We start from the raw sequence: 115,343 nt of genomic DNA, 5'->3' as shown, positions 1-115,343 counted from the left end.
CTCACCGGGCACGTTGCGGTGGATGAGCGCCTTCGGCAGGCGGTCGGCCAGGTCGGAGGGGCGTTCGAAGGCGTCGAAGCGGGCCGCCAGGGTCAGGGTCCGCGGGCCCGCGGCGTCCAGCCCCACCCAGGCCGCCCGGTGCCCGACCTCCGAGCAGGTCCCCTCGACGATCACCCCGTCCGGGGCCAACCGGGAGCGGAGCAGGTCCCAGTGCCGCCACGCCTCCGCCTCGCCGTACTGCCGCAGCACGTTGAAGGCCCGCACCAGGACCGGCGGGCGGTCCACCGGCAGCTCGAAGCCGCCCAGCCGGAACGACAGGCCCGGGCGCTCGTACGGCCGGGCCGCGGCGACCCGGGCCGGGTCGATCTCGATCCCGGTGACCTCGACGTCCGGGCGGACCCGGCGCAGCCGCAGGAACAGCTCCAGCGTCGTGGTGTGCGAGGCGCCGTATCCGAGGTCCACGACCAGCGGCCGGTCGGCGGAGCGGAGCAGCCGGCCGAAGACGGCGGCGATCCACCGGTCGGACCGGCGCAGCCGGTTGTGGCCGGTCGTGCCTCGGGTGATCTCCCCGACCGGCCGTGTAGCGCGCATCCCCCCATTGTCCGCCGGACGCGGCGGGCCGGATCACCGCCGGGCCGCCGCAGGATCACCGCCGGGTCGGCGGGTCGCCGGCGGGCCGCGTCCGGCGGCGCCCCGGACGCGGAATCAGGACGTGACGCGGTGGATCTTGTGCTGGGCGGCCTGGGCGCGGGGGCGGATGACCAGGCGGTCGATGTTCACGTTCCAGGGACGGGTCACACACCAGGCGATCGCGTCGGCGACGTCGTCGGCGGAGAGCGGGCCGGGCACGCCCTCGTAGACCTTCGCGGCCCGTCCGGCGTCGCCGCGGAAGCGGGTCAGCGAGAACTCCTCGGTGTGGACCATGCCCGGGGCGACCTCGACGACCCGGACCGGCTCGCCGCACAGCTCCAGCCGGAGCACCTCGGTCATCGAGCTCTGCGCGTGCTTGGCCGCGTTGTAGCCCCCGCCGCCCTCGTAGGACACCAGTCCCGCCACCGAGGTCAGCATCACCAGCACCCCGTCGCCGGAGGCGATCAGCTTGGGCAGCAGCGCCTGGGTGACCCGGAGCGAGCCCAGCACGTTGACGTCGTACATGCGCTGCCAGTCGGCCGGGTCGCCGGCGGCCACCGGCTCCAGCCCGATCGCGCCCCCCGCGTTGTTGACCAGCACGTCGCAGCGGTCCAGCGAGGCGGCCAGCGCCTCCACCGACTCGGCCGAGGTCACGTCCAGGGTCACCGGGCGGATCTCCGGCACCTCGGCGGCCAGCTCGTCCAGCCGGTCCCGGCGGCGGGCCGCCGCCACCACGTCGAAGCCCTCCCGGGCCAGGCGGCGGGCCGTCGCCTGGCCGATGCCGCTGCTGGCCCCCGTCACCACTGCCGTCTTCCTCATGGCTCGCCATCCTGCCAGGGCCGCCGCAGACCGCCCTGAGCGCCCCGGTATGTCAGTAGGTAAGTCACACGCCCCGGTATGTCAGGAGATCACGGGAATGTCGGGAAGAGAAGTGAGGTTGTATCCGTCTCGGAGGTGGTGTCGGTGAAGCGACGGCGGGTCAACCGGGTCGCGACGATCAGCATGCACACGTCCCCCCTGGACCAGCCGGGCACCGGGGACGCGGGCGGGATGAACGTCTACATCGTGGAGGCGGCCAAGCGCCTGGCCAGGCTGGGGATCGAAGTGGAGATCTTCACCCGGCAGACGGCCCGGGACCTGCCGCCGGTCGCCGAGATCGTCCCCGGCGTCTCCGTCAGGCACGTCACCGCGGGGCCGTACGAGGAGCTCGACAAGGGGGACCTGCCCGGCCAGCTCTGCGCCTTCCTCTCCGGCGTGCTGCGCACCGAGGCCATGTACGACCCGGGCCGCTACGACGTCATCCACTCCCACTACTGGCTCTCCGGCCAGGTGGGCTGGCTGGCCAAGGAGCGCTGGGGCGTGCCGCTGGTGCACACCATGCACACCATGGCGAAGGTCAAGAACCTCCTGCTCGCCGACGACGACAAGCCCGAGCCCACCGCCCGCGTGCTGGGCGAGGAGCAGGTCGTCGAGGTCGCCGACCGGCTGGTGGCCAACACGCCGACCGAGGCGCGCGAGCTCGTCGAGCTGTACGGCGCCGCCCCCGAGCGCGTCGAGGTCGTCAACCCCGGGGTCAACCTCACCGTCTTCAAGCCCGGCTCCCGCGCCGCGGCCCGCCGCCGGCTGGGCGTCCCCGCGGACGCGCGCCTGCTGCTGTTCGTGGGCCGGGTGCAGCCGCTCAAGGGCCCGGACGTGCTGCTGCGCGCCGCCGCCCGCATGCTCGTCGAGGACCCGGGGCTGCGCGGCCGACTCGTCGTCGCCTGCGTCGGCGGGCCCAGCGGGAACGGCCTGGCCCGGCCGTCCTACCTGACCGACCTGGCGGCGGAGCTCGGCATCGCCGACGTGGTCCGGATCGTGCCCCCCGCGCCCCAGCACGAGCTGGCCGGGTGGTACCGCGCCGCCGACGTGACCGTCGTGCCCTCGCACAGCGAGTCGTTCGGCCTGGTCGCGCTGGAGTCCCAGGCGTGCGGCACCCCGGTGGCGGCCGCGAGCGTGGGGGGCCTGCGCACCGCCGTACGCGACGGCGTGTCGGGCGTGCTCGTCGAGGGGCACGACCCGCACGACTGGGCGCGGGTCCTGGCCCGCCTCGTCCACCGGCCGGCCTGGCGCGACGAGCTGGCGGAGGGGGCGGTCGCCCAGGCCGCGGCCTTCGGCTGGTCCGCGACCGCGGCCCGGCTCGCGGAGGTCTACGCCGGGGCCATGGCGCACCTGAACCGGTCCCCGATCGCGCTCAGCTCGTAGGCGCGGCCGTGCGGACGGCGGTCCCCGCCGGGTCCCTCGTAGGGTGGGTCCATGCGTGAAGTGATCGAGGCGGCGCTGAAGGGCGTCGAGGCCTCCTTCGAGGAGCCCCGGCCGGGCGCGTTCCTGGTGAAGCTCCCCGGCCGGCACAAGCTCGCCACCATGACCTGGCTGATCCTCGGGGACCAGGCGCTGCACGTCGAGGCGTTCTTCTGCCGGCAGCCCGACGAGAACCACGCCGAGTTCTACCGCTGGCTGCTGACCAAGAACGGCTCCATGTACGGCGTGCACTTCGCCCTGGACCCGGTCGGCGACGTCTACCTGGTGGGGCGCGTCCCGCTGACGGCGGTGTCGGAGGAGGAGATCGACCGGCTGCTCGGCTGCGTGCTCACCTACTCCGACGAGGGCTTCGACCGGGCGCTTGAACTGGGCTTCGCCTCGTCCATCCGCAAGGAGTGGGAGTGGCGGGTCAAGCGCGGCGAGTCCCTCGCCAACCTGCAGGCGTTCGCCCGCTTCGCCGACCCCGCGCGCTGAGCCCGCGCCCGGGATCCGTCCGGGGCCCGGTCGGAGCGGTGGGAGCGGTGGGAGCGGGGGCCGGCCGGGGCCCCGGCGCGGGAGCCGGTACCGGATGCCGGACGCCCCGGGCCGCGGATCCGGTGCGCTGACTAAGCTTGGTCGCATGGCGACTTTGGTGCTGCTGCGGCACGGTGAGAGCGAGTGGAACGCCAAGGGTCTGTTCACCGGCTGGGTGGACGCGGGGCTCTCGGCCAAGGGCGAGGAGGAGGCGCGGCGCGGCGGGCGGATGCTGCTGGAGGCGGGGATCCGCCCCGACGTGGTGCACACCTCGCTGCTGACCCGCGCGATCCAGACGGCGAACCTCGCGCTGGCCGAGGCCGACATGCTCTGGCTCCCGGTCAGGCGCTCCTGGCGGCTCAACGAGCGCCACTACGGCGCGCTCCAGGGGAAGAACAAGGCGCAGACCCGCGAGCAGTTCGGTGACGAGCAGTTCATGCTCTGGCGCCGCTCCTACGACGTCCCGCCGCCGCCGATCGCCGACGACGACGAGTTCTCCCAGGCCGGCGACGCGCGCTACGCGCTCCTGCCGCCGGAGCTGATGCCGAGGACGGAGTGCCTCAAGGACGTCGTCGAGCGCATGCTGCCGTACTGGTACGACCAGATCGTGCCGGACCTGGCGGCGGGCCGGACCGTCCTGGTCGCGGCGCACGGCAACTCGCTGCGCGCGCTGGTCAAGCACCTGGACGGGATCGGCGACGAGGAGATCGCCGGGCTCAACATCCCCACCGGCATCCCGCTCCGCTACGACCTGGACGAGCACTTCCGCCCGCTGGCCAAGGGCGGCCTCTACCTCGACCCCGAGGCGGCCGAGGCCGCCATCCAGGCGGTGGCGAACCAGGGCAGGTGACACGGGCGGTCCCGGTGCCGCACCGGGACCGCGCCGGCACGCGAGGAGGGGCCGCCCGGGTGGGCGGCCCCTCCTTCTCCTTCTACGTCCTCGTCCTTCCCGTTCCCGCCGTGTCCCGCGGGGCGGGCCCGCCCCGCGCCGGCGCCCCGGTCAGGCGTCGGCGACCAGCTCGTGCGGGCGGGAGCCGGTCACCAGGTAGACCACGTCGCGGGCGACGCGGACCGCGTGGTCGGCGTAGCGCTCGTAGTAGCGGCCGATCAGCGTCACGTCGATCGCCGGCTCGACGCCGTGCTTCCAGCCGGAGTCCAGCAGGATCTTGAACAGCCTGCGGTGGAGCCGGTCCATCGCGTCGTCGTCCTGCTCCAGCTCCAGCGCCGACTCGACGTTGCGCGTGGCGATGCAGCCGCCGGTCTTGGTGACCAGGCGCTCGGCGATCTGCCCCATCTCCAGGATGGTGGCGCGCAGCTCCGGCGGGACGGCCGAGTCCGGGTGGCGCAGCCGCGCGACCTTGGCCACGTGCTGGGCGAGGTCGCCCATCCGCTCCAGATCGGTGCCCATGCGCAGCGCCGTGATGATCATCCGCAGGTCCACGGCCACCGGCTGCTGCCGGGCCATCAGGTCGAAGATCGAGGTCTCGATCTCCGCGAAGAGCCGGTCGACCTCTTCGTCCTGGGAGATGACGGTCTCCGCGAGATGGAGGTCGGCGTCGAGCAGGGCGGTGGTGGCCCGGGAGATCGCCGACCGGACCAGCCGGGTCATCTCGACCAGCTTGTCGGTGAGGGCGTCGAGTTCTTCGTGGTAGGCGTCGCGCATGGCTTCACCGTACGAGCAGGTCCGTGAACGAACCCCGACCACGAAGTGAACTTTGCGGGAAAGGCCATGGTCATGCCCGGGTGCGGAGTCCTGAACGGGTGAGGGCGCGCCTACCATCGAGGGCGTGAAGCCGACAGGAGAAGCACGTGAGTGAGCTGATGGCGAGCCTGGCCGCGCTGGCCGGGTTCGTCGTGGGAGCGCTGGCCGTGATGATCGTCGTCCGCCAGGGGACGGCGCAGCAGCGCGTAATGGTGCCGGTCGAGGACCTCCAGCCCGGCGAGCTGCCCCAGGGCGTCGCCTCCGTGCTCGCCGTACTGCCCTCCTCGGCGGTCGTGCTCGACCGCGAGGACCGGGTCCTGCGGGCCAGCTCGGCCGCGCGGGCCTTCGGCCTGGTCAAGGGCGACCGCCTGATGGTGGCCGAGCTGCTCGCGCTGGCCCGGCAGGTGCGCCGGGACGGCGAGATCCGCGAGAGCGAGGTCGAGGTGGCCGGGCACAAGTTCGGCCAGGAGACGACCAGCTTCGCGGTCCGCGTCGCCCCGCTCGGGCCGTACGGGCAGGTGCTCGTGCTCGCCGAGGACCAGACCGAGCACCGCAGGGTCGAGGCGGTCCGCCGCGACTTCGTGGCGAACGTGAGCCACGAGCTCAAGACCCCGGTCGGCGCGCTGAGCCTGCTCGCCGAGACCATCCAGGACGCCGCCGACGACCCCGAGGCCGTCACCCGCTTCGCCGGGCGCATGCAGCACGAGGCCGCCCGCCTGACCTACCTGGTGCAGGACCTCATCACCCTGTCCAGGGTCCAGGGGGCCGAGCCCATCCCCACCCCCTGCCCGGTCCTGGTCGACGAGGCCGTGCACGACGCCGTCGACCGCTGCAACACCACGGCCACGGCCAAGGACATCACCCTGGTCACCGGGGGGACCGAGGGCCTGCAGATCTGGGGCGACGAGGAACTGCTCGTCACCGCGCTGCGCAACCTCATCGACAACGCGGTCGCCTACAGCCCCGAGCACACCCGGGTGGTCGTCAGCGCCCGGCCGGCGGGCGACTCCGTCGAGATCAGCGTGAGCGACCAGGGCATCGGCATCCCCGAGAGCGCCCAGGAGCGGATCTTCGAGCGCTTCTTCCGCGTCGACACCGCGCGCTCGCGCGCCACCGGCGGCACCGGCCTCGGCCTGGCCATCGTCAAGCACATCGCCGCGGCCCACAACGGCGCGGTCACCGTCTGGAGCAAGGAAGGCTCCGGATCCACGTTCACCCTCAGCCTGCCCGCCTTCGGCGGCAAGGCGGTCCCCATCTCCCCCACCGGCACCACCATCCCCCAGGAGGCCTCGAAGTGACCCGCGTGCTCGTCGTCGAGGACGAGGAGTCGTTCTCCGACGCCCTGTCCTACATGCTCCGCAAGGAGGGGTTCGAGGTCGCGGTGGCGGCCACCGGCCCCGAGGCGCTGGAGACCTTCGACCGCAGCGGCGCCGACCTGGTGCTGCTGGACCTGATGCTCCCGGGCCTGCCCGGCACCGAGGTCTGCCGCTCCCTCCGGCAGCGCTCCAACGTGCCCGTCATCATGCTGACCGCCAAGGACAGCGAGATCGACAAGGTCGTCGGGCTGGAGCTGGGGGCCGACGACTACGTGACCAAGCCGTTCTCCTCCCGCGAACTGGTGGCCCGCATCCGCGCGGTGCTGCGCCGCCAGGGCGACGTGGAGGAGCCGCAGTCGGCGGTGCTCACCGCCGGGCCGGTCCGGATGGACGTGGACCGGCACGTCGTCGCCGTCCGGGGCGAGCAGGTGCAGCTCCCGCTGAAGGAGTTCGAGCTGCTGGAGGTGCTGCTGCGCAACGCCGGCCGCGTGCTCACCCGGGGGCAGCTCATCGACCGCGTCTGGGGCGCCGACTACGTGGGCGACACCAAGACCCTGGACGTGCACGTCAAGCGGTTGCGGGCCAAGGTGGAGGCGGACCCCTCCAACCCGCGCTGCATCCTCACCGTCCGCGGCCTCGGCTACAAGTTCGACCCCGCCGAGGAGTGATCCGGCCCGCGGGCCCGCCGACGGGCGCCCCGCGGCCGTGCGGCGTCTTGCGGGACCGGACGGGACCGGACGGGACCGGACGGAGCCGCGGCCGGGTCGGCGCGGGGCTGTGAGGGACCGTGCGGCGTCCTGCGGGGCCGCCGGAGGCGGCGTGCCGCACCCGGTCCCTGGAGCGGCCTGCGGGGCCGCCGGAGGGCGCGGGGCGCGCGAACATGACGCACATGACGGAAGGGGTGCACGGTCGGACCGTGCACCCCCTCCGTCATGTCACCGTCAGTGGTCGCCTTCGCCGTGCTCCTCCGCCGTGGCGGAGGGCGTCGGCGTCGGCGTGGGTGCGGCCGAGGCGCCCTGGGCGGGCGGCAGGGTCGCGAACTCACGGCTCCGGGTGATGACCGGGACCCGGAGGGAGACGACGCCCGCCTTCTCGAACTGCAGCTGGACCTCCAGCTCCTCGCCGCCCCTGAGCGGCTTCTTGAGCTGCTCGATCATGATCGTGGGCGTGGGCCTGCCGACGACGGCGGCCTGCGCGCCTCCGGCCGGGAGCGGGACGGGGGCGGTGACCTTGGCGGTGCCGACGGCGGGGTCCACACCCAGGCCGACGAGCTGGTCCGCCTGGCCCGTGCCGTTCACCACGTAGAGGTAGAGCGGCGTGCTGGCGCCGGCGGGCAGCGTGCCGCCGGAGTCCGGGCCGAGGAAGAAGGCCTGGGAGATGTCCAGCCCGTTGACCTTGACGCTCGTGGCCTCGGTGGGGGCGTAGTGCTGGTTGGTGATCGCGTCATGTCCGGCTCCGCAGCCGGTCAGCGCCGTGGCGGCTGCGAGGAACGCGGCGACGGCGATCGCCCGGTGACGGCCGATGCGGGTCACGGTGCGAGTTCTCCTTGTCACACTAGAGATGGGGCAGCGCCAACCTTATCCGTGGTCTTTACCGGGTTTTCCGGCGGCCCGCCCGATCGCCGGGGCGGGGGTCGCCCAGGTCGGCCCTGCTTTTCCAACCCTTGATTCACACAGAGACCCACTTGTCAAGGCTTAAAACGCGGCTTTGACCTGCAGTTATGGTGATTTCACTGTTCCGCGAGCCTGTGGATACGTGGTACTCTGGAGTACAGCGGAAGGGGTACTTGTCACATGACTTTCCAGGTCGGCGACACTGTCGTCTACCCCCACCACGGGGCTGCTCGGATCGAGGCGATCACGACTCGGACCATCAAGGGCGAAGAAAGGACCTACCTGGTTCTGAAGGTCGACAAGGGCGACCTCACCGTCCAGGTTCCGGCCGACAACGCCGAGCTCGTCGGAGTTCGGGACGTGGTCGGCCAGGAGGGCCTGGAGCGCGTCTTCGACGTGCTTCGCATGCCTCACACCGAGGAGCCCACCAACTGGTCCCGCCGCTACAAGGCCAACCTCGAGAAGCTGGCGTCCGGTGACGTCAACAAGGTGGCCGAGGTGGTCCGCGACCTGTGGCGCCGAGACAAGGAGCGCGGGCTCTCCGCCGGAGAGAAGCGCATGCTCGCCAAGGCACGGCAGATCCTGGTCAGCGAGCTGGCGCTCGCCGAGAAGACCAACGAGGACAAGGCCGAGGCCCTGCTCGACGAGGTTCTCAACTCCTGAACACGACATTTCCACGGGTGGGCGTCGGGGTCGACGTCCACCCGTTCGCATCCGGGCGCGAACTGCATCTCGCGGGACTGCACTGGCCGGGCGAGACGGGCCTGGCCGGGCACTCCGACGGTGACGCGGCGGCTCACGCCGCGTGCGACGCGCTCCTGTCCGCGGCCGGGCTCGGCGACCTCGGCGGCCTGTTCGGCACCTCCGATCCCCGCTGGGCCGGAGCCTCCGGCGTGTCCCTGCTAGAGGAGACCGCCCGGCAGGTTCGGGCCGCCGGCTTCGAGATCGGCAACGTGGCCGTCCAGGTGATCGGCAACCGGCCCAAGCTGGCGCCGCGCCGTACGGAGGCGGAGCGCGCCCTCAGCGCGGCCGTGGGCGCGCCGGTGAGCGTCAGCGCCACCACGACCGACGGCCTCGGGCTCACCGGCCGGGGAGAGGGCGTGGCCGCGATCGCCACCGCGATCGTGGTGGGTCTGTGAACCTGCGGGCCCTGCCGCACGTCCTGTAAGGCGAGCGCACGAGCGCTCGTCGCGGCCGGTGGGCGGCGCGGAAAGCCCATCGGACCTCTCGCGGGGGCGGCCCGTTTCCTGGCGCGGTACGGGTCGCCTCTTCATCGCGGATAATCCCGTTTGTCCTGGGTAGTCCTCCAATGACCATGTCTCGTCACAGGGGGAGCTGGACATGCTTGGATCGATCATCGCCGCGATCGTCATCGGAGCCATCGTCGGTGCGCTGGCCCGCCTCGTCATTCCCGGCAGGCAGAACATCAGCATCGCTCTGACGCTCATCGTCGGCATCGCCGCCGCCCTCATCGGAACACTCATCGCGAGCGCGCTGGGCATTGCGAACACCGGAGGGATCGACTGGTGGGAGCACATCCTCCAGCTCGCCCTCGCGGTCGTCGGCGTCCTGCTGGTCACGCAGATGCGGCCGGGGCGGACCGGAGGCAGCCGGACCTGACCAGACCGGGAATTTTATGTTTCCAGGACTATTCCTGGAGGACGGGGTAGCCACCTTTCCGTGAGAGTGAAGGTCTCACCCTCACGGGGAGGTTGAATATGACCATCGCATCCATTCTCGGGGCCATCGTCATCGGTGCCGTGATCGGTGCCATCGGGCGTCTCCTGCTTCCCGGCAGGCAGGCGATCGGCTGGGTGCTGACCGTCGTCGTCGGCATCGTCGCGGCCCTCATCGGCACCGCGATCGCCCAGTCGCTCGGCGTCGCGACCACCGACGGCATCGACTGGATCGAGCTCGTCATGCAGGTCGTCCTGGCCGCCATCGGTGTCGGCCTGGTCGCGGGGCTCCGCCGTTCCCGGGTCTGACGCCCGGCGAGCCGCCTTCCGGCGGCCCGGTGTGACCCGTGCGCGCACGGCCCCGGGACCGGTTCCTTCCACAGGGCCCCGGAGCCGGCCTCGGGGCCGTGCGACGCGAACGAGACCACATGGGGTGTGCCCCGAGCGCAGCGCTCGGGGCACACCCCATGTGGTCTCCGTGCTTCTGCCGCCTGCGCCGTGTCTGCCCGCGGGCCGCCGGGAGCGGGGCCGGCCCGCGGGACCGGGCTCATCCCTCCGGAGGGAGAGGCGTGCTGCGCATCCGGCCCGAGGGCGGGGCCGCGGCGTCCGCCTCCCGGGGGTCGGCGGCCTCGGCGCCGTGCGCCGGATCGGGGGAGTCGTCCTCCTGCGCGGGCAGCGGCTGGGTGTCGGCGTCGCGGTCCGCGGCGGCCCGGGCGGCGGTCTCCGTCTCCCGTACGGCGGGGCGGGGCGGATGGACGAGCCGGTCCCCGGGGTGGGGGCGGACCAGGTCGCCCCAGCGCACCGGCCTGTCCGGGGAAGGCTCCGGTACGGCGGGTTTCGGTACGTACACGGGTGAGGTGTGCTCCGGGGCGACGCCTTCTGAGACGACGACGGGCTCCGGCGCGGTGGCCGCCGGTGCGGCGGATCCGGATGCGGTGGATCCCGGCGTGGCAGGCGCCTGTGCGGTGGGGGCTTCCGGGACGGCTGTTCCCGGGGCCGGTGCTTCTGAGACGGCCGGCATGGCGGGCGCGGGTTCCGGCCCGGTAGGCGCGGGCTCCGGTGCGGCGGGCGCCTCGCGGCGCCCGGGACCGCCCGCCGTGCCCCTCTCGGGTGCTCGGCCGCCGGCGGGGCCGTCCGCACCTCCGCTCGCGCGCGTGCCGCGCTCGATCGGCTCGTCCACCGCGGGCGTCTCCGGCGCGGGAGTGGGACCGACCACGGGCTCCACGGGAGGGTCGGGCACCACCGGGACGGACTCCAGGGGCGGGGCGGCCTGCGGATCGAGGGCGGCCTCCACCGGAGCGTGCCGGGCCGGGTCCGGACGGCGCTCCCGATGTTCAGCGGGCCGTTCCGCGGGCGCCGGCTCGGTCTCGGGGAAGGGCACGATGTCGTGGTCCCGCCCGGACCCGGCCGGTCGCGCGTCCAGGGCGGCGCGCCGTACACGGGCGTGCTTGATCAGCAGGAGCCAGAGCCACAGGGCCACGGTCAGCATCACCCAGGGGGCGACGGCGACCGCGACGGCCGCCTGCCGTACGTCCAGCGTGGTCTGGGCGGCCCTGGCCACCTCCGCGGCGGCCGCCGCGAGCAGCAGCAGGGCCAGGACGGCCCCGGCCTGCAGCCGGATCGGCCAGCGCGCGCCGCGCAGCAGCAGCACGCCGATCAGCGCGATGGCGAGCAGCGCGTCGAACCCCGCGGGATAGAGATAGGCGAGGTCGGCGCGGGCTCCGCCGGTGAGGGCCAGGGCGCGCAGGGTCTCGAAGGAGAGCACGCACGCCGCGCCGGTGAGGGCGGCGACGCCGAGTCCGGCGAGCGCGATGCCCGCGTGGCGCAGGGCGAGGGCGACCCGGCCCGGCTCGGCGGGGACGGGCGGGGATGCGGACGGGCGGGGGGTCGGACCGGCCGCCACAGGGGGGTTCACGTCCATGACCTTTCGAGCCTACCGCGATCATCCGGCCGCGCTCCGGCCTTCATAATTGACCGAATCATGTTCACGTAGATATGTCCGAGACGGGTGTCCTGTTCTGAATCGTCTCCACCGGTGCGGTCGCGGCTTCAACGTGCCGTAACACGGCTTGTCAGGTGGGCGGAGGCGTTAGCCTTGCCTCGTGAGTCTGCGCCTTTACGACACCAGCACGCGTACGGTCCGCGAGTTCGTTCCGGTGGAGCCAGGTCGGGCGTCGATCTACCTGTGCGGCGCCACCGTGCAGGCTCCACCGCACATCGGGCACATCCGCTCCGGCGTCAACTTCGACGTGCTCCGCCGGTGGATGACGCGTTCCGGCTACGACGTCACCTTCTGCCGGAACGTCACGGACATCGACGACAAGATCATCCGGGTCGCCGCCGCGGAGGGCGTGCCCTGGTTCGTGGTCGCCGAGCGGAACCAGCGCGCCTTCACCTGGGCCTACCAGGTGCTCGGCTGCCTGCCGCCCACCGTCGAGCCGCGCGCGACCGGCCACGTCCCGGAGATGATCGAGCTGATGGAGCGGCTGATCGCGGCGGGCCACGCCTACGCAGCGGGCGGTGACGTCTACTTCGACGTGGTCTCCTACGCCGACCGGTACGGCTCGCTCTCCAACCAGCGACTGGAGAACATGCGGGCCGCCGGCGACACCGACACCGACAGCGCCAAGCGGGACCCGCGCGACTTCGCGCTCTGGAAGGGCGAGAAGCCCGGTGAGCCGAGCTGGCCGACCCCCTGGGGCCGCGGCCGCCCCGGCTGGCACCTGGAGTGCTCCGCCATGGCCACCAAGTACCTCGGGCCGACCTTCGACATCCACGGCGGCGGCGTCGACCTGATCTTCCCGCACCACGAGAACGAGCTGACCCAGTCGCAGGCGGCCGGGGACGGCTTCGCCCGCTACTGGCTGCACAACGGCATGCTCAAGATCGGTGCGGAGAAGATGAGCAAGTCGCTCGGGAACTCCCTGCTGATCCCCGAGGTCACCAAGAAGGTCCGCCCGGTCGAGCTCCGCTACTACCTCGCGGCGCCGCACTACCGCTCCTCGATCGAATACTCCGAGGAGGCGCTGTTCGAGGCCGCCGCGGCCTACCAGCGCATCGAGGGCTTCGTCACCCGGGCCGCCGAGGTGATCCACGACGTGGACGCCGACGCCCCGCTGCCGCAGGCGTTCGTCGACGCCATGGACGACGACCTCGGCACGCCGCAGGCGCTCGCCGTGGTGCACGAGGTGGTCCGCGAGGGCAACGTCGCCCTCGCCCACGGCAACAAGGAGCAGGTGGCCAGGCTGCTGGCCGAGACGCAGAACATGCTCGACGTGCTCGGCCTCGATCCCCGCTCGGAGCAGTGGCGCTCCTCGGGCGGCGACTCCGGCCTGCGCGCGACCGTGGACGCCCTGGTCGCCGTGGCACTGGAGCAGCGGCAGGCGGCGCGGGCCCGCAAGGACTTCGCCGCGGCCGACGCCATCCGGGACCGGCTGGCCCAGGCCGGCGTCGTCGTGGAGGACACCCCGCAGGGCCCCCGCTGGGAGCTGGCCCGCTAGACCCTCCCGCCCCGTGCCGCGCAGGGACGTCCGGGCGCCCGCGGCCGCCTCGGCGGCACGGGCGCCGCAGGGCAGGCCGTACTCTAGGGACCATGGCTGGTGGGGGTAGAGGGTCCGGGCGGCCCGCGAAGAAGAAGAGTCCGACCAAGGGCACGGGCGGCCACGTCCGTCGCGGCCTGGAAGGCAGGGGTGCGACCCCGCCGGCGCACATGCGGCACTGGTACAAGGACAAGGCCCGCGCCGAGCGGCTGGAGCGCGAGGAGCGGGCCGGGAAGTCCTCCGCGCCGCGCACCCCGGTCCGCACCCGGCGCGGCGAGGACGCGCCGGAGTACATCGGCGGGCGCAACCCGGTCCTGGAGGCGCTCCGGGGGGGCGTGCCCGCGAGCGCGCTCTACGTCGCGCAGCGCATCGACAACGACGACCGGGTCAAGGAGTCGTTGCGCATCGCCGCCGACCGGGGCATCGCCCTGCTGGAGGCCACCCGGGAGAAGCTGGACCGGCTGACCGAGGGCGGCGTGCACCAGGGGGTCGCCCTGCAGATCCCCGCCTACGAGTACGCCCACCCCGACGATCTGGTCCGGCAGGCCCAGGACGCTGCGGAGGTGCCGCTGATCGTGGCGCTCGACGGGGTCACCGACCCGCGCAACCTCGGCGCCGTCGCCCGCTCCGCCACCGCCTTCGGCGCGCACGGCCTGGTGGTCCCCTCCCGCCGCTCGGCCGGGGTGACCGCGGGCGCCTGGAAGACCTCCGCGGGCACGCTGGCCACCATGACCGTCGCCCGTGCGGCCAACCTCACCGCGACCCTGCGGGAGTACCGCGAGGCCGGGCTGTTCGTGATCGGCCTGGACGGTGAGGGGAGCGTCGACGTCGGCGACGCCAACCTGCTCGACAGCCCGCTGGTCGTGGTCGTCGGTTCGGAGGGCAAGGGGCTCTCCCGCCTGGTCAAGGAGGCCTGCGACCTGGTCGTCCGCATCCCGATGAACGCCGCGGCCGAGTCCCTCAACGCGGGCGTCGCCGCCGGCATCGCCCTGTACGAGGTGGCCCGCCACCGCAAGCGCTGAACCGGCCCGACTCCGACCGGGATTGCACAGTGACGTCAAGGGCTCAGTCCGACTACACTCGTCTGGCGACCGTGCCGACGTAGCTCAATCGGCAGAGCATCTGTCTTGTAAACAGAAGGTCAGGGGTTCGATTCCCCTCGTCGGCTCGCAATTCGAAGGCCCCTTGCGATCACCGTAGGGGGCCTTTTCGATCCTTTACAGCAGCGGAATGAGCTTGATCCGGTTCGACGGGCATCCGGGCTCTCAGGCCCACAGGTATGCCATGCGCCGTCGGTACTGTCCTTTGACCAGGCTGCTGAGCAACCGCAGCCGCGCGGGCGAGGTGCGGCGCAGATGGGTCTCGACGTCCGACGGGAGACCGAAGGTAATCCAGCCCAGCAGCTTGAGCACGCCGGGCAGGCCGTAGCGTTTGAGGATCACCTGGTGCATGTGGGCGTCCTCGTCCGGAGTGATGTGCGCCATCATCAGCGGGATGCCGTCGGTTTCCTCATGCGCCAGGTGCGCGCCCAGAGTGTCGGCCAGGGAACGCAGCGCGGCCATCAGCCGTTCGCGCCGTTCCTCGGACGGGCCGTCGGCGAACGCGCGGAAGGCTCCGGTGCTCTCGTCGATCCAGCGCTCGCACGCCTCGTGCTCGGCCTCCAGCGCGTCGATGGTCTCGACCGCCTCCGGGGCCCGCTCGCGCAGCTTGGGCCAGACGAACTCGTCCTCGGAGGTGCGGTGGTGGTGCAGGGCGTACAGGACCCAGCCGAAGTGCTCGCGCAGGGCGGTGATCCGCCTGCGGTCGGCGCGGCCGACCCGGCCCACGGCGGTGAGCAGGTGTCCCAGGTCGCGGCGGAAGCCGTAGTGCGCGAGATACATGTTGGTCATGTCCAGCGGCCCGGGGACGGCGGCCGCCTGGCCGGGAAGCTTGATCTGCGGCACGTCGGGGTATGGGGGGACCCGCATCGTCGTCTCCTCTTTGCCGGTCGGTTCGTCAGGCGGCGCCATCGTGTCGCGCGGGTCTTGGGCGGTTCTTGAAGGCCGCCTCGCCTCCGCCGCCTCGCGCTCCGGGCCCCGGTCGAGGACGGGCGATCTCGTCCAAGAGCGGCCCAAGCCGTGGTCGGCATGTGGGGTCGTCCGCGCGGGCGTCCGCCCGCCGTCGCGGACGCAGGGGCCGGTCCCGGGGAAGGCGGCCAGGTGAGGGGTCTGCGGCGACCGCGACAGGGAGATCTCGCTGAAGTCAAGATTGCAGGGCGATCGGCCTTCTACCGTAAAATCATGCGAGCTTGGACCTGGTTCAATGTCCGGTCGCGCCAGAGGCCGAGGACGCGGGTGGCGTCCCCCCGGCCACGAGGAGGGGCGTGACGAGTGAGCTGGAGAGTGGCCGGTGGACGTCCGCGTGCTGGGCCCATTGGAGATCGTCGGTGACGACGGCCGCCCGTGCCATATCGGCTCGCTCAAGCTGCGGATGCTCCTGAGCGTCCTGCTGCTGGCGGAAGGACGGCCGGTGGCGCCGTCCACCTTGATCCAGCGGATCTGGGGCGACGACGCGTCACCCGACGCGCTCTCCTCCCTGCACGCCTACATATTCCACCTGCGCCGGATGCTGGAGCCGGACCGGCCGCCCCGTGCACCGAGCCGGTTGCTGACCTTCGGCCCGGTGGGGTACACGCTGGTCGTCGACCGGGAGCGGGTGGACGCGACGCGGTTCCTCCGGCTGGTGGAGGAGGCCGGCCGGGCCCAGGAGCCCGCCGCCGTGGAGCGGCTGGCGACCGAGGCCCTGGCCCTGTGGCGCGGTCGGCCGTACGCCGACCTGGAAGATCAGGAGTACGCCGCGGCGGCCAGGGCGCGGCTGACGGAGGCGGCCGCGCGGGCCCGGGAGCTGCGGGTCGAGGCCGTCATCCGGCAGCGGCGCGCCGGTGAGGTGCTGGGGGAGCTGGAGGCGTTGACGCATGAGCATCCCCTGCGGGAGCGGATGTGGGAGCTGCGGGCGCTCGCGCTCTACCAGAGCGGCCGGCAGGGAGAGGCACTGGAGGCGCTCCGCACGGTACGGAGGATCCTCGCCGAGGAACTCGGCATCGATCCGGGTGAGGAACTGCGCGCGCTGGAACGTGACATCCTCGCCCAGGCCCCGCGGCTCCGTCTGAACCGCCCGGAGACGGCCCCGCCGGCGCCGGTCGGTGCCGTTCAGCGCCTCCGCGCGGCGGACGACGGTCCCGGAGAAGCGGGCACGGTGCCGGCGGCAGGCGACACCCGGCAGGCCGGCCCGGTGCCCTCGGGGGAAGCCGGCCGGGAAGGCACCGGAGGCGGGGCGGCGGCGCGCGGGCTCGTGGGGCGCAGAGAGGAACTGGACGCCCTGGACGCCCTGCTGGAGTCGGTAGCGGCGGGCCGGCCGGGATTCGCCCTCATCACCGGTGAGCCGGGGATCGGCAAGACCCGGCTGACCGAGGAGGTGGTCGGCCGTGCGCGGGAGCGCGGCTTCACGGTGGCGGTCGGCCGGTGCGCCGCGACGGAGGGGGCGCCGGCGTTCTGGCCGTGGGTGACGGTGCTGGAGCGGCTCACCGACACGCTGCCCCCGCTCCCGGCCGAGGTGCGGGACGATCTGCCGGGAGTGGGCTCCGCCGCGTGGGCCGAGCCCGAAGGGGCGCGGTTCCGCACCTATGAGGCCGCCGCACGCGTGCTGCGCACCGCCGCGGGCGGGCGTCCCGTACTCGTGGTGCTGGACGACCTGCATTGGGCCGACCGCTCGTCGTTGCGCCTGCTGAGCTATCTCACCGAGACCCTCACCGAGGGCCCGCTGGCCGTGGTGGGCACGGCCCGCGACTGGCCGCCGGCCACGGGGGCGCTCGCCGACACGATCGAGACGCTCTCGCGCCGCCAGGCGCTCCGGCTGTCCCTGACCGGTCTGTCCGCGGCGGAGGTCGCCGAGCTCGCACCGGACGGCATCACCGGTGAGGAGCTCCGGGCGCTGCGCGACCGGACCGACGGCAACCCCTTCTTCGTCACCGAGCTGGTCCGTTACCTGACCGCGGACTCCATGGGCGGAGGGGCGCTCCCGCTCGGGGTGCGGGACGTCGTCATCGGCCGGGTGGGCCGTCTGCCGGAACCGACCGGTGAACTGCTGCGCGTGGCGGCGGTGGCCGGCCGGGAATTCGACGTGGCGATCGTCGCCGAGGCCGCCGAGCTGCCGCTGGAGGTCGCACTGGACCGGCTGGAGCCCGCCGCGGAGGCCTCACTGATCGCCGAAGGCCGGCCCGGCCGGTTCCGGTTCGTGCACGCGCTGGTGCAGGAGGCGCTGACCGAGGTGGTGCCGGTGCCGCGCCGGGCCCGCCTGCACGCCGCGATCGCCCAGGCCGTCGAGGCCAGGACCGGCGGCGCCGCCCGGGATCGGCTCGCCGCCGCCGCCCACCACTGGCTGCTCGCCGTTCCCGCCGGGCACGTCGCACGCGCCTGGCGGGCGGCGTGGCGGGCCGCGGAGGAGGCCACCCGTCTGCGTGCCTACGACGCGGCGGCGGATCTGCTGGAGCGTGCGGTCGAGGTCGCCGAGGCGGACCCGGAGCTGAGCCCGGCCCAGCGGATGGACCTGCTGTTCGCGCTCGCCGAGGCCCGCCTGGGGGCCGGGGACGCGCAGGGACAGCGCGCCGAGCTGCAGCGGATCCGGCGGCTGGCCAAAGAGGCGGGCGACCGGCGCCGCTGGGTGGCCGCCGCGACGGGGTACGGGGGACGCATCCTCCAGCCGTGGAAGATCTACGGTGACTACGACGCCGAGCTCGTCGCCGACCTCCTGCGGCTGGCCGCGGACGAAGGACTGGAACCCGCGGGCCTGGCCCGGGTGCTGGCGTGCCTGGCCGTGCAGACGTACCACGGTCCCCGGTCGGACCCCGCGGAGCGGGAACGCTGGAGCGCCGAGGCGGTACGGCTGGCCGGCGCGGAGAACGACGCCACGCTGCTGGGCTGGGTGCTCTTCGCCCGTTTCACCGCTCTGCTGGGCCCGGACACCGCGCACCAGAGGCTGGAGACCAGCCGGCGGATGGTCCGCCTCGGCAAGGAGGCCGGTGACGACGAACTGCTCGCGATCGGGCTCACCTGCCAGGGCGGGACGCTGCTGGAGCTGTGCCGGGCGGCAGAGGGCCTGGCCGCGCTGGCCGAGGCGCAGGAACTGGTGGGACGCTTCCACCTGCCGTACCTGCGGATCATGCTGGGCTGGCTGCGGCTGGGCGTCGTCGTCAACTCCGGTGACCTGGCGGCGGCCGAGGCACTGCTCGCCGCCACCGCGGCCGAGCACCGTGCCACCTCCATGTGGGGGGAGCCCGCCCTCACCGCGGGCGGCACGTATCAAGTGGCCCTCATGCACGCCCGGCGGGGAAGCATGGATCCGTGGCCCCCGGCCCGGCCCACCGAGATCTCGAACGAGAACCTCGACTACATCACCAGGGAAGGGTTCGCCGCCCGCCTGGTCGTGGCCGGTCGTCTGGACGAGGCCAGGCAGGTGGTGGGCCGGTGGAAGGAGCAGCCGCCCATCCCGGATACGTTCGTGCGGCCGTACTGGCTCGTGTTGCGGATCGAGGTCTGGGCCCGGCTCGGTGACCGTGAGGCCTGCGCCGAACTGTACGCGCAGGCGCTGCCGTACGCGGATCGGATGGCCATGGCCGGCATGTCTCTGCTGATGTGGCCGGTCAGCCGGTCGCTGGCGCTGCTGGCTCGTGCTCTCGGTGATGAGGAGGCGGCCCTGCGCCACGCCGAGCACGCCCTGGGCGTGGCACGCGAGATGGGCGCCGACGCCCTCGCGGAGATCATCACAGCGGAGATCGCGGGCATCGGCGGGCAGCCGGATGCCGGTGCCCGCCGGTAGGGCATCGGCGTCGGGCGGACTTCCCGGATCGTTTCGGAGGGCGCCGCGGGTCCGGCGGTCACTGACCGCCGTGCCGTGTGCGGGCCGGTGGGCCTTCCCCGGCCCCGTCCTGCGCGGACCGGTGGCGTCAGGAGCGGCCCAAGAGCCGGTCAAGTCCGTGTCCGTAGTGTCGTGCGCCGACGGGAGCCGGGCGGGACGCCGGAGGGCGTGGCGCCTTCGGCGGTGTCCCGTCGCCGGCGGGGACGTGGGAAGCGAAAGGACGATCGACATGCCTGACGTGGTGGTCGTGGGAGGAAGCAGCGGGGTCGGGCTCGAACTGGCGAGGCATTACGTGCGGCGGGGCCGGGACGTGGTGCTGACCAGCCGTGACGCCGGTCGTGCCGCGCAGGCCGCCGCCGACGTCAACGCCTGCTGCGACACCGGCGGTGCGGCCCGTGGCATCGCCCTCGACCTGGCCGAGCCCGAGGCCGCGGTCGCCGCGCTGGCCGAGGTGGGGCAGGTGGACCGGCTGGCCCTGGTGGCCGTGGACCGCGACCGCAACACCGTGGCCGGCTACGACCACGAGCGTGCCCTCTACTTGACCACGCTGAAGCTGGTCGGCTACACCCAGGTGGTGCACGCGCTGGCTCCGCGGCTGGCGAAGGACGCCGCGGTCCTGCTGTTCGGCGGGGCCGCGCGGGAGCGGCCCTATCCGGGCTCCACGACGGTGTCGATCGTCAACGGCGGGATCACCGGCATGGTGGCCACGCTGGCCGCTGAGCTGGCGCCGGTACGGGTCAACGCGATCCACCCCGGCGTGGTGGCGGACACGCCGTACTGGGCGGGCGGGGAGGCACTGCTGGAGGCCGTGGCGCAGCGCACGCTCACCGGGCGGATCCCGACCACGGCCGATGTGGTGGGGGCCTCGGTCTTCCTCCTGGAGAACCCCGCCGTCAACGCGGTGGACCTGACCGTGGACGGCGGCTGGCGCCGGTGACGGATGACGGGCCGTTCCCCGGCCCCCGGACCCTTCCGGCGCCGGGCGGCGCGCCGTCGTCGGGTGCCGGGCCCGCCTGGTGCCGGGTGGTGCGCCGCCCCCGGCCCCCAGGGCCCGCCCGGTGCCGACGGAAGGCTCATCCGCCGCCCCGCTGGGCGGACCGGAGGGCGTTGCGGACCACGAGCTCCTTGACCAGTGCCGCCGACCGGCCGGTGAGGGTCATCGCGCGCGGCCGGTCGTCGGCATGCACGAACTGGATGAGGCCGTCCCGCCGTCCCAGGCTCACGCACTGGACCACGTAGCGGAACCGCAGCGGCCCCGGTTCGCGGCCGTTGATGCGGTCGGCGATCGCGTCGGCCGCCTGGCGCCCGGCGGGCAGCGCGGTCGCGCAGGCCATGCGCAGCTCCTGACCGCTCGATGCCCGCACAGCCGCCGCGTCGCCGACGGCGTAGACGTCCGGGTGGGAGATCGAGCGTGCCGTCCGGTCCACCAGGACGCGGTCGTGGCCGTCGACGGCCAACCCGGCCTCACGGGCCAGGGCGGGTGCCCGGAACCCGGCCGCCCACACCACCGCGTCGGAGCCGACGGACCGGCCGTCGGCGAGCCGGGCACCGGAGGCGTCCACTCTGACCACCTTCGCTCCGGTCATCACCTCGACGCCGAGCCGGTCGAAGGCCCGCCGCAGATGCGCGCGGGCGGCGGGCGACCACCGGCCGCCCGGATCCTCGGCCGCCAGCAGGCGCACCCTCAGCCTCCGGTGGCTCTCGGCCAGCTCGGCGGCGACCTCGATGCCGGTCGGTCCCGCGCCCACCACGGTGAGCACGCCGCCGGCCGGGATCCGCGCGACCCTGTCACGGAGGCGGGTGGTGTCGCCGGTTCCGGAGACCGTGAGGGCGTGCTCGGCGACGCCGGGTGCCCCCTCCAGGTCCGCGACGCTGCCCGCTGCGTACACCAGGGTGTCGTAGCGCATCGTCGTGGAGCCGAGGCGCAGTTCGCGGCGGTCGGCCGTGATGCTCTCCACGCGTCCCCGGACGAACCGCGCCCCGCGTGCCAGGTCGGTCACGGCGGGCTCCGGTACCGCCTGTCCGGCTGCCACCTGGTGCAGCCGGACCCGTTCCAGGAAGGTTCCGGCGGCGTTGACCAGGGTTACCTGCGCCTGGCCGGGGGAGAGGCGGCGGGCCAGCCGGTTGGCCGCGGTGAGGCCCGCGTATCCGGCGCCGATGACCACGATGTGGTGCGTCATCGCATGCTCCTTTCGGGTTGTGGAGTCACCTCCGGGCGGGATCCGGGGATCAGGCGCCCTCTAGCACCCGGAGCAGGTGGCCGCGTGGGCGGCCAGGCCGCGGGCGACGCGCGTGATGAAACGGCGCAGGACGAGGGCCGTGACGACTCCCGAGCCCGGCCAGACGGGATGGAAGGCCGCATGCCAGTGGATCCCCGTCCCGCCTCCGGACGCGGTGAGCGTGACGGTCGCGCGGTAGTCACGCGCCTGGATCCCGCTGACCAGCTCGTAGGCCAGCCGTACCGGGGGCTCGAAGAGCACCACACGCTCGATCGTCGTGCGGGCTCCGAGGCGGTAGCGGCGGACCGCGCCCACGCCGTTCTCGGAACCCGTGCCCGGCACGTCGAGCGAGGCGGAGTCGAAGGGACTCCACCGCGGCCAGCAGCGCACGTCGGCCAGGTGCGCCCAGACGGCTGCGGGGGTGCCGGTCGAAGCGGCGTACACGTCGACTTTCGTCATACGCCCCATCCTCCCGACCGGTCTTGGCGGCCTCTTGCGCCCGGCTTGGAAGGGGCGCGCGGTGTACGCCCCGCGCGAGCCGTCGGCAGACTGACCGGGCAGGACGCCGACGTCCGCCACGTGCGCTTGGACGTCACCGACCAGCGCGGCATCGAGGCCGCGGCGGAGTGGATCGGGAACGTGTACGGGTGGCTGGACGTGCTGGTCGGCGATGCCGGGATCGCGCACCGGGCGGATCCTCAGGGGCCGAGCGCCACACCGCTCCCGGTCATGCGCGAGGTGTCCGAGATGAACGTCTTCGGTGTGGTGGCGGTGACCGTCTCGACCAGCCGGGCCGCGACGGTGTAGTTGGGGTTGTGGTAGGCCATCTCGGTGCCCGGGTCGGTGGCGAGCGGCGCTCCCCGCCGCCGCGCCCGCCGTCAGCAGCGCGCCGACCGCCACGGCGATCGCCGCGGTCTTCCATGCCCTCATCGTGCTCCCCTCCCGGGTTCTCCGTCCGACCGGGAAGAACGGTAGGGACCGGGCAAGGGGGCGCACAGCGGGCGATCGGCAGGGCCTGCCCCTGACTTTCGTCAGGTGCCGCACACCGCGCGGACGGGACTCCGGCGCCGCACGGCGGAACGCCCCGTCTCGGGGGAGACGGGGCGTTCCGGGGAGGCGGTCCGGTCGCCGCGGCGTGCGGCCGGGCGCGCTCAGGCGCCGGCGTTCGTGGCGCCGTCCGCCAGCACCTCGGCGGGACGCTGCGGGGCGTCGGGCGCGGCGCCGGGCACGTCGTCGGTCGTGGCCTCCTTGTAGGCGGCCTCGATCCGCTCGCCGATGCCGCGGTCGATGTTCTTCCAGTACTGGAAGGCGCGGGACAGGACGGGCTCGACGACCCCGCCGGCGAGGCTGCCGGCGACCGTGCGGACGAGCCGCTCGCGCTGGGCGTCGTCGAACACGTCGCGGACCAGCGCGCCGGCCTGCGAGAAGTCGTCGTCCTCCGGGTGGAGGGCGTAGGCGCTGCGCACCATCTCGCCGTCGCTCTCCCAGCCGTCCTCGACCGGGCCGCTCTGGTCGGCCCAGCCGCGCCCGTAGGAGTTCGGGGCGTAGACCGGGGCCGTGCCGGAGTGCTCGAAGGCCATGTTCCCGTCGAAGGTGTAGGAGTTGGCGGTCGCGGTCTTCGGCTTGTTCACCGGCAGCTGGAAGTAGTTGGTGCCGATGCGGGCGCGCTGGGCGTCGGCGTAGGCGAAGACCCGGCCGAGCAGCATCTTGTCGGGCGAGACGCCGATGCCCGGCACGAGGTTCGACGGCGCGAACGCGGCCTGCTCGATCTCGGCGAAGAAGTTCTCCGGGTTCCGGTTCAGCGTCATCGTCCCGACCTTGATGAGCGGGTAGTCCTTGTGGGACCACACCTTGGTCAGGTCGAACGGGTTGATCCGGTAGGTCTTGGCGTCCTCGTACGGCATGACCTGCACGTGCAGCGTCCAGCTGGGGAACTCCCCGCGCCCGATGGCCTCGTGGAGGTCGCGGCGGTGGAAGTCGGCGTCGGTCCCGGCGAGGCGGTCGGCCTCGTCGTTGGTCATGTTCTGCACGCCCTGGTCGGTCATGAAGTGGTACTTCACCCAGAACCTCTCGCCCTGGGCGTTGATCCACATGTAGGTGTGCGAGCCGTACCCGTTCATGTGGCGCCACGACCTCGGCAGGCCGCGGTCGCCCATGACGTAGGTGACCTGGTGGGCCGACTCGGGGTTGAGCGTCCAGAAGTCCCACTGCATGGTGTTGTCCCGCAGGCCCGAGCCCGGCATGCGCTTCTGGGAGCGGATGAAGTGCGGGAACTTCATGGGGTCGCGCAGGAAGAAGACCGGGGTGTTGTTGCCGACGATGTCGTAGTTGCCCTCGGAGGTGTAGAACTTCAGCGCGAAGCCGCGCACGTCGCGCCAGGTGTCGGGCGAGCCCTGCTCGCCGGCCACGGTGGAGAAGCGGGCCAGCATCTCGGTCCTGGCGCCCTTCTGGAACAGGGCGGCCTTGGTGTAGCGGGAGACGTCCTCGGTGGTCTCGAAGACGCCGAACGCGCCGGCGCCCTTGGCGTGCGGGTTGCGCTCCGGCACCCGCTCGCGGTTGAAGTGCGCGAGCGTCTCGATGAGCCGCACGTCGTGCAGGAGCAGCGGGCCGTTGCTGCCCACGCTCAGCGAGTTGCGGTCGCTGACCGCGGGTGCGCCGGATTCCGTGGTCGAACCCGCGCCGTTGCTCGGGACGTGCCCCGGGGTGGGCAGGGCGCCGTTGGACTCGGTCAAGTCGGTCTCCTTCATCAGGTGGACGTGGATGCGCGTACGCCTGGGGCGGCACCGTCCGGACGGCCGGGCATGCCGGAGCCGTCGGTGCCTCGCGTGGCGCGGGGGCCTCCACCTCGGGCGACACCTGGAGGCGGGAGGTCGGCACGTCCTATATAACCACCTTTTCTTGAGTCATTCAAAAAAACGATGCCATCAGATCTGCTTCGGAGGCGTGAGCTCGGACACACCGGCGCGGCTCCGGGCCGCCGTGAGGGGCCCGGAGCCGCGTCAGAGGCGCGGGGGGAGGCGGGCCCGTGTTCAGGCGGGCAGGGGCGCTCCGACCCGGCCGGCGGCCCGGGTGGACTCGCGCACGATGAGGTGGGTCTCCAGCCGGGCCAGCGTGGGCGTCCCGGTGTCCCCGGCGTTGACGGCCGCCAGCAGCAGGTCGACCGCCATCCGGCCGGCGGCCGCGGTCGGCATCGTGATCGTCGTCAGCTTCGGCCGGTTCAGCCGGCCCGGCAGGCTGTCGTCGACCCCGATGACGCTCAGGTCACCGGGCACGCTCAGCCCCCGCTCGTGCAGGCCCTCGATCAGGCCCAGGGCGACCAGGTCGTTGTAGCAGAGCACGCCCGTCGCCCCCGACCCGGCGACCGCCGCCGCGGCGGCCAGCCCGCCCTGCTCGGTCGGTTCGTTGGGGCGCAGCACGGTCAGCTCCAGGCCCGACTCGTCCGCGGCGGCGGTGGCGGCGGCGTGCATCTCCTCGCTCGTCCACGAGCCGCTCGGTCCGGACAGCAGGGCGATCCGGCGGTGGCCCAGGGCCGCCAGGTGCTCCACCGCGGCCCGCACCCCCTGTCCCACGTCCATCAGCACCGTGGACAGGCCCTTCACCCTCCGGTTGACCACCACGAACGGCACCTGCGCCCGCAGCCGCTCGATCACCCGGTTCGACAGGCGCGGACTGCACAGCAGCACCCCGTCGACCTGCTTGCAGAGCATCTCGATGAGCTCCTGCTCCAGCAGCGGGTCCTCGTCGGTGTCCGCCACGAACACGTGGTAGTCCCGCTCCCGCGCCTGCGCCTGCGCCGCCTTGATCAACGGAGGGAAGAACGGGTTGGCGATGTCCGCCACGATCAACCCCAGGTTGTGGGTGCGCCCCGTGGTCAGCGCCCGCGCCGCCCGGTTCGGCCGGTATCCCAGCTCCTCAGCCACCGTCAGCACCCGGTTGCGCGTCTCCGCGCTCACCAGCTGCGGGGCGGAGAACGTCCGGGACACGGTCGAGACGTGCACCCCCGACGCCCGCGCCACATCCCTGATCGTCACCGCCATGGCTCACCTCTTTCTCCTGTCAGACGGCGGGCGAGCCAGTCGAAGACCCGCTCCTGCGCGGGGACGTCGAAGCAGTGACCCGCATCGGCGAACACGCCGGTGTAGTCGGCCGGGGCCTGCCGGTAGTGGTTTCGGATCATCGTGTGGGCGCGGCGCATCCCGGCCGGGGGGAGGATGGGGTCGTGCTCGCCGTACCAGACCAGCAGGGGGCGGGGGGCTGCGCAGGCGACCAGGTCGGGCAGGTCGCAGAGCCTGGACAGCCCCGGGGGGTACAGCATCCAGGTGTGGCCGGCGACGTGGCCGTCCAGCAGGTCGCGGTAGGAGGAGACCATCGCCACCACGGCGACCGCGGCCGTGCCGGGGTCGAAGGCGCCGAGCAGGGCCGCGCGCAGGCCGCCGCCGGACAGGCCCGCGCAGCCGACGGCCCCGACGTCGGGGCGCGAGCGCAGGTAGGCCGCCGCCGCCAGGTCCTCGCCCGCGACGACGCCCGCGTAGGAGGTGCCGAGCACGGTGCAGTACTTGGCCAGCACGTGTTCGTACCGGGCGGCCGCGGCGTCGTACCGGTCGGCCTCGCCGAGGCCGGGCTCGGGGAGCCCGCGGACGTCGTCGGGCATGTCCGCCAGCGGGATCCGGCGGCTTCCCCAGCCCAGCACGTCGGGCACCAGCACGGTGAACCCGCGCGCGGCCAGCTCCTGCGCCCACGCCCTGCCGCCGTAGATCGAGGCCCGCAGCCGGGCCACCTCGGCGGAGTGGCCCTCCGGGCCGTCGGCGATCTTCTCCTTGCCCGCCCACTTCATGCCGGCGTGGCAGTGCAGCGCGAGCACGCCCGGCAGCACCGCGTCACCGGCCTCGCGGGGGCGCAGCACGTAGGCGCGGGTCCGGGGGCCGAAGCCGACGTCCCAGGAGACCTCCTCGCCGCGGACGCCGCCCGCCGTCCAGGTCCGCTCGGTCCGCACGTCCGCGGCGGCCAGGTCGAGCACGCCCAGCACGTCGCGCGCCCGCTCGCGCAGTTCGGGACCGGGGGGAGGCGGGGGGAACAGCCCGCGCTGCGCCGCGGCGATCCCGGCGAGGGCGGAGAACTCGCCGAGATGCCGCAGACTTCCAGGTCTGTCGGCGGAACCGCCGGCAGGATCGGACCGCACGGCTCAGCTGTCCGCCATGCGGGTGCCGCCGTCGACCAGGTGGACCGGCCGCCCGGTGCGGATGGACTCGTTGGCCGAGGCGCCGATCATGACGCTGCGGATGCCGTCGAGGTAGCCGGCCTGCCGGGCCAGCGCGTCGTCGCCGGGCCCGCGGAAGACGTCGTCCAGCAGGAGCCGGTCGCCGCCGCCGTGGCCGCCGGCGCCCTGCTCGATCGGGATCTCCTCCGCCTCCTGCCAGTGCCGGTGCAGCAGGAGCCTCTCCCAGGCGCCCGTGGCGTGCTCCTTGGAGGCGGCGGTCGGGTCGATCGCGGCGTGCGGCGGCGTCCACGCCCGCTCGCACACCTCCAGCTCGATCCGGCCGCCGGTGCCGTTGAAGACGACCCGGTAGCCCTCGTAGGGGGCGTGCGCGTTGAGGGAGTAGGTGAGCATGGCCCGGTTGTCGTAGCGGACCAGGACCGCCATGTTGTCCTCGATCGTGACGCCCTCGGTGAAGACGTCCTGGTCGCGGATGTAGCCGTCCTCGTGTTCGGCGTCCAGGTAGAGGCGCTTGAGCCGCGGGTCGGCGGAGATGTCCAGGATGAACGGGTCGCTGCCGAGGCCGGGCGCGCCCTGGCCGCGCTCGGGCCGCGCGTCCAGGCCGCGGGCGCGGGCGTTCTCGGCGCCGTAGAAGCGCAGGTCGCCCTGGGCGTACACGGTCCGCGCGGTGGCGGCCAGCCACCAGTTGACCAGGTCGAAGTGGTGGGTGGACTTGTGCACCAGCAGGCCGCCGGAGTTCGCCTTGTCGCGGTGCCAGCGGCGGAAGTAGTCGGCGCCGTGGATGGTGTCCAGGGCCCAGTCGAAGTGCACGGAGGTGACCTCGCCGATCGCGCCCTCCATGATGAGGCGGCGGACCGCGGAGTTGCGGGGCGAGTAGCGGTAGTTGAAGGTGACGACCAGGGAGCCGGTGCTCCGCTCGGCGGCGGCGGCGATCGCGGCGCAGCCGGCGGCGTCGATCGTCAGCGGCTTCTCCACGATCACGCGCTTGCCCGCCTCCAGCGCCGTGATGACGTAGTGGGCGTGCGTGGCGTCCACCGTGGCGACGACCACCGCGTCGCACAGGTCGAGCATCTTGGTGTAGTCGTCGGGCGCGAAGCGGGGGACGTCCCCGCCGATGCGCTCGGCGTAGTAGTCCATCCGGGTCCGGTTGGTGTCGCACAGGGCGACGATCTCACCGGTGTCCCGCCAGTCGCCGAGCAGCGCGTCGACGTACATCTGGGCGCGGTGGCCGAGCCCGACGAATGCGTATCTCATCTCTTCTCCCCGATTGGTGTGCCGTACGGCCCGCGCGCGGTCCGCACGAGCCGTACGGCAGGCATGAGGGTGTCTTCTCAGCCGGCGGCCGACGGGCGCCGGGTCAGGAGGCGCCGGGTGACCCGGCGCCGGCCGGCCGGTCGGTGGCGGCCCGGCCGGTGGCGGTCCGGCCGAGCGGTGGCGCGGCCCGGCCGGTGGCGGCTCAGCCGGAGATGGCCGCGTTGGCCTCCTCGAGGAACTTGGCGGCCGCGTCCTCGGGGGTCTGCTGCCCGGCGGTCACCGCCTCGGTGTAGCGCTTGATGATGTCCTCCATCTTCGAGGCGCCCTTCGGGGGGACGATCGCCTGGGTGAGCTCGCTCCTGATCTGCTCGATGAAGTCCACGCTCTGCTGGTCGGCCGGGGTCAGCTTGCCCTTGATGGCCTCCAGGACCTTGGAGTTGATCGGCAGGCCGCGGTCGCTGAGCAGGATGCCGCCGGCCTCCGGGTCGTTGAGCAGGAAGTCGACGAACTTCTGCGCCTCGGCCGGGTGCTCGGTCTTGCTGGAGATCGTCCAGTGCATGGCGGGCTGGAGGAACATGCCGTTGCCGCCGGAGGCGTCCAGCTTCGGCATGCGGAGCATGGTCAGCTCGGAGCCGGACACCTTGCTGAGGGTGCCGAGCTGGTTGCTCCACCACATGCCGAACGCGCCCTTGTTGGTGCCGATCAGCGACTGCTCCACGCCACCGGCGATGATCTCGTTCATCTTCGCGGCGTCGGGCGAGGCCTTGGTCTCGATCATGGTGAGGAAGGTGCCCCACCACGCCTTGAGCGTGTCGGCCGAGATGCCGATCTTGCCGTTGTCGTAGAGCTTCTCACCGCGCTGCGCGGCGTAGATGGTGGGGAAGGTCGGGTTGTTGGAGGTGTACTCGGTGCCGTAGTACTCGCCCTTGCCGGCCTCGCTGATCTTGGCGGAGAGCTTGATGTAGTCGTCCCAGGTCCAGGTCTTGTCGTCCGGGAGCTCCACGCCCGCCTTGTCGAGGACGGCCTTGTTGGCGTACATCGCGAAGACGTTGACGCCGGTGGGGATGGCGTACTGCTTGCCGTCGACCTGGTTGGCCTTCAGCACCTCCTGGTCGAGGTCGGCGGTGTTGACCTTGCCGGCGAGGTCGAGGAGGGCGCCCCGGCCGGCGTACTCGGCCAGACCGCGGATCTCCAGCGTCATGACGTCGGGCGCGTCGTTGGCCGCGACCTTGGTGGCCAGCGACTCGTAGTAGCTCGGCCAGTCGGAGAACTCGCCGACCACGTCGATGTTCGGGTTCTTCTTCTCGAACGCCGCGATGACCTGCTCGGTGAGCTTCTGCCGGGAGTCGGAGCCCCAGTAGGAGAAACGGATCTTGACCTTGCCGTCGGCGGACTCGCCGCCGCCGTCGCCGCCGCCGCAGGCGGTCAGGGTCAGTGCCGCCGCGGCGAGAAGGGCAACCGTCTTGAGAGAGCGCATCTCTCGGTCCTTCCTCTTAATCATTTTCAGGGGGGTTGAAGAGGACATGCTCGGGGTGGGACAGGACTTACTTGAGACCCGTGGTGGCCATACCGCGGATCAGGTACTTCTGACCGGCCAGGAAGAACCCGAAGATCGGTCCGAGGGCGATGATCGACATGGCGAACATCGGTCCCCACGACGACTCACCGCTGGAGTCCAGGAAGGTGCGCAGCGCCACCGGGACGGTGAAGTTGTCGGGGTTGTTCAGGTAGAGCAGCTGGCTGAAGAAGTCGTTCCACGTCCAGATGAACGTGAAGATCGCCGTGGTGGCCAGTGCCGGGGTGCAGAGCGGGAGGATGACCCGGAAGAAGGTGCGCCAGTAGCCGGCGCCGTCGATCGAGGCGGCCTCGTCGAGCTCCCGCGGGAGCGTCCTGATGAACTGGACCATCAGGAAGATGAAGAACGAGTCGTGGGCCAGGAACTTCGGCAGGATCAGCGGCCAGATCGTGTTGATCATGTCCAGCTGGGCGAACATGATGTACTGCGGGACGATCACCACGTGGAGCGGCAGCATGATCGTGCCGAGCATGAGCGCGAACCAGAGCTTCTTCAGCGGGAAGTTCAGCCGGGCGAAGGAGTAGGCGGCCAGCGAGCAGGCGGCCAGGTTGCCGATGACCGACAGCACCGTGATGAGCGCCGAGTTCCACAGGTAGTAGCTGAAGGGGTGGGCCAGCGCGTCCCAGCCCTCGGTGTAGTTCTCGAAGGTGATCTCGCTGGGGATCAGCCCGGGCTCGCGGAAGATCAGCTCCTCCGGCTTGAGCGAACTGGAGATCATCCACAGCAGCGGGTAGAGCATGACCAGGCCGAAGCCGATCAACATCAGGTGCTTGGCACCCCTGGAGACCCGGCGCCGGTACAGGACCGGATTCCGGCTACTTGCTGTCGCCATAGAAGACCCAATACTTGGACGCGAGGAAGTTGATCCCGGTCAGACCGGCGATGATGACCACGAGCACCCAGGCCATCGCCGAGGCGTAGCCCATCTCGTAGTGCTTGAACCCCTTGAGGTAGAGGTAGAGCGTGTAGAAGAGCGTGGAGTCGTTCGGGCCGCCGGTGCCGTTGCTGACGATGAACGACTGGGTGAACGACTGGAACGACTTGATGATCTCCAGCACGAGGTTGAAGAAGATGATCGGCGTGAGCAGCGGCAGCGTGATCGACCTGAACTGCTGGACGGCGCCCGCGCCGTCGATCGCGGCGGCCTCGTAGTAGCTGCTCGGGATCTGCCGGAGGCCGGCCAGGAAGATGACCATCGGGGCGCCGAAGGTCCACACGTGCAGCAGGATCAGGGTGCTCAGCGCGGTGTCGGGGTTGTTGACGTAGCTGGTGCCCTCGACGCCGAAGAGGCCGAGCACCGCGTTGACCAGGCCGTCGGCTCCGAAGATCTTCCGCCAGAGGATGGCGATCGCCACGCTGCCGCCGAGCAGCGAGGGCAGGTAGTAGACCGACCGGTAGAACGACAGGCCCCGCAGGCCGCGGTCCAGCAGCAGCGCCAGCGCCAGGGCGAAGCCGAGCTGGAGGGGGACCGAGACCACCACGTAGATCGCGGTGACCTTCAACGAGGCCCAGAAGCGGGGGTCCTCGGTGAACAGCTTGACGTAGTTGTCCAGCCCGACCCACTCGGCCTCCTCCAGGAGGCTGTAGTTGGTGAAGGACAGATAGAACGAGGCCACGATCGGGCCGACCGTGATCAGGAACAGGCCCACGAACCACGGGATGAGGAACGCGTAGGCGGCCAACGCCTCACGGCGAGAGCGGTTGACGACCGGCCCGCTTCCCCGTGCGGGGGCGGGGGGCGTGACCACGGGCTTCTTCAGCGACAACGAATCAACCACGGCGGAACCCCTGCATGGATCGGGCCCGGACATTTCCTGATTCGATCGTCATCACGGGACCTCCCGATGTGACGTGATTGGATGGCGCTTTCCTATAGGTCCCGGAAAGCCGCGTCAACCCTTTGCAGGCGTTACCTGCTTGTTACCGATATATCGGCATGAACGTTTCCGCAGGTGGCCGGGTTAACGTCAGGTTTCCGGCGGTAGAGATTCTCGAAACAATTGCTCCGTTGCTACAAGCGGTTGCAGCAAACAGGGTAGATCCAGTCATGGGATGACTGGCTTTTTCCTGGGGAATGGAGGGCCGCGCCGCTCCGGCGGGAACCGGTCGCGGCGCACCTCCCCGGGCGGGCCGGACCCCGTCAGAACAGGAACCGGTAGGTCGTGGCCGAGACGTGCTCCTGCCCCGGGCGGAGCACGGTGGAGGGGAAGTCGGGCCGGTTGGGCGAGTCGGGGAAGTGCTGCGTCTCCAGGCAGAGTCCGGCGTGCCTGCCGTACGGCGTGGCGACGCCGTCCAGCATGTGGCCGGTGTAGAACTGGACCCCCGGCTCGGTGGTCGTCACCTCCATCGCCCGGCCGCTCACCGGTTCCTGGACCCGCATCGTCCCGCCGGGGCGCAGCACGTAGCAGTGGTCGTAGCAGCCGGAAAGGCGCGCGCCCACCGCCGTCGGCCTGGTGAAGTCGTACGGCGTGCCCGCCACCGGCGCCGGTGCGCCGGGCAGCGGGATCTTGCCCTCGTCGACCGGCAGGTAGTGGTCGGCCTCGATGGTGACGACGTGGCCGAGCACGTCGCCCCCGCCGGCGAGGTTGAAGTAGGAGTGGTTGGTCAGGTTGAGCACGGTGGGCGCGTCCGTGGTGGCGCGGTAGTCGATCCGCAGCTCGTCGCGGTCGGTGAGGGTGTAGGTGACGCTCACGGTGAGCGTGCCCGGGTAGCCCTCCTCGCCGTCCGCGCTGACGTAGGTCAGCCGGACGGCCCGCTCGCCGTCCGGCTCGGCCCGCCAGACCCGCTTGTCGAACCCGGCCAGGCCGCCGTGGAGGCTGTGGCCGTTGTTGTTGAGCGGCAGCCGGTACTCCGTGCCGTCGAGGGTGAAGCGGCCGCCCGCGATGCGGTTGCCGTACCGGCCGACGACCGCGCCGAAGTAGCGGCTGCGGTTGAGGTAGTCGTCCACCGTGGGCAGGCCGAGGACGACGTCGGTCCCGTCGGGCAGCTCGACCGACTGGACGATCGCGCCGAGGGTCAGGATCCCCGCGCGCATCCGGCCGTTCGACAGGACGTGCCGCTCCACGGCGTCGCCGGCGGGGGTGAATCCGAATCTCACGTGAGCTCGCTCTCTGCGTCTGTGCTGTGTGGGTCGCTGTGCGGTCGCCGCGTGGTCCCCGTGCGGTCGCCGGGAGGGTTCCCGTCCGGCCGGAGCCAGCGTCCGCGGTCCGGGGAGCCGCTCCGGCGGCCGGACGGCGTGCCCGCAGGCGGGGCGCAGGCCGCACCGCCCGCGGCACCGTAACGCAAGCGGTTGCATCGCTACCAGGCGCGGACGGGGGGCGAGGCCGGTTTTCTGCTACCGGTTGTGGAGTCTGCCGTCTGGGATCCCGATGAAGCAGCAGGTCAGAAAGGTGGTGAAAATTTACGCCTTGACGTTTCCGCGAGATAGCGCCACTGTTTGGCGCAACTGGTTGCAGTCTCTGAGCGTGCTCGTGACTGCCAGAAGGGAAAGACACCCGTGAGCAGAACTCTTGTCACCGGGAGCGCCGGGCGCCTCGGTCGCAGCGTCGTGTCCGCGCTCGCCGCGGCGGGACACGAGGTGATCGGGGTGGACACCGTGCCGGGCACCCCCGCCGACGCCGCCGAGACCCTCCCTGCGGACCTGACCGACCTCGGCGAGGCCTACGAGGTGATCGCCCGGTTCCGGCCCGACGCCGTCGTGCACCTGGCCGCGATCGCCACCCCGTTCAGCCGCAGCGACCAGGTGATCTTCCGTACCAACACGCAGCTGGCCTTCAACGTCTGCGACGCGTCGGTGGCGCTGGGCGTGGGCAAGGTGGTCGTGGCCAGCAGCCCGACCGTCATCGGGTACGGCCGCCCGGGCGGTTGGGCCCCCGCCTACCTCCCGCTCGACGAGGACCACCCGGCCGAGCCGTGGAACGCCTACAGCCTGTCCAAGCACGTCGCCGAGGAGACCATGCGCTCCTACGCCCGTGCGGCCGCCGCCACGAAGCTGGCCGCGGTGCGGCCCTGCTTCGTGATCGCGCCGGAGGAGTGGGAGGGCGCGCCGACCCAGTCCGGCCACACGGTGACCGAGCGGCTGGACCGGCCCGAGATCGCCGGGGTCTCGCTGTTCAACTACATCGACGCCCGCGACGTGGGCGACCTGTTCATCGCCCTGCTCGGCAAACTGCCCGAGCTGCCGAACGGCGAGACCTTCTTCGCCGGGGCCGCCGACGCCCTGGCCCGCGAGCCGCTGGCGGAGCTGCTGCCGAAGGTCATGCCCGGCACCGCGGGCTTCGCGGACGGCCTGACCGGCACCGCCCCCGCCTTCTCCTCCGCCAAGGCCGAGCGCATGCTCGGCTGGCAGGCCAAGCGCAGCTGGCGCACCGAGCTCTCCACCTGAGCAGTCCTGAAGGGAAACGACCATGAATCTCAGCGGAGTCCTGTTCTTCCCGGTGACCCCGTTCGACAGCGAGGGCGCGCTGGCCGCCGACGTGCTGGCCGAGCACATCGGCCGGGGCCTGGAGCACGGGCCGGGAGGCGTCTTCGTGGCCTGCGGCACCGGGGAGTTCTCCGCGCTGTCCCAGGCCGAGCACGCCCGCGCCGTCGAGGTGGCGGTCAAGACCGTCCAGGGCGCGGTGCCGGTGCTCGCGGGCGCGGGCGGCCCGCTCGGCGCGGCCCTGGAGCAGGCCCGCGCGGCCCGCGCCGCGGGCGCCGACGGCCTGCTGCTCATGCCGCCCTACCTGATGCTGGGCAGCCGGGCGGGCTTCGCCGAGTACGTCCGCGCGATCGCCGCGGAGCTGCCCGTGGTCGTCTACCAGCGCGGCGCGCTGGTGCTCGAACCCGACGCGGTGGTGGAGCTGGCCCGCATCCCCGGCGTGGTCGGCCTCAAGGACGGCCTGGGCGACATCGACCGGTTCCAGCGCACCGTGCTGGCCGTCCGGCGGGAGGTCGGCCCGGACTTCACGTTCTTCAACGGCCTGCCGACCGCCGAGCTCACCATGCCGGCCTACCGCGGTCTCGGGGTGGAGCTGTACTCCTCGGCCGTGTTCGCCTTCGCCCCGGAGATCGCCACCGCGTACTTCAACGGCGGCGAGCTGAGCGAGCGGCTGCTGGCCGAGTTCTACGCGCCCCTGGTCGAGCTGCGCGGCAAGGGACCGGGCTACGCGGTCGCCCTGGTCAAGGCCGGGCTGCGCCTGCGCGGCCTGGACGTCGGCCCGGTCCGGGCGCCGCTGAGCGACCTCACCCCCGAGCACGAGGCGGAGCTGAGGGCGCTCATCGAGCGCGGCCTCGCCCTGGTGTCCGCATGATCAAGGATCTGAGGACCACCCTGCGGTCGGCGCCGCTGCGCCGGCCGTGGGGTGCGGACGTGCCGTACAACCACGTGGTCGTCTGCGAGGTCACGCTGGAGGACGGGCGGGTCGGCACCGGGTTCTCCTGGACGCCGCAGATCGGGGCGCACGCCGTCAGAGCACTGCTCGACCACGACATCCGCGAGGCCGTCATCGGCATGCCCGCCCACCCGGAGGTGGTCTGGGACCGGCTGCGCACGCACCTGAGCGAGGCCGGGCGCGGCGGGCTGACCACCGTCGCGATGGCCGGGGTCGACCTGGCCCTGTGGGACCTGCGCTGCGCCGGCTCCTCCCTGGTGGACGTGGTCGGCCCGCGCCGGGCGAGCGTCCCGGTGTACGGCAGCGGCGTCAACCTGCACTACTCCCTTCAGGAGCTGGTCGAGCAGGCCGGGCGCTGGAAGGCCGCGGGCTACCCGGCCGTCAAGGTCAAGGTGGGCCGGCCCGACCTGGCCGAGGACGTCGAGCGGGTCGCCGCGGTCCGCGAGGTCGTCGGCCCCGACGTGCTCCTGATGGTCGACGCCAACCAGCGCTGGGACCTGCACCGGGCCCGCCGCGCGATCGCCGCGCTGGAGCCGTACGGCCTGCACTGGATCGAGGAGCCGCTGCCGGCCGACGACGTCGCCGCCCACGTGGAGCTGCGGCGGAGCATCGGGGTGCCGGTGGCGGTCGGCGAGAACGTCTACACCGTCCACGGCTTCCGCGACCTGCTGACCGCCGGCGCGTGCGACGTGGTCCAGCCCAACGTGGTCAGGGTCGGCGGCGTCACCCCGTTCCTGCGGATCGCCGAGCTGGCCCGCGCCTTCGACGTGCCTGTCTACCCGCACCTGCTGACCGAGCTGTCGGGCCAGCTCGCCCTCACCCTGCACCACCCGGTCATGGTGGAGCTGGTCGAGGACGCCTCCCTGGCCGACCTGGGGCTGCTGGCCGAGCCGTACCCGGTGGAGATCGACGGCACCGAGCTGCGTTCGGCCGGCCGGCCGGGACTGGGGATGACATGGGCGAGCTGAACGGCGGGCCGGTCCGGATCGTGCTCGCGGGCGCCTACGGCCACGGCCGCTCCCACCTGGAGAACCTGCGCCGCCTGACCGGGCTGGGCCTGGTCGAGCTGGCGGGGGTCTGCGACGTGCTCCCGGTGGACGCCGACCGGCTGCACGGCCTGGGCGCCCCGGAGCAGGCCCGTCCCGAGGACCTGGCCGGGCTGATCGAACGCACCGGCGCGCAGATCACCATCCTCTGCACGCCCATCGACACCCACGCCGAGCTCGCGGTGACCGCGCTGCGCGCGGGCTCCCACCTGCTGCTGGAGAAGCCGCCGGCGGCGTCGATGGCCGACTTCGAGCGGATCGCCGCGGCGGTCGAGGAGACCGGCCTGGCCTGCCAGGTCGGCTTCCAGAGCCTCGGCTCGGCCGCGGTCCCCGCGGCGCGCAAGCTGATCGCCTCCGGTGAGCTCGGCGAGGTCCGCGGCATCGGGGTGGCGGGCGCCTGGGAGCGGCCGGCCGACTACTTCACCCGTTCGCCCTGGGCCGGCCGGCGCCGCCTGGACGGGCGGGACGTGGTGGACGGCGCGCTCACCAACCCGTTCGCGCACGCCACCGCCACCGCGCTGGCGGTCGCCGGGGCCGAGGAGCGCGGCGCGATCGCCTCGGTCGAGCTGGAGCTGTTCCACGCCAACCCGATCGAGTCCGACGACACCTCCGCGGCCCGGATCCGCCTGGCGGACGGCCGGGTGATCACCGTGGCGGTGACGCTGTGCGCGACGGGGCGCACCGAGCCGTACCTGCTCCTGCACGGCTCGGCGGGCACGGCGCGGCTCACCTACACCACCGACGACCTCGACGGGACCGTGCATCCCCGCACGGACCTGCTGCAGAACCTGGTCGAGCACGTCAGGGCCGGCGCGGAGCTGCTGGTCCCGCTGGCCCGCACCGGCGCCTTCATGGAGTTCATGGAGGCGGTACGGCTGGCGCCCGACCCGCTGCCGATCGCCGACGAGCACCAGACGATCCACCCCGGCCGGCGCGAGGTGCCCGGCGTCAGGGAGCTGACGGACGCCAGCGCCGAGCGGCTGGCCCTGTTCTCGGAGCTGGACGTGGCCTGGGCCGCCGGGTCCGGCGGGAAGGAGCCGCGGACGGCCCGCGGGAACGCGCGCGAGCTGCGGGTGGCGGGCACGCCGGTGGCCTCCTACGTGTGGGAGCCGGACCTGCCGGCGACCGACTCGCCCCGGCCGTACCTGCACCCGGTGCGGACGCTGGGCGGCGTGGAGGTCACCGAGTACCGCCCCGACGACCACGTGCACCACCTGGGCGTCAGCCTGGCGATCTCGGACGTCGGCGCGGTGAACTTCTGGGGCGGCCGGACCTTCGTCCGCGACCGGGGGCCGAGCTGGCTGGGCGACCACGGCCGGCAGCGGCACGACGCCTTCGAGGAGACCGGGGACGGGTTCGCCGAGGAGCTGACCTGGCTCGGGCCGGACGGCGCGGTCGTCGCCCGCGAGCGGCGGACCGTGCTGGCCGCGGCCCTGCCCTCCGGCGGGCCCTCCGGCGCGTCCGGTGACGTGCCCGGCGCGGCGGGCGGCGACGCCTGGATGCTGGACTTCGCCTTCACGCTCACCGTGCGCGAGCCGCTGGAGATCAAGAGCTCGGCGTGCAAGGGACGGCCGGGCGCCGGGTACGGCGGGTTCTTCTGGCGCGCGCCCAAGTCCTCCCCGGACGTCGCCGTCTTCACCGGCGAGGCCGAGGGCGAGCAGGCGGTCCACGGCAGCGTCACGCCCTGGCTGGCGCTGGTGTCCGGCGCCTGGAGCCTGGTCTTCGTCCAGCTCGGCCACGTGGACCCGTGGTTCGTGCGGGTCGCCGAGTACCCCGGCGTCGGCCCCGCGCTGGCCTGGGACCGGCCGCTGGCCGTCGCCGACACCCTGAGCCGGCGCGTGGTCACGGTCGTGGCGGACGGACGGCTCGACCGGGCCGCCGCCGGGCGGCTGGCACGGGCGGCGGGAGCGCCGTCCTGACCTGAGGTCCGCGCGGTCCGGGCGTTCCTGCCCGCCCGGCCGCGCACGCCGGAGGCCCCGGGGGTCCTGCACCCCCCGGGGCCTCCGGCGTGCCCGTGATCCGGCCTGTATTTGCAACCCCTTGTAGTCGGGAAAGCCTTTTCCTTTGAGGCTATTGACGTTAATCGAGGATTACGCCAACGTTTCGTGCAACCGATTGCCACACTCCCCCCACGCAAGGTTGCAGCATGCGACTTCTGTTACTCGCACCGGTGATCGCTCTGACCGTCACCGCCGCGGCCGCGCCGGCCCTGGCGGTGGCCAAGCCATCCCCTTCCACCATCGTGGTCGCCGCCGACGGCTCCGGAGACCACACGACCGTGCAGGACGCCGTCGACGCCGTCCCCGCCGGCAACACCAAGCCCGTCACCATCCTGGTCCGCGAGGGCACCTACAAGCAGCAGGTGGTCATCCCGGCGGACAAGCCGTACATCTCGCTGGTCGGCGACACCTCCGACCCGAGCAGGGTCGTGCTCACCTTCGACGCCTCCGCCTCCACCCCCAGGCCGGACGGCTCGGGCACCTACGGCACCTCGGGCAGCGCCTCCTACGTGATCAGCGCGCCGGACTTCACCGCCCGCAACCTGACCTTCGAGAACTCCTACGACGAGGCCGCCAAGGGCAACAGCCAGGCCGTGGCGGTGCGGACCACCGGGGACCGGCAGGTCTACGAGAACGTCCGCTTCATCGGCAACCAGGACACCCTCTACGCCAACACCGCCAGTGCCACCACCGTGGCCAGGCAGTACTTCCGCAACTGCTACGTCGAGGGCGACGTCGACTTCATCTTCGGCCGCGCCACCGCGGTCTTCCACAACTGCGTGATCAAGTCCCTGAACCGCGGCGCCGCCGACGGCAACAACGGCTACGTCACCGCGGCCAGCACGGAGATCTCCAACCCCTACGGGTTCCTGATCTACCGCAGCCAGCTGGTCAGCGACGCGCCCGCCAAGACCGTCCACCTGGGCCGCCCGTGGCCGGCCGGCGGCTCGGCCACCGCCCGCGGCCAGGTCCTGATCCGCGAGTCCTGGCTCGGCCAGCAGTTCAAGGACGCCCCCTGGACCGACATGTCCGGCCTGAACTGGCGGGACGCCCGGCTGTCGGAGTACCTCAACCACGGCCCCGGCGCGGCGGTCAACGACGACCGGCCGCAGCTGACCAGGGAGCAGGCCAGGCAGCACGATCCGGAGGACTACCTGAGGGGCACCGACGGCTGGGACCCCTTCCGCAGCTTCCCCTCCTTCTCCGACAAGCAGCTCGGCCGCCAGGTGCTGCCCGAGAACGACGGCTGGGCCGCCGAGGGCGCCGGCACCACCGGCGGCTCGGCCGCCCGCCCGGAGAACATCCACACCGTCTCCACCGCCGCGCAGCTGCGCGCCGCGCTCGGGGACCCGGCCGACAACACCCCGAAGATCATCTATGTCAAGGGCGCCATCGACGCCGACACCGACGCCGCGGGCAACCCGCTCACCTGCGAGTCCTACGCCGTGAACGGCTACAGCCTGCAGGCGTACCTGGCCGCCTACGACCCGGCCGTCTGGGGCAGGGACAAGGTGCCCTCAGGGCCGCTGGAGGACGCCCGCAAGGCCTCCTACGACAAGATGGCCCAGCACGTCACCATCACCGTCGGCTCCAACGTCACCCTGGTCGGCCTGGGCCCCGACGCCGCGCTGAAGAGCTTCGGCATCCGGGTCACAGGCGCCGACAACGTCATCATCCGCAACCTCACCATCACCGACACCTCCGACTGCTTCCCGCAGTGGGACCCGACCGACGGTGAGGGGGGCGCGTGGAACGCCTCCTTCGACAACATCGAGATCTCCGGCTCCACGCACGTCTGGCTGGACCACAACACCCTCAACGACGGCGACAACCCCGACTCCGGCCAGCCGACCTACTTCGGCCGGCCGTACCAGGTGCACGACGGCCTGCTCGACGTGGTGCGCGGCTCGAACTACGTGACGCTCTCCTGGAACCACCTGAGCAACCACGACAAGGTGACGCTGATCGGCAACACCGACAACGGCACCCGGTACGGCGAGACCGACAAGCTCAAGGTCACGCTCCACCACAACCACTTCGAGGGCCTCGGCCAGCGGACCCCGCGGGTGCGCTTCGGCCAGGTGCACATCTACAACAACTACTACACCGGTGGTGACGACCACCTGTACAGCATCGGCGTGGGCGCCGAGTCGAAGGCCTACGTGCAGGCCAACGCCTTCAGCGGCATCCCCGCCGAGAAGGTCCTGTCGGTCTTCAAGGGCACCGCGGTCACCGCAGAGGACAACCTGGTCGACGGCAGGCCGGTCGACCTGGTCGCCGCCTACAACGCGGCCAACGACCCCGACCTCGGCTCCGACGCGGGCTGGACGCCGACCCTGTTCACCAGGATCGACCCCGCCCGGAAGGTCGCCCAGATCGTTCCCGCGCAGGCGGGAGCGGGCCGCCTCCGCTGACCGACCCCGGCGACCGCCAGCGGCCCGCACCCCGGTCACCGGGGTGCGGCCCGCTGGCGCGTGCACCGGCGGCTCCGGGTTCCGCCGCGCCGCGTCAGTCCCCGGCCATCACGGTGAAGGCGAACCCGGTGCTCGTCGGACGGCGCAGCGGGATGTCGCACTTGACCCGGTGCAGCACCTCGCTCCTGCTGAGGCCGAGCCCCTGTGCGATGAGCCGCTCCGGGCGCACCGGCACCGGATCCGCGAAGACGACCTCCACCTGGACCGGCCACGCCTCACCCGGCCGCGCCGGCGGGGTGTCCAGCCGCCAGGCATCCTTCCAATCCAGGGTGAAGCGGTTGCGTCGGGCGAGCAGCGGGTCCAGCAGCCTGGACGCCACCAGCTCCGGATCGTGGGCGCGGTAACCGTCGAGCTCGGCCGGGTCGAAGGATCCGACCGGTGTTCGCTCGTGCACGGTGAGCTTGCCCGTCCGGCCGCAGGACACGCAGCGGACCAGCAGCCACACGTCCAGCAGCTTGCCGTTGGCGTTGACGCGGAACCTGCCCTCGCCGGTGGTGGCCGACTCCGACCGGCAGCCCACGCACCGCAGCCACAGCAGGGGCAGCCTGGTCCGGCGGACGACCCAGGGCAGCACGATATGAGGTTGTGAAGACATGATCTCTCTAGACCTGACACGAGGCCGATCGAGCGCGGCCTCAGACGCCGTACGACCGGGCGCACGCGGGCAGCCCGGCAGAGCCGGCGGGAGGGCCGGCGTGGAGGTGAGCGGAAGAAGGCGTCAGATCTGAAGAGCAGGCGGGGTCACGCGGTCTTTGTCCTCTGTCCTCACTGCGACGGGGTCGCGGGCAACCTACGGGAGCGCGGCGGGAAGGCTCAAACGGTTTTCCGGCGCCGGTTGCTGCCGGTTGCGGACCCGCCCCGGCGAGTCCGCAACCGGGTGCCCGGGCCTGCCACGTGGATCACGCAACGGGCCTCGCCCGCGGTCACCGGTCGGCGGGCGCGCGACGAGGGCCACCCGGTGGGCCGGAGGCGGCGGAGGGGCCGACGTGCACACGATTCTTCACCGTCTCGGGGTTCGGGCGCAGACCGACGGACGCGATGGCAGATCGGTGGGAAACGGGTTCTAGCCGGAGCAGTTGTGCGTGTTGAGCTCTAGGGCGTGTTCCAGAAGTGAGTTGAGTGGCGGTTGCGGAGGTCGTAGATCGACAAAAGATGAGGTCTCCGGTAGATGAGTCAACGACCAAGAAGACCATCTGCACGGAGACCTCGTGGACACCTTACCGGTGGCGGGGCGGGCTGATCTGACCGATGCGCAGTGGGCGGTGCTGGAGCCGCTGCTGCCCGTCGCCCGGAAGCCGGGGCGCCCGCCGATCTGGACGAAACGGCAGCTCATCGATGGGATCCGATGGCGGGTTCGAGTGGGGGCGCCGTGGCGGGACGTGCCGGAGCGGTACGGATGCCGGCAGACGATCTACGGGTTGTTCCGGCGCTGGCAGCGTGCCGGCATCTGGCGGCGGATCCTGACCGATTTGCAGGCTCAGGCCGACGCGGCCGGACTGATCACGCGGGATGTGAGTGTCGACTCCACCGTCTGCCGGGCCCATCAGCACGCCGCCGGGGCGCGGGAAAGGGGGATCTGCAGGTTGAGCCGCCGGGCGGTGCGCAGGAGGAACCGGCTGATCACGGGCTGGGGCGCTCACGCGGTGGCCTGAGCACCAAGCTGCACCTGGCCACCGAGCAGGGCCGCAGAGCGCTGTCGATCGTGCTGACCGCCGGGCAGCGGGGTGGCAGCCCGCAATTCGCGGCGGCCTTGCAGGGCATCCGGATGCCCCGCTTGGGCGGTGGCCGGCCCCGTACCCGGCCGGACCGGGTGCTGGCCGATAAGGCCTACAGCTCGCGCGGCAACCGCCGTTACCTGCGCAGGCGCGGCATCAAGGCCACCATCCCGATCAAGCTCGACCAAGCCGCCGCCCGGCGCAGGAAGGGGTCCCAGGGCGGCCGGCCGCCCGCGTTCGACCCCGAGTCGTACAAGCTGCGCCACGCGGTGGAATGCGGCATCAACCGACTCAAGAGCTACCGAGCGGTGGCCACCCGATTCGACAAGCTTGCCGTGCGCTACGAAGCCACCGTCCACATCGCCGTGATCGACACCTGGCTATGAGCCCAACCACTTCTGAAACACGGCCTAGTGGGCGGGACGGAACGGGCGCAGTAGGCGGATGCCGTCCTCGATGGATCCGTCGATCAATGCGAGCATCTGCGGGACGAGTTCCCTCATCCGGGGCGCGGCGAGGTGGGCGTCGAGGTGGGCGCGGGTCTCCCAGCGTTCGTAGATGACGAATTCGCCGGGTCGGCCCTCGACTTCGTGGGCCTCGTAGTCGATGTTGCCGGGATCGTTGCGCGAGGGGGTGACGGCGGCGGTGATGAACGCCTTGAGGTCGGCCTCCCTGCCCGCCTTCGCCTTCGCGTCCCATACGACGGTCACGTAGCCGGTGGGTGTTGCGGTCATGGTGATTCCTGTTCTGTTCCGTGCTGCCGGGTTGTGTGTCGGTACCGGGCCGGTGTCAGCTCTCGATGAAGTCGAGGAGGTCGGCGTTGACGGTGTCGGCGTTAACGGTGCACATGCCGTGGGACAGCCCCGGGTAGACCTTCAGGCGCGCGTTCTTGGCCAACGTGACCGCCATCTCGGCGGAGTTGGCGATCGGGACGATCTGGTCATCGTCGCCGTGCATGATGAGCGTGGGCACGTCGATCGCCCGGAGGTCGTCGGTGAAGTCGGTCTCCGAGAACGCCTTGATCCCCTCGTAGTGCGCCTGCGCGCTGCCGGTCATTCCCTGGCGCCACCAGTTCTGGATGACGCCCTGGGAGATGTCCGCGCCCGGGCGGTTGAACCCGTAGAACGGCCCGGAGGCGAGGTCGAGGTAGAACTGGGAGCGGTTGGTGGCCACGGCCTCGCGGAAGCCGTCGAAGACCTCGACCGGCAGCCCTCCCGGGTTTGATTCGGTCTGGACCATGAGCGGCGGGACCGCTCCGATGAGGACGGCCTTGGCGACCCGCCCGGCACCGTGCCTGGCGGCGTACCGGGCGACCTCTCCGCCACCGGTGGAGTGGCCGACGTGGACGACGTCGCGCAGGCCGAGATGCGCCACCACGGCGGCGGCGTCCGCCGCGTAGCGGTCCATGTCGTGCCCGTGGCCGACCTGGGCGGAGCGCCCGTGCCCGCGGCGGTCGTGGGCGATGACCCGGTAGCCGTGCTGGACGAGGAACAGCAGTTGGGCGTCCCAGTCGTCCGAGCTCAGCGGCCAGCCGTGGTGGAACATGATCGGCCGGCCCGAGCCCCAGTCCTTGTAGAAGATTTCGGTTCCGTCGCTGGCGGTGACGAACGGCATGGTCTGCTCCTCGTGGTCTCGCCGCCCGGGTACCGGGCGGTTTCGATGTCTCCACGAGAATGGCTCGGCGGCCGTGCCGACAGCCTCCGTCAGCTGACTGACATCCGGCCGACGGCTCGCTTACGTCAGTACCGGGGCAGTGCTGAGACCCGACCGGTAGCTCTCACAGCCGGGTGGCCGGAGGCTCGGGAGGCAGCGCCTCCAGTGCGTCGCGGAGCTCGGCCCGCGATGTGATTCCCAGCTTCGGGAACACATGGTAGAGATGCGACGACACGGTCCGCGGCGAAAGGAACAGATGCGACGCGATCTGCGGGTTCGACAGGCCCGTCGCCGCCAGCCTGGCGACCTCCAGTTCCTGCGGGGTGAGGGCCTCACCGGCCTTGTTCCGGCCGGTCCGCGTCAGGCCGGTGGCGCGGAGCTCCGCAGTGGCCCGGGCCTCCCACGAACGGGCCCCGAGTTCCTCGAAGCGGTCGCGGGCGGCGGCCAGCTGCACCCGGGCGTCACGGTTGCGTCCTTGCCGGCGAAGCGCTTCGCCGTACGCCAGACGAGCATGGCCGACCTCGAAGGGCCACTGCTCGACGCCCGGCAGTGCGAGTGCCTCCTCGAAGCACCGGACCATGTCCTCGGCAGTTGACGTCATCGCCGTGACCGTGGCCGAGCTCAGCGCGAGCCGCGACGAGAGGTGGCCGACACCGGCGTCGCGAAGCGCGTCCGCGTGCCGTCGCGCCTCCGCGTGCCGCCCGGTGCGCACGGCGGCCTCGACGAGATCCGGCGCGGACCACACGGCCTCGGGATTGAACGGCGGCAGCACACCCGGGGCGCAGATCGCTGTGGCGTGCCGGAAGGCTGTCTCGAAGTCGGCGGCGCCGAGGGCCGCCCGGGCCGCCGCTTGGTGGGCGCAGTTCTCCAGCCGCCGCAGTCCCCTGGGCCCTGACCACCCCCAGACGGCCTCGCAGTGGCGGCGGCACGCGTCGAGGTCGCCGCGCTGGGCCGCGGCCATCGCGGCGATGTAGTGCCCCACCTGGGCGAACAAGTGGTATCCCGTCTCCTCGGACAGGGCGATGAGCTCATCCGCGGCGTCGGCCGACGGCTGCCACCGGCCGGTGTAGAGATCGTCCAGGGCGACGAACATCAGGGCCGGCATGCTGGACCCCACCGCGCCGCCGTCGCGTATGACCCGGGACACGGCTTCGCGGCAGCCCGGAAGTCGGTCGAGGTAGGAGGCGGTCAGGGCGGTGCGGATGACCACGTCGGCGTTACTCTGGTCCCTCAGCCGCGCGATCTCCTCGTCCAGCCGGCGCAGCATGCCGTCGGTGATGGAGCCGAGGTCGTGGTGGACGCGCCCCAGGTACGCCGCGGCGGCGGGCGCCGCCGCGGGAAGCTGTGCGAGGACCTTGACCAGAGGCTGCCAGTGCTCGGGCCGGCCCGAGTACTGGCTGGCGAGCGTGAGGGTGAAGAGCGCGGTCTCCAACTCGCCGGACGGCGGACCGGGCGACACCGGCGCCTGCTCGATCGCCGCCATCAGCAGCGTGTGGGCGGTGTCGGCGTCCCCTTCCGTGACGAGCACGAGGAAGCCGGCCGTCGCGGCCGCCGGGAGCGACCGGGCCGCCGGATCGCCCTCGACCTCACGCATGATCTCGTGGCTGACCTCCAGATGACCCGCGACCCAGGCGGCGACGTAGGCGGCCTGCGACAGGCGGCGTCTGCGGACTGCCCGGTCGGGGCTCAGCTCGGCCGCGCGCCGCAGCCTCACGATCGCGCCGTCGGCGTCACCGCGTCGCAGGCTGCTGCGGGCCGCCGACTCCACGGCGGCGGCGACCGCCTCGTCGGGCGCCGTCGTGGCTCTCGCGAGGTGGTCACCGCGCCGCTCGGGCTGGTCGCCCAGCGCGTCGGCCAGCCGGCGGTGGGCGGTGCGCCGCTGCTCGCCGGTGGAACCGTCGACCACCGCGGACCTGACCAGCGGGTGCCTGAAGCGCACCGTGCGGCCGTTCTCCGCGACCATGACCAGGTGGTCGCGCTCCGCGGGAGCGAGCCCGTCGAGCCCGCCCGGCCCGCCGGCCGCCTCGAGAATGCCGATGTCGCCGGAGCCCTCGAGAGCCGCGAGCAGCAGTACCTCGCGCGTTCTGTGCGGTAGCCGTCCGACGCGGGCGCTGTATAGAGCGCGCACGTCCCGTCCCTGGCCGCTCGCCCACCCCGCCCCTTGGCCGTGTTGGCCGCCGGACGCCCCGGTGGACCCGGCGAACTCGAGCAGAGCCAGGGGGTTTCCCTGTGCCTCGTGCGCCAAGGTCGAAAGGACCCGGCGGGGGAGGTGGGCGAAGCGCCGGGACAGCAGTCGCAGGGCGTCCGCGTCGTCCAGCGGCGCGATCTCGAGCTCCGGCAGACCGGTGGACCGGAAGGATTCTTCGGACTCCTCTCGCTGTGCTCCGAGCAGCCCGATGCGGCGACCGCCCAGTCTTCTGGCGACGAAACCCACCGCGGCCCGGCTCGCCTGGTCGACGGCATGAAGGTCATCGACCACGAGGAGCAACGGCCGCTCCTTCGCGGCCTCGTCGAACAGGGACAGCGCCGCGTTCAGGACGGCGATCTGGCTCGGCGCGGGGCCGGCGCCGAGACCGAGGGCGACCTTGAGGGCCTCCCGCGTGGAATGCGGTAGACGACCGAGCTCGTCCGGCAGCGAGCCGACGAGCTGATGGAGTCCCGCGAAGCTGATGTCCGTCTCGTACTCGTCGCCGCTCCCGCGGACGACCCGCATTCCCTTCGCCACCGCCAGCTCGGCGGTCGCGTCCAGGAGTGCCGTCTTGCCCACGCCCGGATCACCGGTGAGCAGCAGGGCGGCTCCGTTCATCCCGGCCATGTCCAGGAACGCCGCAAGCTCGGCGAGCTCGCTCTCCCGGCCGACCAGTCCGGTCGGGCCGACGCCCGTGTCTGTCCTTGACTTCGCCCACATCCGCCGTGTCCCTCGCTATACCTCGCGAGGCAGTCGAACCACCAGCCACGCACTTGACCAGCAATTATCGCACCCATCGGCAAACGGAGCCTGAAGCCATCTGCTTCGCCGACACCCGCAGCTCCCAGACGGAGATCATGCAGAACACCAGCCGGGCGCTGCGGGCCCCACCGCAACGACAGCACGAAGGTCACGTGGGACATCGTCCAGAGCCAGCGGGTTCGCGGTGCGAGCGGGTGCGTCCGGCGTCGTCGGCGTGAACAACGTGTCACCGTCGTTGAGCAGGTGCACCGGGCGCACGGCACGGGCGCGTCGTACGCCGTGCCGGCCAGGATCCCGCGGCGGCGAGGGTTCCCTCACAGAACTGGCACCGCGACGCCTTCCTCGCCTCTCCCGCGCTCCGGGCTCGCCCCGAGCGCCGTCAGCGTCACCCCGGCTGCCACCGCCAGCGCCGCCACCAGCCCCGCCGCGAGCACCGCCCAGTGACCCAGGAACGTACAGACGACCACCAGCAGCGCCGTGACCGGCAGCACCGACTGCTGGGCGATCCCCACCTTGTAGAAGCGCGAGTGCAGCGCCCACACCGTGAGCAGGAACAGCGCTGTCGGCAGCGTCACCGCCGCCGACGCCGACAGCGCCGAAAGGTGTGCCTTGCCCACCGCCTGCTCCACCGCCACCTCCAGACCGGCCCCGATCGCGGCACCCGAGACGAAGATCAGGTAATGGCCGTAACCCCAGAGGAAGGACTGCCGGTTGGACCGGAGGTGCCCGTGGATGGGGACCGCGAAGTACACCCACCAGGCGACGAAGACGATCAGCAGCCCGCCGGCGGCGATGGGCAGCAACTCACCCAGGGCCTCGTGCTCGTCGATCCCCGACTTCACGGCGACGGTGGCCGCCGCGATGGTCTCGCCGAGCACGATGAGCGTGAGCAGCCCGTACCGTTCGGCGATGTGGTGGGCGTGCCACGGCGTGGGGTGGGCCCGCTCCGCATACAGCGGTACGGCCATCTCCAGCAGCGCCATCACCAGAAAGACCCACGGGCGGCCGGCCTCCGGCAGGGCCAGTAGCCCCAGCCAGCCGATCTGGCACAGCCCGATGGCGTACCGCAGCGCCATCGTCCGCTCGGGGCCCTGGCTCGACCGCGCCACGCGCAGCCACTGCGCCGTCATGGCGAGCCGCATGATCACATAGCCCAGGATGACGACCAGGTACGCGTGTTCCTCGAACGCCTGGGAGACGCCTGCCGTCAGGACGAGCACGCCGGATATCTGGATCAGTGTGACGATCCGGTACAGCACGTCGTCGTTGTCGTAAGCCGAGGCGAACCACGTGAAGTTCATCCACGCCCACCAGATGGCGAAGAAGATCATCAAGTAGCTGAGGATCCCCTCGCCCGTGTGTCCCTCGACTATGGTGTGCACCAACTGGGCGCCTGCCTGGGCTATGGCCACGATGAAGCACAGGTCGAAGAAGAGTTCCAGTGAGGAGACGCCGCGGTGGGTCTCGTCGCGGCCTCGCGCCGTGAGCCTGCGCAGTGGTCTGTGGTGTACGGGCGCCGCGGGGCACACCGGCGGCGGAGCCGGGCTGCTCGTCATCTGGTGAGCCAAGCTCCGAAATGCCGCTGCAGTCGGGGATTGATCTGCCAGACCATCGCTGCTGCTGCCGCCGGGACGAGTACAGCGAGTCGCACCGGCAGGTACAGATGCTCCAGAACAGGGTTCGTGGCCAGGCCGAGCAGGACGATGGTGGGGTAGATACCGCACACGGTGAGGAGCCACAGCTTCCAACGCCGGACGGCGGCCGGAACGGTGGGGCCGAGCCGAGGTTCGGCGTTCGCGGACACGTTCCGGCTCTGCTCCCGGAGCGTATGCCGGATGTCTGTCACTGTCGGTGGGCTTGGCAGTCCAGGATCGCCGGCACCGTAGGCGTGGGGAACAGTTCTCTCGTTCATGGACCACTCCAAATCGAAGTGCTGCGTATCGTTTTGATTCCATCGGTTCCTGCGCGACCGAGGCGATGTTGGCGCTGCGTGATGGGCTGCCCGCGCGCAACAGCGGCAGCAGTTGCCGGGTGAGCAGCACAGGGCCCAGATGGTTCACCGCAAGCCGCTGCTGGTGCCGTGCCGCCGCTTCGGCCGCGCGTCGCTGGGTCTTGGCCGGAGCGGACAGGTCGGCGATGTGTTGCTCGGCCCCGAAACGCTTCGCGATCAGCGCCACTCGCTGCGGGTTACGACCGTGCAGAAGCAACTGGTGCCCGGCTTGTGCGAGTTCCTCGGCCAGAGCGAGACCAAGACCGTTCGTCGCTCCGGTGATCAGAATCGACGGCATGGTGCGGCCTTCTTGTGTGGGGGCCCGGGCCCGGCGCCCGGGCGGGCGCCGGGCGGGTCATGATCTGATCAGTGAGCGGACTGGGTGTGGTCCTGCTCCACGTACACCTTGAGGGCCTGGAACTCCTCGATTGCGCGCGGGCCGCACAGGTAGCCGTAACCGCTGCCCTTGACGCCGCCCTCCTCGAAGTCCTCGCTGATGGCTCCCCAGGTGTTGATCCATACCGTGCCGGTGCGGATGCGCCGGGCGACCCGGCGGGCCTTCATCGAGTCCGAGCTGAACACCGAGGCGGCCAGACCGTAGATGGTGGCGTTCGCCTTGGTCACGGCGTCGTCCTCGTCGTCGAAGATCTCGAACGTCTGGACCGGACCGAAGACTTCTTCCTGCACGATTCGGACATCGGTGCGGTCCACCTCGATCAGGCTCGGCCGGTAGAACGCGCCGGCGGCCAGCGGGCCGTCGGTGACCACACCGCCGCGCAGCAGTACCGTGCCGTACGAGGTGGCTTCCTCGACGATCGCGTCCACCCGCTGGGCGGACGCCCGGTCGATCACCGGGCCGAGCTGGGCCTTCTCGTCGTCGCCCGACCCGAGCCGCACCTGCGCGAGCGCGGCGGTGAGCCGAGTGCGCACCTGGTCGGCGATGTCCCGGTGAACCAGTACACGGGAGCCGGTGCAGCAGAACTGCCCGTTCATCAGCACCAGCGACTGCACCACGGTCGGGATCACCATGTCCAGATCGGCGTCGGGAAAAATCACCATCGGCGCCTTACCGCCCAGTTCCAGACCGAGCCGCTTGAGCGTGGTGGAGGCCGCGGCCGCGATACGGCGCCCGACCGGCGTACTGCCGGTGTAGTTGATCACGTCAACCTTGTCCGAGGAGACCAGGAACGGGGCCCCGGTGTTGCCGGACTCGGTGAACACGCTGACCACACCCGCCGGGATCTCCGGGACCGAGGCCAGGACCTGCGCGAAAAGCTCATTGGTCAGCGCCGTCTGAGCCGGAAGCTTGACCACGACGGTGCAGCCGGCGGCCAGCGCCGGTCCCAGTGCCCGCACGGTCAGCATGACGGGAGAGTTCCAGGGAGAGATGATCCCGGCGACACCGAGCGGCTCGGGCACCGAGTGGGTGTACTGGCCGGGTGCCGTCTCGGCGGCGCGCCCGGCGGTCTGGGTGCGCACAGAGGCCGCCGCGTAGCGCAGCCACCCGACTGCACCGCTGACCTCCCACGTGGTCTCACCCAGCAGCTTGCCGTTCTCCCGGGACAACATGGCCGCGACCTCGGGTACCCGGGCCTCGAGGGCGTCGGCCAGCCGGCTGAGTGCGGTCGCCCGGAGTGAGGGGGTGCGCGCCCATTCGGTGGTCTCGAACGCGGCGGCGGCTGCGTCCACGGCGGCCGAGGCCTCTGCCTCGCCACCGTCGTAGAACGAGCCGACGACGGTGCCGTCGGCCGGGTTGATCGATTCCAGAACCGAGCCGGAGCCGGTCCACTGTCCGTTGATCCAGTGCTGCGCGATGGTGTCCATGGTCCGCTCCTCGTGGTCTCGCCGCCCGGGTACCGGGCGGTTTCGATGTCTCCACGAGAATGGCTCGGCGGCCGTGCCGACAGCCTCCGTCAGCTGACTGACATCCGGCCGACGGCTCGCTTACGTCAGTACCGGGGCAGTGCTGAGACCCGACCGGTAGCTCTCACAGCCGGGTGGCCGGAGGCTCGGGAGGCAGCGCCTCCAGTGCGTCGCGGAGCTCGGCCCGCGATGTGATTCCCAGCTTCGGGAACACATGGTAGAGATGCGACGACACGGTCCGCGGCGAAAGGAACAGATGCGACGCGATCTGCGGGTTCGACAGGCCCGTCGCCGCCAGCCTGGCGACCTCCAGCTCCTGCGGGGTGAGGGCCTCACCGGCCTTGTTCCGGCCGGTCCGCGTCAGGCCGGTGGCGCGGAGCTCCGCAGCGGCCCGGGCCTCCCACGAACGGGCCCCGAGTTCCTCGAAGCGGTCGCGGGCGGCGGCCAGCTGCACCCGGGCGTCACGGTTGCGTCCTTGCCGGCGAAGCGCTTCGCCGTACGCCAGGGTGAGTTGATCAGACGCGTACAAGTTGCTGCTGCTTGACGATCGGGAATGCTGGAACCTGCGCGCCTTCCCAGGCGGTCGGGGCAAGCATCCTTGAGTCTACGGGTGGCATCAGCGTGTCCGCTGCTCAGGCGAATGTTATGGATTTTCGGTGGATATCCGCGGCAAGGCCTGCTCGCTAGAGGTCCTCGACTCGCTGGCCTTCGCCGACGCCGGTGTTGGTGACGCCGGGAACAGCCGAGCGTTCGGAGGTGAGCACGATCGTGTTGCGCTTGGTCACGAACTCGGCAGGGATGTCGTTGTCGGACACGATCAGCTGGATCCGGTCCTTGCCGATCGCTTTACGCGGGGAGTCGATGATGAGCAGGTTCGGCAGCAGGACATCGGGATGATCGAGCGCGGTAGTGAGCAGGGTCAGGTGGTAGGCGATGTTGAGCGCGGTGCTGGCGCCGCCTCCGCTGGCTCGGAGGTTTTCGAACGTGGGGTCTCCCACCAGCGGCAGGAAGGTGTCCGGGTCAATGCGTGCGGTGCCGTCGGTGGGGACGCCGATCCGGTTGACCTCGTCAGTGAACGCCGCGCTGCTGTCGCCGAGCTGGGCGCCGCGCTCGCAGGGCCTTCTCCCGTTCGGTGATGTCGATTCTGAGCTGCCGGTCCGTCTTACGGTGCGCGACAGCCTCGGCGCGGACCTGATCGAGCCGCCGCCACATCTGCTGATGCCGGCCGGTTTCGTCGATGCTGTGGCGCAGGGCTTCCGCCTGCCGGCTCAGCTGAGCGACCGCCTCCATCCGCGGGGAGGTCGTGCCGGCGGTCGCCTGGTCGTACTCGCCCAAGAGGGTGTCGAGGCGCAGGTCCGCGTGGCGGGCCGTCAGCCGGCCCTGTTCGAGTGCGGTGACATCGGCGTCAAGCAGTGCTTCGGTTTCGGTGACCTGCGCCCGTATCCGGTCGGCCTCCTCCTCGGAGGCGTGGACGTCTTCGACGTCGACGCGAGCGAGCGGCTGGCAGCACGGGCGGCAGTCCGTCGCGGCCACCTCGCGGCCGTCGAGGTCTTGCGTGCAGCGCGGGCAGGTGGCGAACCCGAAGGGCGCGAGCAGCCCGATCGCGGTACTGCGCCGTTCGGCTTTGGCCAGGTCGAGACGTAGCTGGGCGAGAGCGGCCTCGCGGCCGCGAACGGTCACCGTGAGCAGGTCGGCTTCCTCATGCCGCTGCTTCGACGCGGTCAGACCCCCAACAGCTCAGCGCGGCGCTCTTGCTCGGCGCTGGTCAGCGCGGCGACTTCGTCGCGGGTCGCTCGTAGCTCGTCTTCTGCCGCGGCGAGTTGCCGCACCAGCTCCATGCGGCGGGCCCGCAGCTCGTCGACGCCGGCGATGCCGGCCTCGCGGATGAACCGGTCGATCGCGGCGGCGTCCTCGTCCAATTGCTTGGCGCTGTCACGGGCGATCCCTCGTCGGCGTGAGTTCCGCCCGGCGCAGTTCAGCATGCAGCAGCGCTTGGAACTGGATGCCGTAGTGGCCGCTGGCGTCGACCAGCTGGGCGCGGATCCGGCGGACGATGTCGAGGACCTCCGTCTCCAGCCGGAACTGCGTCTCGATGTCTTCCGGGAACCCGGTCCTGGCCTGCGGCCAGATGTGCAGCCACAGGTCTCGCAGGCCGCAACCGCCACTCAACTCACTCCTGAAACAGGCCCTAGCACCGGCCGCGGGGCCGCACGCCTCCACGGCCGGCACCGCCGTGGTGATGATCTCTCCCGCCCGCCCCTCGGGCGGGAGCTCCCGCTCAGGGGCGGGCCGGAGCCGGGCGGCGGGCGCGCAGCACCGCCTTGACCAGTTCCCCGGCCCACAGGATCACCGAGCCGACGGCCGCGCAGAGCAGCCACTGCCCGGCGGTGAGGTCGGTGGTGTCGAAGGGGCCGTGCAGGGCGTTCATCTCGACGACGAGCAGCAGCAGGACGACCACGACGCCGGTCGCGACGAAGGCCGACGGGTTCTCGAAGGTCTCGCGGCTGAAGACGGACCGGGTGTCGTGCCGGACGTTCAGCAGGTTGAACGCCTGGAAGAACACGAAGGTGACGAAGGCCATCGTGCCCGCCGTACTGGTCTGGCCCAGACCGGGCGCGGGGCCGGGGGCCAGGGCGAGGACGGTGAGCGTGCCCGCCGCCATCACGGAGCTGGCCAGCAGGATCCGCACGAGGCGCTCGGTGGTGAGGATCCGCTCCTTCGGCCGGCGGGGCGGCCGGCTCATCGCGTCGTGGCTGACCGGGTCGACGCCCAGCGACATCGCCGGGGGGCCGTCCATGACCAGGTTCACGAAGAGGATCTGCAGCGCGGTGAACGGCGCGCCGCCGGCGGTCCCGGTCACCGACGCGACCAGGAACGTCAGCACGAAGCCCAGCGCGGTCGAGACCTGGAAGCGGGTGAACTTCACGATGTTGTCGTAGACGCCGCGGCCCTCGCGGACGGCTCCGACGACCGTCGCGAAGTTGTCGTCGGTCAGGACCATCGTCGCGGCCTCCTTGGCCACCTCCGTCCCGGTGATCCCCATCGCGACGCCGATGTCGGCCTTGCGCAGGGCCGGGGCGTCGTTGACCCCGTCGCCGGTCATCGCGACCACGTCCCCGCGGCCCTGCAGGGCACGGACGATCCGGATCTTGTGTGCGGGGGAGACCCGCGCGATGACGCCGACCTCGTCCAGGCGGCGGGCCAGCTCGGCGTCGTCGTCGATCCGGTCGAGCTCGGCGCCGGTGACGGCGCCGCCGGGGATGCCCAGCTCACCGGCGATGGCACCGGCCGTCACCGCGTGGTCCCCGGTGATCATCCGGACCCGGACGCCCGCGTCGTGGCACTCCGCGATGGCCCGCCGGGCCTCCGGGCGCGGCGGGTCGACGATGCCGACCAGGGCGTACAGCGTGATCCGGTCGAGCAGCCGCTTCGGGTCGTCGCCGGGGTCGAACCCCTCGGCGGGGAAGTCCTCCCCGCCCACGGCCATGACCCGCATGCCCTGCCCGGCCAGCTCGGCGTTGGCCCGCTCGTACCGCTCCCGGGCCGCCGCGTCGAACACCGCGGTCCCGCCGATCCCGCCGGCGCCGTCCTCGCCCAGGTGGTGGGAGGCCCGTGCCGACAGGACGTCCGGGGCGCCCTTGACGAAGCAGCGGACGATCTCGCGGCCCTCCTCGTCGGTCCAGCGGTGGAAGGTCGCCATGAACTTGTAGTCGGAGTCGAACGGGATCTCCAGCAGCCGGGGGCGCTCCTCGCGCAGGGCCGCGACGTCGATGCCGCCCTTCTCCACGAGGACCACCAGGGCCCCCTCGGTGGGGTCGCCGACCACCTCGCCGTCGCGCAGCACGGCGTCCGTGCACAGGGCCATGGCGAGCAGCGCCTCGTCCAGGGTGGACGGGGGCGGCGTGCCGTCGGTGGTCCGGATCCGCCCGTCCGTCGAGTAGCCCCGGCCGGAGACGGTGAACCGCCGGTCGGCCACGATCAGCTCCCGCGCCGTCATCTCGTTCAGCGTCAGGGTGCCGGTCTTGTCGGTGCAGATCTGCGAGGTGCTGCCGAGGGTCTCCACCGAGGCCAGCTTCTTGACGATGGCGCCGCGCCTGGCCAGCCTGCCGGTGCCCATCGCCAGGGTGAACGCGACCACCGCCGGCAGCCCCTCGGGGATGGCCGCGACGGCCAGGGAGACGGCGGTGACGAACAGCTCCCCGAACTCCTGCCCGCGCAGCAGGCCCAGCACGGCCACGACGAGGACGACGCCGCCCGCGATGAGCGCCAGGGTCCGGCTGAGGGCGTTGATCCGGCGCTGCAGCGGCGTCGGAGCCGGCTTCGCCGAGGTGAGCATGCCGGCGATGTGGCCGGTCTCGGTCGCCATGCCGGTGGCGGTGACCACCATCTCCCCCCGGCCGCGGGTGACCGAGGTGTTCATGAAGACCGAGGCCGCCCGGTCGGCCGGCGGGGCGTCCGCGCCGACCTGCGCGCCCGCGGACTTGTGGGCGGCCAGCGCCTCGCCGGTGAGGGCGGACTCCTGCACCTCCAGGGAGGCCGAGGAGATCAGCCGCCCGTCGGCGGGGACCCGGTCACCGGCCTCCACCGCGACCACGTCGCCGGGGACGAGGCCGTGGGCGTCCAGGCGCATGGTCCGGCCGTCCCGCCGTACGGTGGCCGTGGTGGTGCTCATCTTCCGCAGGGCCTCCAGCGAGGCCTCGGCGCGGGACTCCTGGACGAAGCCGATGGCCGCGTTGAGCAGCACCACCAGGACGATCGCGGCGGGGGTCTCCCACTCGCGCACCACCACGACGCCGACCACGGCGGCGATCAGCAGGATGATGATCATCAGGTCCTGGAACTGCCGCAGGAAGGCGTGCCAGCGCGGTTCCCTGGGCGTCTCGGCGAGCTGGTTGGGGCCGTGCTCGGCCAGCCTCCGGGCGGCCTCCTGGGAGGAGAGGCCGGCGCGCGGGTCCACGCCGAGCCCGGCGGCGACGTCGGAGGCGGGGAGCGCGTGCCAGGGCGCAGGGGCGGAGCCGGCCGGTTCGGTCATGGTCGTCCTCATCTCCGGTGCGGGATGCGGCCTCCAGACCGGGCACCTCCCGTCCGCGGGCTAGTCGTCCCGGTCCCGGCGGGTGGGCGTGCGCCGGTCGGCCTCGTCCGCGAGCTGGCTCTCCACCAGGGCGCACCAGCGGTGCCACTCCTCCAGTTGCAGGTGCTCCTCGACGTCCCCCGCCCGGGCGTCGGCCAGCATGCGGTGGGAGTCGGCGGCGGACCTGTGCGCGTTGGCCAGGGCATGATGGCCGTGGTTGGCCAGCGCCTCCGAGATCGCCAGACCGACGGCCAGTTTGTTCAGGTCCCCGCGCCGGTTCCCGTGGCCGTCCCCGAAGTCGTCCGCGCTGACGTCGAAGTCCTCTGAACGCTCACCCATGCATGGCCGCATGCCCGCTATGTGCTAGATCTATCTCGCGAATTCGCAGGAGAACGCTCCGCACCCGGTCCCGCCGGGTCCGGGAACCCTCCCGGTTCGGTCACGGCGGGCGTCGCGGCGCCGCTTCCCGGGCACCCTGACGTGCGGGGGCAACCGGGGGGTGGCGTGGACGTTCCCGTGGTCTCGGTGGTCATCGCCGTCCACGACGTCGAGGCGTACGTGGGGGAGTGCCTCGACTCGGTGGTCGGGCAGAGCATCGGGCTGAGGAACCTGCAGGTCGTCGCGGTCGACGACGGCTCGACCGACGGCAGCGGCGCCGTGCTCGAGCGGTACGCGGACAAGTACCCGGAGATCACGGCGGTGCGCAGGCCGCACTCCGGCGGGCCCGGAGGGCCCCGCAACACCGGGCTCGGCCTGGCCAGGGGGCGCTACGTCTTCTTCCTCGACGCCGACGACTACCTGGGCCCGCAGGCGCTGGAGCGCATGGTGGCCGTGGCCGAGCGGAACGGCTCCGACGTGGTGCTCGGCCGGATGGCGGGGGTGGGCGGGCGGCGGGTGCCGAAGGTGCCCTTCACCCGGAACCGGGACCGGGCCGACCTGTTCAGGGACGGCGTCTACTACACGCTCTCGGCGCAGAAGCTGTTCCGGCGGGGCCTGATCGAGCGCCTCGGCCTGCGCTTCCCCGAGCACCTGCGCACGGGCGAGGACCAGCCCTTCACCGCGCTCGCCTACTTCAACGCCCGGGTGATCTCCGTGGTGGCCGACTACGACTGCTACTACCTGACCTACCGCGAGGGCGTGCGCAACGTGACCCGGTCCGCGCCGCACCCGCTGGAGCGGCTCGCGCAGGCCGCGCGGATGATGGAGCTGGTCGAGCGGCACACCGCGCCGGGCGCCGACCGGGACCGGCTGATGCGCAGGCACTTCCGGTGCGAGGTGTTCGGCACCTTCGGGCCGGGGTGGCGGAGCCTCGACCGCCGGACGCGGCGGCGGGCGGCCGAGGCGGCCCGGCCGATCGTCGAGCGCTGGCTGACCGATCGGATCGCCGGCCGCCTGCCGCCGCGGGAGAGGCTGCTCGCCCACTGCGTCCGCCGCGGTCTCCACCGCGAACTGGACGCCGTCACCGGAGCAAGCCGTACGAACCGGTTCTTTCTCACCTGGCGCGGCGGTCGCGGCGTCCGGGAGAGCCGGGCAACCGGGTGGATCGCCCGCGCACGATCCGCTCTTCGCCACATACTGAATCGCCGGGTAAGCGGAATGTGACCGACGAGGAGCACGGCGGTGACGCGAACGATCCTCCAGCGAGTCCGTACGGGGCGCGACGGCGAGGCGGCGGAGCCGGCGGGGGTGCGCGCCGTACGGCCCGCCGTCGACGTGAGCGTGATCGTCCCCCTCCACGACTGCCGGCCCTACCTCGACCGCTGCCTGACCTCGATCCTGGTCCAGCGGGTCGCCAAGGAGATCATCGTCGTGGACGACGGCTCCACCGACGGCGGCGGCGAGCTGGCCGACCTGTACGCCGCCTGCCATCCGGGGGTCGTCCGGGTCGTGCACCAGGCGGCCTCGGGCGGCGCCGGCCGCCCGCGCAACACGGGCCTGTCCCTGGCCCGCGGGCGGTACGTCTTCTTCTGCGACGCCGACGACCACCTCGGCGAGGAGGCGCTGGAGCGCATGCTCGCGATGGCCGAGCGCAACGGCTCCGACATCGTCCTGGGGAAGATCGTCGGCCACGGCCGCCGGGCGCCGGTCTCGATGTTCGGGGAGAACGCCGAGCGGGTGCCGCTGGAGGGCAGCGCCGTCTACAACAGCCTGACCTGCTTCAAGCTGTTCCGCCGCCGGATGCTGGAGCGGCACCGCATCCGCTTCGACGAGACGCTCCTGGTCGGCGAGGACATCGTGTTCACCGCGCACGCCTACTGCCACGCCGAGGTGATCTCCGTGGTGGCCGACTACGACTGCTACCACCTGATGGACCGGCCGGACGGGACCAGCATCATGCAGCGGGAGGGCAGCCGCGACCCGATCTCCTGGATGCGGATGATCCGGCGCCCGATCGAGCTGGTCGCCGCGCACGTGCGGCCGGGCCCGCTCCGCGACCACCTGCTCCGGCGCCACCTCCGGCTGGACGCCCTGGCCCACCTCGGCAGGCCGTTCCTGGAGGCCGGCGAAGTCGAGCGCAAGGAGATCGCGGCGGAGGTGGCCGACCTGTGCGAGCGCTGGCTGACCGACGGGGTGCGCGAGCGGCTCGGCTCCGTCGACCGGGGCAGGCTCGCCGCGCTGGAGGACATCGACCGCCTCGTACGGCTGGCGCACATCGAGTCGGCCGCGGTCCGCCGGGAGCTGCTGGAGCTGCGCTGGGACGCGGGCGCGGGGCTGGTCGTCGCCGGCCGGGTGGCGCTGGAGGCCGCGGACGCGGCGGTGCGCCCCGGGCTCGCGGTGGACGGCGTCTCGCTGGTGCTGCGGTCCCGCCCGCCGCAGAACCCGCCGCAGGACCCGCCGCAGAACCCGCCGCAGGGTCCGCCGCAGGAGGAGATCACCGTGCCGGCGGCCTGGGACGGGACGAGGTTCGCCGCCGTGATCGACGTCGCCGCCCTGCCGTCCGGCGTCTGGGACGTCCACGTGGCCGTCGGGTGCGAGGGGGTGGTCCGCACGGCGCGGCTGGGCGCGGAGCGGGACCGGCGGATCGTCCGGCCGGCGCCCCGGCTGGCCGGCGGAACGGTCGTCCTGCCCTACTTCACCCGGCTTTACGACAACCTCAGCATCGACGTGGGCGGGCACGTGGCCGCCGTGCCGGGCCTGGTCCGGCTGACCGGGACGCGCTGGGCGGCCGGGCACCGGCTGGTGCTCACCGGCGAGGCGGCGGTCGGCCCGATGCGCGCCCCGGCGCGGGCCGTACGGCGGCTGGTGTGGCGGGAGCGGCGGTCCGGGGACGAGCGGTGCGCCCGGGTGACGGCGCGGACGGACGGCGCCTTCACGGTCCGGCAGGCGCTCGGCCGGCTGGGTCCGGGCACCTGGGACGCCTACCTGGAGCTGGAGCTGGGCGGCCCGCCGGCGCGGTTCCGGATCGAGGCGGCGACGGAGCTGGTCGCGTCGGCGCGCACCTGGTGGCGCGGGACCGAGCGGTGGACCGCCAAGCCCTACGCCACCGCGGGCAAGGGGCGGCTCAGCGCGGTGGTCAGGACCGTCCCGCTGCGGGTCCTCGTCCAGCGGACGCTTCGCTGATGCCCATTCGTTGCAATAACAAGGCCGTGGCCTAAAGTGGGAGCACATCCGCCCACCGGAGGCCCGCCGTGCACGTTCCTGACGGTTTCTTCAACGCTGCCGTGTCCGTCTCGGCCGCGGCGGTGGCCGCCGCCGGGGTCGCGGTCTGCCTGCGCGGCGCCCGCCGCGAGCTCGACGACCGCACCGCCCCCATGGTCGGCCTGGTCGCGGCCTTCGTCTTCGCCGTCCAGATGCTCAACTTCCCGGTCGCCGCGGGCACCAGCGGCCATCTCCTCGGCGGGGCGCTGGCCGCGATACTCGTCGGACCGTACGCGGCGGTGCTGTGCATGGCGGTGGTCCTGCTCGTGCAGGGCTTCTTCTTCGCCGACGGCGGGCTGACCGCGCTCGGCGTCAACATCACGCTCATGGGCCTGGTCACCGTCGTGACCGGCTGGGGCGTCTTCCGCCTGGTCACCCGGGTCGCGCGGGGCCGTGCCGCGCTCACCGCCGCCTCGTTCGCCGCCGCTCTGGTCTCCGTGCCCGCTTCGGCGCTGACGTTCACGCTGCTGTTCTGGATCGGCGGCACCGCGCCCGTCGAGATCGGCACCGTCGCCGCCGCGATGGGCGGCGTGCACGTGCTCATCGGCATCGGTGAGGGCCTGATCACCGCCGTCACCGTCGGCACCGTCCTCGCCGCCCGGCCCGACCTGGTGTACGGCGCGCGCGGCCTGGCCGCCCCGCTGGTGCTGCGCGGCGCCGACGGCGAGCGCACGGTGGTCCCCGCCGCGCCCGCGCGGGACGCCTCCCCGCGCCCGGCGCGGCCGTTCCTGCTGGCCGGGACCGCCCTGACGCTGGTGCTGGCCGGGGCGGTCTCGTTCTTCGCCTCCGGCAACCCCGACGGGCTGGAGCGGGTCGCCGAGGACGAGGGCTTCATCGGCCAGGCAGGCGACCACGCGCTCGGCTCCTGGTCGCTGGCCGACTACGGCGAGGTGGGCGGCGTCCCGGTCGGGGTCGCCGGGGTCATCGGCGTCGTGATCACGCTGGCCGTCTCCGGGGCCGTCGCGTACGCCGCGCGCCGCCGCAGGGCCGCCGCGCCCGGCGGGGCCCGCGGGACCGGCGAGGCGGGCGGGGCCGCCGACGGGGTCACCGATGGGGCCGCTGACGGGATCACGGCCTGATGCCCGCCCCGCGGCCGGCGGCCCCCGCGGGCCGCTCCCGATGAGCGCGGGTCACCGGCACCGCGTCCACCGGCCGGGTGACACGCCCGTGCACCGGCTCCCGCCGCAGTGCAAGCTCGCCGCGGTGGCCGCGTTCGCCCTGACGGTGGTGGCCACGCCGCGCGAGTGGTTCGCCGCGTTCGCGGCGTACGCGCTGCTGCTGGCCGGAGTGGCGCTCGCCGCGCGGGTCCCGCCCGGCTTCGTGCTGCGCCGGATGGCGGTCGAGGTGCCGTTCGTGGTGTTCGCGCTGGCGGTCCCGTTCATCGGCACCGGCGAGCGGGTGGCGGTCGCCGGGCTCTCGCTCAGCCTGCCGGGCCTGTGGGCCGCGTGGAACATCCTGGCCAAGGCGACGCTGGGCGTGGCCGCGAGCGTCCTGCTGGCGGCCACCACCGAGCCCCGGATGCTGCTGCTGGGCGCGCAGCGGCTGCGGCTGCCGCCGCTGCTGGTGCAGATCGCCATGTTCATGGCCCGCTACCTCGACGTGATCGCCGGGGAGATGCGCCGGATGCGGGTGGCCAGGGAGGCCCGGGGCTTCGCCGCCCGCGACGTCCGGCACGTCCCGGTCGTCGCCCGGTCGGCGGGGGCGCTGTTCATCCGCTCCTACGAGCGGGGCGAGCGGGTCCACCTGGCGATGCTGAGCCGCGGCTACAACGGCTCCATGCCGGTGCTGTCCGACCTGACCGCCTCGGCCCGGCAGTGGCTGCTGGCCGGTACGCTGCCGGGAGCGGCGCTGGCGGCGCTGCTCGGCGCGTGGGCGCTGGCATGACGGAGCGCGGCGCGGCGCCGCGGGGCGCCGCGGGACGCGGCAGGGCACGGCGGGGCGTCAGGAGGACGGCATGACGGCGTCGCTGGAGGTGAGCCGGCTGGCCTACGCGTACCCCGACGGGACGCAGGCCCTGTTCGGCGTGGACTTCCGGATCGAGCGAGGGGAGCGGGTCGCGCTGCTCGGGCCGAACGGCGCCGGCAAGACCACCCTGGTGCTGCACCTCAACGGCATCCTGACCGCCGGGCACGGCACGGTGACCGTGGCGGGCCTGAGGGTCGGCGAGGACTCCGTGCTGGAGATCCGGCGCAGGGTCGGCCTCGTCTTCCAGGACCCCGACGACCAGCTGTTCATGCCCACCGTCCGGGAGGACGTCGCCTTCGGTCCCGCCAACCTCGGCGTCCGCGGCGAGGAGCTGGAGCAGCGGGTCAAGGACGCGCTGGAGAAGGTCGGCATGCGCGAGGCGATCGACCGGCCCCCGCACCACCTGTCGTTCGGCCAGCGCCGCCGGGTGGCGGTGGCCACCGTCCTGGCGATGGAGCCGGAGATCCTCGTGCTGGACGAGCCGTCGTCCAACCTCGACCCGGCCTCGCGCCGCGAGCTCGCCGAGATCCTGCGGAGCCTCGACGTGACGGTGCTGATGGTCACCCACGACCTGCCGTACGCCCTGGAGCTGTGCGAGCGCTCGCTCATCCTGTCCGGCGGCGTGATCGCCGCCGACGGGCCGACGCGGGAGATCCTGGCCGACGCCGAGCTGCTGGCCGCGCACCGGCTGGAGCTGCCGTACGGTTTCACCGTCGCCTGAGAGCGCCGCCGAGGGGGCCCGCGGGGGGCGCGGGGGCCGGTTGCCCGCGAGGGGCCGCGCACGCGGGCCCGGGGGCCGTACGGGCACGCGTGGGGCGCAGGCGAAGTAAAGTAGGGCTGCCTCTCATGGCCACGAGGAGGATCGATGAAACTACGGCTGGCTCGCCGGACGGTCGGCGACGCCGTGGTGGTGGCGGTCGAGGGGGAGCTCGACCTGTTCACCGCGCCCTTCCTGCGTGACGAGGTCCGCGAGGCGATCAAGATCGACGGGTCCCGGCTGGTGCTCGACCTGGCCGCGCTGTCGTTCATGGACTCCAGCGGGCTGTCGGTGCTGATCGAGGCGTGGCGGCTGGCGACCGGTCAGGGGGGCGGGGTCGCCCTCGCCGCGCCGCAGCCGCCGGTGGCGCGGATCCTGCGCACGACCGGTCTCGACCGGCGCATCAAGGTCTATCCCGACGTCGGCACCGCCGTGGGAGAGCTCTGACCCCGCAGGTCCCGGTCCCGGGGAGGCCCCGGCGGGTCCGGCCCCCGGCGGCCCCGTGCGGGCCCGGTGGTGAGGGTCCGTCCCCGGCGGCCCGGTCCGGGGAGGAGCCCGGCGCGCGCATTCCGCAGGCGAGATTTACCCACCCCGAGTAGAACTTCATTCGGTCTCCGCGTTAAAGTCCGCTCATGGACCTGAACGGAGCAGCAGCAATCATCTCGGGCGGTGCCAGCGGTCTCGGCGAGGCCACGGCCCGCGATCTGGCCGCGCACGGCATGACCGTCGTCATCGCCGACCTGAACGAGGAGCGCGGCAAGGCCCTCGCCGACGAGCTGGGCGGCGTGTTCGTCAAGACCGACGTCTCCGACGAGGAGCAGGTGCAGGCCGCGGTGGACGCCGCGGTGGCCACCGGCAAGCCGCTGCGCGTCGTGGTGAACAGCGCCGGCATCGGCTGGGCCACCCGCACGGTGAACCGCGACGGCTCGCCGCACGACCTGGCGTCCTACCGCAAGGTGATCGACGTCAACCTGATCGGCACCTTCAACCTCATGCGCATCGGCGCCGCGGCCATCGCCAAGACCGAGCCGGTCGATGAGGACGGCCTGCGCGGCGTGGTCATCAACACCGCCTCCGTGGCGGCGCTGGAGGGCCAGACCGGCCAGGTGGCGTACTCCGCCTCCAAGGGCGGCATCGTCGGCATGACCGTCCCGGCCGCCCGTGACCTGAGCGCCGTCGGCGTCCGGGTCAACACGATCTGCCCCGGCATCATCGACACCCCGATCTACGGCTTCTCGGCCAACGCCGACGAGTTCAAGGCGAAGCTGGTCGCCCCGGTGGTCTTCCCCAAGCGCATGGGCCGGCCCGCCGAGTTCGCCCACCTGGTGCGCGCGCTGATCGAGAACGACTACATGAACGCCGAGGTCATCCGCTTCGACGGCGGTATCCGCTTCCAGCCCAAGTAGGAGTCCCACGGTGTCCGACACCTCTCCGGCAGCGGCCTCCGACGAGGTCCTCGTCGAGGTCGACGGCGGCGTCGCCGTCATCACGATCAACCGTCCCCGGGCCAAGAACGCCGTCAACGGCGCCGTGGCCCGGGCCATCGCCGCGGCGGTGGACGAGATGGAGGAGCGCAAGGACGTCTCCGCCTACGTCCTGACCGGCGCGGGCGGCACGTTCTGCGCCGGCATGGACCTCAAGGGCTTCCTGACCGGCGACTTCCCGGTCGTCGAGGGCCGCGGGTTCGGCGGCATCGCCGAGGCCCCGCCGAGCAAGCCCATCATCGCGGCGATCGAGGGGTACGCCCTGGCCGGCGGCTTCGAGCTGGCGCTGGCCTGCGACGTCATCGTCGCCTCGGAGGAGGCCAGGTTCGGGCTGCCCGAGCCCAAGCGCGGCCTGGTGGCCGGGGCGGGCGGCGTGATGCGGCTGCCGCGGCGCATCCCGTACCACGTCGCGATGGAGATCGCCCTGACCGGTGACCACTTCCCGGCCTCGCGGCTGTACGAGGTCGGCCTGGTCAACCACCTCACCCCGGCCGGCGAGGCGCTGCCCAGGGCGGTCGAGCTGGCCAGGCGGATCGCGGCGAACGCCCCCCTGGCGCTCGCGGCGACCAAGCGCGTCATCGTCGAGTCCGCCGACTGGAGCCTCGACGAGATGTTCGCCAGGCAGGGCGAGATCATCAACCCGGTGATGGGGTCGAAGGACGCGATGGAGGGCGCGGCGGCGTTCGCCGAGAAGCGCGCTCCGCAGTGGAGGGGCGAGTAACCCGTCCACCGGCCGCCCGCGCGGGGTCCCTCCGCCGGCCGCCCGCGCGGGGTCCCTCCGCCGGGCGCCCGCGCGGGTCCCGGGCCGCTGAGGCCCGCCGTACGGGCCGGGTGCGCATCCGCGGATGCCGCACCCGGCCCGTCCGCGTCCGGGGCGCGTGCGGCGCGCGCGGAGTGCGTACGGTGAAGGTGTGGGCGCGTGCGGCGTGGGCACGGGAGATGCCCACACCGGCGGCTTCACGAGGCCAGGAGAGCACGCATGTACGACCACCCGACGGGCGCGACCCCGCCCAGCCGATCCTCCGGTGAGCACCTGCGGCGCAGCCTGGGCAGCCTGGCGGCCGGGGCGATGGGCGCCGCGCTGCTGGCCATGCTGCTGGTGGCGGGCATGTGGGCGATCGAGATCGCCGACTATCTGCTCCCCGGCAGCTTCGACGTCCACGGCATCCGGGCCTGGGACGCCGAGGGGCTGACCGGCGTCTTCCTCGCCCCCTTCCTGCACGCGGACTTCGCCCACCTGATGGCCAACTCGCTGCCCCTGCTCGTGCTGGGCTTCCTGGCGGCCCTGCGCGGCGTGGGCCGCTTCCTGGCGGCCAGCCTGATCATCATCGTGGTGAGCGGCCTGGGCGTCTGGCTGACCACCGATCCCCGGTACATCACGGTCGGCGCGAGCGGCCTGGTCTTCGGCTACTTCGGGCTGGTGGTGGCCCGCGGCCTGTTCGACCGCCGCCTGCTCGACATCGTGATCGGCATCGGCGTGGCGGTGGCCTACTACTCGATCATCTGGGGCGTGCTGCCCACCCAGGCCGGCGTCTCCTGGCAGGGTCACCTGTTCGGCCTGGTCGGCGGCGTCCTGGCCGCCTGGGTCCTGCGCCGCCCCCCGGTTCCGCGCCACCGCCCGCCGTACTGACCGGATGCGGCGGCGGACGGGCCGGTGCGGCGGGCGCCGCACCGGCCCGGGAGCCGTGACCTCAGGCGGCTACAGGCGCTCGACGACGTGGTCGATGCAGTGGGTCAGCGCCTCGACGTCGGCCGGGTCGATGGCCGGGAACATCGCGATGCGCAGCTGGTTGCGGCCGAGCTTGCGGTAGGGCTCGGTGTCCACGATGCCGTTGGCGCGCAGCACCTTGGCGACCGCGGCGGCGTCCACGTCGTCGGAGAAGTCGATGGTGCCGACGACGCTGGAGCGGAACTCCGGCGCGGCGAACGGCGTGGTGTAGGACGTCTTCTCCGCCCACGTGTAGAGCCGGCTCGCCGAGTCGGCGCTGCGCGCGGTGGTCCAGGCCAGGCCGCCCTGGGCGTTCATCCACTCGATCTGCTCGGCGAGCAGGAACAGCGTGGCGACCGCCGGGGTGTTGTAGGTCTGGTCCTTGCGGGAGTTGTCGATCGCCACCGGCAGGCTGAAGAACTCGGGGATGTAGCGGTCACCGCCGGCGATCTCCTCGACCCGGGCCAGCGCGGCCGGGGACATCAGGGCGATCCACAGGCCGCCGTCGGAGGCGAAGCTCTTCTGCGGGGCGAAGTAGTAGACGTCGGTCTCGGAGACGTCGACGGGCAGGCCGCCGGCGCCGGAGGTGGCGTCCACGAGCACCAGCGAGCCGTCCTCGCCGACCCGCTTGATCGGCATGGCGACACCGGTGGAGGTCTCGTTGTGGGTGAGGGCGTAGACGTCCACGCCCGCCTCGGTGACCGCCTCGGGGTGGCTGCCCGGCTCGGACTTGATGACGCTCGGCTCGGCCAGCCACGGGGCCTTCGCCGTGACGGCGGCGAACTTGGAGGAGAACTCGCCGAAGTGCAGGTGCTGCGACTTCTCGCGGACCAGGCCGAAGGCGGCGATGTCCCAGAAGGCGGTGGTGCCGCCGTTGCCGAGGACGACCTCGTAGCCCTCGGGGAGGGAGAACAGCTCCGACAGCCCCGCGCGCACGCGCCCGACGAGCGACTTGACCGGCTTCTGGCGGTGGGAGGTGCCCAGCACGCCCGCACCGGAGGCGGCCAGAGCCGAGATCTGCTCGGGTCGCACCTTCGAGGGCCCGCAGCCGAAACGGCCGTCGGCGGGCTTGAGGTCAGAGGGAATCACGATGTCAGCCACCCGACCAGCGTACTGAAGCCCCGGATGGCGCCCGACCGGGGTCCGGTCTTTGAGACGGAAATTACTGAAACGCGAGACGGGCGGCGCGCGGGGACCCGCGCGGCGGCCGTACCGGCTCAGGGCGTCAGAACTTGCCGATGACCTCGGCGGCGCCGGGCACGTCGTCGATCGAGCGCTGCGCGGGGCCGACGTAGTTGGCGCTGGGGCGGACCAGCCTGCCCGTGCGCTTCTGCTCCAGGATGTGGGCGGCCCAGCCCGCGGTGCGGGCGCAGGTGAACATCGAGGTGAACATGTGCGGCGGCACCTGGGCGAAGTCCAGCACGACCGCGGCCCAGTACTCGACGTTGGTGGCGAGCACCCGGTCGGGCTTGCGGGCCTGCAGCTCCTCCAGGGCGGCCTTCTCCAGCGCGGCGGCGACCTCGTAGCGGGGCGCGTTCAGCTCCTTGGCGGTACGGCGCAGCACGCGGGCGCGCGGGTCCTCGGCGCGGTAGACGCGGTGGCCGAAGCCCATGAGGCGCTGCCCCTTGTCCAGCTCGCCCTGGACGTACTTCTTGGCGTCGCCGACCTGCTCGACGCCCTCGATCATGTGCAGCACGCGGGCCGGGGCGCCGCCGTGCAGCGGGCCCGACATGGCGCCGACGGCGCCGCTCAGCGCCGCGGAGACGTCGGCGCCGGTGGAGGCGATGACGCGGGCGGTGAAGGTGGAGGCGTTCATGCCGTGCTCGGCCGCGGAGACCCAGTAGGCGTCGATGGCCTTGACGTGGGCGGGGTCGGGCTCGCCCCGCCAGCGGACCATGAACCGCTCGACGATCGTCTGGGCCTCGTCGACGCGGGACTCCGGCACCACCGGCTGGCCCTGGCCGCGGGCGGACTGGGCGACGAAGCTGAGCGCGGTCACGCTCGCGCGCGCGAGGTTGTCGCGCGCCTCGTCCTCGTCGATGTCGAGCAGCGGCCGGAAGCCGTAGTGGGGGGCCAGCATGGCCAGGGCGCTCTGCACGTCGACGCGGATGTCACCGGAGTGGACAGGAATGGGGTACCGCTCGGCCGGGGGGAGGCCCGGCTGGAACTTGTTGTCGACGAGCAGGCCCCAGACGTTCCCGAAGGAGACGCGGCCGACCAGCTCTTCGATGTCGACGCCCCGGTAGCGGAGGGCGCCCCCTTCTTTGTCCGGTTCCGCGATCTCGGTCTCGAAAGCTACGACGCCTTCGAGCCCGGGTTTGAAGTCGGACATTCTCGGCCGCCTCCCTTTCTTGAAGTCAAAGCCTTGATGTCGAGATACCGGCGAGTCATATTCAACCCCCTGTGTTCAGGCGGCCTGCCGCCGGTCCCTCCGGAACGCGATAGCCCCAGGTGGGGGGCGGTGCGCGCGGGCTTCCGTCAAGCACGCGAGAATACCGTCCCGTGGACGCCACCTCGCACCCGCCGTCGCCGGCGGGGCTCCGACGCACCTACGAGGGCCAGCCGCTGCTGGAGGAGCACCTCGCCGCCGACCCCGTCTCCCAGTTCGCCGCCTGGTTCGGCGAGGCCGTGGACGCCGGGCTGCCCGAGCCGAACGCGATGATCGTCGCGACCGCCTCCGCGGGCGGGCGGCCGACGGCGCGCACCGTGCTGCTCAAGGGCTACGACGAGACCGGGTTCGTCTTCTACACCAACTACGAGTCGCGCAAGGGCCGGGACCTGGCCGAGAACCCCCGGGCCTGCCTGCTGTTCCCCTGGCACGCCATCCGCAGGCAGGTGCGGGTGGAGGGGCCGGTCGCCCGGCTGTCGCGCGAGGAGTCGGCCGCCTACTTCCGGTCGCGGCCGTACGGCTCGCGCGTCGGGGCCTGGGCGTCGCGCCAGTCGGCGGTGGTGTCCTCGCGCCGGGAGCTGGACGAGCGGTACGCGAAGCTGGCCGAGCGCTGGCCGGAGGACCCGCCGGTGCCGGACTTCTGGGGCGGCTTCCGGGTCGCGCCGGTGGAGGTGGAGTTCTGGCAGGGCCAGACCGACCGCATGCACGACCGCCTGCGCTACCGGCGCTCCGGTGACTCCTGGGTCGTGGAGCGCCTGGCTCCCTGACCACTGCACCCCCTTTTTCCTGATATATCCGGTTGGGCCGGAAGACGTGAAGAGGGGGACCCGTGGGGCTGCTGGACTTCGTGCGCAGGCACCTGGTGGACGTCCGCCCCCTGGCGACCCCCGCCTACCGGCGGCTCTGGTGGGGGCAGGGCGTCTCCTTCATGGGCTTCCAGCTCACCTCGGTGGCGGTCAGCGCCCAGATCTACGACATCACCGGCTCGTCCTTCTGGGTCGGCATGCTGGGCCCGGCCAACCTCGTCCCGTTGATCGTCTTCGGGCTCTGGGGCGGCGCGATCGCCGACGCGGTGGACCGGCGCAAACTGCTGATCGGCGGCGCGCTGGTCGCCTGGACGGGGACGCTGGCCCTGCTGGTGCAGGCATGGACGGGCACCGAGGAGGTCGGCCTCCTGCTGGCGGCCGTCGCCGTGCACGCCACCGGGTTCGCCGTCACCAGCCCCACCCGGGGGGCGATCATCCCCAGGCTGCTCCCCGTCGAGCAGGTGCCGGCGGCCAACACGCTCAACTTCCTCGTCTCCAGTCTGGGCGCGGTGATCGGACCGCTGATCGCCGGCGTGGTGCTGGCCCGGGGCGGGTTCGCCATCGCCTACCTCGCCGACGCGGTGCTGTTCGGCGCGAGCCTGTACGCGGCCCTCCGGCTGCCGCGGCTCGCGCCGACGGGCGAGGTGACCCGGCCCGGGCTGGGGTCCGTCGTGGACGGCCTGCGCTACATCGCCGGGCACCCCGTGGTGCTGATGTCGTTCGTCGTCGACATCATCGCGATGGCGTTCGCCCTGCCCAGGGCGCTGTTCCCGGAGGTCGTGGCCGAGCGGTTCGGCGGCTCGCCGGTCGCGTTCGGCTGGCTGACGGCCGCCATGGGCATCGGCTCGGTGATCGGCGGGCTGCTGTCGGGCTGGGTCGGCCGGGTGCGGCGCCAGGGGATGGCCCTCACCTTCACGATCGCCGTGTGGGGGATGAGCGTCGTCGCCGCCGGGCTGGCCGGCGAGCTGTGGGCGATGGTCGCGCTGCTCGCGGTCGGCGGCGGCGCTGACATGGTCGCCGGGGTGTGGCGGCAGACCATCCTGCAGACCCACGCGCCCGACGAGATGCGCGGCCGGATGCAGGGCGTCTTCACGGTCGTGGTGGCCGGCGGGCCCCGCCTGGGCGACCTGCGGGCCGGAGCGACCGCGACCTGGTTCGGCGCCACCGGGGCGTGGGTCGGCGGCGGACTGGCGTGCGCGGCCGCGGTGCTCGTCGTGGGGCTCGCCGTACCGGCGTTCCGGGACTACCGGGCGGCGGCGGTGGCGCGCGACGACGCGGCGCGGACATGACGGGCGGGGAAGGTTTCCGCGGCCTGCGGTGTTGGCGTGTGCCATCAGGGGTCACCGCGGACGTCTTTCCCCATAGGGTCGGAAGTCCCGATCCCGCTAGGGTCGGAAGTCCTGCAAACCTTTGTGAACCCGGCCATGCCCGGCGCGGGCTACGGGGATCCGCGCCGCGGACACGGCGATGACGCAAGACGGGAGGAGTCTTGACCGCACACGGCCTGATCGACACCACGGAGATGTACCTCCGTACGATCTTCGAACTGGAGGAGGAGGGGATCGTCCCGCTCCGCGCCCGCATCGCCGAGCGGCTCAAGCAGAGCGGGCCCACCGTGAGCCAGACGGTCGCCAGGATGGAACGGGACGGCCTGGTCCGCGTCGAGGGCGACCGGCACCTGACCATGACCGACCTCGGCCGCGCGCTCGCCACCCGCGTCATGCGCAAGCACCGCCTCGCCGAGTGCCTGCTGACCCAGGTGATCGGGCTGCCCTGGGAGGAGGTGCACAACGAGGCGTGCCGCTGGGAGCACGTGATGTCCGACTCCGTCGAGACGCGCCTGGTCACCCTGCTGAACAACCCCACCCGCGACCCGCACGGCAACCCCATCCCCGGTCTGGAGGAGCTCGGCGTCACGGTGCCCGCGGTCGAGCGCGAGTCGCTGCCGTCGATGGCGGAGGCGGCCGGGCCGAAGGATGTGTCCGTGGTCGTCCGCCGAATTAGCGAACAAGTGCAAAGCGATCCTGCTGTGATGCTTAAACTCAAGCAAGTTGGGATACAACCCGGACGCGAGGTGACGCTCGCGGCGAGCGACGACGGGGTGCGGGTGATCGGTGACGATGCGACGGGCAACTCTCTTGCGGACCTCCCGCGGGATGTCGCCTCTCACGTCTTCGTCTCCGTGCTCTGACCGGCGCGCATCCACTCGGTTGGATCCCACGGGGAAATCCCTCCACTCCCCGGCCGAGACTGCAGCAGGAGCAACCGTGGTTCGCTTTGCGCACGCCCGTCCCCGAAGGGTGGTCACTGTATGAAGCGGTGGGGGGATCTTCCGCAGGACGCCGCCGACCACCTGTCGGCCGGAGCCGTCCTCGACCAGGCCGAGATGGCGGTGGTGGTCACCGACCGCTTCAGCAACCTCCTCTACTGGAACCCGTTCGCCGAAAGACTCTTCGGGCACTCCGGCCCCCCGGGCTCCCGGGAGAGGCCGGCGCTCACCCTGGGGCTGCTGGACACCGACCACCCGCTCGCGGTCGAGGCCGCCAAGCAGGTGCTCAAGGGAGGTGTCTGGGAGGGCACCTTCGAGGTCAAGCGCGGCGACGGGACGATGATCTACGTCCGCGCGCAGGCCGTACCGCTGCGCCATCCCTCGGGCGCGGTGACGGGCATCGTCATCACCGCCCGCGAGGCCATGCGGAGCAACGAGCGGGAGAAGGACCGCTTCGGCCTGCTGGAGCGGATCGGGGAGCGGCTCGCCGGCTCCCTCTACGTCGAGGAGACGCTCAAGCGCGTCGCAGAGATGCTCGTCCCCCAGTTCGCCGACCACTGCTTCATCGAGCTGATGGAGGGCGACCGGCTGACCCGGAGGGTCTCCACGCACGTCCAGGGCTGGAGCCCGCCGCCGAACACCTGGGCCCCGCTCGGCGCCGAGATCCGCTACCCCGCGGGGCACTACGCCGACATCGCGCTGCGCCGTCAGGAGACGATCCTCGTCGAGGACTTCGCCAGGACCAACTACCCCAGCCCCAGCGAGGGCAGCACCCGCCTGGCCGCCGAGGTGGGCCTGACGTCGGCCATCGTCGCGCCGCTGTGCGTGCGCGGCGAGACCCTCGGCCTGATGTACCTCGGGCTGTCCAACCTGACCGACCGGCGCAGCCCGCACTACGACACCTTCGACCGCGACTTCGTCGGCGCCATCGCCACCCGGGTCGCGCTGGCCGTGGACAACGCGCTGCTGTTCGAGGAGGAGCGGCACACCGCGGAGTCGTTCCAGAAGCACCTGCTGCCCCGGGCGCTGCCCCAGCTCGACGGGCTGGAGATCGCGGTCCGCTACTTCCCCGCCGCGCCGCTCGCCTCGCACGGCCAGGGCATCCAGACCCAGGTCGGCGGCGACTGGTACGACGTGATCCCGCTCTCGGCGGGCCGGGTCGGCATCGTCATCGGCGACGTGGAGGGCCGCGGCGCCAAGGCCGCCGCCGTGATGGGGCAGCTGAGGGCGGCGCTGCGCGCCTTCGCCCAGGACGACAAGCCGCCCGCGGAGATCCTCGCCCGGCTCGACGAGTGGACGCGCATCATCGCCACCCCCGAGCAGGACGACAGCGGCGAGGACGTCAGCGTCCCGCCCATCGTCACCTGCCAGTACCTCGTCTACGACGCCTGGTCGCGCGAGCTGTCCTTCGCCAACGCCGGGCACGCCCCGCCGCTGCTGCTGGTCGACGGCACCTGCGTCGAGCTCGACATCAAGGAGGTCGGCCAGCCGCTCGGCGTCCGCGCCAAGGGCATGCACGCCGACCTGGTCTACAAGGAGGAGACGCGCACGCTCCCGCCGGGGGCCGCGCTGCTGCTCTACACCGACGGCCTGGTGGACCGCCGTCCGATCCGCGACTCCGGCCCGCCGCTCAGCGACGAGGAGACCCTCACGCTGCTCTGCGACCGGCTGGTCGAGACCGCGGGCGACTCGGTGGAGGAGATCGCCGACGCCGCCACCGCCGCGGTGCCCGGTGAGATCGACGACGACATGGCGATCCTGGTGGTCCGCTCCTCCGCCGCCGACCTCGACGTCGAGGAGCGCACCTTCCCCGCCCAGCCGATCATGGTCAGCGAGGCCCGCCGCATGGCGGCGGCGGCGTTCTCCGGGTGGAACGTCCCGGAGGAGCGGGCCGAGCTCGCCTGCCTGCTCGTCTCCGAGGTGGTCACCAACGTCGTGCTGCACGCCGCCGCCGCGGGCGTCCCGCGCCGCGACCTGATGATGGACGGCGGGCCGCTCGACTTCGACGAGTCCTGGGACCTGCCCGGCTTCGAGGACGAGGACGAGCCCGCCGGTGAGAAGGAGTTCACGCTCCGGCTCCGCCGCGGCCGGGAGTCCGTCTGGGTGGAGGTCTTCGACCAGGACCTGCGCCTGCCGCGCATCCGCAGCGCGGGAGAGAACGACGAGGGCGGCCGCGGGCTCTACCTCGTCGACCAGCTCGCCCGGCGCTGGGGCTCGCGCCCCACGCAGGAGGGCAAGGCCGTCTGGTTCGAGATCCCCACCAGGGCGCGTTAGCCGCGGGCGGCCCCGTCCCCCGTACGGCGGCGCCGCCCGGCAGACCCTCCCGTACGGCGCCGCGCCGCCAGGGAGGCGGCCGCCGGGTCTGGGCGGGGACTCCGATCGGTGCTTGAGTGGTGGGCATGGAGCTTGCCTTCGAACGGCGCGGGGCCGGGGCGCCCCTGATCCTGCTGCACGGCATCGGCCACCACTGGCAGGGGTGGCTCCCGGTGCTCGACCGTCTCGCCGCCGAGCGGGACGTGATCGCCGTCGACCTCCCCGGCTTCGGGGTCTCGCCGCCGCTGCCGGACGGCACGCCGTACACGGCGGAGACGCTCGCCGACGCGGTCGAGTCCTTCTGCGGGATGCTCGGCGTCCGCGAGCCGCACGTGGCGGGCAACTCGCTCGGCGGTTACGTCGCGCTGGAGCTCGCCGCGCGGGGCGCCGTCCGCACGGCGGCGGCGCTCTCCCCGGCGGGCTTCTGGAACCGGACCGAACTGCTGTACACGCGGACGGTGCTCCGCGCGACCAGGGCGGCGGCGCTGGCCGTCCCCCCGGAGCGGGCCGCCGCGGCGGTGGGCGGCCCGCTGGCCAAGGCGCTGGCGGTGGGCCTGATGGTGGCCCACCCGGGCCGCCTGCCCGACGAGGCGGTGCTCGCCGCCGGGGAGGCCCTGCGCGGTGCGCGGGGGTTCGACGAGATGCTCGAGGCGTTCGCGTGGATGATGCCCCCGGCGCCGCCGAAGGTGCCGGTCACGATCGCCTGGGGCGAGCACGACCGGCTGCTGCCGCGGCGGCAGGCCGTACGCGCGGCGCGGTGGTCAGGGCAGCGGGTGAAGTTGCTGCGGGGCTGCGGGCACCTGCCGATGAGCGACGACCCCGAGCTGGTCGCCCGGGTGCTGCTGGAGGCGTCGGCCGGTTAGCGCGCCGCCGTGCGGCGGTCAGCGCATCGTCTGGCCCCAGATGGCGAGCACCACGATGGCGAAGGTGATCATGACGCCCGCGTAGGCCAGCGGGCCGAGCCGCAGCGCCCGGCGCACCCGGTTCAGTCCCCAGGCGAACAGGAACGCAAGGAAGACCAGCAGGATCAGGCCGCTGTTCATGCCACCGCCTTCGGGGAGAGCCGTCGCTGACCAGTATGCGCCGTGCGGCCGCCGCCCGCGGCGGGGCGGCGCACATCGCCCGGGCGGCGGAGGGGTTCCGGCCGGGTGGGCGGGCCCCGCCGGTCCGTGGGAGGGTGGGGCGCTGTGAACGGAACGTTGAAGGCAGGCCGCGCCCTGTCGGTAGTCGCACTCGCCCTCGCCCTGTCCGCCTGCTCCGGGGGACAGGAGCCGTCGCCCGCGCCGGAGGCGGCCTCGCCCGCCGCGACCGTGACCGTGACGGAACCGGCCCCCTCTGAGCCGGCCGGCGAGCCGTCCCCTTCGGCGCCCGCGGCGTCCCCCTCGGCGCCGCCGAGCCCGAGCATCCCCGGCGGCCGGGGACTCGACGAGGACGTGACGGGCCAGGTCGGCCTCAAGGGGGCGGACTCGATCCTCATCGAGGGCGACGACGCCGCCGAGCGTACGGCGCAGCTCGTGCCGTACACGGAGGTGCTGGACGTGCAGGGCGGCGTCTGCGACGAGGGGGAGATCCCGCACCGGTGCAGCGTGGACCAGTTGAAGAAGGCGCTGAAGGCGGGTGTCTCGCTCTACGCCAAGGTCTCGATCAAGGACGGCGCGGCCGTGCGGATCGAGGAGATCGTCAGGAACTAGCGCCGCGGCCGGTCCGTCCCGCGGCGGGACGGACCGGCTCCGTCCCGCCGCGGGACCGCGGGCGGGTCCCTGCTCAGAAGCCGAAGGACCGGCCGATGATCTCCTTCATGATCTCGGTGGTGCCGCCGTAGATCGTCTGGACCCGGCTGTCGAGCCAGGCCCTGGCGACGGGGTACTCCATCATGTAGCCGTAGCCGCCGTGCAGCTGGAGGCAGCGGTCGATGACCCTGGTCTGCAGCTCGGTGGCCCACCACTTGGCCTTGGCGGCGTCCACGACGGTGAACGTCCCGGCGTTGAGGGCGCGGATGCACTTGTCCACGTAGTGCCGGGCGATCTCGACCTCGGTGTCCAGCTCGGCCAGGACGAACCGGGTGTTCTGGAAGCCGCCGATGCTGCGCCCGAAGGCCTGGCGGTTCCTGCAGTAGTCGATCGTCGCCGCCAGCACGGTCTCGGCGGCGGCCACCGCGGCCACCGCGATCGACAGCCGCTCCTGCGGCAGGTTGGCCATGAGCTGGAAGAAGCCCTGGCCCTCCTGGTCGCCGAGGAGGTTGGCGGCGGGCACGCGGACGTTCTCGAAGAACAGCTCGGCGGTGTCCTGGGCGTGCATGCCGATCTTCTCCAGGTTGCGGCCCCGGGTGAAGCCCTCCATGCCGCGCTCCACGACCAGCAGCGAGATGCCGCGCGCGCCCGCCGACGGGTCGGTCTTGGCCACCACCACCACGAGGTCGGAGTTGATGCCGTTGGTGATGAAGGTCTTGGAGCCGTTGACGACGTAGTGGTCGCCGTCGCGCACGGCCGTGGTCCGTACGCCCTGCAGGTCGCTGCCGGCCCCCGGCTCGGTCATCGCGACGGCGGTGATCAGCTCGCCGGAGGCGAAGCCGGGCAGCCAGCGGGCCTTCTGCCCGTCGTTCGTCAGGTCGACGAAGTACGGTGCCATGACGTCGTTGTGGAGCGAGAAGCCGAGGCCGGAGGCGCCGACCCGGATGATCTCCTCGACGATCACCGCGTTGTAGCGGAAGTCCTTGATGCCGGAGCCGCCGAACTCCTCCGGCACCCCGAAGCCGAACATGCCGACCTCGCCGGCCTTCTTCCACACCTCGCGGGGGACGATGCCGTCCTTCTCCCACCGGCCGTGATGGGGCACGACCTCCCGGGCCAGGAACTCGCGCACGGTCTCCCGGAAGAGCTCGTGCTCCTCCTCGAAGAGGTCCCGCTCCATGACTGCCTCCTCCTTCAGGGTCTCCGCGGCCAGAATACGATTCTGTTACCTGGAGGTACAGGCGTTGCGGGGCTCCCGCCCCCTCTGGGGTGGGCGTGGCGCGGGCCCGCTCTCGCGGCGTGGAACGTTCGCGAGATCACAACTGCGCCACAGTGCGCTGGGAGTCCCGCCGAACTCCCTGCGGGACGCCGCTGTATACCACTACGATCCGGACCTGTTGTGGTGAAATGACCATTTCTGTGTCCAGGTTTTACGAGCGGGGTGTCCAGTGGTGCGGTGGAGAGCAGGACTCCGTAGGGCGGCCGCGATCCCGGTCCTGGGTCTGCTGAGCGGCGCGGTGGTCGTCCTGTCCTCCGGTACGGCGAGCGCCAGTAACGCCGAGCTGGTCGTCGACTACGCCTGTACCGGAGGCGTGGCGGAGACCGGGCCCGTGAACATCAGGACCACGCTGTCGATTCCCACGACGGTCTCCGTCGGGCAGCCGCTCAGCCTCGACTGGAAGATCGGCTATCTGGACGGGACCAGGTTCGGCTCGCCGCACTTCTTCGCGCCTCAGGGAGAGGTCTCGGTCACCGGGAACGTGCAGCTCACCGGGGGCTGGGAGGGTGTTCTCCAGCCGAAGGGGAGCCTCAGTCAGGCCGGTCCGCTACAGCCCGACTCCCAGTTGCAGCTCCCCGAGGCGATCTCCGACTCGGCGCACACCACCCGGGCCGCGAAGGTCAAGGTCACACCCCAGACCCTGTACGTGGACTTCACCCCCCCGGCCGGTGAGGTCGTGGTCAACGATGACGATGCGCGGGTGCAGTACGAGACGGGTGCCTGGCAGAACCTGAACGACCGGCCGGAGCACCAGAACAATCACCACCACGACATCCACCGGGCGAAGGACAAGAACGCCACGGCTTCCATGGAGTTCACCGGAACCGGGATCGAGTACATCGCCCAGCGCGACTTCCGGGCGGGACGGGTCCGGTTCTACCTCGACGGCGAGGAGACCACTCCGGCCTACATCGACGCCTCGAAAGAGGACGACGGCACGCCGACGAGCTACGCCAACAAAGGCGGCTTGACGCTCTGGAGCCTTCGAGGTCTTCCCTACGACAAGTACCGCATCCAGGTCGTCAATGACGAGCAGGGTAAGTGGGCGCAGCTGGATGCCTTCCGGGTGATCACGGAAGAGTTGACCAGCCCGCCGCCGCAGTACCGGGCCACCTGCACGCTCGTCAGCACGCCGGTGTCGGTGGACGTGACCATCGGCGGATCCGCCACTCCCACGGGCGGTGGCACGCCCGATCCCACAGGCGGCAGCACGCCCCCGGGGAACGGCAACCCGCCGCTGCCCGCGTGCAGCCCGACTCCCACGCCGACCATCACCCCCACCCCGACCGCCACCCCCACCCCGACCGCCACCCCCACGCCGTCTCCCTCGCCGACCTGCACGAATCCCCCGAACCAGGGTGGAGGCGGGAAGACCCCCGTACCGCCGACGCCGACGCCGAGCAAGACTCCCACGAGCACGCCCGCCGCCAAGAGCACGCCCAAGCCGACCATCACCGCGACCGTCACCGTGACGCCCACCCGGGCGACGCCCACCACGCCCCAGGTGACCGTCACGCCCAAGGGCGGCGCGGACACCGGCGGCGGCAGCGCCGAGCAGCCGGGCCTGGCGCTCGCCGGAGCGGGCTCGGCCATGGTCTTCGGCAGCGTGCTGGGCGGCGTGACGCTCCTGCGGCGCCGGGCGGCGCACGCACGCGGCCGGAAGTAGGCGGGGCGCCGGCATGCACCCAGGACCTCCGCAGGGCGACCCCGCGTCCCACCCGGGCGGTGACCCCGCGTACCCGGGCGGCCTAGCGCCCTATCCGGGCGGCGGTCCCGCCTATCCCGAGGGCGGCCGGGCACCCGGCGGGGGAGGGCGGAAGTGGCTGCTCCCGTCGCTCCTGGTCGCCGGATCGCTCGGCGGGGTGGGGCTGGTCATGGCGGGGTTGCTCGCCTTCCTCGCCCCGCCCGCGGAGGAGGAGATGTACGGGCCTCCGATCCCCCAGGCGGTGGCGCAGGAGCAGCCGGTCGCGCCGGAGCAGAACGCGGCGGGCGCGCCCGCCCCCGCGGAGGTGGGGCCGGGCGGGCTGGACACCCCGCTGACGGCCGCCGCGCCGACGGCCGCGCCGCCGCTGCCCGTCGTGATGCCGCCCGAGCCGCTCAAGAGCGCGGGCGTGACGCCGCGCAGGATCTCCATTCCGAAGATCGGCGTGCTGGCGCCGCTGATGTCCCTGGGCATCGACGCGAAGCAGAAGATCCAGACACCGCCGATGAGCAAGCTCGGCCACGCGGGCTGGTACAAGCACGGCCCCGTCCCCGGCCAGCAGGGACCCTCCGTCGTGCTCGGGCACGTCAACGGCAACGGCAAGGCCGGTGTCTTCCTCCGGCTCAAGGAGCTCGTCCGCGGGGACAAGATCCGGATCTCGCGGTCGGACGGGTACGTCGCCGAGTTCACCGTCGACGGGGTCGAGCAGACCAGCAAGACGTCGTTCCCGTCGAAGCGCGTCTACGGCAACACCGGTGAGGCGGCCCTGCGCCTGATCACCTGCGGCGGCGTGCTCAACCAGAAGACCGGCCACTACACCGACAACATCATCGTCTACGCGACCCTGTCGGCCACCCGCAAGGCGTCCTCCGGCTGATCCGTTCCCGGCCCGGCAACGGATCCGTTGCCGGGCCGGCCGGCCCGTCCGCCACGCCCGTCCGCCACGCCCGTCCGCCCCGCCGTGCTACCCGCCCCGCCGTACGGCGGGACGGAGGCGTCACGCCGCTCCGGGCGTCTCCGGGTGCTCCCCGGGGTGGAGGTGCATGCACTCGCCGGTCCCCAGGCACATGCGGCACTCCTCGGCGACCCGGTGGAACACGATCACCCCCGACTCCTCGACGTGCGCCCGCTCCGGGCTCCAGGTCCCGCTCCCGCCGCACCACCGGCACGGCAGCCCGCAGTGGTGGGCGCCCGCGGCCACCCGTACGTCCCGGCCCTCCGGCATGACGTGGCGATTCCCCTCGGCTGTCGGCGATACGGGCCGCCCGTCGTCCGATCTCCGGGCCGCCCATAAGTGATCTTGCCCTTTCCCCGCGGCGCGCGCGACTCCACCGCCCTCCCGCCCCGTCGGCATCGGCCGTGCCACCGGCTGTGCGGGCGCGTCCGGGAGATGGCGAGGTGTGCGGGCCACTGCGAGAAGGGAGAGAATCTCTGTCCGTTTTACGGAGAGGTTTCCACCTTCTGGGAGATCTCCCTAGGATCTATGGCGAACCTTGACCGTTGGTGGGGACGACGAGTGATCTCCCGCCGAGCAACCGCACCGAACCGGGGAGAGACCGTGCTGAAGTCCAAGACGCGCAGGCGCGTCGCGGTCAGGACAGCCGCCGTCGGGCTGGTGGGCGCGGGTGTCCTCTTCGGAGGGCTCCCGGCGATCGCGTCGATGATGGCGGCGCCCGTGCCGGTGACCTACAACTGCACCTCCTCCGCCGCAGGCGCCGCGGCCAGCCCCTACCGGCTGCAGATGGACCTGACCGGCCCGCTGGCGCCGACACCCGGCGCCACGGTCGTCGCGACCTGGAAGATCGGCCAGCCCGCCGCCGCGCCGAGCCTGCTCGCCCCCTCGGCCCTCGCCGCCGGAGACCGCCTCGTGGTGGACGCGGAGGCGCTGGTCACCGGCTCGCCGCTGCCCACCCCGAGCGCGAGCGTCTACGCCACGGCCTCGTCCACGCCCGGGGCGGTGGCGGCGAACGCCCCGCTGCCGACCACCACCGTGCTGATCACGATGGTGCCCACGGCCACCGGCGTCATCGGGGTCCAGCCCGGGTCCTTCTTCCTGGAGGTGGCGCCGGCCGCCGGCGGCACCAACGCCGAGCTGTACGACTGCGTCCCCGGTGCCCCGGCCGAGGCGGCGGCCGCGCAGCTGCTGATCACCGTGAAGCCGTCCGGAAGCTCCAGCGGCACCGGCACCGGCACCCCGACGCCCACCGCCACCACGCCGAAGCCCACGATCACCGTCTACGAGACCGTGACGGCGAGCTCCACGCCCACCACCAAGACCAGCCGGACCACCAAGACGCGGCAGATCGAGGAGACGCCCGAGGGCGCGGCGTCCACCGGCGGCGGCGGGGAGGCCGGGCCGGACGCCCGGCTGATCATGCTGAGCGGCGCCCTCCTGGTGGCGGCGGCCGGGGCCGGCGGGCTGGCGCTGCGGCGCCGGACCGCGCAGCGGGGCTGACCGGAGGTGACCGGATGACCGCGCCGCCGCCGGACGGCAGGCCCCCCGGACCGCCCCACGGGGGCGCGCGGTGGCCCGCGCAGCCGTACCGGCATCCGCACCCCGTCCACCGGCGGCCGCTCCACCCGCCGCCCGGGTACGGCGGGCCCGGCTACCCTCCGGGGTACGGCGGGCCCGGCTACGACGAGCCGTACGACGATCCGGCGGGCGGCGGGAGGATGCTCCGGTCGGTGCTGATCCTGGCCGGGATCGCGGGAGTGGTCACCGTGCTCGTCGGACTGATCCTCATGGTCGCCTCGCCGGAGGAGTACGGCCTGGCCGACCAGCGGACCACGCTGCCGCCGCGGGCGCAGCCGAGCGCGGCCGGGGCGGCGGAGCCGTACTTCCAGGCGGCCCCGACCGTGCCGCCGCCGCAGCCGACCATGCCCGCGGCGGCGCCGATGCAGCCCTCGACCCCGCTCCGGCTGGTCATCCCGAAGCTGAAGGTGGACGCGCCGATCACCTCGGTGGGGCTCGACAGGCGGAAGGCGATCGAGGTGCCGCCGGTGGACGACCCGAACCTCGTCGGCTGGTACCGCCTGGGCAGCACGGCGGGGGAGGCAGGACCGGCGATCATGCTGGGGCACAAGGACACGAAGAAGGGGAGCGCGGTGTTCAGCCGCCTCCACGAGCTGCGCAACGGCGACGTCATCGAGGTGCGCCGGCAGGACGGCGTGATCGCGGTCTTCACCGTCGGCGGGCTCGAACAGGCGGGGAAGGAGGTCTTCCCGACGCAGCGGGTGTACGGCGAGTCGGCCGCCGCCCAGCTCCACCTGATCACCTGCGGGGGGACCTACAACCGCACCACCGGCCACTACACCGACAACGTCATCGTCTACGCGACGATGACGGGCACCCGCAGGGCATGAGCGCCGACACCGCCTCCGGGACGGGGAGGGACGCCCGGGACCCCGGGGAGGACCGGGGGAGGGGCGAGCCGGCGCCCGGCGGCGCGGCCGGGTTCCTGCGGCGCCGGCCGCACGCCGTGGCACTGGGCGCGACCGTGGCGCTGGCCGCGGCCGCCTACGCCGTGCTCGGCCTGGTCAAGCTGGCCACCTTCCGGGCCAGCATCTTCGACCTGGTCATCTTCGACCAGGCGGTGCGCGGGTACGCGGGCTTCGGGGCGCCCACGGTGCCCTCGGTCGGCATGAACTACGGCGCCGGCATGGACTTCCTCCAGCTCGCCGACCACTTCTCGCCGATCTTCGCCCTGCTGGCCCCGCTCTACTGGATCCACGACGGGCCGCAGACGCTGATCGTGGCCCAGGCGGTGCTGCTCGCGCTGGCCGCGATCCCCGTCTGGCACTACGCCGAGCGCCGTCTCGGCCCGGTCCCGGCGCACCTGGTCGCGGTGGCCTACGCGGTGTCGTGGCCGGTCGCGCAGGCCGCCGGGTTCGACGTGCACGAGGCGGCGTTCGTCCCGCTGCTGAGCGCGATCATGATCGAGCGGTTCGACGCCGGGCGGGCGCTGCCGGCGGTGCTCGCCGCCTTCGGCCTGCTGCTGGTCAAGGAGGACATGGGCCTGCTCGTGGCGGGCTTCGGCGTGTACCTGTTCGTCACCCGCAGGAGGCTGGAGGGGGCCGCGTTCGTGCTGGCCGCCCTCGCCGCGCTGGTGATGATCCGCGGTGTCCTCATGCCGCTGGCCGGTTCGAGCGGGACGGGCTTCCACTGGGCCTACGGCAGGTGGGGTGCGAGCGTGGGGGAGATGGCGCTCGGGATCGCCCGCGACCCGCTGGGGGCGCTGTGGCAGCTCGTCAGCCCCGAGGTCAAGGTGGACACGCTGGCCTTCCTGTTCTGGCCGGTGCTGCTGACCGCGCTGCTCTCGCCGCTCACCCTGGCGGCGCTCCCGCTGATCGCCGAGCGCTTCCTGGCCGACCGGCCGCAGTGGTGGGAGGCGAACTTCCACTACAACGCCTTCCTCGTGGCGATCCTGCTGTGCGCGGGGGTCGACGGAGTGGACCGCCTGCGCGGATGGCTCAGGCGCCGCGGGACGGCCGGAGCGGAGGCGGCCGCCCGGCAGGTGGGCCGCCACTGGGCGTTCGCCGCGTGCGTGATCGCCCTCACGCTGGTCCCGCGCTTCGCGCTGGGCAACCTGCTGGAGTGGTCCTTCTACGAGGGCGAGCCGCACGCCGCGGCGGCCCGGGCGGCGGTGGCCGAGGTGCCGGACGGGGTGGTGGTCGAGGCCGTCAACCACGTCGGGCCCGCCCTCACCGGGCGGGCGACCGTGCTGCTGTGGGGCCCCGCGGCGCACGGCGCTCCGTGGATCGTGGCCGACGTGGCCCGCTGGTCCTTCCCGTTCGGGGCGCACGAGGTGCAGCGGCAGCGGGTCGACGAGGCGCTGCGCACCGGGTACCGGATCGTCTTCGAACGGGACGGCTACATCGTGCTGAACCGGCCCTCCTGACCGGGTGGTCCCGCCGGTTCCCGGAGGTCTTCCGGCCCCGCGGTTCCGGTGTCCCTCCGGTCCCCGGGGTCCGGGGTTCCGGCGGGACCGCGGCCTCCGCCGTCCCTGAAAGTTTCAGGACCGGGAGCGGGCGGGAGCACCGGCCCGCCGACCGGGCAGGGACGCTGACCTGACGCGTTCCGCCGCGGTTGCCTGGCACGCGTGCCGCTTGTTTCCTGTGGATTGACGCTTTTGTCCGCCTTGCTCTACCGTCTGGGCGCTAGGAAAGCGCATTCCCGCGACCTGGGAGCCGGCCGGGAAGGCGCCGCGCGGCCGTAGGGGAGCCGTTCCCGGACGGTCCCGCGGGGTGCCGGAGCACGGCCGCGGCCCGCCGTCCCCCGTCGGTCGAGATCGGAGCTGGACATGAGACCCATCACACCCCCGCGGCGGCCCCGGCCGCGCCGGAGGGCCGCCGTCCCGGCCGTCCTGGTGGCGGGCGCGCTGCTCGGCGGCTGGGACGCCACGGCGGCCACGGCCTCCGCCGCCCCGGCCGCCGGATCGTACGTCCTGGTGAACGAGGCCAGCGGCCTGTGCCTCGACGTGTACGCCAAGGGCACCGCCGACGGCACCGCGCTGGTGCAGTACGCCTGCAACGGCGGGGCCAACCAGACCTGGACGCTGTCGGACGTCTCCGGCGGCCGACGGCTGGCCGCCGCGCACAGCGGCAAGTGCGCCGGGATCGCCGGCGACAGCACCTCCGCGGGCAAGGCGGTCGTCCAGCAGACCTGCTCGGCGAGCCCCTTCCAGACGTGGAACCTCGAGGCGGTGAGCGGCTCGGTCTACCGCGTCGTCAACGCCGGCAGCGGCAAGTGCCTCAACACGGCGTCCGACGACTCCGGCGCCACCGTCAAGCAGAACACCTGCGACTCGGTCGTCTCCAAGCGCTGGGCGCTGAAGCCCGCCGGCGCGGCCCCCACCCCGACCGCGACCCCCACGGCGACCCCGACCGCCGAGCCGACCGCCGCCCCGACGGAGATCCCCGGGGACGCCAGGCAGGTGGAGGACCTGGACCGGGGCCTGATCAGCGTGCGCTCCGGCGGCGGGAACCTGGTGAGCTGGCGGCTGCTGGGCACCGAGGCCGCCTCGACCGGCTTCAACCTCTACCGGAACGGCACGAAGGTGAACTCCGCGCCGATCACCGGCTCCACCAACCACCTGGACGCCGGGGCCCCCGCCGACGCCTCCTACACGGTGCGGGCCGTGGTGAGCGGCGCCGAGCAGGCGGCCTCGGAGCCGTCCCTCCGCTTCGGCGGCGGCTACCTGGACGTGCCGATCCAGCCGCCGGCCGGCGGCACCGCCCCGGACGGGGTCTCCTACACCTACGCGGCCAACGACGCCGGCGCCGGCGACCTCGACGGCGACGGCCGCTACGAGCTCGTGCTGAAGTGGGACCCGTCCAACGCCAAGGACAACTCCCAGTCCGGCCACACCGGCAACGTCTACGTCGACGCCTACCGGATCGACGGCACCCGGCTGTGGCGGATCGACCTGGGCCGCAACATCCGCGCCGGGGCGCACTACACCCAGTTCCAGGTCTACGACTACGACGGCGACGGACGCGCCGAGGTCGCGATGAAGACCGCCGACGGGACCAGGGACGGCAGGGGCGCGGTCATCGGCTCGTCCTCGGCCGACCACCGCAACTCCAGCGGCTACGTCCTGTCCGGTCCCGAGTATCTGACCGTGTTCGACGGGCGGACCGGCGCGGCGCTGTCCACGGTCGACTACCTGCCCGCCCGCGGGACCGTCTCCTCCTGGGGCGACTCCTACGGCAACCGGGTGGACCGCTTCCTGGCCGGCACCGCCTACCTGGACGGGCGGCGCCCTTCCCTGATCATGGCGCGCGGCTACTACACCCGTAGCGTGATCGTCGCCTGGGACTTCCGGAACGGCTCGCTGACCAGGCGCTGGACCTTCGACTCCAACTCCAACACCTCCTACGCGGGCCAGGGCAACCACAGCCTGTCGGTGGCCGACGTGGACGGCGACGGCCGGGACGAGATCGTCTACGGGTCGATGGCGGTCGACGACAACGGCGCGCCGCTGTGGAACAACCGCAACGGCCACGGCGACGCTATGCACGTGGGCGACCTGAACCCGTCCCGGCCCGGACTGGAGATGTTCAAGGTCTCCGAGGACCCGTCCAAGCCCGGCTCGTGGTTCGCCGACGCCCGCACCGGCCAGGTGCTGTGGTCCACGGCCTCCGGCAGCGACAACGGCCGCGGCGTGGCGGCCGACGTCTGGGCCGGCAGCCCCGGCGCCGAGTCCTGGTCGGCCGCCGACGGCACGCTGCGCAGCGTCACCGGGGCCTCGCTGGGCCGCAAGCCCTCCTCGGCCAACTTCGTGATCTGGTGGGACGGCGACCCGGTCCGCGAGCTGCTCGACCAGACCCGCATCGACAAGTACGGCACCGGCGGGGACACCCGGCTGCTGACCGCCTCCGGCGTGCACTCCAACAACGGCACCAAGGCCACGCCGTCCCTGACGGCCGACCTGTTCGGTGACTGGCGGGAGGAGGTCGTCTGGCCGACGAGCGACAACACGGCCCTGCGGATCCACAGCACGCCGCACCTCACCGACCGGCGCATCCACACCCTGATGCACGACGTGCAGTACCGCACCGCCGTCGCCTGGCAGAACACCGCCTACAACCAGCCGCCGCACCCGTCGTTCTTCATCGGCGACGGCATGGCCGCCCCGCCCAGGCCGAACGTCTACGTACGCTGACGCCTGCCAGGCCGGACATCCACGTGCGCCGGCGCCCCGCGGGCCACCGCCCCCTCCGGGCGGGGGCCCGCGTGCCGTGAAACACGCCTCCCGGGGAGGGCGCGGGCAGGTGTTCTGAGGTAACCTCCTACTGACCGAATAATGCTCGGTTTCGTAGGGACGGGACCCAGGAGGCACTGTGGCAGAGGCGTACATCGTCGGGGCGGTCCGTACCCCGGTCGGCAAGAAGAAGGGCGGCCTGTCCACCGTCCACCCCACCGACCTGGCCGCGCACACCCTCAAGGCGCTCATCGACCGCACGGGCGTCGACCCCTCCGCGGTCGACGACGTGATCATGGGTTGCGTGATGCAGTTCGGTCCGCAGAGCATGGACATCGCGCGCAACGCCTGGCTCTCGGCCGGTCTTCCGGAGAACGTCGCCGGCGTGACCATCGACCGCCAGTGCGGCTCCTCCCAGCAGGCGGTGCACTTCGCCGCCCAGGGCGTGCTCTCGGGCACCCAGGACCTCGTCGTCGCCGCGGGCGTGGAGTCGATGAGCATCGTCCCCATGGGGTCGAGCATCAGCGCCGCCCTGGAGAAGGGCATGCCCTTCCCGTTCGGCGACAAGTGGGTCGAGCGGTACGGCAAGCAGGAGATCTCCCAGTTCCGCGGTGCGGAGCTGATGTGCGAGAAGTGGGACCTGTCCCGCGAGGAGCTGGAGCGCTACGCCTACGAGAGCCACCAGCGGGCGGCCAAGGCCATCGCGAACGGCTACTTCAAGGAGCAGATCGCCCCGGTCAACGGCGTCGAGGACGACGAGGGCCCCCGCCCGGACACCACGCTGGAGAAGATGGCGGAGCTGAAGACCCTGCGCGAGGGCGGCCGGATCACCGCCGCCACCTCCTCGCAGATCTCCGACGGCTCCGGGGCGCTGCTGATCGCCTCCGAGCAGGCGGTCCGCGACCACGGCCTGACCCCGCGGGCCCGCATCGTGACCCTGGCGCTCACCGGCGACGACCCGGTCTACATGCTGACCGCGCCCATCCCGGCGACGCGGAAGGCGCTGGCGAAGTCCGGCCTGTCGATCGACGACATCGACGTCACCGAGATCAACGAGGCCTTCGCCCCGGTCCCGCTCGCCTGGCTCAAGGAGATCGGCGCCGACCCGGCCAAGGTCAACCCGAACGGCGGCGCGATCGCCCTGGGCCACCCGCTCGGCGGCACCGGCGCGATCCTGATGACCAAGCTCCTGCACGAGCTGGAGCGCACCGGCGGCCGGTACGGCCTGCAGACCATGTGCGAGGGCGGCGGCCAGGCCAACGTCACCGTCATCGAGCGCCTGTAGGCGCCGCGTCGGCCGGTGCCGGGGCGGCGGGCCGTCCGGCGCCGGGCGGCGCGCGCGGGAGAGGAAGCGGGAGAAGAAGACGGCGCGGTCCCCAGTGGACGGGACCGCGGCGTCTCCTCTTCAGCGGCCGCCCTTGCCGGGGATCCGGCGCGGCTGCTGGGTCGGCCTCACCGGCTGATGCGGTCGGGGCATCTGCCGGGGCACTGGCGGCATCGGGGGCAGGGTCCGCTCCGGGAGCGGGGAACGGGTCCGGGTCTTTCCGGAGCGCTTGGCGGAAACACGGGCGCGCATACGGGATCTCCTTCGAGGAATGGGCGACGCGGCGCAGGGGCCGTGCCGGAGACTCAGCTGCCGCGTCAGACGTACGGGGCCGGAGAGCTGAGTGCGGGCGGATCGGCGTGGGGCCGATCGACGCCGGCTGTCAGGAGAAAATCCACATGCCGACGACGGTACGCGCCCCCTCCGGCCGGTGCAAGGCATTTAAATCCGGGTGATTCCCGGCACCGCGCCGCCGGGTGCCGGGCCGTGCCCCGCGCGGGGCACGGCCCGGCGCGGCGTCAGTGGATCGGCCGGCGGAGGTTCTCGGCGGCCGGGGCGCCCGAGTCCGTCCGGGCGATCCACGGCCCGTCGAGGGACGGGTCGAGGATGCCCTCCTCGGCGAACGTGTAGCGGTCCTTCAGCAGGTACCGCGCCAGCCGTACGTCGCCGGCGTCGGTGTTGTCCCACAGGCGGTCGAAGAGCGCCTCGGCGCGCAGCCGCGCCTGGCGGCAGAACGTGTCGGCCAGCTCGACGGGCCGCCGGCCCAGCTCGGCGGACTCCTCGCGGGCCCGCACGCAGGTCGCCGTGATCGCGAACAGCTCGGCGCCGACGTCCACCAGCCGGCCCAGGAAGCCCTGCCGGTGCTCCAGGGCGCCCTGCCAGCGGGACATGCCGTAGAAGGTGGAGCGGGCGAGCCTGCGGCAGGTCCGCTCGACGTAGCGCAGGTGCGGCGCGAGGTGCCCGAACTCCGCGTAGGAGCCGGGCCGGTCGCCGGGGCCGGTGACCAGGGTGGGCAGCCAGCGGGCGTAGAACGCGCCGGCCCGGGCGAGCGCGCGGGCCCGGGCGCGGGCGGACGCCGAGGGGTCGACCAGTTCGCCCGCGACCGACAGGTGCGCGTCCACCGCCTCGCGGGCGATCAGCAGGTGCATGATCTCGGTGCTGCCCTCGAAGATCCTGTTGATCCGCACGTCCCGCAGCACCTGCTCGGCCGGGACCCCGCGCTCGCCCCGGGCGGCCAGCGACTCGGCGGTCTCGTAACCGCGCCCGCCGCGGAGCTGGACCAGCTCGTCGGCGACCTTCCAGGTCATCTCCGAGGCGTACAGCTTGGCGAGCGCGGCCTCGATCCGGATGTCGTTGCGCCTGTCGTCGGCCAGGCGGCAGGTCAGGTCCATCACGGCCTCCAGGGCGTAGGCCGTGCCGGCGATGAAGGAGAGCTTGCGGGCCACCGCCTCGTGCCCGCCGATCGGGCGCCCCCACTGGACGCGCTCGCGGGCCCACTCTCTGGCGATCTTCAGCGCCCACTTGGCGTTGCCCGCGCAGGCGGCCGGGAGCGAGAGCCGCCCGGTGTTCAGCGTGGTCAGGGCGATCTTCAGGCCCTGGCCCTCGCGGCCGATCAGGTTGGCGGCCGGCACCCGGACCCCCTCGAAGCGGGTGACGCCGTTCTCGATGCCGCGCAGGCCCATGAACGCGTTGCGCCGCTCGACGGTGATCCCGGGGCTGTCGGCCTCGACGACGAACGCGGAGATCCGCTCCCCGGTGCGCGCCATCACCACCAGCAGGTCCGCCACGACCCCGTTGGTCGTCCAGAGCTTCACGCCGTCGATCACGTACTCGTCGCCGTCCCGGACCGCGGTGGTCGACAGCCGCGCGGGATCGGAGCCCACGTCGGGCTCGGTCAGCAGGAAGGCCGAGATCTCCCCGGCGGCGCACCGGGGCAGGAAGGCGCGCTTCTGCTCCTCGCTGCCGAACAGCTTCAGCGGCTGCGGCACCCCGATCGACTGGTGCGCCGAGAGCATGGTGCCCACGGCAGGGCACCAGGAGGCGGTGAGCATCAGGGCGCGGCCGTAGTAGAGGTACGGCAGGCCGAGCCCGCCGTACTCGCGGCCGATGGTGATGCCGAAGGCGCCGAGCTCGGCCATGCCCTTGACGACCTCGTCGGGCACCTGCGCGGTCCGCTCGACCAGCGCGGGGTCGACCCGGGCCGCCAGGAACCTCCGCAGCGACGCCAGGAACTCCTCGCCCCTGGTGCTCTCCTCCTCCGGCAGGACCGGGGCGGGGTGGACGAGGTCGAGGCGGAGGTCGCCCAGGAAGAGCTGCCTGCCGAAGCTGGGCCGGACCCACTCCTTCTCGCGGGCCTGCTCGGCCACCGCACGTGCCTTGGCGTAATCGGTCGTCGTCATCGGACCTCCCCGGACGCGGATGTCTTCCGGCGTTATGCCCGGGTGCGGGCCTTCGGTAGGACATGTCCGGGTACGGGCTCGGGCAAGGCGGTACGGCGGGGCGGTGGCCCGGGAGGCTACTCCTGCGGCACGCGGGCGACGCAGAAGACGGTCTGGCCGAACGGCGGGCGGACGAAGCGCTCGATGAGGCGGGTGGCGGGCACGACCGTGCGGTCGTAGATCTTGACCAGGCGCGGGTCGGGGTAGCCGACGCCGCCGCGGCGGACGGCGACCCACCAGGCGAGGCCGCCGAGGAAGTTGATCGGCTTGAGCACGTCGATGTCGAGGCCCGCCCGGGAGACCGTCCTGCGCAGGGTGGCGGGGGTGTAGCGGGTGACGTGGCCGACCTTGCGGTCGAAGTCGCCGTACAGCTGCATGTAGCCGGGGACCCAGATGACGATCCGGCCGCCGGGCGCGGTGACGGCGGCGAGCGAGCGCAGCGCCTCGACGTCCTCCTCGATGTGCTCCAGGACGTTCATCATGACGACGGTGTCGACCTTCTCCCCGATGGGGATGTCGGTCGGCAGGCCGAACTGCAGCACGTCGACGTCGTCGCGCTCGGCGAAGCGCTTCTTGAGCTGCTCCACGCAGTAGGGGTCGAAGTCGCTGACCACCAGCCGGTCCAGGCGGGGCAGGAACTGCTCGGCGAAGTGGCCCAGGCCGGAGCCGATCTCCAGCATCGAGCGGCCCACGTGCGGGGCGACCATGTCGAACTCGTACTGCCGGTAGTTCCTGGCCTCGTCCCCACCGAGGTGGTTCTCCAGGGCCTCGTCGCCGGCCGCCGGTTGCACTACGCGGTCATACCCAGACATGCGGTTCCGTCCAGCTCGCAGAAAACCGCGGCACGGCGGCCACGGTTACGGACAGGCAGAGTCTAGTAGTCGTCCCCGTAGATCCACTCCTCAAACTCCTCAAACGGGACGTCCGGCGGTCCCGGGGAGCCGCACCCGGACGGGCGCGCCTCACCCGCCCCGGCGGCCACAGACCTCCATCTAGCATGTTTTGTGGCATTTATCGGACATTGCTGGTTAAATTAAAGAGATTGCGAATATCGACGGCGGGTGGGAGAAGTTTCAATCCCGGTATGAGGATGTGATTTCCGCCGGGGAGGAAAAACCCCACCCCGAAAGGCGCGAGGCCCGGCCCGCGACCGTGACCGGATGTTATTCCTGGTATGCGGAAGGAGCTGGAGGCCGATGGAACGGAACCCGTGGTGGCGTGGGAACCTCCCCCCGGAGACGAGCAGCTTCGTCGGGCGTGAGGCCGAGGTGCGGGAGCTGGTGAAGCTCCTGGACGAGGCGCCGCTGACCACGGTCATCGGCCCGGAGGGCGTCGGCAAATCCCGGATCGCCGTCAAAGCGGCGGAAGAATGCCGGGACGCCTATCTCGACGGCGTCTGGCTGGTCGAACTGTCCGGCGAGCGCAACGGCGACCTGCTCGCCCACACGGTCGCCGCCGTCCTCGGATTCCGCGACGACTCCACCCGTTCCCAGACGGACGTCCTGGTGGAGTTCCTCGCGCGCAAACGGCTCCTGCTCCTGCTGGACACCTGCGAACGCCTCCTGCCCGCCTGCCGTCTGCTCGTCACCCGGATCCTCGCCGAGGCGCCGGGCGTGCGGATCGTCGCGACCTCCCGCCAGCCGCTCGGCCTGACCGGAGAGGCCCTGCTCTCCGTCGAGCCCTTCCGGCCGCCCGACCCCGAGGGCGCCGGGCACCCCGAGCGCAACGACGCCCTGCGGCTCTTCCTCGACCGGGCCCGGGCCGCGGTGCCGGGCCTGCGCCTGGACGACGAGGGCATGCGGGCCGCCGCCCGGATCTGCCGCCGGCTGGACGGCATCCCCCTCGCCGTCGAACTGGCCGCCGGGCAGCTCGGCGCCATGCCGCCGGAGCGCTTCGCCGAGCGGCTGGAGAGCCGCTTCGCCGCCCTGTCGGCCAACCGGGCCCTCGTCTCCCAGCACCAGACGCTCCGCACCGCGGTCGGCTGGACCCACGAGCTCTGCGCCCCCGCCGAACGCCTGCTGTGGGCCCGGGCGTCGGTCTTCGCCGGAGGCTTCGACACCGAGGCCGCCGTGCAGGTCTGCGGCGACGAGCAGCTGCCCGGCGTGCCGGACCTGCTGGCCGCCCTGGTGGACAAGTCGCTGCTCATCCGCGTCCCCGGCGGCTACCGCCAGCTCGACACGATCAGGGAGTACGGCAGGGAGCAGCTGGTCCGGCTCGGCGAGGCCGACCTGCTGGCCGAGCGGCACCGCCGCTACTACCTCGACCTGGCGCGCCGGGCCGACGCCGACTGGTACGGCCCCGACCAGGAGCGGTGGGCCAGGCGGCTCAACTCCGCCATCACCAACCTCCGCGTCGTCCTCGACTCCTGCGCCCCCGGCGGCCCGTTCTCCACCGAGCTGGCCGGGGCGCTGTGGATCCTCTGGTTCTGCCTGGGACGCCTGCGCGAGGGCCGCTACTACATGAAGCGGACGATCGAGGCGGCCTCCCCCGCCGACCCCGGCCTGCCCAAGCTCCTGTGGGCCGACGGCTGCGTGGCCATGGCCCAGGGCGACCTGGAGTCCGGCCGCCGCCGGGCCGAGACGGCGCTGGCCACGGCGCTCCGGTGGGGCGACTACGAGGCGGCGGGGCACGCGCAGCTCCGCCTGGCGGTCCGCGCGCTGTGCGCCGGGGCCCTCGAAGAGGTCGAGCCCGCTGTCAGGCGCGTACGCGAGTACTTCCGGAGGGCACAGACCATGACCGTGAGCGAGCCGCTCGCCCTGGTGACCGCAGCCATGGCGGCCACGTGGCGCGGTGACTTCGCCAAGGCCATCACCACGCTGGAGGAGGCGCAGGACCTCTGCGAGAGCCGCGGCGAGCGCTGGGCCCGCGCCACCGGCGACTACGTGCTCTCCATCGCCCAGCTCGGCCTCGGACGGCTGGAGGAGGCCGAGCAGGCCGCCCGGTGCTCGCTCGCCGCCAAGTGGCGGCTCCGTGACACCACCGGGGTGGCGCTCGCCCTCGACCAGCTCGCGGTGATCGCCGCGGTCCGGGGGGACGGCTACCGCACCGCCCGGCTCCAGGGGTCCGGCATGCGGTTGTGGGCCGCGTTCGGGCTGCGGGGCTTCGGCTCGGAGAGCATGTCGGAGCCCCGGACCGTCGCCGAGCGCACCGCCCGCCAGCTGCTCGGCGACGAGACCTACGACGCGGTCTTCGCCGAGGGCCACGACGACGACCCCGACTCCGCGGTGGCCTACGCCCTCGACTGAGCCCGGCCGCCGCGCCGGTCACTCCGGCGCGGCCAGCCAGTCGTCGACCGCCTTCAGCAGGTCCTTGCGCACCTGCTCGGGAGCGGCCGAGGAGCGGATCGACTGCCGGGCCAGCTCCGCCACCTCCGCGTCGCGGAAGCCGTACACCCGCCGGGCCAGCTCGTACTGGGCCAGCAGCCGCGTGCCGAACAGCAGCGGGTCGTCGGCGCCCAGCGCGATCGGCACGCCCGCGTCGAACAGCCGGCGCAGCGGCACGTCCTCGGCCCGCTCGGCCACCCCGAGCCCGACGTTCGAGGTCGGGCAGACCTCGCAGGTGATCTGCCGGTCCGCCAGCCGCTCCATCAACCGCGGCGACTCCGCGGCCCGCACCCCGTGCCCCACCCGGTCGGCGCCCAGGTCGTCCACGCACTCGGCGACGCTCGCCGCGCCCAGCAGCTCCCCGCCGTGCGGCACGGCCAGCAGCCCCGCCCGCTTGGCGATCCGGAAGGCCCCGTCGAAGTCGCGGGCCCGGCCCCGGCGCTCGTCGTTGGAGAGCCCGAAGCCGACGACGCCCCGGTCGAGATAGCGGGAGGCGAGGCGGGCGAGCGTCTTGGCGTCCAGCGGGTGCCGGGTCCGGTTGGCGGCCACCACGACCGCGATCCCGATCCCGGCGTGCTCGGCGGCCCGGTGCACGGCGTCGAGCATCAGCTCCAGCGTGGCGGTGAGCCCGCCGAACCGGTGGGCGTACCCGGACGGGTCCACCTGGATCTCCAGCCAGGCCGAGCCCTCGGCCGCCTCGTCCTCGGCGGTCTCCCGCATCAGCCGGTAGATGTCCTCGGGACGCCGCAGCACCGAGCGCGCGATGTCGTAGAGCCGCTGGAACCGGAACCAGCCCCGCTCGTCGGTCGCCCTCAGGCGGGGCGGCCAGTCCTGCTCCAGCGCGTCGGGGAGGTGCACGCCGTGCTCGCGGGCGAGCTCGACCAGCGTGCCGTGCCGCATGGACCCGGTGAAGTGCAGGTGCAGATGTGCCTTGGGGAGAGCGTTCAGCGGACGTGCCATCTCCACATCCTGCCGCACGTCGCGGACCCGGCGGGCGGGATCCCGCCGTGCCCCGCGCCCCCGCCGTACCCTGTGCCGTGCCGCGCGCCCCCGCCGTGCCCCGCCGCGTCCGTCCCCCTGCCGTGTCGCCGTCGTGTCCCGTCGTCGACGGGCGCGGCGGTCCGCCGCCACCGGGCGCGCACGACGTTCCGGACGCGACCGGAGTTCCGGTCCCGACACCCGGAAGCGGATGTGAGGATCGTCGGAATCTCCGGAACGGTTCCTCCGGACGGTCGCATCGTGCGACAGTTGGCACGGTATGGGTAGTCGGGACGGCACCGGGACTGCGATGGAAGCGGACCTCTTCGTCGGCAGGCGCACCGAGCTCGCCGAGATCTGCGGCCTGCTCGCACGCACGCGCCATGTCACGCTGACCGGCCCCGCCGGAGCGGGCAAGAGCCGCCTCGCGGCGCGCCTGGCCGAGACCCTCGGCCAGGACTCCCCGGGATACGCCCACGTCGTCGACCTGTCGGAGGCCCCCGACGACCTGCCCGGCCTGGCGCGGACGCTCGCGGACGAGCTCGGCCTGCGGGTACGGCCGGGCGCGTCCGCCGGCGACGCCCTGGCGGCCGACCTGGCCTCACGCCCCCGGCTGCTCGTCCTGGACGACTGCGACCGCGTCGCCGGCACCGCCGGAGCCCTCGTGGAGCGGCTGCTGCGCCAGGCGCGCGAGCTGCACGTCCTGGCCACCGGCCGGCAGCGGCTCGGCTTCACCGGGGAGCACCTCTACCCGGTCGGCGGGCTGGCGGACGACGACGCCGCCGACCTGCTCGCCGCGCTCGCCGGCGACCGGCTCGGCGAGCGGGACCCGGTCGGGATCTGCCGCCGGCTCGACAACCTGCCGCTGGCGATCCGGCTCGCCGCCGCCTCCCCCGACCCGGGCGCGGCCGACCTCTTCGGGGACGGGCTCCTCCCGGACCGCCCGGCCGCCCGGCGGCACGACTCCATGGCCGCCGCGTTCGACTGGAGCCACGAGCTGTGCACCCCGGAGGAGCGCCTGGTCTGGGCCCGCGCGTCCGTCTTCTCCGGGGGCTTCGACGCCGAGGCCGCCCAGCGCGTGTGCACCCGCGGCGACCTGTCCGCCGAGCAGGTCCTCGACGCGCTGACCGGCCTGTTCGACCGCTCCGTCCTCATCCGGGAGAAGACGGCCGAGGGCGTGCGCCACCGGCTGCCGGACACCGCCCGCGCGTACGGCGCCGCCCGGCTGGCCCTGCTGGGCGAGACCGCCGGGACCGAGCACCGGCACCGCGACCACTTCCTCGGCCTGGCCGCCCGGGCGAACCAGGGCTGGCGCCACGACCAGCTCGGCTGGTACCGCAGGCTCGTCCCCGACCTCGCCAACCTGCGCCTGGCCGTCGACCGCTGCTACGCCGAGCCCGCCGGGCACCGCCGGGGCCTGGAGGCGGTCAGCTGCCTGTGGTTCCTGTGGGTCTGCTGCGGCCGGCCGGCCCTCGGCCGCGAGCTCGTCCGGCGCGGCCTGGAACTGGAGCCCGCGCCGTGCCCCGAGCGGTTCAAGGCGCTGTGGGTGGACACCTACATGTCGATCCAGCGGGGCGACCTCGACGACGCCGAGCGCACCCTCGCCGAGTGCGCGGCCGGCGGCTGGGACGGGGCCGCGGAGATGGCCCCCTACGTCAGCCACTTCCAGGCCCACCTGGCCGTCGCCAGGGGAGAGCTGGGCAACGCCCTGCGGATGATCAAGGACGCCAGGGAGCGCCACCGCTCGTCCGGCGACCTGCTGCCCGGATTCCTGTCCACCTACACGGTCGTGGCCGCGGGCATGATGCTCGCCGGCGACCACGAGCTGGCCGTCTCGGTCATCCGCGAGGGCCGCGACCTGTGCGCCTCCTGCCGCGACTACTGGACGCTCTCCCGCCTCGACCTGCTCCTCGGGCTGGCCGAGCGGCTCCTCGGCAACACCGCGGCGGCCGCCGCCTCGGTCCGCGACGCGCTGCGCGGGGCCCGGGTGTTCGACGACGACCCCTCCCTCATCGAAGGGCTGGAGGTCCGCGCGGTGATCGCCGAGGACGACGTGGACGACACGCTCGCGCTGTTCCTGCTCGGCGCGGCGGGCGCCGCCTGGCGGAGCGCCGGCGTCCCGCCCCGCCGCTCGCCGCTGCTGGAGGGGATGCTCCGGCGCTCCGAGGAGAGGCTGCGCGCCCGCACCGGAGCGGAGGAGTTCGACCGGCTCATCGGGACGGGACGCGCGACGGACCTGCGCACGGCCGTGGAAAGCGCCCTCCAGGGGATCGTCGACTGACCCCGCCCCGGCCCTGCGGGATCCGTCCCGGGGCGCCCCTTGCGGCACCCGTCCGGTACGGCCGGGCAACCCTTCCGGCCCGCCGAGCGTAGGTAGGGGCATGAGCCCAGGCACGGCCGCATGAGCGGCCACGAGGAATTCGCCGCGTTCGTCGCGGCGCGGGGGACCGCTCTGCTGCGCGTCGCCCACCTGACGTGCGGGTCGCGGGACGAGGCCGAGGACGTGCTGCAGAGCGCGCTGGAGAAGGCCTACCGCCACTGGGGGCGGCTGCGCGCCGGCAGCGACCCCGAACCGTACGTCCGCCGCATCGTCGTCAACACGGCGATCAGCCGCGCCCGCCGCAGGGCGATCCTGCACGTCTTCCCGGCCCCCGCACTCCCGGAGACCCCCGCCGGGGACGACCTGACGGGTGTCGAGCTCCGTCCGCTCCTCATGGACGGCCTGCGCGCCCTGCCCCCGCGCCAGCGGGCGGTGCTCGTCCTGCGCTTCTGGGAGGACATGACCGAGGCACAGACGGCCGAGACGCTCGGCTGCTCGGTGGGCACGGTCAAGAGCCAGGCCGCCAAGGGACTGGCCCGTCTGCGCGCCCTGATCGGCGCCGAGCTCTTCACGGAGGTGATCCGCCATGCCGAGGCTTGAGGACGAACTGCGCGCCGCCATGGCCGCCGAGACCGCCGGCCTGGGCGCCGCCCCGGACCTGGCGGACCGGGTCGTACGGCTCTCGCGCCGCCGCCGCAGGAGGCTCCTGACCGCGGGTACGGCCCTGGTGGCCGCCGTGCTCGCCGCCGGGACGGTCATCCCGGGACAACTGATCGGCGCGCAGAGAGACCCGGTCGCGGCCGCGGAGCAGCCCGCACGCGCGGACGCGGATCTGAACGCCGTGGAGGACGTCGAGGCCCGGTACCTCCCGGCGGGGCTGGGGGCGCCGCTGGCCGGTTCCGGCTCCGCCGGGAAGCTCGACGTCGCCACGCTGAGCTGGGGATCCGGTGACGGCCTGGTGCGGCTCAGCAAGTACAAGAAGGCCCTACCGGCAGGGCCCGGCCGGATCACGTCCCTCGGGCTGATCCCCGGCGGCAAGGCGGCCTCGATCCGCGGCAGGCCCGGGCTGGTCTCGCCCGACGGCCTCGACCTGCTCTGGCACGAGCGTGACGACGTGGTGCTGCGGGTGACGGTCGGCGCCGACCACCGGGACGAGCTCACGCGCATCGCCGAGGGGCTCTGGTTCCCCGACCCGACCGGCTCCGGCGGCGGCACCCTGGAGGGCGTCAGGATCGCCGACCTGCCGGACGGCGTCTACCTGGACCGCGAGGTCCCCGCCTCCTCCACCGAACCGGTCACCCGCAAGGAATGGAGCGGTCAGGGCGGCCGGGTCAGATTGAGCGTGGTACGGGGGGAGAACGCCGCCGACCTGGACGCGCTCAGGACGTGGCTGGAGCGGACCGACGGCTTCGAGGCCGTCCGCAGCCGGGAGGCCGTCCTGCGGACCGCGCCCGCCTGGGAGGGCACCACGGGCGAGAAGGGATGGGGCGGCCGCCCGCGCGCGGTGCTCTGGCACGACAGGCCGGGACTCGGATTCCTCCTGGAGGTCGCCCCGGGGATGGAGAAGGCGCTCGACGAGATCATCGCCGGCCTCGGCCGGGATCCGGAACCGGACGACCGGCTCTGCGAGGCCCCGGCCGCCGGGAAGGCGGCGGACGTGCTCCCCGGCGTGATCGTCCCGCGGATCCCGGAGCGCCTCACCGCGGGCGCCGGCTTCACCGACCTGGAGTCGCTGAGCGAACCGGAGAAGGTCACCGTCCGGGGCCACGGATGGTCGGACGAGCGCAGCGTGGAGGAGGGCGGCAGCGCGCTGAGCGTCGGGGTGGTCTGCGGGGTCGCCACGGAGCGGGAGCTGCGCGCCCTGGTCGGCCACGCCCGCCGTGCGGCGCCTGTCCGGGGCCGGCCCGCCGTCGAGTGGGTCAACGAGCTGTACGGCGGGGGCCGGTTCGTGATGTGGCTGGAGCGGCCGGGGGCGGCGATCTTCGTCGGCGCCACCCCCGACCTCGAGGCCGAGGCCGGACGGATCGCCGAGGAGATCCGGCGGGAGCGGTGACGCCGGGGCGGCGTCCGCCGGCCTCACGGCGCCGGTCGAGGTCCGGCCGGGCGCGCGCCCGGCCGGCTCCCGGAGGCGGCGGGAGGGCTCAGGACGGCCCGGAGCGCGCTTCCAGCGCGGCGGTGCGCTGCGCGAGGCCCTCGCGCAGCAGGTGCCGCAGCTCGGGGCCCTCGATGACGGCCGAGACCGGCAGCTTGCCGAAGCCGAGCCGGGTGAGCACCCAGAGCTCCTTGCGCCCGATCTCCTCGGTGAACCGGTCGTCGAACTCCTCGGGGACGTCGTCCGGCTCCTCGGCCCGGTAGGCCGCGAAGTTGTCGGGGATGCGCATGCCGTCCCCCTCAGGGGAGAAGACGTCGGCGAACTCCTCGGCCGGGGGGCGTCCGGAGAGGTTCCTCAGCGAGAGGGCGAAGCCCAGGAAGTCACCGATGACCCGGTCAGGGTCATCGGTGACGGTGTAGAACGGGCTTTCGAGGTGAACGGTGCGCATACCGCTGGACGGTACACGGGCGCCGCTCCGCCGCGGGGCCGGCACCCGTTCCCCGGGTCCGCCGGCCGGCCGCCCCGGTCCCCGGCGCCACTCCGCGCCGGGGCCGGCGACCGGCCGCCGGAGGTCATCCGGAGGCCGGTCGCCGGCCCCGCGGCGGATGCGCCCGAGCCTGTTCCGCGACCGTCGGCCGGTCCCGGAGGGCGGCCGCGGGCGTCCGGCTCCGTACGGTCCCGGCGGAGGGGGTCCCTAGCGGGCGTCGCCCAGGAACTTGGCCACCCGGCTGACGCCCTCGACGAGGTCCTCGTCGCCGAGCGCGTAGGACAGGCGGAAGTAGCCCGGGGTGCCGAAGGCCTCGCCGGGGACGAGGGCGACCTCGGCCTCCTCCAGGATGATCTCGGCGAGCTCGGCGGAGGTCTGCGGGCGCCTGCCGGCGAACTCCTTGCCCAGCAGCTCCTTGACCGAGGGATAGGCGTAGAAGGCGCCCTTCGGCTCGGGGCAGACCACGCCCGGGATCTCGTTGAGCATGCGGACCATGGTCTGGCGCCGGCGGTCGAAGGCCTCCCGCATCCGGGCCACCGCGGACAGGTCGCCGGTGACGGCGGCCAGGGCAGCGGCCTGGGCCACGTTGGAGACGTTGGAGGTGGCGTGCGACTGCAGGTTGGTCGCGGCCTTGACGACGTCCTTGGGGCCGATCAGCCAGCCCACCCGCCAGCCGGTCATCGCGTAGGTCTTGGCGACGCCGTTCAGCACGACGACCTTGTCGCCCAGCTCGGGGACGGCGGTGGCGATGCTGGAGAAGCGCGCGTCGCCGTAGGTGAGGTGCTCGTAGATCTCGTCCGTGACGACCCACAGGTCGTGCTCGGCGGCCCAGCGGCCGATCGCCTCGACCTGCTCCGGGCTGTAGACCGCGCCGGTCGGGTTGGAGGGGGAGACGAACAGCAGGGCCTTGGTGCGGTCGGTGCGCGCGGCCTCCAGCTGCTCCACGCTCGCCAGGTAGCCGGTGGTCTCGTCGGTGACCACGTCGACCTGGACGCCGCCGGCCAGCTTGATGGCCTCGGGGTAGGTCGTCCAGTACGGCGCGACGACCAGGACCTCGTCACCCGGGTCGAGCAGCGTGGCGAACGCCTCGTAGACCGCCTGCTTGCCGCCGTTGGTGACCAGCACCTGGGTCGCGTCCACCCGGTAGCCGGAGTCGCGGAGGGTCTTGTCGGCGATGGCCTGCTTGAGCTCGGGCAGACCTCCGGCGGGCGTGTACTTGTGGAAGCGGGGGTTCCGGCACGCCTCGACGGCGGCCTCGACGATGTAGTCCGGGGTCGGGAAGTCCGGCTCGCCGGCGCCGAAGCCGATGACCGGGCGGCCCGCCGCCTTCATCGCCTTGGCCTTGGCGTCCACGGCGAGCGTGGCGGACTCGGAGATCGCGGATATGCGCGCGGAGATGCGAGGACGGGTCATACCCCCATGGTTACAGACCCGTCGCCCCGCTTCCGTCCGGATCCACCATGTGGACGGCGCGCACGGGCCGCCTGGGGAGTCCATGACCCGCCCGTTGCCCATCCTGTGACCTGCGGGATCCCGATCCGGTTCGACGTGGCGGCCATTCCTGCGTAGACTCCCGCATGGTCTTACCGCCGCACGCGTGTTCGGCGGTCAAGTCCGATGGGCCACGGACAAACTTCGGGTCAACCGAGGTATGGTGGTTCATGTCTTAGGGCACTAGCGCAATTGGTAGCGCACCGGTCTCCAAAACCGGCGGTTGGGGGTTCGAGTCCCTCGTGCCCTGCGAGAGCGGTCCGCGCATCAGGGCGTCTAGCGCGCCGCGGATATGCGTTGGATACGACGGATCAGGTGAGGACTGTGGCGATCGACACGCGCGGCGAAACCGCAGACAAGCCGAGCGGTGAGAAGAAGCCCAAGCGCACTTCTCCTGCGCTCTTCTACCGGCAGATTGTCGCTGAGCTGCGCAAGGTCATCTGGCCCACGCGCAAGGAACTCATTTCTTACACCATCATCGTCCTGGTCTTTGTTCTGATCATGGTCGGGATCGTGTCCGGGCTCGATGCTCTGTTCACCGAGGGCGTTCTGAGGATCTTCGGCGGAGCCGAGTAGCCGGCGTCCGGCGGGTGCCCCGCCGGGATCCCGTCCCTCCGCACGTCCAGTAGCCCATCGACGAAAAGAGAAAGAGCCACCGTGTCCGAGTCTTCACAGTCGGCCGGCGAGTCCCGCGAGGAGTGGGAGGGCCAGCCGGAAGAGGCCGTCGACGCCGCGGAGGAGTCGCTCGACGAGTCCGCGGAGACTCGCGACGAGACCGCGGAGGCCGACACCGGGGATGCCGGGGAAGAGGCCGAGCAGGCCCCCGCCGGTGGCGTCGACGAGGACGGTGACGTCGTTCCCGACGTCGACCCGGTCGAGGAGTTCAAGCGCCAGCTGCGCGGCCAGTACGGCGAGTGGTACGTCATCCACTCCTACGCCGGCTACGAGAACCGCGTGAAGGCCAACATCGAGACCCGCACGCAGTCCCTCAACATGGAGGACTACATCTTCCAGGTCGAGGTGCCCACGCACCACGTGACCGAGGTGAAGAGCGGCAAGCGCCAGCTGGTCAAGGAGCGCGTGCTGCCCGGCTACGTGCTCGTCCGGATGGAGCTCACCGACGAGTCCTGGTCGGCGGTGCGGAACACGCCCGGCGTGACCGGCTTCGTCGGCCTGTCGAACAAGCCGAGCCCGCTGAGCATCGACGAGGTCGCCAAGCTGCTGGCCCCCGAGCCCAGCGAGGAGACCAAGAAGACGACCGTCAAGGCCGCCGCGGCCACCGTCGACTTCGAGGTGGGCGAGTCGGTCACCGTCATGGACGGTCCCTTCGCCACGCTGCCCGCGACGGTCAGCGAGATCAGCGCCGAGTCGCAGAAGCTCAAGGTGCTGGTGTCGATCTTCGGTCGCGAGACCCCGGTCGAGCTCTCGTTCAACCAGGTCTCCAAGATCTGAGACGGTCGCGTAGACTTCATCAGTCTGCCCCGTGTTCGCGGGGATGTCCTCGAAGCCGCCGCGGCACAGGCGCGTGCCCGGTCGCGGTCGGCCCCGCCTGCGCGGGTCTCGGGGACACCATGTGAGAAGAGAAGGACCCGGAGAGAATCATGCCTCCCAAGAAGAAGATCGCGGCCTTGGTGAAGGTTCAGCTTCCCGCTGGCCAGGCCACGCCCGCCCCGCCGGTCGGTACCGCCCTCGGTCCGCACGGTGTCAACATCATGGACTTCGTCAAGCAGTACAACGCTGCGACCGAGGCCCAGCGCGGGAACATCATCCCCGTCGAGATCACCATCTTCGAGGACCGCAGCTTCACCTTCATCACGAAGACGCCGCCGGCGCCTGAGCTGATCAAGAAGGCCGCCGGTGTGGCGAAGGGCTCGGCCGTCCCGCAGAAGGACAAGGTCGGCAAGCTGACCAGGGAGCAGCTGCGCCAGATCGCCGAGACCAAGATGAAGGACCTCAACGCCAACGACATCGAGGCGGCGGAGAAGATCATCGCCGGCACCGCCCGGTCGATGGGCATCACGATCGCCGACTAGGCGTCGACCACCACAGACTCGAACCGCGAGTGGGAGGGCCAGGCGCTGGCCCGCACCACGGACACTCGATCCACAGGAGTGAGCAAGTGAAGCGCAGCAAGGGCCACCGCAACGCAGCGGCCAAGGTCGACCGCGAGAACCTCTACAGCCCGGTCGAGGCGGCCAGGCTGGCCAAGGAGACCAACGTCGCCAAGTTCGACGCGACCGTCGAGGTCGCCCTGCGGCTGGGCGTCGACCCCCGCAAGGCCGACCAGATGGTGCGCGGCACCGTCAACCTCCCGCATGGCACCGGCAAGACCGCCCGGGTCCTGGTCTTCGCGACCGGTGACCGTGCCGAGGAGGCCCGCGCCGCGGGTGCCGACATCGTCGGCGCCGACGAGCTGATCGACGAGGTCGCCAAGGGCCGCCTCGACTTCGACGCGGTCGTCGCCACCCCGGACCTCATGGGCAAGGTCGGCCGCCTGGGCCGCGTCCTCGGCCCGCGTGGTCTGATGCCGAACCCCAAGACCGGCACCGTCACCCCGGCCGTCGGCAAGGCCGTCACCGACATCAAGGGCGGCAAGATCGAGTTCCGTGTCGACCGGCACGCGAACCTGCACTTCATCATCGGCAAGGTGTCGTTCGGTGAGCGTCAGCTCGTCGAGAACTACGCCGCCGCCCTCGACGAGGTGCTGCGTCTCAAGCCGTCGGCCGCCAAGGGCCGCTACCTGAAGAAGGTCACCTTCTCCACGTCCATGGGCCCCGGCATCCCGGTCGACCCGAACGTGACGCGGGCGATGACCGCCGAGCTCGACGCCTGATCCGTCAGACGTACGCCGTAGAAGGACCTCAGCCGAATGGCCATTCGGCTGAGGTCCTTTCTCGTTCTCCCGGACGAAGCGCCCCTCCCTCCCCGGACATAGGCTCGTTGCAGGTTCCGGGGAAACGAAGGAGTGTGAGACGGATGCGCCGATTGGCTCCCGCGCTGGCGCTGGGAACGGCCGCGCTGATCGGGGTGGCGGGGTGTGCCGCGGGACAGGGCACCGCCTCCCTCGGGAACGTGAGACTCGCCGCGGCCGAGGCGGTGCAGGCGAGCGCCCAGAAGGCCGAGGAGGTCACCTCCTACACCGCCGACCTGGTGTTCGACGCCACCGGCGGGCAGGAGAGGTCCGGCAAGATCCAGGGCAGGATGGTCTACCAGAGCAAGCCGCAGCTGGCGACCGACATCACGCTGGACGTGATCTCCTTCGGCGGGCAGAACGTGCCCGGCGGGGCGCGGGTGATCCTGCTCGGCGACACGGTCTACGCGAAGTCGGAGCTGCTGAGCAGGTTCACCGGCACGGGCAAGCCGTGGACCAAGGTGTCGACCGCCGACCTGGAGGCCGGGGAGCGGGCGGGGGCCGAGGAGGCCCTCGCGCAGGCCCGGCAGTTCGACCTGCCCGGCACCGTCAAGCTGCTGACCGCCTCCAAGGACGTCAAGGCGGTCGGCACGGAGACGGTCGGCGGGGTGGAGACCACCCACTACAGCGGGACCTTCCCGGTGGCGGAGGCCGTGCAGGCGCTCGCCCCGCAGGAGCGCGAGCGGCTCCAGAAGGACCTCTCGCAGGCGAAGAACGTGAAGTTCGACCTGTGGGCCGACGCGCAGAACCTGCCCCGCAAGGTGACGCTCAGCGGCTCGGAGGACGGCGCCTCCTTCACCATGGCGGCGCACCTGACGGGGTTCAACGAGCCCGTCACGATCACGGCCCCGCCCGCCGACCAGGTGGGCGGGCTGCCCGAGGGCGCCGGCGCGCCGCCGGCGGGCACCGGGCGCGACTGAGCCCGGATGCGGCCCGCGCCCCGGGACTGTCCGGCCGGGGCGCGGGCCGCATCCGTTCCCCGCTCCCCGCGGGATCCGGACACGACGCGCTCCCACCATGCCGGGTGTCTCGATTTGGCATGTGTTCACCATGGAGCGTAAGCTGTCGACGCCGAAGACCGCCGGTCGTCGCCTGGCCTCATGGCCTGGCGGCCCAAGGATCCACGACTGTGGACGGCCCGCGTAGGTGTGATGTGAGTTTTCATCTGGATTGACTTCCTTATGTGAGCCCCGTGCGCCTATGCCGGGGCTTGTTCGCGTCTTGGGGCCTTTGCCGGCGGCACATCTGGAAGGAGGCCCATGGCGAAGGCGGAAAAGGCGACGGCTGTAGCCGAGCTGAAGAGCAGCTTCGAAGGCTCCAGCGCTGCCGTTCTGACCGAGTACCGCGGTCTCACCGTCGCCCAGCTCAAGGAGCTGCGCGTCTCTCTCGGTGAGAATGCGAAGTTCGCCGTGGTGAAGAACACGCTGACCAAGATCGCGGCCAACCAGGCCGGGATCAACCAGCTCGACGACCTGCTCGCGGGCCCGTCGGCGATCGCGTTCGTCAACGGCGACGTGGTCGAGGCTGCGAAGAGTCTGCGTGACTTCGCCAAGGCCAATCCCCTCCTGGTCATCAAGGGCGGCGTCGTCGACGGTAAGGCGATGACCCCGGCCGAGATCACCAAGCTTGCCGACCTGGAGTCGCGTGAGGTCCTCCTCGCGAAGCTGGCCGGTGCTCTGAAGGCGAAGCAGTCTCAGGCCGCCGCCGTCTTCAACGCGCTGCCCACCAACATGGCTCAGCTGGCCGAGGCTCTGCGCGCCAAGCGCGCCGAGGCGGGCGAGTAGGTCCGCGCGAGCGGTCGCAGGGGATTAGCGCATACGTACCGCGGTCCCAGTTCTTTAGTTAGTCAGATCCATACGGAGGAAATCATGGCGAAGCTCAGCACCGACGAGCTGCTCGACGCTTTCAAGGAGATGACCCTCCTTGAGCTGTCCGAGTTCGTGAAGGTCTTCGAGGAGACCTTCGACGTCAAGGCCGCCGCCCCGGTCGCCGTCGCCGCCGCCCCGGCCGCCGCCGGTGGTGCCGCCGGCGCCGAGGAGGCCGAGGAGCAGGACGAGTTCGACGTCATCCTCGAGTCCGCCGGTGACAAGAAGATCCAGGTCATCAAGGAGATCCGCGCCCTGACGAGCCTGGGCCTCAAGGAGGCCAAGGACCTGGTCGACGGCGCTCCGAAGCCGGTCTTCGACGGCAAGGTCAACAAGGAGCAGGCGGAGAAGGCCAAGGCCGCCCTCGAGGGTGCCGGCGCCACCGTCACCGTCAAGTAATCTCGGCTCCACCGCGGAAGAGCGGGTCCACCAGGTGCCGGTGGACCCGCTCTTCTCGTGTTCTCCGGAGGTGCGGCGGCGACCGGCGCACCGCGCCTCCTTGTTGTTGGACTGATGGTCTGATAACCATGCCGTAACGGTCGGTGGACCGGCGGGGGCCGCCCGGCCGGTCGGGGGGTCCGTCGCCGCGGGCGAACCGGTCTTGTGGAGGACGGCACGTGGGCGTGGAAGTCGTGGTCGAGGGCCTGACGAAGTCGTTCGGCAGGCAGGTGATCTGGGAGGACGTCACGCTGACGCTCCCGGCCGGTGAGATCTCGGTGCTGCTCGGCCCGTCCGGGACCGGCAAGTCCGTCTTCCTGAAGACCCTCGTCGGCCTGCTGCGGCCCGACCGCGGCCACATCTGGATCGACGGCCGCGACCTGGCCGACTGCAGCGAGGGCACGCTGTACGAGCTCCGCCGGTTGTTCGGCGTGCTCTTCCAGGACGGGGCGCTGTTCGGCTCGCTCAACCTCTACGACAACATCGCCTTCCCGCTGCGCGAGCACACCAGGAAGAGCGAGACCGAGATCCGCCGGATCGTGATGGAGAAGATGGAGCTCGTCGGGCTGGTCGGCGCGGAGGGCAAGCTCCCCGGGGAGATCTCCGGCGGGATGCGCAAGCGCGCGGGCCTGGCCCGGGCCCTGGTCCTCGACCCCGAGATCATCCTGTTCGACGAGCCCGACTCCGGCCTGGACCCGGTCCGCACGGCCTACCTGAACCAGCTCATCGTGGACCTCAACGCGGAGACCGAGGCGACCTTCCTCATCGTCACGCACGACATCAACACCGCCCGGACGGTCCCCGACAGCATCGGCCTGCTGTTCCGGCGGGAGCTGGTCATGTTCGGGCCGCGCGAGATGCTGCTGTCCAGCGACGAGCCGGTGGTGCGGCAGTTCCTCAACGCCCGCCGGCACGGCCCGATCGGCATGTCGGAGGAGAAGGACGTCTCCGAGTTGGAGGCCGAGGCGCAGATGGGGCACGACCCGGGCGGGCTGCCGCCGATCCCGCCCCAGCTCATGCCGAGCGGGAACCGCCTGCGGCGGACGCAGCGCCCGCCGGGCGCGTGGCTGGCGGCCAACGGCGTCATCCCGCCGCCGAACTCGTTCGTGGACGAGCGGGGCCGCGACTGGCGGGAGGAGTACCCCCGGTTGATCGCCGCCCACGTCGACGGCGTGAGGTGAGGCCGTCCGAGGCGGGAGCGGCGCCCGCCGTACCCGGCCCGCGCGCCGGGCGCGCGACGGGACCCCTGCGGCGCGCGACGGGATCCCCGCGGCGACGGTGCGCGGGCGAGGTCCCGGAAGGCGCCGATGAGGGGCCGTCCGCCGGGTTATGATCCGGCGACCGGGGCCCTTTTCCCGGTCCGTACGGCGGGCCCGCCCGCACGGGCGGCCGGCGGGGCCGCGGTCCACCGTCCGGCCGCGCGACGGGAGACGACGCATGGCAGTGGAGGCGCCCCCCCGCTGGATGAGGATCGCCGTGCCCGTGCTCGGGCTGCTGATCGTGCTGCTGCTCGCCGCGGCCTTCTGGACCGGCGGACGGCTCCGCGACGCCCAGGCGGCGGCGGACGACCGCGAGGCGGCGCTGCGGGCCGCCGGGACGCACGCCGTCAACCTGCTCTCGGTCGGCCACCGGACCGTCGACGCCGACATCAGGCGGATCCTGGACACCTCCACCGGGCAGGCCAGGGCCGAGTACTCCAGGAACGCCTCGGCGCTGAAGGAGACCACGACCAGGGACAAGGTCGTCCAGACGGGGGCGCTGCGCGCCGTGGGGCTGGTCTCGCTGGAGGGCGGCACGGCCCGGGTGATGGTGGTCGGGGACGCGGTGATCGAGTGGGACGGCGGGGGGAACGCGCCGCAGGAGCGGTTCTACCGGTGGACCATGGAGGTCACCAGGACCGGCGGGAGGTGGCTGGTGTCGAAGGCGGAGATGGTCCCGTGAGGTGGGTCTTCCTGCTGGTGGCCGGGGCCCTGGCGGCGGTGGCGCTGGCCCTGGCGGTGGCGGTGGGCGTCATGCTCGCCGACCTGGGGCGGCTGCGCGCGGACGAGGAGGCGGGCAGGCAGGCCCTGGCGGCGGCGCGGTCCGTGGCCCCGGACATGCTGTCGTACGACTATCGTACGATCGAGCAGGATCTCGCGAGGGCCGCGGGATACGCCACCGGAGAGCTCACGGAGCACTACAGGAGGCTCTCCGCCACCCTTGCCCCGTCGGCCAGGCGGCAGCGGACGGTGCAGTCCGCGACGGTCGCGGGCGCGGCGGTGGAGTCCGCCGGGCCGGACCGGGCGGAGGTGCTGTTGTTCGTGAACATGAGCACGTCCAGGACCCCGTCCGGCGAGGAGGCGCCCCGGCGGCGGGTCAGCCAGAACCGCGCCCGGTTCGTGATGGTGAAGCAGGACGGCCGCTGGCTGGTCGCGGGGCTGTCCACGCTGCTCGGGGATCCGCCGCCGCTGTGATCTCCCCGGTCGGGCACGGCGCGTTAGCTAATTGTTAGCAAATCCTGTGTTTGAGAAGCGTGAGCCCGCGGGTACATGGACCACGGCAGTGTCGATCGTCGGTCGGATATCGGCCGGCATTGGAGCCGCGGGGCCTCGGGGCGTTAGCCTCTCCGGGGCGCGGGCATCGTCTGGAGGCGGCGGTGCGCGCGACCGGACGAGGGGAGAAGTCCCAGCGTCCCGGCCGTTTTCCGGCTGAAATGTCGGCCCTTGGGCTTGACGGATCGGCTCCGACGGGCGATGCTGCGACCAACGTGGAGCGTGCAGCGAGAGTGAAGTGGACAGGTGTATGCCGTTCGGCTACACTGCCCCTTTGCGCTGCCCTTTGACGACCCGCTTCTTTTGGTGCTCCGATGCATGGTCGTCTGGCGTGCGTGTAGTCAGTCCGCCGCGAGCCCTCGGAAGGACATCTGTTGGCAGCCTCGCGCAACGCCTCCGCCGTACCCGCCGGTCCCCGTCGTGTGTCTTTCGCACGGATCCAGGAGCCGCTCGAAGTTCCTGACCTTCTCGCTCTGCAGACCGAGTCCTTCGACTGGCTGCTCGGCAACGAGAAGTGGAAGGCCCGGGTCGAGGCGGCTCGCCAGGCCGGGCGCAAGGACGTTCCGGCCCAGTCGGGTCTCGAAGAGATCTTCGAGGAGATCAGTCCCATCGAGGACTTCTCCGGAACCATGTCCCTGTCGTTCCGGGACCACCGGTTCGAGCCGCCGAAGTACTCAGTCGATGAGTGCAAAGACAAGGACATGACCTACTCCGCCCCGATGTTCGTCACGGCGGAGTTCATCAATAACACCACTGGTGAGATCAAGAGCCAGACCGTGTTCATGGGCGACTTCCCGCTCATGACCGGCAAGGGCACCTTCATCATCAACGGCACCGAGCGTGTCGTGGTCTCCCAGCTGGTCCGGTCCCCGGGCGTCTACTTCGATCGCAGCATCGACAAGACCTCCGACAAGGACCTGTACGGCTGCAAGGTGATCCCCTCCCGGGGCGCCTGGCTCGAGTTCGAGATCGACAAGCGCGACAGCGTCGGCGTCCGCATCGACCGCAAGCGCAAGCAGGCCGTCACGGTCCTGCTGAAGGCTCTCGGCTGGACGAACGAGCAGATCCTGGAGCGTTTCGGTCAGTACGAGTCGATGCGGGCCACCCTGGAGAAGGACCACACGGCCGGCCAGGACGACGCCCTGCTCGACATCTACCGCAAGCTGCGTCCGGGTGAGCCGCCGACCAGGGAGTCGGCGCAGACCCTGCTGGAGAACCTCTACTTCAACCCCAAGCGCTACGACCTCGCCAAGGTCGGCCGCTACAAGATCAACAAGAAGCTCGGCGTCGACGCCGAGATCACGCAGGGGACGCTGACCGAAGAGGACATCGTCGCCACCATCGAATACCTCGTGAAGCTGCACGCGGGCGAGACCTCGATGACCGGCGCCGGAGACCGGGAGATCGTCGTCGAGACCGACGACATCGACCACTTCGGCAACCGCCGCCTGCGCACGGTCGGCGAGCTCATCCAGAACCAGGTCCGCCTGGGCCTGGCCCGCATGGAGCGCGTCGTCCGCGAGCGGATGACCACTCAGGACGTCGAGGCGATCACGCCGCAGACCCTGATCAACATCCGCCCGGTCGTGGCGTCGATCAAGGAGTTCTTCGGCACCTCCCAGCTGTCGCAGTTCATGGACCAGACCAACCCCCTGGCCGGGCTGACGCACAAGCGCCGCCTGTCCGCGCTGGGCCCCGGTGGTCTGTCCCGCGAGCGCGCGGGCTTCGAGGTCCGCGACGTGCACCCCTCGCACTACGGCCGCATGTGCCCGATCGAGACGCCGGAAGGACCGAACATCGGTCTGATCGGCTCGCTGGCCTCCTTCGGCCGGGTCAACTCCTTCGGCTTCGTGGAGACGCCGTACCGGAAGGTCGTCGACGGCCGGGTCACCGACCAGGTCGAGTACCTCACCGCCGACGAGGAGGACCGGTACGTCATCGCGCAGGCGAACACGCCGATCAGCTCCGACGGCACCTTCCTCGCCGACCGCGTGCTCGTCCGCCGCAAGGGCGGCGAGTTCGAGTCCGTGCGGGCCAACGAGGTCGACTACATGGACGTCTCGGCGCGCCAGATGGTGTCCGTCGCGACCGCCATGATCCCGTTCCTCGAGCACGACGACGCCAACCGTGCGCTCATGGGCTCCAACATGCAGCGCCAGTCGGTGCCGCTGCTCAAGAGCGAGGCGCCGCTGGTCGGCACCGGCATGGAGTACCGCGCCGCCACCGACGCCGGCGACGTCATCACGGCCGAGAAGGCCGGCGTGGTGGAGGAGGTCTCGGCCGACTACATCACCGTGATGAACGACGACGGCACCCGGACCACCTACCGGGTCGCCAAGTTCAAGCGCTCCAACCAGGGCACCTGCTTCAACCAGAAGCCGATCGTCGCCGAGGGCGACCGGATCGAGGCGGGCCAGGTCATCGCCGACGGTCCCTGCACCGACAACGGCGAGATGGCGCTCGGCAAGAACCTCCTCGTGGCGTTCATGCCGTGGGAGGGCCACAACTACGAGGACGCCATCATCCTGTCCCAGCGCCTGGTGCAGGACGACGTCCTCTCCTCGATCCACATCGAGGAGCACGAGGTCGACGCCCGCGACACCAAGCTGGGCCCGGAGGAGATCACCCGGGACATCCCGAACGTCTCCGAGGAGGTCCTGGCCGACCTCGACGAGCGCGGCATCATCCGCATCGGCGCCGAGGTCGTCCCCGGCGACATCCTCGTCGGCAAGGTCACCCCCAAGGGCGAGACCGAGCTGACCCCGGAGGAGCGGCTGCTGCGCGCGATCTTCGGTGAGAAGGCCCGCGAGGTCCGCGACACCTCCCTGAAGGTGCCCCACGGTGAGCAGGGCAAGGTCATCGGTGTCCGCGTGTTCAGCCGCGAGGAGGGCGACGAGCTTCCCCCGGGCGTGAACGAGCTGGTCCGCGTCTACGTGGCCCAGAAGCGCAAGATCACCGATGGTGACAAGCTCGCCGGCCGCCACGGCAACAAGGGTGTCATCTCCAAGATCCTGCCGGTCGAGGACATGCCGTTCCTGGAGGACGGCACCCCGGTCGACATCATCCTCAACCCGCTGGGCGTGCCCGGCCGGATGAACGTCGGCCAGGTGCTGGAGACACACCTCGGGTGGATCGCCGCCAGAGGATGGGACATCTCCGGCATCGAGGAGGCGTGGGCGGAGCGGCTGCGCGACAAGGGCTTCGGCCAGGTCGAGCCGCGCACCAACGTCGCCACCCCGGTGTTCGACGGCGCCAGCGAGGAGGAGATCGTCGGTCTCCTCGACAACACCCTGGTCACCAGGGACGGCCAGCGGATGGTCGGGCCGAACGGCAAGGCCCAGCTCTTCGACGGCCGGTCCGGCGAGCCGTTCCCGCACCCGATCTCGGTCGGCTACATCTACATCCTGAAGCTGCTCCACCTGGTCGACGACAAGATCCACGCGCGGTCGACCGGCCCCTACTCCATGATCACGCAGCAGCCGCTGGGCGGTAAGGCCCAGTTCGGCGGCCAGCGCTTCGGTGAGATGGAGGTGTGGGCGCTGGAGGCGTACGGCGCCGCCTACGCCCTTCAGGAGCTGCTGACGATCAAGTCCGACGACGTCCTCGGCCGCGTGAAGGTGTACGAGGCCATCGTCAAGGGCGAGAACATCCCCGAGCCGGGCATCCCCGAGTCGTTCAAGGTCCTCATCAAGGAGATGCAGTCGCTGTGCCTCAACGTCGAGGTGCTCTCCAGCGACGGCATGTCCATCGAGATGCGGGACACCGACGAGGACGTCTTCCGCGCGGCGGAGGAGCTCGGCATCGACCTGTCCCGGCGCGAGCCGAGCAGTGTCGAAGAGGTCTGATCTAGAAGCTGAGGAGGGGAACACAAGTGCTGGACGTCAACTTCTTCGACGAGCTTCGGATCGGCCTCGCGACGGCTGACGATATCCGCCAGTGGTCGCACGGCGAGGTCAAGAAGCCCGAGACGATCAACTACCGGACCCTCAAGCCGGAGAAGGACGGGCTCTTCTGCGAGAAGATCTTCGGTCCGACCCGGGACTGGGAGTGCTACTGCGGCAAGTACAAGCGCGTCCGCTTCAAGGGCATCATCTGTGAGCGCTGCGGCGTCGAGGTGACCCGTGCCAAGGTGCGCCGTGAGCGGATGGGCCACATCGAGCTGGCCGCGCCCGTCACGCACATCTGGTACTTCAAGGGCGTGCCGTCCCGTCTGGGATACCTGCTCGACCTGGCCCCGAAGGACCTGGAGAAGGTCATCTACTTCGCGGCCTACATGATCACGCATGTCGACAAGGAACTGCGTGAGCGCGACCTGCCGTCGCTCGAGGCGAAGATCTCCGTCGAGCGCCAGCACATCGAGCAGCGCCGGGACGCCGACATCGAGGCCCGGCAGAAGAAGCTCGAGGCCGACCTGGCCGAGCTGGAGGCCGCCGGCGCCAAGGGCGACCAGCGCCGCAAGGTGCGCGAGGGCGCCGAGCGCGAGATGCGCCAGCTCCGCGACCGGGCCCAGCGCGAGCTGGACCGGCTCGAGGAGGTCTGGAGCCGCTTCAAGAACCTCAAGGTCCAGGACCTCGAGGGCGACGAGCTGCTCTACCGCGAGATGCGCGACCGCTTCGGCCGCTACTTCCGCGGCGGCATGGGCGCCCAGGCGATCCAGGAGCGCCTGTCCAACTTCGACCTCGAGGCCGAGGCGGAGAACCTGCGGGAGACGATCCGCAGCGGCAAGGGCCAGAAGAAGGCCCGCGCGCTCAAGCGGCTCAAGGTCGTGTCCGCGTTCCTCAACACGAGGAACTCGCCCAACGGCATGGTCCTCGACTGCATCCCGGTCATCCCGCCGGACCTGCGCCCGATGGTGCAGCTCGACGGCGGCCGGTTCGCGACCTCGGACCTGAACGACCTGTACCGCCGGGTGATCAACCGGAACAACCGCCTCAAGCGTCTGCTCGACCTCGGCGCCCCCGAGATCATCGTGAACAACGAGAAGCGGATGCTCCAGGAGGCCGTCGACGCGCTGTTCGACAACGGCCGCCGCGGCCGCCCGGTCACGGGCCCCGGCAACCGCCCGCTGAAGTCCCTCAGCGACATGCTGAAGGGCAAGCAGGGCCGGTTCCGCCAGAACCTCCTGGGCAAGCGCGTCGACTACTCCGGCCGTTCGGTCATCGTCGTCGGCCCGCAGCTGAAGCTGCACCAGTGCGGTCTGCCCAAGCAGATGGCGCTGGAGCTGTTCAAGCCGTTCGTGATGAAGCGCCTGGTCGACCTGAACCACGCGCAGAACATCAAGTCGGCCAAGCGCATGGTCGAGCGCGCCCGCCCGGTCGTGTGGGACGTCCTCGAAGAGGTCATCACCGAGCACCCGGTGCTGCTCAACCGCGCGCCCACCCTGCACCGCCTGGGCATCCAGGCCTTCGAGCCGCAGCTGGTCGAGGGCAAGGCCATCCAGATCCACCCGCTCGTCTGCACCGCGTTCAACGCGGACTTCGACGGTGACCAGATGGCCGTGCACCTGCCGCTGTCGGCCGAGGCGCAGGCCGAGGCCCGCATCCTGATGCTGTCGACCAACAACATCCTCAAGCCGGCCGACGGCAAGCCGGTGACGATGCCCACCCAGGACATGGTCATCGGTCTGTACTCGCTGACCACGGCCAAGGAGGACGACGAGGGCGCGCTGGGCGCGGGCCGGGTGTTCGGCTCGGTCTCCGAGGCGCTCATGGCCTTCGACCGGCGCGAGCTGGACATCCAGGCCAAGATCCAGGTCAGGATGAAGGGCGACGTCCCGCCGCCCCGCGAGTGGGCGGCCCCCGAGGGCTGGGAGCCGGGCGAACCCTACCGCCTGGAGACCACGCTGGGCCGGTGCCTGTTCAACCAGACGCTCCCGGCGAACTACCCCTTCGTCAACTTCCAGGTCGGCAAGAAGCAGCTGTCGGCCATCGTCAACGAGCTGGCGGAGACCTACCCGAAGGTCGAGGTCGCGGCCGCGCTGGACGCGCTCAAGGACGCGGGCTTCTACTGGGCCACCCGGGCCGGGGTGACGATCTCGATCGAGGACGTCGTCGCGCCGCCGAACAAGGCCGAGATCATGGAGTCGTACGAGCGCCGGGCCGACAAGGTCCAGCGGGAGTACGAGCGCGGTCTCATCACGGACGAGGAGCGCCGTCAGGAGCTCATCGAGATCTGGACGCACGCGACCAGTGACGTGACCGAGGACATGCAGAAGGCGTTCCCGAAGAACAACCCGGTCTGGATGATGGTCCAGTCGGGCGCCCGAGGAAACCTGATGCAGGTCCGCCAGATCGCCGGCATCCGCGGTCTGGTCTCCAACACCAAGGGTGAGACGATCCCGCGGCCGATCAAGGCCTCGTTCCGCGAGGGCCTGTCGGTGCTGGAGTACTTCATCTCCACCCACGGACAGCGGAAGGGTCTGGCCGACACCGCGCTGCGGACCGCCGACTCGGGTTACCTGACCCGTCGTCTGGTGGACGTCGCGCAGGACGTCATCATCCGCGAGATCGACTGCGGCACGGACCGCGCGGTCCCGCTGCACGTCGGCGAGCGCGACGCCCAGGGCAACCTGGTCAAGGCGGAGAACGCCGAGAGCAACGTGCACGGCCGCATCCTGGCCGAGGACGTCGTGGTGGACGGCAAGGTCATCGCGGCCGCCGGCATCGACATCAACGACAACCACGTGACCGCGCTGGTCGAAGCCGGGGTGGAGACGGTCCGCACCCGCAGCGCCCTGGTCTGCGAGGCCAAGATCGGTGTCTGCGCCATGTGCTACGGCCGTTCGCTCGCGACCGGCAAGCTCGTGGACGTCGGCGAGGCGGTCGGCATCATCGCCGCCCAGTCGATCGGTGAGCCCGGTACCCAGCTGACGATGCGCACCTTCCACACCGGTGGTGTGGCGGGTGCCGACATCACCCACGGTCTGCCCCGTGTCCAGGAGCTCTTCGAGGCGCGCATCCCCAAGGGCGTCGCCCCGATCAGCGAGGCCGAGGGCCGGGTCCGCATCGACGAGACCGACAAGACCCGGAAGATCGTGATCGTGCCGGACGACGGTTCCGACGAGATCGCGTACCCGGTGTCGATGCGCTCGCGCCTGCTGGTCTCCGAGGGGGAGCGGGTGAAGGTCGGCCAGCAGCTGGTCGCCGGTGCCGTCAACCCCAACGAGGTGCTGCGCATCCTCGGCCCGCGGGCCGTGCAGCTGCACCTGGTGGCCGAGGTCCAGCAGGTCTACCGGTCGCAGGGTGTGTCGATCCACGACAAGCACATCGAGATCATCGTCCGGCAGATGCTCAAGCGCGTGAACGTGCTCGAGTCCGGTGACACCGACATGCTGCCCGGCGAGCTCGTGGAGCGGCCGCGCTTCGAGCGGCTGAACCGCGAGTGCGTGGCGGAGAGCGGCACGCCGGCCTCCGGCCGTCCGGTCCTCATGGGCATCACCAAGGCCTCGCTCGCCACCGAGTCCTGGCTGTCCGCGGCGTCCTTCCAGGAGACGACCCGAGTGCTCACCGACGCGGCGATCCACGCCAAGTCGGACTCGCTGCTCGGCCTGAAGGAGAACGTCATCATCGGAAAGCTCATCCCGGCCGGTACCGGCATGCCGCAGTACCGCAACATCCGGGTCGAGCCCACCGAGGAGGCCAAGGCCGCGATGTACACGGTCGGCGGCTACGACGGCTCGGCGGCGGACTACACCTTCGGCTCGGGCTCCGGGGAGGCCGTGCCGCTGGAGGAGTACGACTTCGGTCAGTACAACCGCTGACGGCGGCGCCCCTGCCGGTGCGTTCGACACGGGGCGCGGGGGCCCCGAGGGGGCCCGGCGCCGGG

98 protein-coding genes, 2 tRNA genes and 2 pseudogenes (1 of these 102 only partly in view) are annotated in these 115,343 nt (G+C 72.1%); 60 read left to right on the top strand and 42 right to left on the bottom strand.

Going from position 1 to position 115,343, the window contains the following annotated elements; all coding sequences use genetic code 11:
- Together ABD823_RS05420 and ABD823_RS05415 are read right to left on the bottom strand one after the other, a co-directional pair.
- Nucleotides 1-591, bottom strand: partial view of a class I SAM-dependent methyltransferase gene (locus ABD823_RS05420; RefSeq protein ID WP_344856532.1) — the 5' portion only. It extends 243 nt beyond the left edge of the window; only the first 591 of its 834 coding nucleotides appear in the window; it begins with the start codon at nt 589-591; its stop codon lies off the left edge, out of view.
- A 114-nt stretch (nt 592-705) separates the two neighbouring features.
- A complete protein-coding gene (locus tag ABD823_RS05415; RefSeq protein ID WP_344856530.1) occupies nt 706-1,449 on the bottom strand; it encodes an SDR family NAD(P)-dependent oxidoreductase in 744 nt (247 codons plus the stop codon).
- Between the two features lie 183 nt (nt 1,450-1,632).
- Between ABD823_RS05415 and mshA the strand changes: the two genes are divergently transcribed.
- The 3 genes from mshA to ABD823_RS05400 all read left to right on the top strand — a co-directional run bounded on the left by mshA (nt 1,633) and on the right by ABD823_RS05400 (nt 4,291).
- Nucleotides 1,633-2,871: a D-inositol-3-phosphate glycosyltransferase gene (gene mshA, locus ABD823_RS05410; protein ID WP_425566567.1), complete on the top strand. Its 1,239-nt coding sequence runs from the start codon at nt 1,633-1,635 to the stop codon at nt 2,869-2,871.
- Between the two features lie 51 nt (nt 2,872-2,922).
- Nucleotides 2,923-3,402, top strand: coding sequence for a type III secretion system chaperone family protein (locus ABD823_RS05405; RefSeq protein WP_344856526.1), 480 nt, complete (start codon nt 2,923-2,925; stop codon nt 3,400-3,402).
- 145 nt (nt 3,403-3,547) lie between these two features.
- The gene (locus ABD823_RS05400; protein WP_344856525.1) at nt 3,548-4,291 is read left to right on the top strand and encodes a phosphoglyceromutase; all 744 of its coding nucleotides are present in this window, start codon (nt 3,548-3,550) and stop codon (nt 4,289-4,291) included.
- 150 nt (nt 4,292-4,441) lie between these two features.
- Here the strand turns inward: ABD823_RS05400 and phoU are convergent, their stop codons facing one another.
- A complete protein-coding gene (phoU, locus tag ABD823_RS05395) occupies nt 4,442-5,104 on the bottom strand; it encodes a phosphate signaling complex protein PhoU (protein ID WP_344856523.1) in 663 nt (220 codons plus the stop codon).
- 158 nt (nt 5,105-5,262) lie between these two features.
- Here phoU and ABD823_RS05390 point away from each other — a divergent pair, with 158 nt between their 5' ends.
- Nucleotides 5,263-6,441, top strand: coding sequence for a sensor histidine kinase (locus ABD823_RS05390; RefSeq protein WP_344856588.1), 1,179 nt, complete (start codon nt 5,263-5,265; stop codon nt 6,439-6,441).
- Nucleotides 6,438-7,127 carry a response regulator gene (locus tag ABD823_RS05385; RefSeq protein ID WP_344856521.1) on the top strand — a complete coding sequence of 230 codons (690 nt, stop codon included), beginning with the start codon at nt 6,438-6,440 and terminating at the stop codon, nt 7,125-7,127. Before ABD823_RS05390 ends, ABD823_RS05385 begins: the two co-directional genes overlap by 4 nt.
- Nucleotides 7,128-7,400: 273 nt before the next feature.
- Here the strand turns inward: ABD823_RS05385 and ABD823_RS05380 are convergent, their stop codons facing one another.
- On the bottom strand, nt 7,401-7,991 hold the full coding sequence (locus ABD823_RS05380; protein ID WP_344856519.1) for a copper chaperone PCu(A)C domain-containing protein: 591 nt from the start codon (nt 7,989-7,991) through the stop codon (nt 7,401-7,403).
- A gap of 261 nt (nt 7,992-8,252) precedes the next feature.
- Between ABD823_RS05380 and ABD823_RS05375 the strand changes: the two genes are divergently transcribed.
- The 4 genes from ABD823_RS05375 to ABD823_RS05360 all read left to right on the top strand — a co-directional run bounded on the left by ABD823_RS05375 (nt 8,253) and on the right by ABD823_RS05360 (nt 10,057).
- The gene (locus ABD823_RS05375) at nt 8,253-8,735 is read left to right on the top strand and encodes a CarD family transcriptional regulator (protein ID WP_012887713.1); all 483 of its coding nucleotides are present in this window, start codon (nt 8,253-8,255) and stop codon (nt 8,733-8,735) included.
- 17 nt (nt 8,736-8,752) lie between these two features.
- Nucleotides 8,753-9,211 (top strand): 2-C-methyl-D-erythritol 2,4-cyclodiphosphate synthase, encoded by a 459-nt coding sequence (gene ispF / locus ABD823_RS05370; protein WP_344856506.1) that lies wholly within the window; start codon nt 8,753-8,755, stop codon nt 9,209-9,211.
- Nucleotides 9,212-9,413: 202 nt separating this feature from the next.
- Nucleotides 9,414-9,692 (top strand): GlsB/YeaQ/YmgE family stress response membrane protein, encoded by a 279-nt coding sequence (locus tag ABD823_RS05365; protein WP_344856504.1) that lies wholly within the window; start codon nt 9,414-9,416, stop codon nt 9,690-9,692.
- 98 nt (nt 9,693-9,790) lie between these two features.
- Nucleotides 9,791-10,057, top strand: coding sequence for a GlsB/YeaQ/YmgE family stress response membrane protein (locus ABD823_RS05360; protein ID WP_344856502.1), 267 nt, complete (start codon nt 9,791-9,793; stop codon nt 10,055-10,057).
- Between the two features lie 238 nt (nt 10,058-10,295).
- Here the strand turns inward: ABD823_RS05360 and ABD823_RS05355 are convergent, their stop codons facing one another.
- A complete protein-coding gene (locus tag ABD823_RS05355) occupies nt 10,296-11,663 on the bottom strand; it encodes a DUF2637 domain-containing protein (protein ID WP_344856500.1) in 1,368 nt (455 codons plus the stop codon).
- Between the two features lie 187 nt (nt 11,664-11,850).
- Here ABD823_RS05355 and cysS point away from each other — a divergent pair, with 187 nt between their 5' ends.
- The 3 genes from cysS to ABD823_RS05340 all read left to right on the top strand — a co-directional run bounded on the left by cysS (nt 11,851) and on the right by ABD823_RS05340 (nt 14,455).
- Nucleotides 11,851-13,248: a cysteine--tRNA ligase gene (gene cysS, locus ABD823_RS05350; protein WP_344856498.1), complete on the top strand. Its 1,398-nt coding sequence runs from the start codon at nt 11,851-11,853 to the stop codon at nt 13,246-13,248.
- A gap of 92 nt (nt 13,249-13,340) precedes the next feature.
- Entirely contained in the window at nt 13,341-14,309 is a 969-nt protein-coding gene (gene rlmB / locus ABD823_RS05345) for a 23S rRNA (guanosine(2251)-2'-O)-methyltransferase RlmB (RefSeq protein WP_344856496.1), read from the top strand.
- A gap of 73 nt (nt 14,310-14,382) precedes the next feature.
- Nucleotides 14,383-14,455, top strand: a tRNA-Thr gene (locus tag ABD823_RS05340).
- Between the two features lie 97 nt (nt 14,456-14,552).
- Here the strand turns inward: ABD823_RS05340 and ABD823_RS05335 are convergent.
- Entirely contained in the window at nt 14,553-15,254 is a 702-nt protein-coding gene (locus ABD823_RS05335; RefSeq protein ID WP_344856494.1) for a hemerythrin domain-containing protein, read from the bottom strand.
- Nucleotides 15,255-15,687: 433 nt separating this feature from the next.
- Between ABD823_RS05335 and ABD823_RS05330 the strand changes: the two genes are divergently transcribed.
- Nucleotides 15,688-19,140, top strand: coding sequence for an ATP-binding protein (locus tag ABD823_RS05330; RefSeq protein WP_344856492.1), 3,453 nt, complete (start codon nt 15,688-15,690; stop codon nt 19,138-19,140).
- 268 nt (nt 19,141-19,408) lie between these two features.
- Nucleotides 19,409-20,116, top strand: a complete 708-nt coding sequence (locus tag ABD823_RS05325; RefSeq protein ID WP_344856491.1) for an SDR family oxidoreductase — start codon at nt 19,409-19,411, stop codon at nt 20,114-20,116.
- Nucleotides 20,117-20,252: 136 nt separating this feature from the next.
- On the opposite strand, the gene ABD823_RS05320 is transcribed toward ABD823_RS05325, so the two are convergent.
- The gene (locus ABD823_RS05320; RefSeq protein WP_344856488.1) at nt 20,253-21,359 is read right to left on the bottom strand and encodes an NAD(P)/FAD-dependent oxidoreductase; all 1,107 of its coding nucleotides are present in this window, start codon (nt 21,357-21,359) and stop codon (nt 20,253-20,255) included.
- Nucleotides 21,360-21,419: 60 nt separating this feature from the next.
- Complete coding sequence (locus ABD823_RS05315) at nt 21,420-21,857, bottom strand: SRPBCC family protein (protein ID WP_344856486.1); 438 nt, start codon at nt 21,855-21,857, stop codon at nt 21,420-21,422.
- Here ABD823_RS05315 and ABD823_RS05310 point away from each other — a divergent pair.
- Nucleotides 21,798-22,124: pseudogene (locus ABD823_RS05310) on the top strand (hypothetical protein); the annotation flags it as partial. The gene ABD823_RS05315 and the pseudogene ABD823_RS05310 overlap by 60 nt on opposite strands.
- Here ABD823_RS05310 and ABD823_RS05305 read toward each other — a convergent pair.
- The 9 genes from ABD823_RS05305 to ABD823_RS05265 form a co-directional block, all read right to left on the bottom strand.
- A complete protein-coding gene (locus tag ABD823_RS05305; RefSeq protein WP_344856484.1) occupies nt 22,097-22,225 on the bottom strand; it encodes a hypothetical protein in 129 nt (42 codons plus the stop codon). The pseudogene ABD823_RS05310 and the gene ABD823_RS05305 sit on opposite strands and share 28 nt — an antisense overlap.
- A 324-nt stretch (nt 22,226-22,549) precedes the next feature.
- Nucleotides 22,550-24,130, bottom strand: coding sequence for a catalase (locus ABD823_RS05300; protein ID WP_344856482.1), 1,581 nt, complete (start codon nt 24,128-24,130; stop codon nt 22,550-22,552).
- Nucleotides 24,131-24,427: 297 nt separating this feature from the next.
- Nucleotides 24,428-25,435 carry a LacI family DNA-binding transcriptional regulator gene (locus ABD823_RS05295; RefSeq protein WP_344856480.1) on the bottom strand — a complete coding sequence of 336 codons (1,008 nt, stop codon included), beginning with the start codon at nt 25,433-25,435 and terminating at the stop codon, nt 24,428-24,430.
- A complete protein-coding gene (locus tag ABD823_RS05290; protein WP_344856478.1) occupies nt 25,426-26,577 on the bottom strand; it encodes a dienelactone hydrolase family protein in 1,152 nt (383 codons plus the stop codon). Before ABD823_RS05290 ends, ABD823_RS05295 begins: the two co-directional genes overlap by 10 nt.
- A gap of 3 nt (nt 26,578-26,580) precedes the next feature.
- Nucleotides 26,581-27,867 carry a Gfo/Idh/MocA family protein gene (locus ABD823_RS05285; RefSeq protein WP_344856476.1) on the bottom strand — a complete coding sequence of 429 codons (1,287 nt, stop codon included), beginning with the start codon at nt 27,865-27,867 and terminating at the stop codon, nt 26,581-26,583.
- Between the two features lie 202 nt (nt 27,868-28,069).
- The gene (locus ABD823_RS05280; protein ID WP_344856473.1) at nt 28,070-29,344 is read right to left on the bottom strand and encodes an ABC transporter substrate-binding protein; all 1,275 of its coding nucleotides are present in this window, start codon (nt 29,342-29,344) and stop codon (nt 28,070-28,072) included.
- Nucleotides 29,345-29,411: 67 nt separating this feature from the next.
- Nucleotides 29,412-30,275 carry a carbohydrate ABC transporter permease gene (locus ABD823_RS05275; protein ID WP_425566565.1) on the bottom strand — a complete coding sequence of 288 codons (864 nt, stop codon included), beginning with the start codon at nt 30,273-30,275 and terminating at the stop codon, nt 29,412-29,414.
- The gene (locus ABD823_RS05270) at nt 30,259-31,254 is read right to left on the bottom strand and encodes a carbohydrate ABC transporter permease (protein WP_425566564.1); all 996 of its coding nucleotides are present in this window, start codon (nt 31,252-31,254) and stop codon (nt 30,259-30,261) included. The genes ABD823_RS05275 and ABD823_RS05270 overlap by 17 nt, the downstream gene beginning before the upstream one ends.
- A 329-nt stretch (nt 31,255-31,583) precedes the next feature.
- Nucleotides 31,584-32,540, bottom strand: coding sequence for an aldose epimerase family protein (locus tag ABD823_RS05265; protein ID WP_344856471.1), 957 nt, complete (start codon nt 32,538-32,540; stop codon nt 31,584-31,586).
- A 399-nt stretch (nt 32,541-32,939) separates the two neighbouring features.
- Here ABD823_RS05265 and ABD823_RS05260 point away from each other — a divergent pair, with 399 nt between their 5' ends.
- From ABD823_RS05260 to ABD823_RS05240, 5 genes are all read left to right on the top strand, one after another.
- Nucleotides 32,940-33,827: an NAD-dependent epimerase/dehydratase family protein gene (locus ABD823_RS05260; protein ID WP_344856469.1), complete on the top strand. Its 888-nt coding sequence runs from the start codon at nt 32,940-32,942 to the stop codon at nt 33,825-33,827.
- Nucleotides 33,828-33,849: 22 nt separating this feature from the next.
- On the top strand, nt 33,850-34,734 hold the full coding sequence (locus tag ABD823_RS05255) for a 5-dehydro-4-deoxyglucarate dehydratase (protein ID WP_344856467.1): 885 nt from the start codon (nt 33,850-33,852) through the stop codon (nt 34,732-34,734).
- Nucleotides 34,731-35,783, top strand: a complete 1,053-nt coding sequence (locus ABD823_RS05250) for a mandelate racemase/muconate lactonizing enzyme family protein (RefSeq protein ID WP_344856465.1) — start codon at nt 34,731-34,733, stop codon at nt 35,781-35,783. Before ABD823_RS05255 ends, ABD823_RS05250 begins: the two co-directional genes overlap by 4 nt.
- Nucleotides 35,771-37,780, top strand: a complete 2,010-nt coding sequence (locus ABD823_RS05245; RefSeq protein WP_344856463.1) for a DUF6807 family protein — start codon at nt 35,771-35,773, stop codon at nt 37,778-37,780. The genes ABD823_RS05250 and ABD823_RS05245 overlap by 13 nt, the downstream gene beginning before the upstream one ends.
- A gap of 227 nt (nt 37,781-38,007) precedes the next feature.
- Complete coding sequence (locus ABD823_RS05240) at nt 38,008-40,275, top strand: pectinesterase family protein (RefSeq protein WP_344856461.1); 2,268 nt, start codon at nt 38,008-38,010, stop codon at nt 40,273-40,275.
- A gap of 94 nt (nt 40,276-40,369) precedes the next feature.
- On the opposite strand, the gene ABD823_RS05235 is transcribed toward ABD823_RS05240, so the two are convergent.
- Entirely contained in the window at nt 40,370-40,909 is a 540-nt protein-coding gene (locus ABD823_RS05235; RefSeq protein ID WP_344856459.1) for a DUF1062 domain-containing protein, read from the bottom strand.
- Nucleotides 40,910-41,558: 649 nt separating this feature from the next.
- Here ABD823_RS05235 and ABD823_RS05230 point away from each other — a divergent pair.
- Nucleotides 41,559-42,436, top strand: a protein-coding gene (locus ABD823_RS05230; RefSeq protein ID WP_344856583.1) for an IS5 family transposase whose coding sequence is annotated in 2 segments (ribosomal slippage) — nt 41,559-41,952 and nt 41,952-42,436 — 879 coding nt in all. Because the reading frame shifts where the segments join, the coding sequence is not laid out codon by codon here.
- A gap of 24 nt (nt 42,437-42,460) precedes the next feature.
- On the opposite strand, the gene ABD823_RS05225 is transcribed toward ABD823_RS05230, so the two are convergent.
- The 14 genes and pseudogenes from ABD823_RS05225 to ABD823_RS05160 form a co-directional block, all read right to left on the bottom strand.
- Complete coding sequence (locus tag ABD823_RS05225; RefSeq protein ID WP_344856457.1) at nt 42,461-42,784, bottom strand: putative quinol monooxygenase; 324 nt, start codon at nt 42,782-42,784, stop codon at nt 42,461-42,463.
- A gap of 55 nt (nt 42,785-42,839) precedes the next feature.
- The gene (locus ABD823_RS05220) at nt 42,840-43,664 is read right to left on the bottom strand and encodes an alpha/beta fold hydrolase (RefSeq protein ID WP_344856455.1); all 825 of its coding nucleotides are present in this window, start codon (nt 43,662-43,664) and stop codon (nt 42,840-42,842) included.
- 163 nt (nt 43,665-43,827) lie between these two features.
- On the bottom strand, nt 43,828-46,611 hold the full coding sequence (locus tag ABD823_RS05215) for an ATP-binding protein (protein ID WP_344856453.1): 2,784 nt from the start codon (nt 46,609-46,611) through the stop codon (nt 43,828-43,830).
- 356 nt (nt 46,612-46,967) lie between these two features.
- Nucleotides 46,968-48,209: a low temperature requirement protein A gene (locus ABD823_RS05210; RefSeq protein WP_344856581.1), complete on the bottom strand. Its 1,242-nt coding sequence runs from the start codon at nt 48,207-48,209 to the stop codon at nt 46,968-46,970.
- On the bottom strand, nt 48,206-48,565 hold the full coding sequence (locus ABD823_RS05205; RefSeq protein ID WP_344856590.1) for a putative antibiotic biosynthesis monooxygenase: 360 nt from the start codon (nt 48,563-48,565) through the stop codon (nt 48,206-48,208). Before ABD823_RS05205 ends, ABD823_RS05210 begins: the two co-directional genes overlap by 4 nt.
- Before the next feature lie 232 nt (nt 48,566-48,797).
- A pseudogene (locus ABD823_RS05200) lies at nt 48,798-48,941 on the bottom strand (SDR family NAD(P)-dependent oxidoreductase); the annotation flags it as partial.
- Nucleotides 48,942-49,009: 68 nt separating this feature from the next.
- Nucleotides 49,010-50,467: an aldehyde dehydrogenase family protein gene (locus tag ABD823_RS05195; protein WP_344856451.1), complete on the bottom strand. Its 1,458-nt coding sequence runs from the start codon at nt 50,465-50,467 to the stop codon at nt 49,010-49,012.
- A 163-nt stretch (nt 50,468-50,630) separates the two neighbouring features.
- Complete coding sequence (locus tag ABD823_RS05190) at nt 50,631-51,035, bottom strand: LuxR C-terminal-related transcriptional regulator (RefSeq protein ID WP_344856449.1); 405 nt, start codon at nt 51,033-51,035, stop codon at nt 50,631-50,633.
- A gap of 154 nt (nt 51,036-51,189) precedes the next feature.
- A complete protein-coding gene (locus ABD823_RS05185) occupies nt 51,190-51,504 on the bottom strand; it encodes a hypothetical protein (RefSeq protein ID WP_344856447.1) in 315 nt (104 codons plus the stop codon).
- Between the two features lie 70 nt (nt 51,505-51,574).
- Nucleotides 51,575-52,186 (bottom strand): hypothetical protein, encoded by a 612-nt coding sequence (locus tag ABD823_RS05180; RefSeq protein WP_344856445.1) that lies wholly within the window; start codon nt 52,184-52,186, stop codon nt 51,575-51,577.
- Between the two features lie 41 nt (nt 52,187-52,227).
- On the bottom strand, nt 52,228-52,425 hold the full coding sequence (locus tag ABD823_RS05175; RefSeq protein ID WP_344856443.1) for a hypothetical protein: 198 nt from the start codon (nt 52,423-52,425) through the stop codon (nt 52,228-52,230).
- A 13-nt stretch (nt 52,426-52,438) separates the two neighbouring features.
- Nucleotides 52,439-52,675: a hypothetical protein gene (locus tag ABD823_RS05170; protein WP_344856441.1), complete on the bottom strand. Its 237-nt coding sequence runs from the start codon at nt 52,673-52,675 to the stop codon at nt 52,439-52,441.
- A 109-nt stretch (nt 52,676-52,784) separates the two neighbouring features.
- Nucleotides 52,785-55,538, bottom strand: coding sequence for a cation-translocating P-type ATPase (locus ABD823_RS05165; RefSeq protein WP_344856439.1), 2,754 nt, complete (start codon nt 55,536-55,538; stop codon nt 52,785-52,787).
- A gap of 60 nt (nt 55,539-55,598) precedes the next feature.
- Nucleotides 55,599-55,916, bottom strand: coding sequence for a hypothetical protein (locus ABD823_RS05160; protein ID WP_344856437.1), 318 nt, complete (start codon nt 55,914-55,916; stop codon nt 55,599-55,601).
- A gap of 165 nt (nt 55,917-56,081) precedes the next feature.
- Between ABD823_RS05160 and ABD823_RS05155 the strand changes: the two genes are divergently transcribed.
- The 9 genes from ABD823_RS05155 to ABD823_RS05115 all read left to right on the top strand — a co-directional run bounded on the left by ABD823_RS05155 (nt 56,082) and on the right by ABD823_RS05115 (nt 65,052).
- Complete coding sequence (locus tag ABD823_RS05155) at nt 56,082-57,179, top strand: glycosyltransferase family 2 protein (protein ID WP_344856435.1); 1,098 nt, start codon at nt 56,082-56,084, stop codon at nt 57,177-57,179.
- Nucleotides 57,180-57,197: 18 nt separating this feature from the next.
- Complete coding sequence (locus tag ABD823_RS05150) at nt 57,198-59,138, top strand: glycosyltransferase family 2 protein (protein ID WP_344856433.1); 1,941 nt, start codon at nt 57,198-57,200, stop codon at nt 59,136-59,138.
- 68 nt (nt 59,139-59,206) lie between these two features.
- On the top strand, nt 59,207-60,295 hold the full coding sequence (locus ABD823_RS05145; protein WP_344856431.1) for an energy-coupling factor ABC transporter permease: 1,089 nt from the start codon (nt 59,207-59,209) through the stop codon (nt 60,293-60,295).
- Nucleotides 60,296-60,383: 88 nt separating this feature from the next.
- On the top strand, nt 60,384-61,100 hold the full coding sequence (gene cbiQ, locus ABD823_RS05140) for a cobalt ECF transporter T component CbiQ (RefSeq protein ID WP_344856429.1): 717 nt from the start codon (nt 60,384-60,386) through the stop codon (nt 61,098-61,100).
- Nucleotides 61,101-61,170: 70 nt separating this feature from the next.
- Nucleotides 61,171-61,902: an energy-coupling factor ABC transporter ATP-binding protein gene (locus ABD823_RS05135; RefSeq protein WP_344856427.1), complete on the top strand. Its 732-nt coding sequence runs from the start codon at nt 61,171-61,173 to the stop codon at nt 61,900-61,902.
- Between the two features lie 144 nt (nt 61,903-62,046).
- Entirely contained in the window at nt 62,047-62,385 is a 339-nt protein-coding gene (locus ABD823_RS05130) for an STAS domain-containing protein (RefSeq protein WP_344856425.1), read from the top strand.
- 185 nt (nt 62,386-62,570) lie between these two features.
- A complete protein-coding gene (locus ABD823_RS05125; RefSeq protein ID WP_344856423.1) occupies nt 62,571-63,344 on the top strand; it encodes an SDR family oxidoreductase in 774 nt (257 codons plus the stop codon).
- Nucleotides 63,345-63,354: 10 nt separating this feature from the next.
- Nucleotides 63,355-64,143 carry a crotonase/enoyl-CoA hydratase family protein gene (locus ABD823_RS05120; RefSeq protein WP_344856422.1) on the top strand — a complete coding sequence of 263 codons (789 nt, stop codon included), beginning with the start codon at nt 63,355-63,357 and terminating at the stop codon, nt 64,141-64,143.
- A gap of 258 nt (nt 64,144-64,401) precedes the next feature.
- Nucleotides 64,402-65,052 carry a rhomboid family intramembrane serine protease gene (locus tag ABD823_RS05115; protein WP_344856421.1) on the top strand — a complete coding sequence of 217 codons (651 nt, stop codon included), beginning with the start codon at nt 64,402-64,404 and terminating at the stop codon, nt 65,050-65,052.
- 69 nt (nt 65,053-65,121) lie between these two features.
- Here ABD823_RS05115 and serC read toward each other — a convergent pair whose 3' ends face one another.
- Entirely contained in the window at nt 65,122-66,231 is a 1,110-nt protein-coding gene (serC, locus tag ABD823_RS05110; protein ID WP_344856419.1) for a phosphoserine transaminase, read from the bottom strand.
- Nucleotides 66,232-66,355: 124 nt separating this feature from the next.
- Nucleotides 66,356-67,462 carry a citrate synthase 2 gene (locus ABD823_RS05105; protein WP_344856417.1) on the bottom strand — a complete coding sequence of 369 codons (1,107 nt, stop codon included), beginning with the start codon at nt 67,460-67,462 and terminating at the stop codon, nt 66,356-66,358.
- 170 nt (nt 67,463-67,632) lie between these two features.
- Between ABD823_RS05105 and pdxH the strand changes: the two genes are divergently transcribed.
- The 5 genes from pdxH (at nt 67,633) to ABD823_RS05080 (ending at nt 73,770) form a co-directional block, all read left to right on the top strand.
- Entirely contained in the window at nt 67,633-68,286 is a 654-nt protein-coding gene (gene pdxH, locus ABD823_RS05100) for a pyridoxamine 5'-phosphate oxidase (RefSeq protein WP_344856415.1), read from the top strand.
- Between the two features lie 62 nt (nt 68,287-68,348).
- A complete protein-coding gene (locus ABD823_RS05095) occupies nt 68,349-69,614 on the top strand; it encodes an MFS transporter (RefSeq protein ID WP_344856413.1) in 1,266 nt (421 codons plus the stop codon).
- A gap of 200 nt (nt 69,615-69,814) precedes the next feature.
- Nucleotides 69,815-70,516, top strand: a complete 702-nt coding sequence (locus ABD823_RS05090) for an iron-dependent transcriptional repressor DtxR (protein ID WP_344856411.1) — start codon at nt 69,815-69,817, stop codon at nt 70,514-70,516.
- Between the two features lie 120 nt (nt 70,517-70,636).
- Complete coding sequence (locus tag ABD823_RS05085) at nt 70,637-72,868, top strand: ATP-binding SpoIIE family protein phosphatase (RefSeq protein ID WP_344856409.1); 2,232 nt, start codon at nt 70,637-70,639, stop codon at nt 72,866-72,868.
- Nucleotides 72,869-72,993: 125 nt separating this feature from the next.
- Complete coding sequence (locus tag ABD823_RS05080; RefSeq protein WP_344856407.1) at nt 72,994-73,770, top strand: alpha/beta fold hydrolase; 777 nt, start codon at nt 72,994-72,996, stop codon at nt 73,768-73,770.
- 18 nt (nt 73,771-73,788) lie between these two features.
- On the opposite strand, the gene ABD823_RS05075 is transcribed toward ABD823_RS05080, so the two are convergent.
- Entirely contained in the window at nt 73,789-73,950 is a 162-nt protein-coding gene (locus ABD823_RS05075; RefSeq protein ID WP_344856405.1) for a hypothetical protein, read from the bottom strand.
- A 144-nt stretch (nt 73,951-74,094) separates the two neighbouring features.
- Here ABD823_RS05075 and ABD823_RS05070 point away from each other — a divergent pair, with 144 nt between their 5' ends.
- Nucleotides 74,095-74,598 (top strand): hypothetical protein, encoded by a 504-nt coding sequence (locus ABD823_RS05070; protein ID WP_344856403.1) that lies wholly within the window; start codon nt 74,095-74,097, stop codon nt 74,596-74,598.
- A 73-nt stretch (nt 74,599-74,671) separates the two neighbouring features.
- Here the strand turns inward: ABD823_RS05070 and ABD823_RS05065 are convergent, their stop codons facing one another.
- Entirely contained in the window at nt 74,672-75,817 is a 1,146-nt protein-coding gene (locus ABD823_RS05065) for an acyl-CoA dehydrogenase family protein (RefSeq protein WP_344856401.1), read from the bottom strand.
- A gap of 271 nt (nt 75,818-76,088) precedes the next feature.
- Between ABD823_RS05065 and ABD823_RS05060 the strand changes: the two genes are divergently transcribed.
- Both ABD823_RS05060 and ABD823_RS05055 read left to right on the top strand, forming a co-directional pair.
- Nucleotides 76,089-77,582: a hypothetical protein gene (locus tag ABD823_RS05060; protein WP_344856399.1), complete on the top strand. Its 1,494-nt coding sequence runs from the start codon at nt 76,089-76,091 to the stop codon at nt 77,580-77,582.
- 13 nt (nt 77,583-77,595) lie between these two features.
- Nucleotides 77,596-78,495, top strand: a complete 900-nt coding sequence (locus tag ABD823_RS05055; protein ID WP_344856397.1) for a class F sortase — start codon at nt 77,596-77,598, stop codon at nt 78,493-78,495.
- Between the two features lie 120 nt (nt 78,496-78,615).
- Here the strand turns inward: ABD823_RS05055 and ABD823_RS05050 are convergent, their stop codons facing one another.
- The gene (locus ABD823_RS05050) at nt 78,616-78,843 is read right to left on the bottom strand and encodes a hypothetical protein (protein WP_344856395.1); all 228 of its coding nucleotides are present in this window, start codon (nt 78,841-78,843) and stop codon (nt 78,616-78,618) included.
- Nucleotides 78,844-79,176: 333 nt separating this feature from the next.
- On the opposite strand from ABD823_RS05050, the gene ABD823_RS05045 reads away from it, so the two are divergent.
- The 5 genes from ABD823_RS05045 to ABD823_RS05025 all read left to right on the top strand — a co-directional run bounded on the left by ABD823_RS05045 (nt 79,177) and on the right by ABD823_RS05025 (nt 86,606).
- Complete coding sequence (locus ABD823_RS05045; protein WP_344856393.1) at nt 79,177-80,073, top strand: hypothetical protein; 897 nt, start codon at nt 79,177-79,179, stop codon at nt 80,071-80,073.
- Between the two features lie 14 nt (nt 80,074-80,087).
- On the top strand, nt 80,088-80,981 hold the full coding sequence (locus tag ABD823_RS05040) for a class F sortase (protein WP_344856391.1): 894 nt from the start codon (nt 80,088-80,090) through the stop codon (nt 80,979-80,981).
- Entirely contained in the window at nt 80,978-82,516 is a 1,539-nt protein-coding gene (locus ABD823_RS05035; protein ID WP_344856389.1) for a DUF2079 domain-containing protein, read from the top strand. The genes ABD823_RS05040 and ABD823_RS05035 overlap by 4 nt, the downstream gene beginning before the upstream one ends.
- Nucleotides 82,517-82,918: 402 nt before the next feature.
- Entirely contained in the window at nt 82,919-85,282 is a 2,364-nt protein-coding gene (locus ABD823_RS05030) for a rhamnogalacturonan lyase family protein (RefSeq protein ID WP_344856386.1), read from the top strand.
- Between the two features lie 178 nt (nt 85,283-85,460).
- Nucleotides 85,461-86,606, top strand: a complete 1,146-nt coding sequence (locus ABD823_RS05025) for an acetyl-CoA C-acetyltransferase (protein WP_344856384.1) — start codon at nt 85,461-85,463, stop codon at nt 86,604-86,606.
- A 557-nt stretch (nt 86,607-87,163) separates the two neighbouring features.
- On the opposite strand, the gene ABD823_RS05020 is transcribed toward ABD823_RS05025, so the two are convergent.
- Together ABD823_RS05020 and ABD823_RS05015 are read right to left on the bottom strand one after the other, a co-directional pair.
- Nucleotides 87,164-89,044, bottom strand: a complete 1,881-nt coding sequence (locus ABD823_RS05020) for an acyl-CoA dehydrogenase family protein (RefSeq protein WP_344856382.1) — start codon at nt 89,042-89,044, stop codon at nt 87,164-87,166.
- A gap of 116 nt (nt 89,045-89,160) precedes the next feature.
- Complete coding sequence (locus tag ABD823_RS05015; RefSeq protein WP_344856380.1) at nt 89,161-89,874, bottom strand: class I SAM-dependent methyltransferase; 714 nt, start codon at nt 89,872-89,874, stop codon at nt 89,161-89,163.
- A 405-nt stretch (nt 89,875-90,279) separates the two neighbouring features.
- Here ABD823_RS05015 and ABD823_RS05010 point away from each other — a divergent pair, with 405 nt between their 5' ends.
- Nucleotides 90,280-92,328, top strand: a complete 2,049-nt coding sequence (locus ABD823_RS05010; RefSeq protein WP_344856379.1) for an ATP-binding protein — start codon at nt 90,280-90,282, stop codon at nt 92,326-92,328.
- A gap of 18 nt (nt 92,329-92,346) precedes the next feature.
- Here the strand turns inward: ABD823_RS05010 and ABD823_RS05005 are convergent, their stop codons facing one another.
- A complete protein-coding gene (locus ABD823_RS05005; RefSeq protein WP_344856377.1) occupies nt 92,347-93,366 on the bottom strand; it encodes an adenosine deaminase in 1,020 nt (339 codons plus the stop codon).
- 328 nt (nt 93,367-93,694) lie between these two features.
- On the opposite strand from ABD823_RS05005, the gene ABD823_RS05000 reads away from it, so the two are divergent.
- From ABD823_RS05000 to ABD823_RS04990, 3 genes are all read left to right on the top strand, one after another.
- Nucleotides 93,695-95,665, top strand: coding sequence for an ATP-binding protein (locus ABD823_RS05000; protein ID WP_344856375.1), 1,971 nt, complete (start codon nt 93,695-93,697; stop codon nt 95,663-95,665).
- Between the two features lie 120 nt (nt 95,666-95,785).
- Nucleotides 95,786-96,304, top strand: a complete 519-nt coding sequence (locus ABD823_RS04995) for a SigE family RNA polymerase sigma factor (RefSeq protein ID WP_344856373.1) — start codon at nt 95,786-95,788, stop codon at nt 96,302-96,304.
- Nucleotides 96,291-97,757 carry a hypothetical protein gene (locus ABD823_RS04990; protein WP_344856371.1) on the top strand — a complete coding sequence of 489 codons (1,467 nt, stop codon included), beginning with the start codon at nt 96,291-96,293 and terminating at the stop codon, nt 97,755-97,757. Before ABD823_RS04995 ends, ABD823_RS04990 begins: the two co-directional genes overlap by 14 nt.
- An 88-nt stretch (nt 97,758-97,845) precedes the next feature.
- On the opposite strand, the gene ABD823_RS04985 is transcribed toward ABD823_RS04990, so the two are convergent.
- Together ABD823_RS04985 and ABD823_RS04980 are read right to left on the bottom strand one after the other, a co-directional pair.
- Nucleotides 97,846-98,244 carry a hypothetical protein gene (locus tag ABD823_RS04985; RefSeq protein WP_344856369.1) on the bottom strand — a complete coding sequence of 133 codons (399 nt, stop codon included), beginning with the start codon at nt 98,242-98,244 and terminating at the stop codon, nt 97,846-97,848.
- A gap of 246 nt (nt 98,245-98,490) precedes the next feature.
- Nucleotides 98,491-99,696, bottom strand: coding sequence for a pyridoxal phosphate-dependent aminotransferase (locus tag ABD823_RS04980; protein ID WP_344856367.1), 1,206 nt, complete (start codon nt 99,694-99,696; stop codon nt 98,491-98,493).
- 255 nt (nt 99,697-99,951) lie between these two features.
- On the opposite strand from ABD823_RS04980, the gene ABD823_RS04975 reads away from it, so the two are divergent.
- From ABD823_RS04975 to ABD823_RS04915, 13 genes are all read left to right on the top strand, one after another.
- Nucleotides 99,952-100,024 (top strand) — tRNA-Trp (locus tag ABD823_RS04975).
- 74 nt (nt 100,025-100,098) lie between these two features.
- On the top strand, nt 100,099-100,350 hold the full coding sequence (secE, locus tag ABD823_RS04970; RefSeq protein WP_344856364.1) for a preprotein translocase subunit SecE: 252 nt from the start codon (nt 100,099-100,101) through the stop codon (nt 100,348-100,350).
- 81 nt (nt 100,351-100,431) lie between these two features.
- Nucleotides 100,432-101,226 carry a transcription termination/antitermination protein NusG gene (gene nusG, locus ABD823_RS04965; RefSeq protein WP_344856362.1) on the top strand — a complete coding sequence of 265 codons (795 nt, stop codon included), beginning with the start codon at nt 100,432-100,434 and terminating at the stop codon, nt 101,224-101,226.
- Nucleotides 101,227-101,375: 149 nt separating this feature from the next.
- Nucleotides 101,376-101,807, top strand: coding sequence for a 50S ribosomal protein L11 (rplK, locus tag ABD823_RS04960; protein WP_344856360.1), 432 nt, complete (start codon nt 101,376-101,378; stop codon nt 101,805-101,807).
- Between the two features lie 86 nt (nt 101,808-101,893).
- On the top strand, nt 101,894-102,607 hold the full coding sequence (rplA, locus tag ABD823_RS04955) for a 50S ribosomal protein L1 (RefSeq protein WP_344856357.1): 714 nt from the start codon (nt 101,894-101,896) through the stop codon (nt 102,605-102,607).
- A 143-nt stretch (nt 102,608-102,750) separates the two neighbouring features.
- On the top strand, nt 102,751-103,605 hold the full coding sequence (locus tag ABD823_RS04950; RefSeq protein WP_344856355.1) for an SCO4651 family lipoprotein: 855 nt from the start codon (nt 102,751-102,753) through the stop codon (nt 103,603-103,605).
- Nucleotides 103,606-103,944: 339 nt separating this feature from the next.
- Nucleotides 103,945-104,469 carry a 50S ribosomal protein L10 gene (gene rplJ, locus ABD823_RS04945; protein WP_344856353.1) on the top strand — a complete coding sequence of 175 codons (525 nt, stop codon included), beginning with the start codon at nt 103,945-103,947 and terminating at the stop codon, nt 104,467-104,469.
- Between the two features lie 84 nt (nt 104,470-104,553).
- Nucleotides 104,554-104,949 (top strand): 50S ribosomal protein L7/L12, encoded by a 396-nt coding sequence (gene rplL, locus ABD823_RS04940; RefSeq protein ID WP_344856351.1) that lies wholly within the window; start codon nt 104,554-104,556, stop codon nt 104,947-104,949.
- A gap of 218 nt (nt 104,950-105,167) precedes the next feature.
- Nucleotides 105,168-106,169 carry an ABC transporter ATP-binding protein gene (locus ABD823_RS04935; protein ID WP_344856349.1) on the top strand — a complete coding sequence of 334 codons (1,002 nt, stop codon included), beginning with the start codon at nt 105,168-105,170 and terminating at the stop codon, nt 106,167-106,169.
- Between the two features lie 256 nt (nt 106,170-106,425).
- A complete protein-coding gene (locus tag ABD823_RS04930) occupies nt 106,426-106,929 on the top strand; it encodes a hypothetical protein (protein WP_344856347.1) in 504 nt (167 codons plus the stop codon).
- On the top strand, nt 106,926-107,441 hold the full coding sequence (locus ABD823_RS04925; protein ID WP_344856345.1) for a hypothetical protein: 516 nt from the start codon (nt 106,926-106,928) through the stop codon (nt 107,439-107,441). Before ABD823_RS04930 ends, ABD823_RS04925 begins: the two co-directional genes overlap by 4 nt.
- Before the next feature lie 452 nt (nt 107,442-107,893).
- On the top strand, nt 107,894-111,364 hold the full coding sequence (gene rpoB / locus ABD823_RS04920; RefSeq protein ID WP_344856343.1) for a DNA-directed RNA polymerase subunit beta: 3,471 nt from the start codon (nt 107,894-107,896) through the stop codon (nt 111,362-111,364).
- A gap of 26 nt (nt 111,365-111,390) precedes the next feature.
- Nucleotides 111,391-115,278, top strand: a complete 3,888-nt coding sequence (locus ABD823_RS04915) for a DNA-directed RNA polymerase subunit beta' (protein ID WP_344856341.1) — start codon at nt 111,391-111,393, stop codon at nt 115,276-115,278.
- The last annotated feature ends 65 nt before the right edge of the window (nt 115,279-115,343 follow it).

Source organism: Planomonospora alba (assembly GCF_039534085.1).
In the GTDB taxonomy this organism is placed as follows: Bacteria; Actinomycetota; Actinomycetes; order Streptosporangiales; family Streptosporangiaceae; genus Planomonospora_B; species Planomonospora_B alba.
This window is presented reverse-complemented; position numbering and strand designations above follow the sequence as displayed.

Bases quoted from the DNA above. Each gene is read 5' to 3' on its own strand.
- ABD823_RS05285 (WP_344856476.1), bottom strand. From the start codon at position 27,867: ATGAGATACGCATTCGTCGGGCTCGGCCACCGCGCCCAGATGTACGTC.
- ABD823_RS04980 (WP_344856367.1), bottom strand. From the start codon at position 99,696: ATGACCCGTCCTCGCATCTCCGCGCGCATATCCGCGATCTCCGAGTCC.
- ABD823_RS05080 (WP_344856407.1), top strand. From the start codon at position 72,994: ATGGAGCTTGCCTTCGAACGGCGCGGGGCCGGGGCGCCCCTGATCCTG.
- ABD823_RS05250 (WP_344856465.1), top strand. From the start codon at position 34,731: ATGATCAAGGATCTGAGGACCACCCTGCGGTCGGCGCCGCTGCGCCGG.
- ABD823_RS04930 (WP_344856347.1), top strand. From the start codon at position 106,426: ATGGCAGTGGAGGCGCCCCCCCGCTGGATGAGGATCGCCGTGCCCGTG.
- ABD823_RS05210 (WP_344856581.1), bottom strand. From the start codon at position 48,209: ATGACGAGCAGCCCGGCTCCGCCGCCGGTGTGCCCCGCGGCGCCCGTA.
- ABD823_RS05415 (WP_344856530.1), bottom strand. From the start codon at position 1,449: ATGAGGAAGACGGCAGTGGTGACGGGGGCCAGCAGCGGCATCGGCCAG.
- ABD823_RS05215 (WP_344856453.1), bottom strand. From the start codon at position 46,611: ATGTGGGCGAAGTCAAGGACAGACACGGGCGTCGGCCCGACCGGACTG.
- ABD823_RS05375 (WP_012887713.1), top strand. From the start codon at position 8,253: ATGACTTTCCAGGTCGGCGACACTGTCGTCTACCCCCACCACGGGGCT.
- phoU (WP_344856523.1), bottom strand. From the start codon at position 5,104: ATGCGCGACGCCTACCACGAAGAACTCGACGCCCTCACCGACAAGCTG.
- ABD823_RS05125 (WP_344856423.1), top strand. From the start codon at position 62,571: ATGGACCTGAACGGAGCAGCAGCAATCATCTCGGGCGGTGCCAGCGGT.
- ABD823_RS05165 (WP_344856439.1), bottom strand. From the start codon at position 55,538: ATGACCGAACCGGCCGGCTCCGCCCCTGCGCCCTGGCACGCGCTCCCC.
- ABD823_RS05085 (WP_344856409.1), top strand. From the start codon at position 70,637: ATGAAGCGGTGGGGGGATCTTCCGCAGGACGCCGCCGACCACCTGTCG.
- ABD823_RS05360 (WP_344856502.1), top strand. From the start codon at position 9,791: ATGACCATCGCATCCATTCTCGGGGCCATCGTCATCGGTGCCGTGATC.
- ABD823_RS05220 (WP_344856455.1), bottom strand. From the start codon at position 43,664: ATGCCGTTCGTCACCGCCAGCGACGGAACCGAAATCTTCTACAAGGAC.
- ABD823_RS05030 (WP_344856386.1), top strand. From the start codon at position 82,919: ATGAGACCCATCACACCCCCGCGGCGGCCCCGGCCGCGCCGGAGGGCC.
- ABD823_RS05135 (WP_344856427.1), top strand. From the start codon at position 61,171: ATGACGGCGTCGCTGGAGGTGAGCCGGCTGGCCTACGCGTACCCCGAC.
- ABD823_RS04985 (WP_344856369.1), bottom strand. From the start codon at position 98,244: ATGCGCACCGTTCACCTCGAAAGCCCGTTCTACACCGTCACCGATGAC.
- ABD823_RS05205 (WP_344856590.1), bottom strand. From the start codon at position 48,565: ATGAACGAGAGAACTGTTCCCCACGCCTACGGTGCCGGCGATCCTGGA.
- rplJ (WP_344856353.1), top strand. From the start codon at position 103,945: ATGGCGAAGGCGGAAAAGGCGACGGCTGTAGCCGAGCTGAAGAGCAGC.
- rplK (WP_344856360.1), top strand. From the start codon at position 101,376: ATGCCTCCCAAGAAGAAGATCGCGGCCTTGGTGAAGGTTCAGCTTCCC.
- ABD823_RS05365 (WP_344856504.1), top strand. From the start codon at position 9,414: ATGCTTGGATCGATCATCGCCGCGATCGTCATCGGAGCCATCGTCGGT.
- ABD823_RS04995 (WP_344856373.1), top strand. From the start codon at position 95,786: ATGAGCGGCCACGAGGAATTCGCCGCGTTCGTCGCGGCGCGGGGGACC.
- ABD823_RS05050 (WP_344856395.1), bottom strand. From the start codon at position 78,843: ATGCCGGAGGGCCGGGACGTACGGGTGGCCGCGGGCGCCCACCACTGC.
- ABD823_RS05275 (WP_425566565.1), bottom strand. From the start codon at position 30,275: ATGGCGACAGCAAGTAGCCGGAATCCGGTCCTGTACCGGCGCCGGGTC.
- ABD823_RS05035 (WP_344856389.1), top strand. From the start codon at position 80,978: ATGAGCGCCGACACCGCCTCCGGGACGGGGAGGGACGCCCGGGACCCC.
- rlmB (WP_344856496.1), top strand. From the start codon at position 13,341: ATGGCTGGTGGGGGTAGAGGGTCCGGGCGGCCCGCGAAGAAGAAGAGT.
- ABD823_RS05160 (WP_344856437.1), bottom strand. From the start codon at position 55,916: ATGGGTGAGCGTTCAGAGGACTTCGACGTCAGCGCGGACGACTTCGGG.
- ABD823_RS05105 (WP_344856417.1), bottom strand. From the start codon at position 67,462: ATGTCCGACTTCAAACCCGGGCTCGAAGGCGTCGTAGCTTTCGAGACC.
- ABD823_RS05295 (WP_344856480.1), bottom strand. From the start codon at position 25,435: ATGGCGGTGACGATCAGGGATGTGGCGCGGGCGTCGGGGGTGCACGTC.
- ABD823_RS05255 (WP_344856467.1), top strand. From the start codon at position 33,850: ATGAATCTCAGCGGAGTCCTGTTCTTCCCGGTGACCCCGTTCGACAGC.
- ABD823_RS05010 (WP_344856379.1), top strand. From the start codon at position 90,280: ATGGAACGGAACCCGTGGTGGCGTGGGAACCTCCCCCCGGAGACGAGC.
- rplL (WP_344856351.1), top strand. From the start codon at position 104,554: ATGGCGAAGCTCAGCACCGACGAGCTGCTCGACGCTTTCAAGGAGATG.
- ABD823_RS05405 (WP_344856526.1), top strand. From the start codon at position 2,923: ATGCGTGAAGTGATCGAGGCGGCGCTGAAGGGCGTCGAGGCCTCCTTC.
- ABD823_RS05115 (WP_344856421.1), top strand. From the start codon at position 64,402: ATGTACGACCACCCGACGGGCGCGACCCCGCCCAGCCGATCCTCCGGT.
- ABD823_RS05005 (WP_344856377.1), bottom strand. From the start codon at position 93,366: ATGGCACGTCCGCTGAACGCTCTCCCCAAGGCACATCTGCACCTGCAC.
- ABD823_RS05130 (WP_344856425.1), top strand. From the start codon at position 62,047: ATGAAACTACGGCTGGCTCGCCGGACGGTCGGCGACGCCGTGGTGGTG.
- mshA (WP_425566567.1), top strand. From the start codon at position 1,633: ATGCACACGTCCCCCCTGGACCAGCCGGGCACCGGGGACGCGGGCGGG.
- ABD823_RS05335 (WP_344856494.1), bottom strand. From the start codon at position 15,254: ATGCGGGTCCCCCCATACCCCGACGTGCCGCAGATCAAGCTTCCCGGC.
- ABD823_RS05320 (WP_344856488.1), bottom strand. From the start codon at position 21,359: ATGACGCACCACATCGTGGTCATCGGCGCCGGATACGCGGGCCTCACC.
- ABD823_RS05240 (WP_344856461.1), top strand. From the start codon at position 38,008: ATGCGACTTCTGTTACTCGCACCGGTGATCGCTCTGACCGTCACCGCC.
- ABD823_RS05055 (WP_344856397.1), top strand. From the start codon at position 77,596: ATGCACCCAGGACCTCCGCAGGGCGACCCCGCGTCCCACCCGGGCGGT.
- ABD823_RS05280 (WP_344856473.1), bottom strand. From the start codon at position 29,344: ATGCGCTCTCTCAAGACGGTTGCCCTTCTCGCCGCGGCGGCACTGACC.
- ABD823_RS04990 (WP_344856371.1), top strand. From the start codon at position 96,291: ATGCCGAGGCTTGAGGACGAACTGCGCGCCGCCATGGCCGCCGAGACC.
- ABD823_RS05400 (WP_344856525.1), top strand. From the start codon at position 3,548: ATGGCGACTTTGGTGCTGCTGCGGCACGGTGAGAGCGAGTGGAACGCC.
- ABD823_RS05065 (WP_344856401.1), bottom strand. From the start codon at position 75,817: ATGGAGCGGGACCTCTTCGAGGAGGAGCACGAGCTCTTCCGGGAGACC.
- ABD823_RS05000 (WP_344856375.1), top strand. From the start codon at position 93,695: ATGGAAGCGGACCTCTTCGTCGGCAGGCGCACCGAGCTCGCCGAGATC.
- ABD823_RS05325 (WP_344856491.1), top strand. From the start codon at position 19,409: ATGCCTGACGTGGTGGTCGTGGGAGGAAGCAGCGGGGTCGGGCTCGAA.
- ABD823_RS05305 (WP_344856484.1), bottom strand. From the start codon at position 22,225: ATGGCCTACCACAACCCCAACTACACCGTCGCGGCCCGGCTGGTCGAG.
- ABD823_RS05040 (WP_344856391.1), top strand. From the start codon at position 80,088: ATGACCGCGCCGCCGCCGGACGGCAGGCCCCCCGGACCGCCCCACGGG.
- ABD823_RS05225 (WP_344856457.1), bottom strand. From the start codon at position 42,784: ATGACCGCAACACCCACCGGCTACGTGACCGTCGTATGGGACGCGAAG.
- ABD823_RS05245 (WP_344856463.1), top strand. From the start codon at position 35,771: ATGGGCGAGCTGAACGGCGGGCCGGTCCGGATCGTGCTCGCGGGCGCC.
- ABD823_RS05390 (WP_344856588.1), top strand. From the start codon at position 5,263: ATGGCGAGCCTGGCCGCGCTGGCCGGGTTCGTCGTGGGAGCGCTGGCC.
- ABD823_RS05020 (WP_344856382.1), bottom strand. From the start codon at position 89,044: ATGACGACGACCGATTACGCCAAGGCACGTGCGGTGGCCGAGCAGGCC.
- ABD823_RS05270 (WP_425566564.1), bottom strand. From the start codon at position 31,254: ATGTCCGGGCCCGATCCATGCAGGGGTTCCGCCGTGGTTGATTCGTTG.
- ABD823_RS05315 (WP_344856486.1), bottom strand. From the start codon at position 21,857: ATGACGAAAGTCGACGTGTACGCCGCTTCGACCGGCACCCCCGCAGCC.
- ABD823_RS04950 (WP_344856355.1), top strand. From the start codon at position 102,751: ATGCGCCGATTGGCTCCCGCGCTGGCGCTGGGAACGGCCGCGCTGATC.
- ABD823_RS05195 (WP_344856451.1), bottom strand. From the start codon at position 50,467: ATGGACACCATCGCGCAGCACTGGATCAACGGACAGTGGACCGGCTCC.
- ABD823_RS05075 (WP_344856405.1), bottom strand. From the start codon at position 73,950: ATGAACAGCGGCCTGATCCTGCTGGTCTTCCTTGCGTTCCTGTTCGCC.